This is a genomic window from Nonomuraea sp. B19D2, from assembly GCF_040137845.1.
Taxonomy (GTDB): domain Bacteria; phylum Actinomycetota; class Actinomycetes; order Streptosporangiales; family Streptosporangiaceae; genus Nonomuraea.
This window is the reverse complement of record NZ_JBEFAK010000002.1, coordinates 1-112349: the sequence shown is the minus strand read 5'-3', so window position 1 is coordinate 112349 and position 112349 is coordinate 1. Positions and strand designations below refer to the sequence as shown.

The following is a 112349-nucleotide window of genomic DNA, read 5'->3' as shown; positions in this document are numbered from 1 at the left end:
AGGAGCATGAGGGCGGTCGGCCGGCTGAAGTCCAGCGTCTTGGCCGCGAACGCCAAGATGGTGTCCGGCTCGCGCACGTCGGCCTCGATGTAGTCGCAGGCCCCTCGCGGGTCGCTGGCGAGCAGGGCGCGCGCGTGCACCAGCACCAGCGGGTCGTTGTCGACGTAGACGACGCGGCTCGTCGGGTCCACCCGCTGGGCCACCTCATGGGTGTGGTCAACGGTCGGCAGGCCCGTGCCGATATCCAGGAACTGCCGGATACCTGCCTTTCCGGCGAGATATCTGACGGCTCGCCCCAGGAAGACGCGGGTGTGCCGGGCGATGTCTTCCATGCCCGGGTAGACGTCCCGGAGTTTCTCGGCGAGCTCCCGGTCGGCGGGGTAGTTGTCCTTGCCGCCCAGCCAATAGTTCCAGACCCTGGCCTGATGCGGCTTGCTGGTGTCGATCCTGGAAAGGAGTGCGGAGTCCAGGGGTGAGTCATCTGTCACGAAGAGCTGCACCTCAAAGGTTGATATGTCGCATCTACGTATCTTGCAGGCTTTTGCCTTTGTATCAGGCGTGCCTGTTGGTGTCATTCGGGCTCAGTGATAAGGGCGGGCCGCCTGCTGAACCCGCGCGGGCGGACGGCCGTACCTCGCTGTAGGACGAGATGGGGAGGTCGGCCACATGCGGCGCCGGATCACGATTGTGAGCGTCGGGCTGGTGCTGTCGCTGGGGCTGGTCACCCTGCTGGTCACCGGTCCGGCGGGTGCGCACGGCGCGCTGCAGAGACCGCTCAGCCGGGCGGCGGCCTGTGGCGCCGACAGCCCGCTCAAGACCCCGCCGGCCGCCTGCCGCGCGGCCGTCGCGGCGAGCGGCAGGGCCATGCCCGCTGACTGGGACAACCTGCGGGTGGCGAACGTCGCGGGCAGGGACCGTGAGGTGATCCCGGACGGCAAGTTGTGCAGCGGCGGCATCCCCGCGTTCAAGGGTCTCGACCTCCCCCGCGCCGACTGGCCGGCCACGACGCTGACCGCGGGAGCCCGCTTCACCTTCAGGTACCGCGGCACCATCCCGCACCGCGGGACCTTCCGGCTGTACGTCACGAAGGACGGCTACGACCCGGCCAAGCCGCTGAAGTGGTCCGATCTCGGGCGCAAGCCGTTCCTCCAGGCCACCGACCCGAAGCTGACGGACGGCTCGTATGGTGGGCCGCGTTTCAGTGGTCCGCCACAGGTAGCGGACGAAGTCCGCACCTACGTCATCAGGGGCCGCCTGCCCGCCGGCAGGACCGGTCGCCACCTGATCTACACGATTTGGCAGAACTCCGACACCCCGGACACTTACTACTCCTGCTCGGATGTGATCTTCCGCAGCCCCGCCGCCGCTGCCGCGGCCCCGCCCCGGCCGGTGGCCGTCAAGACCGCCGGGTACACCGGCATCCCCTGGCTGGTCACCATGGGAGTCCTGGTCGCGGCCGGAGTCGCGGCCATGATCGTCCTCATGGTCCGGCCCCGCCGTCGCTAGGCCCCTACGGTGGCGGACCATGTCATGGATGTGAGCTCTCCAGCAGGGCGGTGCTGAGCCCGCAGACCGCCGTGATCAGGTGCTCGCCCAGCCGGCGCCACGACTGCTCGGCGTCGGCCGAGGCGACCCGCCCGCCGGCGAGATCCCCTTCCAGCTCGGCGCACATGTGCACGATGAGCAGGCGGATCATGGCTCCGTACTGGGCGGACAGGTCGGGGTCGCGGTCCTGCCCGCGCGGGGGCCGGAGCTTCTCCAGGCGGCGGAACGAGGGCGTCTGCAGACTCGCCTGGACGGCGTGGTCGCGCAAGGAGGGCTCGACGACGGCCTGGGCGAGGAAGCGCCCGTACCAGGACGGCGTGCCCAGCTCGATGTGATGCTCGATGTGCGGTGCGATGACACAGGTGATCCACTCGTGGAGCGACACCTCGCCGGACGCCTCCAGCGCGGCCACCATCGGGATCCGGTGCTCGTCGATGGCGGCCGCGTGGCGGGCCAGGATGGCCTGGATCAGCTCGTCGCGGGTGCTGAAGTGATATTGGACGGCGGACTTGTTGCGCTGGCCCGCCGCCTCGCCGATCATCCTGATCGAGACGTTCGCGAAGCCGTGCTCGGCGTAGAGCCGCTCGGCGGTGTGCATCAGCTTGTCCCGGGCGCGCATGGATCGGGGAGACGGCGTGGCGACCGCCGTACTGACTTGCATGACTGATCCTTGATCTCTTCTTTCTGCACCGTCCCCCGACGATTATCGCTCCTTACCGCGAGTACGTCAGGTCACCACGTGACCCATACGTCCTGGAGACCTCCGGACATCGCACCGGTACGCAGCCGCAGGTGCTCGGGGGAGTCCCGCAGCTGCAGGCCGGGCAGCCTGCGCACCAGGGTGCCCAGCACGACCTGGAGCTCGACCCTGGCCAGCGGCTGGCCGAGGCAGTAGTGCGGGCCCGCGCCGAAGGTGAGGTGCTGGTTGCTGTTCGGCCGCCGCGGGTCGAACCGGTCGGGGTCGGCGAACTTGCCCGGGTCGCGGTTGGCGGCGGGGATGGCGGGGATCACCGTGCTGCCGGCGGGCACGGGGGTGTCGCTGAACGTGACGGCCTCGGTGAGATACCTGGGCACGCCGCCGATGGCCGACAGCGTGCTGTCCAGGCGCAGGACCTCCTCGACGGTGCCCGGGACCAGGTCGGGGTCGTCGATCACGGCCTCGAAGCGCTGCCGGTCGGAGAGCAGCATCGCCATCATGATCGCGATCATGTTGGAGGTCGTCTCGTGGCCGGCCAGGAGCAGCCCCCTGACGGTGGCGATCAGCTCGGCCTGGCTGAGCCGGCCGTCCTCGGCGTCGGTGATCTGGGTCAGCTCGCTGAGCAGGTCGTCGCCGGGGTTCTCCCGGTTGTGGTCGACCAGGTCCGACACGTACGCGTTGAACTCCCGGTAGGCCTGGTCGACCTCTTCCTGGGTGTTGAGCGTGAGCGTGAGCATGGTGCGGGACCAGTGCGCGAACTTGTCCTGGTCCTCGGGCGGCGCGCCGACCAGGGCACAGATGACCCGCACGGGAAGTGGCAGGGCCAGGCCGGCCGACAGGTTGCCGGGGGAGCCCTTGGCCAGCATGGCGTCCAGCAGCTCGTCGGTCATCGCCTGGACCCTGGGCCGCCACACCTCCATCTTCCGCGCGGTGAACCAGCGGCTGAGCAGCCGCCGCCACCGCATGTGGCCCTGCCCCTCGCTGATGTCCGTGGTGCCGTCCTTGGGCCGGTTGAACAGGCCGCCGTCCTCGGTGGTGGCCAGCCGGGCGGCGCCCTCCCTGGCGAGGTTGCGGCTGAAGCGCGGGTCCGCCAGCACCGCGCGGGCGTCGTCGTACCTCGTCACCAGCGTGGCCACGTCGCCGCTCGGCAGCCGTACGTGCGCCACCGGGCATTTCTCCCGCAGCTCCGCCAGCTGCGGCGGCGGCTCCAGGGCGGTGGGGCGGTCGAACGGGAACTCTGGGATCGCGTCAGCAGTCATCTCTGTCCTCCAGCTCGGAAGCCCAACGTATCCGAATATAAGGCGATCGCCTTATTTAAGGCAATTGCCCTGAGTGTCCGCCGCGCGAGTCCGGAATTCTTATACCTCGCCTATATACACTCGGTGTATAGTCATGCGACATGATCACTTTCTCCAAGGGAATCCGGCCCCTCGCCGTCGGCCTGCTCGCCGTGACGGCGACCGCCTGCCTCGTCTCCGCCCCCGCGGCCTCCGCGTCCGCCACACCGTCTCTCACGCGGCCGACCGGGACTCATCCGGTCGGCACCACGTCCCTGCACCTCACGGACACCTCTCGCCCGGACCCTTGGGTCCCCACGGCCAAGGCCAGGGAGCTCATGGTCTCCCTCTGGTACCCGGCCAAGGCGCCGGGCCGTGACCGGGCGCCGTACATGACGGCGAAGGAGTCTGAGCTCCTCCTGAAGGCCGCCGAGATCACCGGCGTGCCCTCCGACGTGCTGAGCAAGACCCGCACCAACTCCTTCACCGACGCCAAGCCGGCGGGCCGCAAGCACGGCCTGCCCCTTGTCGTGCTCTCGCCCGGCTTCGGCAAGCCCAGGAGCGAGCTCACCGCGCTGGCCGAGGAGCTGGCGAGCCGGGGGTATGCGGTGGCCGGGATCGAGCACACGTACGAGAGCGTCGCCACGACCTTCCCCGACGGACGGGTCACCACCTGTGTCGTGTGCGAGATCAAGAAGACCCCGGAGTGGTGGGTGAAGCTGGAGAAGGGCCGGGCGGCCGACGTCTCCTTCGTGCTCGACGAGCTGACCGGGTCCCGCCCGAAGTGGAAGGGCGCCCGCTTGATCGACCCCGCCAGGATCGCGATGGCCGGCCAGTCGGTCGGCGGCGCGAGCACCATCACGGCCATGCTCGCGGACTCCCGGGTACGCGCCGGAATCGACATGGACGGCACCACGGACGCTCCGATCCCGGCCGGCGGGCTGTCACGGCCCTTCATGTTCCTGGGCAGGCAGTCCACGTACAGCCCGGGCACCGGGGACGAGGCCGCCACGTGGGAGCGTGACTGGAAGAGCATGACCGGCTGGAAGCGCTGGCTCGTCGTGACCGGGGCGGTGCACGTCTCCTTCACCGACTACGGCCTGCTGACCGATCAGCTCGGCATCGACTCCGGAGCGGAACTGCCCGGGGCGCGGTCCGTGGAGATCACCCGCCAGTACGTGCGCGCGTTCTTCGACCTGCATGTGCTCAAGAAGGCGCAACCCCTGCTGGACAAGCCGTCGGCGAGTTACCCCGAGGTCAAGTTCTGCGCTCCTGAGACGAAGACCTGCGCCTAGCTTTACACGATCTTTCGGCGCCGGTTGGTTGGGTATGACCCGTAGATCAACTCCGGGGAGGCATTTGTGAAGGCTCGGACCGCCTTGACCGCAGTCACCGCATTCCTGTCCCTGTCGGCGCTCGCGCCGGCGGCGGGCGCGAGCGCCGAGCCGGCCGATCCGGCGCCAGGAGGGCCGCGCCGGGCCCACGAGCCGGACGTCCAAGGCGCCCGCAACATCGACTCGCTGGCGGTGACGGCCACCACCGGGCCAGGCCGGAGCCTCACCCTCGCCTTCGACCGGCGCAGCCGCGCCGAGTCCGGAAAGGTCCCGGCCGCCGCCCGCCGGTTCGTCTTCCTCTTCGACCGGTCGGTGAGCTTCAACCCGGACGCCTTCCCCACCTGTGACCGAGACGTGGTCGAGCAGGAGGGGCCGGGGGCGTGCCCGACGGGCTCCCGGGTGGGCGGCGGACGGGGCGAGTTCCCCTCCGGGGAGTCGCAGGACGTCCTCGTGCTCAACAGCAAGATCGGCAAGCTCCCCGGAGTGCTGGTCGTGTTCCCCGGCACCGGCCTCATCCTGGAGCAGACGCTGGAGCGGGTCTCGGTCCCGTACCGCGAGGACTACCGGTGGGCGTTGGACGAGATCGTGCCGCCCAACTCCACCCCGCCCCAGGACCGCGTGGGCACCACCCGCTTCCAGCTCTCCTTCGGCGCCACCCGTCAGCACCGCGGCCGTACGGTCGGCTTCGCGGAGACCACCGCCATGCCCGGCGACACGCTGGAGTTCGGTCTGTGGAGCGACTTCGTCACCGGCCAGACCATCCTGCCCACTGCGAGCGCCGACCTGCTGGAGGAGTAGCTCAGAGGGTGTCGGCGCTCTGGGCTGCCTGGTAGACGGCCATCGCCTCGTTCCCGAAGAACGGGCCGAACATGAAATCGGGGGCGAAGTCGTACTTGAAGCTGTTGACGGAGTTCAGCATGCCGAGCCCGGTGGACTCGTTGAACGCCTGGAACCACGGGCCGCCGCTCGATCCGCCGGTCATGTTGCAGCGCAGCCCCTGGTCGCTGGTCATGACGGTGTCGTTGAACGTGCGCCCACTGCAGTAGATCAACCGGGAGCCGTCGAACGGCTGCGCCGCCGGATAGCCGAAGGAGAACATCTGCCGCCCCCTGGCCTGGTTGAACGCCACGCCCTGCCCGCCCACCACGTCGGTCAACGTCCGCCCCTGCAGCGGTGCCACCACGGCGGCGGCGACGTCGAAGTTGATGTCCTCGCGGGCGTTCCACTGCTGGGTGGTCAGCAACCTGGTGGCGACCCACGTGCCGAACGGGCGCCGGCCGTTGTCGAACCCGGGGACGAACACCACGTTGCGGTGCGCGGCGCCGTTCAGCTTCACGCAGTGCCCAGCGGTCATCACGACGCTCTCGTTGGCGCTGGTCACGGCCGAGCCGGAGCAGGACGCGTTGCCGCCCTCCGCGGTGGTGAAGAAGACGCGTCCGGTGGTGCGGACGACGGCGCCGCCGTCGGTCCAGCGCAGGCCCGGGCTGTTGGGCACCGCGGCCACCCGCTGGGCGTCGACGGCCGCGGTGCCGCGGACCGACCACGGGGCGCCCTGGACGGCCGAGGCGGTCCCGCGGGTGGTCCAGGGGGTGCGCCGGGCGGTGTCGGAGGCGCCGCGGGTGGCCCACGGGTCGCCCTCGGTCGGCCCGCCCGAGCGGGTGCGTCGCGGCCTGGGCGTGTCCAGCGCCTGCGCCGCCAGCATGCGCTGCGGCGTCCAGTACTGCTGGACGCTCCTGGCCTCCGACCACGAGTCTGCGCCGGACCACCCGACCGGCCTGCGGTCGAGGCCGTTCGTGGCGCTGGCCTGCGCGGTGCCCACGGGGGCCAGGGCGCCCGCCACGGTGAGCGCGACGGCGGAGAGCAGGACGACTCTGCGGTGCATACGTACCTCCCGAAACCGGAATCTGCCGCTTGGAGGTACGTACGGGGACATCCATCTGCCTCAAGACATACGCAAATGGATATAACTGGCGCCGCGCCCCTATCGGCGTAGCAGCCGGGCGGGGACCGCGTCGGCCAGCGCCTTGTAGCCGGCCGGGCTCAGGTGGAGGTGGTCGCCCACGTCGAAGGCCGCGATCAGGCGGCGTGGGTCGGCGGGGTCGCGGGTGGCCCGGTCGAAGTCGATCACGGCGTCGAACCTGCCGCTGGTGCGGATCCACTCGTTGACCGCCTGCCGGGCCGCCTCGCGGTATCCCTGGGCGTCGTCGTAGAAGCTGCCGCCGAAGGGGGTGAGCGTGGCGCCGTACACCCGGATGTCCTGCGCGTGCGCGCGCACGATGATCTGGTCGTAGGCGGCGATCAGGTCGTCGGCGATCTTCTTCTGGGCGTCCTGGGTGGCCCCTGCGGTGCCGAGGTCGTTGACGCCCTCGAAGACGATCAGCCACGTGACGCCGCTCTGCGCGAGCACGTCGCGGTCCAGCCGGGCCAGGGCGTTGGGGCCCAGGCCGTCGTTCAGCACGCGGTTGCCGCCTGCCGCCTGGTTGGCGATGGCGACACCCGCGGTGCGGCGATCGGTCTGCAGCCGGTCGAAGAGCTGGTCGGGCCAGCGGTTGTTCTGGTTGGTGGTGGAGCCCCGGCCGTCCGTCAGGGAGTCGCCGAGCAGGGCGAGCGTCGCGGTGGCGGGCTTCGACCAGACCTCGATGCCGCTGAGGAAGTACCAGTGGTCGACGGGGGTGGCGCCGGTCAGGTCCGCGGCCTCGGCCTGGTTGCCGCCGGCGAGGTAGGAGGTCGTACGGGAGCCGGGGTGGGAGGTGACGGAGGCAGACGCCTGGCCGTCGGCGAGGTAGGCGGTCACGCTCAGCACGGTGCCAGGGGGCAGCGCGAGGTCGAGCGGGTCGGACACGACCTGCGCGCCGACCGGCACAACCGCCGAGGAACGCCCGTAGAACGTCACCGGCTGGAGGGTCTGCGGCTGGATCGCGCTCACCCCGGCCTTGCCGCCGCTCGGGAGCGCCACGGTGACGCGGGTGATGGGCAGCGGCGCGCCGCCGAACGCGTTGGAGAAGCGCAGCCGCATCCGCGGCCCGCCGACCGACACCCGCACGGTCTGCCGCACTGTGCTGTCGGCCAGGACCAGGTTCTCCCGCGTGTACGGCGGGGGCGGCATGTTGCCCGGCTCGGTGAGCTGCGGCATCGCCGTCCACGTGGTGACCCAGTGCCCGCTTGGCTCGGAAGACCCGTCGGCCACCCCCGACGCTCCCATGGCGAGTCCCAGAACCGCGACGATGGCCAATTTCCGCGTCCTACCCATAGACCGGCCCCCCGAAATTTTTCGGGCAGATGTCGAATATTTCGGTAGCGAAGGTATGACAGGTGGCCGCTGCGGTCAATGGTGCCCGAGATGCCCAGTTCATGATGAGGTCATGCCGGGCTCATTATCGCCTCTCTGGTAGGCGAGTTCGCAGGTCAGCAGGGTTGTACCCAGTCGATGCGAAGGAGTCGTCATGGGTTTCCTGCTTCAGGCGCGTGAACTTCGGAAGTGGCACGCTCCGCTCAGCTGTTGCGCGATGGCGATGGCGGTGCTGGCCGGTGTCAGCTTGATGGGGCTCGTCGTGGACGAGCGAACGCTGCTCGGCCAGGGAGTGTGGCTCAAGCCGGTGAAATTCGCGCTCTCCTTCGGCCTGTACGCGATCACGCTGGCCTGGATGATCGGTCAGGCCGGGCGGTGGCGGCGGACGCAGCCGCCTACCTCGGCTGGCTGCTGACCTTCGGGATGGGGGGCCTCCTGGTGGTGCAGCGCCGGGTGGACCGGGCGATGGCATGGGCGATCCCGCTCGGGCTGGTCATCTCGCTCGCCGGCATGTCCGTCGGCTACCTGATGACCGCCCCCACGCCGGACCAGGCACGGGAGCTGGCCGGCGGGCTGGACCTGGCCACGATCGGCGCGCACAGCGTCGGCGCACCCGACGGCGGCGCCGGCATGCCGGTCACCGGCTGGGAGCAGGACTCGGGTGACCTGCGGGTGGCGCACTTCGTCGGCCTGCACGCCCTGCAGGTGCTCCCGCTGGTCGCGATCGGCCTGCGCATGCTCGCCCGCCGGTTCGCCGTGCTCGCGGGCAGCGCCACCCGCACGGCGCTGGTGATCACCGCCGCGCTCGGGTACGCGGGGCTCACCGCGCTGGTGCTGTGGCAGGCGCGACGCGGACAGGCCCTCGTCCACCCCGACGCGCTGACGCTGGGAGCCGCCGCGGGCCTCGTCGCACTGGTGTCCGCCTGCGCGGTCGTGATCCTGGCCGTCTCCGCGCCCCGGCGCGCCGGGCTCCGGGACGTGCCCGGTCCGCCCGGCCGCGACGCTTGCCGGCCGATGAGCCGGTCCCCGCGTCCGGGAGGCGAAGAGAGGCCGCCTAGGCTGCACGCGTGCGCAGGCGGACGAAGCTGATCGTTGTCGTGGCGTTCGCGGCCTTCGCGAGCGTCTACGTGGTGGCCGGATCACCTCTGGCGCTGGCCGTGTTCGGGGTGCAGGTCGCCTTCGTCTGGCGGCGATCATGGTGGCTGGTCGCTCTCCAGGCCGCCCTGGCGTACACCTCGGTGCTGGCGTACGGCTCCTCCGTCGGCATCCTCGGCTTCGTCGGCGGATCGTTGCTGCTGACCTCGTTGTGGCCGCTCGCCCTGGCGGTGGTGGCCGGCGCCGCCCTGCTCGGCCCCGCCGACCCCGTGATCAGCATGGTCCTGGTCTCCCTGGTCGTCTACGGCCTGACCAGGATGGTCGACCGGATCGAGGAGGTGAACGCGGCCAGGCTGTCGCTGGCCGTGACGGCGGCGGCCGAGGAACGGTTGCGCATCGCCGCCGAGCTGAGCACGGGCCTGGGCCGGGCACTGTCCACGATCGCCGACGGCGCGCGTACGGGCACCCCCGACGTGGAGACGGCGCGCCGCTCCCTGGCCGAGGCCAGGGCGGCGGCGGCGAGTTACCGGGCCATGTCCCTGGCTCCCGAGACGACCACCGCCAAGGCGATGCTGACCGCCGCGGGCGTCACCGTGGACGTGCGCGTGGGGCACGCCGAGCCGCTCGGCCCGGCGGGCGCGCTCCTGGCGGCGGTGCTCAGGGAGGCCGTGACAGAGATCGTCCGGCGGCGCACGGCCACCGCCTGCCTCATCGAGACACTCACGGAATCCGGCACGGTACGGCTGCGCGTCTCCAACGACGGCGCGCGCACGGCCGGCGACGAGAGCCTCGGCGACCTGCCTGCCCAGGTCGAGGCGGCAGGTGGCACTCTCACCGTCGAGCTCGCCGATGACGCCTGGATGACCGTGGCGACCACGCTGCCCACCACGCGCCCGCCCGTCGAGCCGGCTCGCGACAGCGCCCTGTCGACGGCGGTGCTGGCAGCCGTGCTGGTGGGCTTCTCGGTGAAGGCGCTCCTCATCGCCGGCTCGCTGTGGCCGGCGGGCCTGCTGGCCGTCATCGTCGTCATGCAGCTGCGATCGGTCGAGGGGCGGCACCCGGTGGCACTGTCGATCATGGCGGTGCTGACGTTCGCGCCGATTCCGCTGTTCGGGCTGGCCTGGCTGGGGGTGGCGGGGTTCCTGGCGGGGCCGATCCTGCTGGCCTTCTCGTGGGCGGTGGCGCTGCCGCTGGTGGCGGCCATCGTGGCGGCCGTCGCGACCGCCGGCGTGCTGCTGGGCCTGCCGATCCCGCTGACCGTGAACTACGCGATCAGCACGCTGGTGACCGGCCTGGCCGTGTACGGGCTACTCCGACTGGCCCAGCTGGCCAGGGAGCTGCGCGAGTCGAGGGACGGCCTGGCCCGTGCGGCCGTCGTCGAGGAACGCCTGCGTGCCGCCCGCGACCTGCACGACCTCCTCGGCCACACCCTGGCGGCCATCCTGCTCAAGTGTGAGCTCGCCCGCCGGCTCGACGCCGAGCGGGCGCGGAAGGAGCTCGACGACGTGCTCGCGATGACCGAGCGGGCGATGGAGGACCTGCGGACGGTGTCGGGAGAGCACGGGGAGCTGTCGCTGACCGCGGAGGCGGAGTCGGCCCGCTCGGTGCTGGCGGCCGCGGGTATCGAGGCCGTTCTCGACCTGGGCCACGACAGCCTCGGCAGGGAGGTGGACACCACGCTCGGCATCGTGCTCAGAGAGGCCGTCACCAACGTCCTGCGGCACAGCTCGGCCGGCCGGTGCACGATCACGACGTCCGTACGGGACGGCACCGTACGGCTGAGCGTGCGCAACGACGGAGTGCGCTCCGCGCAGGGGCGCCGCGGCTCGGCCGGGATCGGCAACCTCACCACCCGGCTGGCGGCGCTCGACGGGCGACTTGCCGTCGCCCGGGAAGACGACTGGTTCGAGCTGACCGCCAGGGTGCCGACGCAGGCCTGGGTACCGGTCTAGATCCAGCCGGCCTCCTCGGCGATGCGTACGGCGTCGGTGCGGTTGCGGGCGTTGAGCTTGGCGACGATCGCGGTGATGTAGTTACGGACGGTCCCCGCGCTCAGGAAGAGCTGACCGGCGATCTCGGTGGCCTCGGCACCCGCCGCGACCAGCCGCAGGACGTCGGCCTCGCGCGGGGTGAGCGGGTTGTCGGCCAGGTTCCACGCGGTGACGGCGAGCGAGGGGTCGAGGACGCGTTCGCCCCGGGCCACCTTTCTGATCGCGGCCGACAGCTCCTCCGGTGAGGCGCTCTTCAGGAGGAAGCCGTCCACCTGGGAGGCGAGCGCGCGGCGGAGGTGGCCCGGCTTGCCGTGGCCGGTGAGCATGAGCGTGCGGCAGCCCGGCAGCTTGGCGCGCAGCTCGCCGGCGGCGCCGAGGCCGTCGATCGCGCCGGGCATGTCGATGTCCAGGACGGCCACGTCCGGCCGGTGGATCAGGGCGGCGGAGACCGCCGCGTCCCCCGACTCGACCGCCTCGACCACCTCGATGTCGGGCTCGAGACTGAGCAGGGTCACGAGGGCTTCCCTGATGACGTGCTGGTCCTCGGCCAGGAGCATACGAATCACCTGACCATTATGTCCGGATCATGATGAGGTCATGGCGCGGTCGTGACCGGCTCTCTGGTGGGCGAAAGCGCAGATCAGCAGGCTTGATCCCATGACAGAAGCAGTGCGGTTGGACGCGGTGAGCAAGGTTTACGGCGGGGGACAGAGCGCGGTGGCGGCCCTGCGGGAGGTGTCGGTCGGCATCCCGCGAGGAACCTTCACCGCCGTCATGGGTCCCTCGGGCTCGGGCAAGAGCACGTTCCTGCATTGCGCGGCCGGGCTCGACGTGCCCAGCTCGGGATCGGTACGGCTGGGCGGCGCCGACCTGACGGGCATGGACGAGAACGCGCTGACCGAGCTGCGGCGGCGCCGCGTCGGCTTCGTGTTCCAGGCATTCAACCTGGTCCCCGGGCTGACCGTGACGGAGAACATCACGCTGCCGCTCAAGCTGGCCGGCGCCCGGGTCGACCGGGCCTGGCTGGACGAGGTCGTGCACAGGGTGGGCCTCGGCCGACGTACCGATCACCGCCCGGCCCAGCTCTCCGGCGGCCAGCAGCAGCGGGTGGCGCTCGCCAGGGCGCTCGTGACCAGGCCGGAGGTGGTCTTCGGCGACGAGCCGACCGGCGCGCTGGACACCATGACCGCCCGCGACGTGTTGACCCTGCTGCGGGAGGCGGTCTCCGCGCTCGGCCAGACCGTGGTGATGGTCACCCACGACCCGGTGGCCGCCTCCTACGCCGACACCGTGCTCTTCCTGGCCGACGGCCGGATCGTGGACGCGATGACCGGCCCGACCGCCGAGAAGGTGGCCGAGCGCATGACCAGGCTCGGAGCGTGGAAGCGATGATCTCCTTCGCGCTGAAGACGCTCAGGCACCGCAAGGCCGGTTTCGCCGGCGCATTCGTGGCCCTGCTGTGCGCCGCCGCGCTGGTGACGGCGTGCGGGATGTTGCTGGAGACCGGCCTGCGCGGCGGGGTGACGCCCGAGAGGTACGCGGGCGCCCCGGTGATCGTGGCGGGCGACCAGTACGTCAGGCAGGCCAAGGAGAGCGGGAAGCAGAAGGCCAAGCTCCTGTCCGAGCGCAGGTGGATCCCCGCCTCACTCGTGGAGCGGATCAAGGGCATCCCCGGCGTCACGAAGGTGGTCACCGAGGTGAGCTTCCCCTACGCCGGGTTCACCGCACACGGCTGGGAGTCCGCCGCGCTCACCCCCTTCACGCTCGCCGCGGGCCGCGCCCCGAAGGCCGCCGACGAGGTGGTCGTCGACGCCCGCCACGCGGATCAGAAGATCCCCGGCTACCAGGTGGTCGGGGTGACCAGAGAGGCGCTGCCCAGCCAGGACACGATCTTCTTCAGCACAGGTGAGGCCCGCCGCCTGGCTGGCCATGGCGGTTTTGTGACAGCGATCGGCGTTTGGCCCCGGGTCGACGTCACCGTCCAGGGCGCGCTCGTCTACACCGGCGACGAGCGCGGCGCGGTCGAGTTCCCTGAGGCGGAGAGCTCCCGGGTCAAGCTCGTCAGCCTGGGCGGCGCGCTCGGCGGGACCTCGCTCCTGGTGGCGATCCTCGTCGTCGTGGGCACGTTCGCCCTGTCCATGCAGCAGCGCCGGCGTGAGATCGCCATGCTGCGTGCCGTCGGCGCCATGCCGCGCCAGGTCAGGAAGCTCATCGGCGGCGAGGCCCTGCTCATCAGCGTGGTCGCCGGGCTGCTCGGCTCCGGCGCCGGGATCCTGCTGGGGCTCTGGCTGCGGACCAGGTTCGTCGCGCTGGGGGCCATGCCCGCCAACCTGCGGCTGGTCGTCAGCCCGTTCCCCGCGATCGTCGCGGTCGTGACCACTCTCGTGGCCGCGTGGGTGGCGGCGCGCGTCTCCGCCCGCCGTACCGCCAGGATCAGGCCGGTGGAGGCGCTGGGTGAGACGGCGATGACGGTGAGCCGCCTGCCCCGGGTCCGGCTGGTCGCGGGCCTGCTCGCCCTGGCCGGGGGCGTGGTGCTGACGGTCGTGCTGTCCTCCCTGTCCACCGAGGCGGCCTCCAGCCCTGTCACCATGCTCACCGCGCTGGTGTGGACGACGGCGGTCGCGCTGCTCGGGCCGGCGATCGCGCGGGCGGCGACGGCGCTGCCGCTGCGGGCGCCCGGCGTCGGCGGGTACCTGGCGCGCAAGAGCCTTCGCGCCGGCACCGAGCGCCTGGCCTCGGTGATCGTGCCGTTGACCCTGATGACCGCGATGACGTGCACGATCCTGTTCGTGCAGACCACGATGGGGCACGCCGCCCAGAGCGAGGTGAACGCGGGCGTCAGAGCCGATCACGTGCTCGCCCCTGGCGCGTCCGCAGCCGCGGTGCGCACGGTGCCCGGCGTGCGCGCCGTCACCGAGGTGCTGCGTACCTCGGTCCGGATCGACCTCGAGAAGTACGAGGTCCAGGCCGTCACACCCGACGGCCTGGACCGGACGATGGATCTGGGCGTGGTGGCGGGCTCGCTGAACGGGTTCGGCGACACGTCGGCGGCCATCAGCCGGACGGCCGCCGAACGTCTGGACGCCGGCCTGGGCGACCGGGTCGACCTGGTGCTCGGCGACGGCACGCCCGCCACGGTGCGGATCGCCGCGATCTACGCTCGTGGCCTCGGCTTCGGCGACCTGACCCTCTCCCGCGGGCTCGTCGCGGGCCACGTCGACGACCCTCGGGGGACCGTGCTGGTGTCCGGCGGGGAGCGCGAAGCACTCCGGAGGCTGCCCGGCGTGACCGTGCTCGACCAGGCCGGGGCGGCGCAGGCGGGTACGGCCAACGCGGAGGTGACCTACGTGGCCATGGGGCTGATCATCGCCTTCTGCGCGATCGCCGTGGTCAACACGCTGGCCATGTCCACCTTGGCCCGGTCCCGCGAGCTCGCCCTGCTGCGTGTCGTGGGCACCACGCGGCGGCAGGTGGCGCGCATGCTGCGTACGGAGACGCTGACGGCCATCGCCCTCGCCGTGGCCATCGGCACGGCGATCTCGCTGGTGACCCTGGCGGGCTTCAGCAGGGGGATGACGGGGTCGGTGCTGCCGTACGCGCCGCCGCTCACCTATCTCGCGGTGGTCGCCGCCGTGGCGGGTCTGGCGCTGGCGGCCACGGCGATCCCGGCCAGGCTCGCGCTGCGCCCCCGACCGGCCGACGCGCTCGGGGCGCGCGAGTGAGTGCCGGCCGCCGCGCCGCTTTAATTCGGTTGCGCCGGGTTTCGGAAAGCTCGTACGTTACGGACATGCGCCTTTACCAGTAATTCGCACTCAGCAGCGAAACCGCATCAGTCCACCCAGACGCGGCAGCTGTGCATGTCGAGCGGCCTCCACGAGCCGCGTCGCGAGTTACGTAGAGGAGCTTCCCCATGCGAGTTCGTTCAGCCAAGAAGAAGAACCGGCCCGAGTTGCCCGCGCCACGGCAAATGCCCAGGATGCCGCAACGCCCGGTCGCGCCACCCAGGCGCATCCCGTCCAAGGGCCGCTGAGACAACTACCCGGGATGGTAGTTAGCGAGCGCCGCCTCCACCGTACGCCAGGAGGCGGCGCTCGCCCCCTTTTCACCAGGTGGTGAGCTTCGCGGGGTTGCGCATGGCCCGGATGCGTTCGATGCGGCCGTTCGCGATTCCGATCGAGACCACGGCGAGGGTCTGTCCTGCCCCGTCGCGGACCACGAGCCCTGCCTGCCCGTTCACGGTCATGAGCGCTCCTCGGTCCGCCGCCGACAACGTCATGCTCCGCACTCCTGCCGATGCACTCCTCACGACTGTAATGACGAAACACCACCGCGGAATGTGACCCTCCGTCCTGGCCGACGCCGCCGGGGTCGACGTCCCCAGCAGTGGCTGGGTGCCTGACGCCGCGGGCGCGACATCGGCGGTATCGCTATCAGTAATCGTCGATTACTCAGTGCTATCGTCGGGAAGTCATGTCGTGCTGGTGGCGGGGGGAACGTTGAAGGCATTCATACGGATCGCGGTAATAGCCGTAATGGGGGGCAGCACATTGCTGGCCGCGAACACCGCGTCGGCCTCCGAGCCGCCTCGCGCGGACTCCCTGCTCACCCGGCTGTTCGGCGCGGACGTCGGGTCCCTGATCGACGCGCTCCCGAGCGTTTTCTGCGGCAATCGGCTGGTCAGCTACAACTCGCCGGCGCCCAATTCACCGACGAAGTGCGTCAACGGCGCGGAGAACTCCGGAAACTCCACCAACAGCGGCAACTATCACAATGATGGAGATCCCATCAACAGCGGCAACTTCGCGAATACCAACGGCTCCACCGGCAGCAGCAACATCGGCGATGGCGGCAACATCGCCAACGGATTCCAGTCCAGGGGGAAGCGATGATGCGCAGAGCCGGAGCGGTCGTGGCATATCTCGGGCTGATGGTGACGACGACCGCGATGTCGATGCCGCACGGAGGCCCCGAGAACAGCGGCAACTCCTGGAACAGCGGAAACTACTGGAGCAAGGGCCGCCAGATCAACAGCGGCAACTTCGGCTTCTCCAAGCGCTCACCCATCAGCAACAACGTCCACGGCGGAGCGAACTTCGCCAACGGCTTCCAGTGCTTCATCGAGCGCAAGAGCATCGTCAAGCGGGGCTGCTGACCGACCTCCTCGCCGGCCGCAGTGCTGCCCGCCGCAAGAACGTGAGGGACGGTTCAGGGTGAAATCAACCAGGTTCAAGATGGCCGCGGTCGCACTGGCGGCATGCCCATGAGCCCGGCACTCATCCGGCGTGCCCTGCTGGCGCTGACCGCGATCGGCGTCCTCGGCGCCGCCTTCGAGCTCACCACGGAGCAGCACTGGAAGAGCGCGGAGCAACTGATTCCCTGGGGCGCCCTCGCCTTCCTCGGGGTCGCGGTGCTCCTCATGCTGGTCAAGGACTCGCTGCGGCTGGCCGCCGCCGTCCGGCTGATCGCGCTGGCCGTTCTGGTCGCGTCGGCCTTCGGCGTCTACGCGCACGTGGCCGCTAACTACGACGCGGGCCCGCTCGACCAGCGCTACGCCACGACGTGGGATGCCCTGTCGGCCGTGACGCGCTGGTGGTACGCGCTGACCAAGGCCGTGGGCCCGGCGCCGCCGCTCGCCCCCGGCATGCTCGGCCAGTCGGCCCTCATGCTGCTGCTCGCCACGCTCCTCAGGCACAGGCCCACCGCAAATGACGCCGTACAGGGGGACCCGGCCCTGCAGGCCTGAGGCTCTGCAGAAGAATTTTCCGGCAAGTAAAGGTGTCGTAGATCCACCTGCACGGTCACAATTGCCGCATGCCCTCCTTCATGCCGCTCATGCCCGGCGACCCCCGGACTCTGGGTGGCCTGGAGCTCCTCGGCAAGCTGGGTGAAGGCGGACAAGGCGTCGTCTATCTGGCCAAGACCCCCATGGGCATACACGTGGCCATCAAGTGGCTGCATATCGACCGGTCCGACGAAGGAAAGAGCGTCGAGCGTTTCCTGCGCGAGGCGGAGGTCGCCCAGCGGGTGGCCCCGTTCTGCACCGCGGCCGTGCTCAGCACGGGCGTCGAGTACGGCCGCCCGTACATCATGAGCGAGTTCGTCGAGGGCCCCTCTCTGGAGCGGGCCGTGCGCAACGATGGCCCGCGCACCGGCACCGAGCTGGATCGGCTGGCCATCGGCACCGCCACCGCGCTGGCCGCGATCCACCGGGCCAACGTCGTGCACCGGGATTTCAAGCCGGGCAACGTCATCATCGCCGCCGGCGGGCCGCGTGTGATCGACTTCGGCATCGCGCGCGAGCTCGATCCGGTCACGATGACCAGCAGCACGCAGATCGGGACGCCCGCGTACATGTCTCCCGAGCAGATCCTGGGGCATGCGGTCGGGCCTGCGGCCGACATGTTCTCCTGGGCCGCCATGATCGTCTTCGCGTCCTGCGGGCGAGCGCCGTTCGGCAGCGACGGGACGCATGCCGTGATGAGCCGGGTGCTCAACAACCAGCCCGATCTGGGCTCGCTCGGCGGGCCGCTCCGTGACGTGGTGCAGCAGTGCCTGGCCAAGGATCCGGCCCAACGGCCGACGGCCGAGCAGGTGATCATCCGGCTGCTGCGGAACCCGCGGTCCGGCTCCAACCTCCTCGTGGAGGGAAGCAGGCAGGCTTCTCCGACCACCACCCCGTCCGAGAGCTGCACCCGATCACCGCGCAAGCCGATCATCATCGGCGCGGCCATTTTGACCGCCGTGCTCCTCTCCGCGGCCGGGATGGCCCTGGCAACGGCGCTGCCGAAGCGCACGCCCGTGGCCGGTCCCACCGCATCCACGGCCGCGCCGCCGAAGGAGACGACTGGGACGCCGCAGCCCACGACTCCGGCCGAGCCGGTCAAGACCACACTGCCCGGCGGCGCGATCACGCTCTACGAGTACCCGTCCGATCCGATCACGCTGACGGCGTACGAGGTCCACAACAAGAAGGTCGATGACCACATCGACTACGCGAGGGAATCGCTGCACGGCAAGTTCGCGAAGTATCCCGACAACATGGAGTCGCGGCTCTCGCCGAACGGCCGCTATCTCGCGGAAAGGCCCCAGGATTACACCTCGGACGACTACGACTCGATCCTCATCACCGACCGGCAGGCGGGATCCAGCTTCCGCATCAAGACCGTGCGCAAGCCGCTGGACACCTCCATCCGCTCCTGGTCGAAGGACGGCAAGAAGATCCTGCTCAACCTCAACAAGAAGATCAAGACCACGAACGGCAAGAACGACTGGAACACCGTGGGCTTCGCCATCGTCGACGTGGCCCCGAGCGACCTGGCACAGAGCAAGGTCGACGTGGTCGAGGTGGACGACGACGCGATCCACGACTACGACTTCGGCTGGGACGGCGACGAGCAAGGCGTGGTGGACGTCTACGGCAAGGACGAGGGGTTGCGCTTCTTCGACGCCTCCGGCAAGCACACGCGGGACCTGCCAGGAGTGGGGTCGCTGGGCTCCGACGCCAGGGACCTCTTCTCGCCCTCGGGCAGGACGTTCGCGGCCGACTGCCCGCGGGGCCACGGCGGGGACACCTGCCTCCACGACGCCGCCACCGGCAAGCAGGTCCGCAAGTTCTCCTCCGACTGCGACAGTGTGCTCGGCTGGTACGACGAGACGCATCTGTACTGCTGGGAGTGGGACAACGCGAACAACACCGAGCTCCAGGTCGTGGACTTCGACGGCAAGCTGGTGCGCAGGCTTATGGAAGTCCCGAAATCACTAGATGTGATCGCTCATTTCACGATCGATCCCCCTGGCACCTCCTGAACTGCTGTGCTCCAGCCGGCGGTAGGCGTTGGGGCTGAGCCCGTGAACGCGTTTGAAGGCCGAGCTGAAGCTGAAGGCGTCGGTGTAGCCGACGCGGTGGGCGACGGAGGCGACCGTCGTGCCTGGCTCATCGAGCAGGTCGGCGGCCAGCGCCATGCGCCAGCCGGTCAGGTAGGTCAAGGGCGGCTCGCCGAGCAGCTCGGTGAAGCGGCCGGCCAGAGTGGTACGCGAGACGTTCGCGACGGCCGCGAGCGAGGCGATCGTCCACGGCCGGGAAGGGGCGTCGTGGATGGCGCGCAGGGCCGGGCCGACCACGTCGTCACCGAGGGCCGCGTACCAGCCGGGCGCTTCGGCCTCCGGCCGGTCGAACCAGTCGCGCAGCGTGCACACCAGCAGCCAGTCGAGCAGGCGGTCCAGGACGATCTGGCGGCCGGGACGGCATGCCAGCAGCTGCGCCTCCAGATAGGTGCGCATGCCGGTGCAGTCGTAGTCGTCGGGCACCACGACCAGGGCCGGCAGGATCCGCACCAGGCGCCGCGCCACCTCGCCGTTGACCTTGTAGGCCCCGGCCAGCAGGACCGTGTCGCCGGTGACGTCAGCACCGTCGTGCCGGGCATCGGTGATGAGCCGCGGCGTGTCGGTGTCGGAGAACACGAACGGCTCGGGCCCCCGCACGATGGCGGCCTCGCCCTCCCGTAGGCGCCGGGCCTCGCCGTCGCGGATGATCCAGCCTTCACCACGCAGGGGCACGCAGAGCGTGAGTGACGCCTGGTCGTTGAACCTGAGCGCCCACGGCGGCGACAGCACCGACGCGCCGAAGACGGAGCCTTCGCCGCGTACGCCATGCAGGAGGTCGTCGAACGGATCCACGGGCTTCACCATAACCGGACGATCGGACAGGTCCGGCGTACGCGTGACCATGGGCGCCGGACCGCCTGGCCGGTTGGCTGTTCTCCATGAACGACATCGTGATTCTCGGTGCGACGGGCAAGACCGGCCGTCGAGTGGTGGAGCTCCTGCGCGCGGAGGGCAGGCAGATCCGGCCCGCGTCCCGTTCCAGCGAAGTGCGTTTCGACTGGTCCGACGCGGCCACATGGGAGGGTGTGCTGACAGGGGCGAGGGCGATGTACCTGGTCGCGCCCGAGGACCCCGCCCTCGTCCGCGACTTCGTCAAACAAGCCGACCGGGTCGAACGGTTCGTGGTGCTGTCCGGGCGCGGGCTCGAGCACGTCGGCGAAGCGTTCCGCGGAATGGCGGCCGCCGAGGAGGCGGTGCGCGAATCAGGCGCGGAATGGACGATTCTGCGGGCGAACAACTTCAACCAGAACTTCGACGAGTACACGTGGCGGGCGCCGCTGCTGGCGGGACGGCTGGCGTTGCCGGCCGGAGACGTGCCGGAGCCGTTCGTCGACGTGCACGACATCGCGGCGGTCGCGGCGCGTGTGCTGGCCGAGGGCGGCCACGCCGGGCGGGTCTACGAGTTGTCAGGGCCGCGCGGCCTGACGTTCGGCGAGGCCGTGCGGGTCATCGGGCAGGCCGCCGGCCGGGACATCGAGTACGTGGAACTCACCCCCGAGGCGTACCGGGCCGAACTGCTCGCAGAAGGACTTCCCGCGGAGGCGGCCGACGAGTTGGGCGCGCTGTTCGCCGTGCTCCGTGAGGGCCATCTGGCCGAGCCCACCGACGGGGTCCAGCGGGTGCTGGGCAGGTCGCCCGTCAGCTTCGAGGACTACGCCGCCCGGGCCTGGACATGACGCCTGGGGAGGGCCAGGTCAGCACATGGTCCACGAGATCGACTTGGACCTCCGCACCGGCGAAGTGAGCTGGAAGGTGACCGTGTGCTTGGACCCGAGCTCAGGGGTGATCGTCTTCTTCGAGCCGAAATAGTCGCTCTTGCCGTTGTACGGAATCCGCCTGGAGCCGCTCTCGATCACCTGGCCGTCGACGAGCCACTGGTAGGAGAACGGCGCTCCCATCTCCGACGCGTCGAGGCCGATGCCGAAGCCCAGCGAGCCGTGGTAACAGGTGACGCCCTCCTGGTTGATCCTCGACGCCCCGGCGACCCGTACGTAGGAGAGGCTGAACGAGGCGGCCCTGGCCTTGGTCGCGGTGGGCGACGGGCGCCTGGTGGTCGGCTTGCTCGTCGGCGTTCGGGTAGGCGTGGCGGTCGCCTTCTTCTTCGTCGGCGTCGGCGTCGGCGTTGCCCGGACGGTGGTGCGAGCCTGAGACGGCGAGGGGGTGGGGCGCGGGCGTTTGGGGGTGATCGTTGGGGTCTGCGTCTTCTTGGGGGCGATGGTCTTCTTGCGTTTCGCCGTGGCGGTGGCGGAGGGGGACGGCTCGCTGGAGCCGGCGGCCAGCGTCGGCGGGGCGGGATTCCGGTCCGCCGCGGCGTTCCAGACGACGACGCCGGCCGCCAGGCACAGGGCGACCGCTCCGGAGACGCCGGCGATCAGCGGGAAGCGCAGTGCCGTGCGGCGCGGCGGAAGGGCTCGGGGCCCGCCCGCCGGGGCGTGCCAGGGCCCGGGCGCGGCGGGCTGCCCCTCCATGGGCCTGCCGACGGGGGCGTGCCCGCCGAGCAGGCGCAGCAGGACGTCCTGCATCTGCGGGCGGGCGCGAGGGTCCTTGGCCAGGCACGCGTACACGACCGAGCGCAGCGGCTCCGGTAAGTCGCCCAGGAACGGCTCCTGGTTCAGGACGCGGTTGATGACCGCGGGCAGCGAATCGTCACCGAACGGCGGCGTGCCCGTTCCCGCGAACACCATGACGCAAGCCCAGGCGAAGACGTCCGCCGCCGGGCCGACGTACGCGCCCGCGAGCTGCTCGGGGGCCATGTACGCGGGCGTCCCGACGACACTGCTGGTGACGGTGACCGCGGAGTCGGTGACGCGCGCGATGCCGAAGTCGATGACGCGTGGCCCGTCCCGCCCGAGTAGCACGTTGGCGGGCTTGAAGTCGCGGTGCACGATGCCCGCCTTGTGGATGGCGGCCAGCGCCGTGGCCGTGCTGACCGCCAGCCGCTGCAGGTCGGCGCCGTGGTGGCGGCCGGTCTGCTGCAGCGAGGGGCCTTCGACGTACTCGCTGACGATGTACGAACGCGCACCCATCGACGCGTCGAGCACCTGGGCGATGCAGAACGGCTCCACTCGCCGGGCCGCGGCGATCTCCTTGGCGAAGTGGTTGTCGCTGCCGACGGACTGCCGTAGCACCTTGACTGCCACCGGCCGGCCGTCCGGGGCCTGGCCGAGGTAGACGACACCCTGGCCCCCCTCACCGAGCCGCCCGACGATCCGGTAGGCCGCGATCGTCTGGGGGTCTCCTGGGCGTAGGGGCTCGGCGTTCGGCATGAGTGGAGTTGCTCCTGTGGCGGCCGGCACGGACCTTCTGCACCCTAACGGGATAAATCCGGATCTGTAGGTGTATTACGCCGACTGCGCCATGGTGAGCAGCCATTTGCTCATCGGGACATCATGGCGCAGCCACAACGGCAGGCCGACTGTTTATTCCGATGGCAGGAGGAAACGCCAGGTCATGGCGAAGACGCGGCCATGGCTGTCGCGATAGAACGGCCACCCTCCCGGCCCCTTGTGCCGTGCGACGGACCGGATCACCGCTCTCGCCTGGCCGCCCGTCAGGTTTCTGACCAGGACGTCCCCCTCCGCCTTCGCCGGTTCGGGGATCTGGGACGGCCAGGTCATTTTCGCTTTCTCGTTGCGCAGCTGCTCGGCCACCAGCCGTACTCGGTCGGTGCTGTAGCCGGTTCCTTCGCGTCTCACCCGGTCGGCGAGGGTCGTCAGGGTCTCCTGCGCGTGGTACAGGGAGTCGGGGTAGCGCTTGTCGCCGGGGTACCCCTGATGGAGGGCGTACGCGCTGACCGTGCGCAGGGTGCGGCCGCCGGTCCAGACGCCAAGGGTCGCCGTGGTGGCGTCGTAGATCCTGGAGCCGCTCGGGGTGGGGGACGGAGGCTGGTTGATCAGGTGCTTCCTGAGCGAGCGGACGAGGACGCTGACATCGGCGGGCGTCAGCCGCAGCCGGCGGTCGGCGTCGGCGACCGCCAGGCCATCCCCGTACACGATGATCTCGGCCGGTTCGATCGCCTTGAACCCGGGCCGGATGTAGCCTCCCCCATCCCGCAGCAACGCGACCACCTGACGGCTGCCCGGCCTCTCATCGAGCGGGGCGACCTTCGTCGGGGCGGCCCTGGTCGGGACGAGCTTGGCTGGGGCGACCTCGGGCGGGGCGACCTCGGAAGAGGAGGAGCAGCCGGTGGCTGACATCATCGAAACGGCTGTCACCAGAATCGTCCAGAACACGCGCATACCCGAAAGACGGGAAAGATCCTTCGCCGGTTCGGCCGGCCACCCGGCAGGCGGAAACCTGCTGCTTGCGGCCGACCGCCCGCCCGGGCTCAGAACGGCGTACGTCCCGCAGAAGTCGCACCCCCGCCGCACTCAGCCGTCGGCGGTGAGACCCTCGGCGATCTTGTTCAGCTCACGGTCGACGGCCTTGTCATCGGCGAATTTCTTGGCGTACGTGGGGCTGAACATGATCTCGGCCCGCCGCTGCTCGCCCATGTTCAGGATGAGCGTGGGGGTGCCCTTCATGCCGTCCTCACCGACCCCTTCGACGACCAGATAGCCGGTCCGGTCGCCGATGCTCACCTCTTCGCCTTCCCCCTCGTCGCGGTGCACCTGCACGCGGTCGTCGACCTCCTTGACGGCCCGGCCCTCGTAAACGTAGATCTGGACGCAGTAGAAGCCGCTCTTGTCCCCGTCGTAGTTCCACGAGGTCGTGTAGCGGTCGCCGAAGTCCAGGGACCAGTGGGACCACTGCAGGCCCTCGGGCAGGTAACCCACCTTGATGTGCTTGAACGCCTTGCCGTCGCCCAGGTTCCTCAGGCTCGGGGGCTCGGACGGCGCGGGTGGGGTGTCGTCGATGGCGGGCGGGTCGGGGGTCGGGGAGACGGTGGGCGTCTGCACGGAGCCGCCCTGGGCCACCGTCAGATAGAGGGGGGCGGCCGCGACGACGGCCAGCGACGTGGCCAGGGCCGCGATCCTGCCCCGCAGCCTCTTGCGCCGCGAGGACCGGACGACCCGCTCCACGAGGTCGGGCGCGGCGTGCAGTCGCGCGGTCTCGTCCGCCATGATCTGGCGGAGTTGTTCCTCAAGCGTGGGCATTGCCGATCACTCCTTCCACGGATGCCTCGCCGAGCGCCGTACGCAGCTTGGCCATCGCCTTCGACGCCTGACTCTTCACCGTGCCGACCGTGCAGCCGAGCACCTCCGCGGTCTGCGTCTCGCTGAGGTCCTCCCAGTACCGCAGGACGACCACCGCGCGCTGCCGGGCAGGCAGGTCGCGCAGCGCGTCCATGAGCACGTGGCGCAGGTCGACGTCGGTCGAGCGCGCCGGCGTCTCCGGCGGCATGCGCATCGGGATGATGCGCAGGATGGCCCGGCGGCGGGCCCGGCTGATGGCGGTGTTGACGATGACGCGGCGCACATAGGGCTCGGGGTTGTCGTGCCGTACCCTGTCCCAGTTCCTGTAGGTACGCTCCAGCGCCGTCTGCAGCAGATCCTCTGCCTCCGCCTCGTCTCCGCAGGCGAGGTAGCTGACCCGCAGCAAGGTCGTGGCCCGCGCGGCCACGAACGCGCCGAAGTCGTGGTCTGTGCCGCTCACGGCTGTCTGTCCCGTTTCACGCCTCTTAATACGCCTCGGCCGCTCCAACAGTTGCCCGAGTGTCGCAGGCAACCTCGCGAGGCGCCCAGGCGTATTGGGGGACGTCACTTCGTACGTCTGGAGGAAGCACATGAAGCTCGCGACCGCACCGGCCCGGCCGCTGATCGCCATCGGGACCGGCCTGACCGCCGTGGTCACCGCTGCGCTGCTGGGCCTCCCGAGCCCCGTCCAGGCACCGGAGACGCGGCTCACGGCCGCAGCGTCGGCTCCGCCGGAAGGCACGTACTGGCATACCAGGGTGCTGTCGCAGCGCACCAATCCCCGCCAGTTCGGCAGCGGCGCGAATCGCTACTGGGTGGTGGAACAGGACCTCGCCGAGCAATGGACCATGCCCGACGGCAGTTCCTGGTTCGGAGTCCGGGGGCTGGGGGCGTACCCGAAGAGCGCGGCGGACCGGAAGGCGTGGCGCCGCGACGGCTCGCCCGCCAAGTGGACCCGCACGGCCGACGGCCAGTACGTGAAACTGTCCACCGAACCAGACAAGGGCCACGTCTCCCCCGTACGGGGCCGGAACACGTTCTTCCTGGCTGGTCAGAAACTGAGGTACGACGAGGTCCAGCGACTGCCCGCGGACCCGAACGGGTTGAAGTCCTGGCTCACGGAGGCGGCGCGAGTCTCACGGGTCAAGGAGAACGGCGTGGACAGGTACGTCACCGGAGCGCTGAGCGGGCTGTTCCATCAGCTTCCTGCGCCGAAGGAGGTCCGCACCGCGGCCTACCAGGCCTTGCTGACGATGCCCGGCGTCCGCGCCCAGGGCAGGACAAAGGACAACGCGGGCAGGACCGGCGCGGCCCTCTCGGTCGACTACCCGGAGACCGTCCAGAGCGGCGACACGATCAAGACCAAGACCGACCTGATCATCGACACCGACACGATGCTCCTTCTGTCCCGAACCTGGACGACCAGGCTCAACGGCAAGCTGTTCATCAACAAGATCAGCACAGAAACCGTGCTCCAGGCCGGCTGGACCAACGCCGAACCGGCCGTACCCGCCCTGCCGTAACGGCACCCCCGCTCCGTATCCCGCCAGAGGCATTTGCCCTTAGGCGCGACCCGAGTCTGTGGGTGGAACGCACACGGTGGCGCGGGTCGGTGAGCTGCTTCCCGAACGCAGTTAGCGGCGATCCCAGATCCGGCCGGTGGCCCAGGCATACTCCCACGCCTGGATGTCCGGCGGCTCGATGCCGAGGCCGGTCAGGACGGCGCAGACCTGCTCGCGGTGGTGGTTGGCGTGGTTGAGGGCCTGAGCCACGAAGATGCCGCCGCGGACCTCGCGGGTGCCGTTGTCCACGATGACCACGCGTTCCACGTCGATCGGCTTGGCCAGCAGCTCTTCCCAGAGTTGCTCGGCCTCCGATGCCCAGATCAAGAGTTTCTGCAGGTCGAAGTGCTCGTCGCTGTCGACCCAGGCGAGCTCGGTCTCGGCCAGGCGCCGTACGTAGCTGCCGTCCGCCTCGATGATGTGGTGAAGAGTGGACAGGATGCCGCCGAAAGTGCCGACGCCGCGCACTTCGAGTTGTTCCGCTGAGAGATTTTGATCCAGGCAGAACTCCACTAGCCGCTTCGTTGCCCAGTTGTTGTGGCGGATCGCGTCGAGCAGGACCTCGTTCATGATCTTCCCCTCGGGGCCGGCGCTAGTCATGATGGTGCGGGGCTCCGTCTGGGCGTGCAACGCATTTTCGGTAGAGCGGGACCGGAACGGTTGCGGAGCCGCGACAGCGCGAACCGGTCGGCGCGCCGAGCGCAGGGGAGCGGTCAGGAGTGGACGGCACGGATCTCTGTCACGGTGAACGCGTCGACGATGTGCCGATTCTCGAGGAGGAACCCGACCAGTCCCGCGACTGCCTCCGTGCCCGTGGCGGCCCGCGCCTGTCCGCTGAGGAGGTAGACCAGGGGTGTGGACGGCTGGTCGAGCGCGAAGCGACGGCCGTGGCGGCGTACGTCCTTCAAGGCCCTGATCGGCATTGGCCGCTCCGACGTGAACCACACCGCGATCTCCCACAGCGGCAACATCGGGTCGGCCTCGGCCGAGGCGTGGTAGCAGTCGACACAACCGTTGCCGGCGTGCACCCCGTGTGGACAGGTCCATTGGGCGACATCTGCGGCGAGTTGGGGGCGCGCGCTCAACTTCGCCTCGCGCACGCAACGACGTACTCGTCGTACCGGCTGGTCGGACGGGGGAATGGAACCGGAAGCGATGATCGAGATCCTTTCGCTCAGACGGCATGTACGAACGGCACGCCAGTTTTCCCGCCACGGGTCAGCGTGGGGTCGAGGAACACCCGGGCCGGCTGGAGAGCGATGGGTAGGACTGATGAACGGCGGTTCGGCATCGGGTGTACCGCCTGTCTCCGGCAACAAGGCCGGTTGTGTCCGGGGCGCAGCCGACGCGGCTGTCGGCGGGCCAGATACCCCAGGGAATCCACCATACGCCGCTCGGCTCTCCGTGCCCGTCACACACGCTGGCCGCGCAGGCCAGGGCTGGACGCCGCCGCCGTCTTGCGCCGTGAAGAGGGTCGAAAGCCCTGCTCGGCGGCAAGAACGAGGGCGGCCACGCTCGCGCACCAGAAGCCGGAAGACGCGCCCCGCCTGCAGGTGACCGGCCAAGCCGATCGGCAGCCACCCGCCTGTCCGGCGAGCTCGACATCTTCACCAGTCCGACGTTGTGCTCACGCCTGCTGGACGTCCTGAAGTCCAGCACCAGCCTGCTCATCCTCGATCTTGGCGCGGTAGGCCGGAACCGCGTGCTAGGCTGTAGGCAGTTGCAGTTGTGGTACCCATAAAAGACTTTGTGCGCGCCTGACAGATTGTGATCTTCAGGCGCGTTTTGTTTTGCCGGTCATTTCCGGATGGGCTCATTGCGGCAACGCGGGATTCGCGCGGTGCGGATTCCTTACGTTGTGCACGTATCCGAAGGAGATCGACATGGCAACCGGAACCGTGAAGTGGTTCAACTCCGAAAAGGGCTTCGGCTTCATCGCGCAGGACGGCGGCGGCGCCGATGTCTTCGCGCACTACTCCAACATCGTCTCCAACGGCGGCTACCGCGAGCTGACCGAAGGTCAGAAGGTGTCCTTCGACGTCGTCCAGGGCCAGAAGGGCCCGCAGGCGGAGAACATCGTCCCCGCCTGACCTGACGGGTTTCCCGGGCCCGGTCCGCACCCGGTGCGGACCGGGCCCGTTCCGTCGCAATTCCCGTCGGCGATCTGTGCTTTTCGCGCGGTGACCGGCGGTGTTTCGCCGCCCAGCGCATTCATTCGGGCAAAAGACAGGCGGGTTGATCGCGCGCGCGTCCTGGCGAAAGCGCATCAGCCGCAGGAAGCGGAAGTATTTTTGGGCGACCGTCGATTTATTCGCCGGTAGAGCGCATACTGACTGCAATGAGGCCTGATCACGCCGCGGCCCGGCGACGCCCGCCAGGAAGTCCCTTCAAGGTTCCCGAGCCCCCTCCACCAGCCCCCGTCGAGCAGTTCGCCGTGGGAGACCAGGTGAGCCACGACAAATACGGCCTCGGCCGGGTCGTCGCAGTGGAGGAGGATGTCGCCGTTCTCGTCGATTTCGGTGCGGAGACGCGTCGTATCACGGCGCCGTACGCCAAACTCGTCAAGCTGTGACGAGGGCAGTCCGCTTCGAGTCAGCGGCTCCGCATGTCGGCATTCGCGTCGGCGTCGCCTCAGGCTCAGCCGGTCCTTGATGGCCGGAGACGGGCGGCACGCAGATGCCGAACCACCATTCACCGGACATACCCATCGCTCTTTCGACGCCGCAGCGGCATGCCGCTGGTCGTAGGTGGTCTGCAGCAGCTCCGCCAGGATGGTGGCTAAGAGGTGCAAACAGAATGAATCTTGACCGGCCGTGCATCCATGCTTCGATGCCCATCGAGATGTCTGAAGCCTAGGTTTGCGTTCCGGAGCCGTTGTCGGTCTCCGCCAGGTTGGGGGCAGTGAGTGTGCCCTGTCCGATCGTGTAACGCACTGAGGTGGAGGCCGAGAATGTCCGGTGAGATCCCGACCACTGATGATCGCGAACCAGCGCTGGTCGTGACGTTGATGATCGACCACGTACTCGACCTGGCGGCAACCTGGACAACGTGGGACGGTCGCCCGGTGCGCGCCGATGAGCGGGTCTACACCCCGCACAAGGCGATCCGCCGAGTCACCGATCACCTCATCGATCACCTCGCCGAGGTGGAAGCACGGCTGGCCGGCAACCCCACGATCCCTGATCGCTGGCATGCGTCGGCGAGCACAACCCCTGCCGATCTGGCGCCCTTCACTGACCAGGACCTGGACGAGGCCAGGAGCCGGCTCACCCGGCTCAGCCAAATCTGGGCCGACCGGCTGACCGCGCTCACTCCGGACCAGCTCGACCGGTCGCCCGGTGCGGGCTGGACATTCCGGCAGATCGCGTTCCACCTGGCCGACTCGGCCTACTACGCCGACGCCGTCGGGGACCTCTCGGCGGTTGGATCCGATCGCTGACCTCGATCACCGCCTTGGACCAGTCCTGCTGACCGGCGGTGTGCGGCAGGAACTCCCAGGGAATGCCGGTGTAGCGCACGAACGGGATGCCCGACAGGACCTTCCGGTTATCCAGGCGCTTGCGGCCCAGGTGATCGCCACGGCGTGGCACGATCGGCAACAACGGCTCAATCCGCGCCCACAACTCGTCGGGCTCGATCCACGGTGGCTGCTGGGCCGGCCTCAGCGCCCGTTGCCGGAGATGATGCCGCCGTACGAGCCCACCACCTTGACCTGGCCGAGCTTGGCACTTTTCGGCGGGATGTGCGCGACCACCTGGATCAGCTCGGTCATGGTCATGTACGTGTAGTACTTGCCGCGCAGGAGCCCGTTGTTCTTCTGGAAGACGTAGTTGCGCTTCGGCCCCTGGCGTACGTCGTAGCGCCTGGTCCGCTCGATGGTCGTGAAGGTGAGCGCGCCGCCGTCGGTCGTGCGCAGGGCGTACGAGGGGTACGCGGCGGCCGGCCGGGCGCTCTCGGTGAGCCGGGCGTACTGGTTCATTTTTATCCGGTTCGACGCGGCGGCGGTGGTGAGTTTGTCGGCGGCATAGCGGCTCTTCTCCGCCGTGCTGCCCTTGCCCACCAGGTGGGCGGTATAGCCCGAGGCGAACGCGGCAGGCGACATCAGCAGCCCGGCGGCGTCCGTCTGGCCCACTTCGGTGGCCGTCCCCGAGGCGTCCGTCGCGATCTGAGGCACTTCCCCGGCGGTCGTTCCCGCGAAGGAGTCGGGGGCGTACATCTGCCGCCAGCCGCCCCCGTCACGGGCGAACAGGAGATAGGTCGGCTCCTCGGCGGTCTCGCTCCTGCCCTTCCAGTACGCGGTGGTCAGGAACCAGCGCTGCCCCGGCACATAGAACGTGGGTCTGGTGTAGCCGAACGGCTGGTAGTCGTCGTCGCCGCCCAGCTTCCGGCTGGAGGCATAGGACGCCTTGTCGATGACGAGGCTGGAGCCGCCCTCGTAGCCCGCCAGCAGCTTGTCGCTCATGGCCTCGTTGGCCGCGTTGTTGCGCTTGACATAGTCCTCGACCACCGAGGCCGTCTCCTGGGCCGGCACGGGCGCCGAAGGCTTCGGCGTGCCGCTCGTGGCAGGTGGTGCCGACCGGTTCGCGCCCGGCACCGGCAGAGCAGAGCACCCCGCCATCAGGCACCCGGCCATCACGCCACCAACAACCCACGCAAACCGCCGCACCCCACACACCTCACACGCTTCCGCCCTAAAGCGCCCAAAGCTACCAATAGCGGTAACGCCGTGCGGCAGAACCCCCCGCCGACGCGGCTTCTTCGGAACGCTGCGGGCCGGGCGTACAGGTGGGATCCGCGAAGCATGGGTGTCTCCTGGCAGCGACGATCAGGGGGCGCGTCACGTGGGACCCGGCCGGGCCCGCCGGCTGGCGGGCCCGGCCGAGGGTGCTACGAGAGTGGGTTCTGAGTGAGCAGGTGTGCCTTGAAGCCCTCGCCGTAGGTGCTGGTGGGGGTGCCGCTGTAGTCGGTGATGAGCACGTTGCCCTGGCTGCAGCCCCATGGGTTCCACGTCCAGGCCGTGTACCCGACGCCGTGCGCGTCGGCCCATGCCATCACCTGGTCGATGTAGTCGTGAGCGCAGGAGTTCTGGCCGATCTCACCGGCGTGCACCGGCACCTGCGCGGCGACCGCACCGACCTGGCTGTCCCAGCACGAGGTGTTGGAGCAGGCGTTGAAGTTGTACGTGTGCCAGGCGGCCATCAGGTTGCCCGTCGGGTCGTCCGGCTTGTAGGTCAGCCACTGGCTCAGGTCGTTGGACCAGGTCAGGCCGCCGAGCATGATCACATTGGTGGCGCCGGTGGCGCGCACGGTGTTGACCAGCGACTGCATGCCGGCCACCGGGTAGCCGATGCCGGTGCAGGTGCCGCCGTCGCGCCAGCAGGTCCAGCCGGCGGTCGCGTTCCAGTTCGCGGCGGCGTCCGGGTAGGGCTCGTTGAACAGGTCGAAGACCACCGCGTTGTTGCCCTTGAAGGCGTTGGCCACGCCGGTCCAGAACGTCGGCGCGTACTGCGCGTCCGGCATCGGCTTCTGGCAGGTCGCCGCGGTGTCGGAGCAGCCGGTCCCCTGGCCGGTGTACTGGCCGTAGTTCCAGTGCATCTCCACGATCGGCGTGATGCCGTTGGCGACCAGCAGGTTCACGTAGTCCTTGACGTTCTGCTGGTACGTGGCGCCGCTGGGCGAGCCGTTGGTGCCGACCCAGCACTCCTCGTTCAGCGGGATCCGTACCGCGTGGATGTTCCAGGCCTTCATCGCGTTCACCGAGGCCTGGTCCACCGGGCCGCTGTCCCACATGCCCTTGCCCTGTACGCAGGCGAACTCGCCGCTGGCGCGGTTCACCCCGAGCAGGCGGTAGGTGGCGCCGCTGGAGGTGACCAGCCGGTTCCCGGAGACGCGCAGAGCGGGTGCCGTGCTACCGGTGCCGCCGTCGTTGTCGGCCTCGGTGGCGCTCACGGTGACGGAGGCGAGGCCGGAGGAGGCGACGGTGATCGGCCGGGCGCCGTTGGTGTTGTCGGCGTCCTCCGCGGCGCGTAGGGTCACGGTCTGCGGGGTGTCCCAGTTGGACGTGGTGAAGGTCAGGCCGGCGCCGCCGCTGACGGTGATGTCGCTGTCCCCGGCGCCCGCGGCGCTGGTGACGGTCACGTTGCCGGACGGCTGGGATCTCAGCCGGACCGTGTAGGTGCCGGTCGCCCCCTCGGGCACGCTCACGCTGGTGGAGGAGACCACCAGGGCCTGCTGCGTCCCTCCGGTACCGGTGCCTGAGCACGAGACGCTGGGCGCGTTGTTGACGCCACCGGTGTAAGTGCCGTTGAAGCCGACGGTCCAGGTGGCCCCGGTGCCCTTGGCGGCGTTGTAGGAGGTCGGGTTGACGGTGACGGCCGCGCCCGCCGGGGTGGGCGTCGCCGGGGTCGGCACACCCTCCCACATCTGGGTGATCACCTGGCTGTCGGGGAAGTCGAAGCTCAGCGTCCAGCTGGTCAACGGGTCACCGGTGTTGGTGACCGTGATCGTGGCACCGAAGGCGCTGCCGTTGTCCCAGCTCTTCGCATAGGTGGCCGAACACGACACGGCCGCGTCGGCAGCGGTCTGGACGGTGGCGAGCCCGAATCCGGCGAGCAGAACGGCGGCCGCGGCCGTCAAGGCTCTGCGCCACGAGTTCCGGTGGATTGGCATAGGGGTTCTCCGTGACGGGATCGAGGGGCGGAAGCAACCATGCGACATCCACCCAGGGAATGGGAGCGCTCCCAAACGATCTGCCTGCCCGGACCGCTTCGCAAGGACGCCCTACTTCCGGAACCGGGACGCCTGCGCCGACCTTGCACAAGAGGGAGAACGGCACTGAAACTTTCATCCGGGGTTCTCCGACGGGAGGCATCGCGAGGTGCCGACCTCCCGTACTCGGGTGCGAGGCCCGGCAGGTACGCAAGTGACGCAGTTCTATGACGACCGGACGGCGGGCAATCTGCTGCTCTGTATTGTCCGCCTCCGCGCACAGAACCCGACCCTGAGACAGTAGTTCGCCACACGAATTTGTTACGCTGGGCCGATGAGCAAGCATGTCGACGGCCCGATCGGGATGGCGTCCGCGCTGGTGCGGTCCACGTTCGTGGTGAATGCCGTGTATGCGAACTCCGCCCGCGAGTACGGCCTCACCCAGCAGCAGGGCCAGTTGCTGTGTGTCCTGATGGCGCAGCCGTACGGCATGGGCGAGCTGGGCCACGTGCTCGGCCTGGCCAAGTCGAGCCTGACCGGCCTGGTGGACCGCAGCGAGCGCAACGGCCTCGTCCGGCGCAAACCCGACCCTCGCGACTCCCGCGCGGTGCGGGTGGCGCTCACCAGGCGGGGCGCCAAGCTGGCCGATGGGTTCTACACCGAGACCTGCCGCCGCGTCGCCGAGCTGACCTCGGGGTTCGCCCCGGCGGAGCGCGACGCACTCGCCGGCCTGCTCGGCCGCGTCGTGGCGGACAACAAGGTCCACACCGTCTTCGTGGGGCCGGATCACATGTGCTGAACCCAGGAAGGAGTTGCAGTTCGGCCTACGAACTAATATGGTTCGTAGCACGAATTCAATCTCTTTCTTGGGTTGGAGTGTGTGAATCATGAGTCGTACAGTTGTGGTCATCGGCGGAGGTTACGGTGGTTCTGCGATCGCCAAGGCACTGGCCCCGGAGGCCGACGTCGTCCTCATCGACCCCCGGGACGCGTTCGTCAACACGGCCGGCTCGCTGCGGGCGCTGACCAGGCCCGACTGGGCGCACAACATGTTCTTCCCCTACGACCAGTGGCTCAGGCGCGGCACGGTGGTCCGCGACCGCGCGGTCTCGGTGGACCCCGGTGGCGTCACCCTGGCTTCGGGCCGGCGGGTCGAGGCCGACTACCTGGTTCTGGCCACCGGCTCCAGCTACGCCTACCCCGCCAAGCCTGCCTCTGACTCCACGGACGAGGTCGTGGACGACCTGCTCCGGACCCACAAAGAACTGGCGGGTTCCGAGCGGGTGCTGATCCTCGGCGCCGGACCGGTCGGTCTGGAACTGGCCGGCGAGATCAAGGAGGTCTGGCCGCACAAGCACGTGACCATCGTCGACCCGGCCGAGCAGCTGCTGGCCGCCTTCCCCGCGGAGATGCGCGAGGAGCTGCACCGCCAGCTCGACGAGCTGGGTATCCAGCTGCGGCTGGGCACCGGCCTGACCGCGCCTCCGGCGACCGAGCCCGGCCAGGCGGCGACGTTCACCGTCACGACGACCGGCGGTGAGGAGATCACCGCCGACATCTGGTTCCGCGCGCACGGCGTGCGCGTCAACAGCGACTACCTCGCCGACGGCCGGCTGACGACTCGTACGCCGCAGGGGCAGGTTCGGGTCACCGAGACCCTCAACGTGCACGGATACGACCACGTCTACGCCATCGGCGACATCACCGACGTCGCCGAGGCCAAGATGGCCGGGTACGCGATGCAGCACGCCGAGGTGGTGGCCCAGAACATCATCGCCCACCTGCGCGGCGAGCAGCCGGAGGCCGCCTACCGGCCGCTGCCCCACCCCATGATCCTGCTCCCGCTCGGCCCGCGTGGCGGTGTCGGCCAGCTGCCCACCCCCGACGGACCGGCCGTCGTCCCGGCCGAGACGGTCTCGGCGTACAAGGGGGCCGACCTGTTCACCGGCCGCTTCGCCGAGCAGTTCGGCTCCGCCTGACATGGACTACACCCAGCGGGTACGCCGGGTTTGCAGAGAAAGGCAGAACATTGTCCACACATAACGTCGTCTTCGGTTTTGGTGCGCATTCCAGAATTGACGACATACCAGAGCTGTTGCGCATGGCCCAGCAGGCCGACCGGGACGGGCTTGACATCTTCACGTTGTCAGACCACCCCTACATCGGCGACCGCCTGGACGCCTACGCCGCGCTCGGCTTCATCCTCGGGCGTACGCAGCACATCGCCGGCTTCGCCAACGTGAGCAACCTGCCGACCCGGCCCGCTCCCATGCTGGCCAGGACGGTGACGTCGCTGTCGGCGCTGTCGGGCGGCCGGATCGTGCTCGGCATGGGCGCGGGCGGGCTGTGGGACCGCATCGCCGACATGGGCGTGCCGCGGCTGACGCCCGGCGACGCCGTGGACGCCTTCGAGGAGGCGATCGTCCTGGTCAAGCTGCTGTCGGGCGGCGGCGCTCCAGTCACCTACCAGGGCACCCACTACCAGGTGAACCAGATCGAGCCCGCTCCCGTCGCCGCGCCTCCCGTGTGGACCGGATCGGTCGGCCGGAAGTCCCTGGCCGCCACCGGCCGGGTGGCCGACGGCTGGATCCCCGGCCACGCGGCCGACTGGCTCAGCGAACGCTACCGGGCCTCCCGTCCGATCATCGACGAGGCGGCGGCGTCCGCCGGCCGCGATCCGAGCGAGATCCGCACGGTCTTCAACTTCCCCGGACGCATCACCGACCGGCCGCTGCCCGCCACCCGCGACCGCGACGGCCGCTGGCTCGGCGGCTCCGTCGACCAGTGGGTCGAGGAACTGACCGGAGCCGTGCTGGAGCACGGCGCGTCGGGCTTCACGCTCTTCTCCACCGGCCACGGCGCCGTGGACCTCACCGTCCTGGCCCGCTGGGCCCAGGAGATCGTCCCGTCCGTACGGGAGGCGATCGCGAAGTAGGGGCCCATGAGCACGTAGTCACAGCACCGAGACGAGCACCATGGATCACGCCGGATTCCTTCCGAAACCATGCAACGGACCTGACAGGTGCGGAGCTGGGGTGGAAGGAGTAGGGGGAGCGAGGAGAGGAAGGCGGAGGGGTTGAAACGGGGAGAGGCTGCGGCGGAGACAGGCTCAGAAGATCGGGAACCTGGGGGTCGCGCCGGGACGCGCGAGATCGAAAACCGCCCGAGGCGCTCGGCGCGGCCCACGCCCGGGCCCTCCGCAACGGCCACGGCCGCGCCGTGGCAAGCCCGCGTCTCTGCCCCTCCATCTCTCCTACGTCATCGGTGATGACCTCCTGAGATGCCCGGACAGTGTCGCCGCCGCGGCGTACCGTCGAAACTCCAGCCCCGACCTCCTGCGGAGTTGCGACATGAGCACGCCCCCGCACGACCTCCAGCCCCCGGCCTCCGCCCCCGCGTCGCTCGGCGACCCACCGGCCCGCGCCGGGGCCTCCGCCCGTGCCCAGTACGGGGCGGAGCTGGCCAAAGGCCGCCGCTCCCGGCTGCTGCTCCGCGTCCTCAAGGCGGCCCTGCCCGGCCTGCTGGTCGGCTACCTGCTCGGCTGGAAGCTCGGCCTTGCCCTCGCGCTCATCGTCGCCCTCGTCGATCTGGGGCGCTTCTGGCGCTGGTCGAGCGTCTCCGCCTGGCGCAAGGGCGCCGCCGGCGAGCGCGCAACCGCCCGGCTTCTCGTTCCGCTGCAGGCCGAGGGCCACATCTGCCTGCACGATCGCGCCATCCCCGGCAGCAGGGCGAACATCGACCATCTCCTGGTCGGCCCTACCGGCGTCTGGATCATCGACAGCAAGAAGTGGCACCGCCGCACGCAGCTCCACGGGCGCGGCAAACAGCTCTGGATCGGACGGCGGCCGGCCGATCGCCTGCTACGCGGCATCGCCTACGAACGTTCCGCCGTCGCCCGGGTCGTCGACCGCGCAACCGGCAACATGGTCGGCGTCTGGCCCTTGGTCGCCGTGCACGGGGCCAAGGTCCCCGGCATCGGCCGCCCCCTCGTTCTCGTTCTCGACGGGATCACCCTCCTGAAAGCCGGTCAGCTCCGCCGCTACATCCGCCAGACCAGCGAGTCACTCTCGCCCGACCAGGTGGCCGATCTGGCGCGCACCCTCGACCGCGCGTTCCCGCCCTACACCGCGTAGCCCGCCCGCCCGCGCCACCGCGGCACACGCCTCGGCCAACCCGGCACGAGTCCGGCACGGGCGCGCGCCACTCCCACCGAACGGGGTCTCCGTAGCATCCGCCGAACATCCAACGCATTTGGCTGACCAGCAGAAACGGTGGAGGTAGACCCATCGTGGGTGGGCGCGGCAGGAAATGAAGGGGGTCCGCTCACCCCATGGTCGTCGGCGCGGCGGCGGCTCCGTCGTGTTCGCGCAGCATGCGTAGGACGGTGGCCGGGGACGGGTGCCGGCCCTTCTTCTTGCCCTTGGTGATCACGAGCCTCGCCGCGATGTCGCGCAAGCTGAGGTTCTGCTCGCGCAGGTGCAGGGCCATGGACAGCATGGCCTCGTCGGTCACAGCGGCGCCGCCGATGGTCCTGCCGCGGGCGCGCGCCGATTCGTGGCCTTCTAGGGTGCGGTCGCGAATGTACTCGCGCTCCATCCCGGACAGCGCGGCGAGCACGGTGAACACCACCCCGGACGGGTCGTGCGAGCCCTGCAGCTCGCCGGTGAGGAATTCCAGGCCGATGCCGGCGGCGCGCAGCTGCTCGGCCAGGGCGGCCAGGTCGAGGCCGCGGCCGAGCCGTTTGTGCTCGTGTACCACGAGGGTGACCGCGACCCCCGCCGAGCGGAGCTCGCGGGCCAGGGCGACAGCCTTGTCGAGTTCGGGGCGGGTGGTGGCGCGGGTGGAGATCTTCTCGGAGAAGACGCGGGTGACGCCGGCGGCCTGGAGCGCGTCGAGCTGGGTGTCGAGGGATTGGCGGACGGTGGAGGCGCGGGCGTAGCCGATGCGTACGTGCCCGGCCGGTTCGGTGCCGGCCGCGATGGGGCGGGGCAGCTCGATCCAGAGCGTGCCCGGCTTGCGGATGGGTGGGGTAGCCACGGTGAGCGCCTTGGCGAGCGCGGGCACCAGCCGGAAGCGGGCGGTGTGGTACTGGACGGCCACCTTGCCCTTGCCGGTCCGGCAGGGTGAGCCGGCGGGGGCGGCGCAGGTCATCGGGCAGGCGTGGGCCTCCACGCGGAGGTAGTCGTCGTGCACCCCGGAAGTGTTTCATAGGAGCGTTTCACCCGGCTACATGTTTGCACCGACCTATGAAACAGCATTTGCCCTGGGCGCGTCCGGCCGGAGACGGTGTTTCATAGGCGTTCATTATCCTATGAAACAGACGGCGCATGCCACGATGTTCAGCCCGCTATCACCACTGGACGCGGCACGCGCTCGTGGCGGCGAACGGGAGCCTCCGCCTCATACGACGGAATCCTGGACCGGGCCCGCGAATTCCTTGCCGGGACCCATCCCTTCAGCGCGGGCGGGTTGGGATGTGAGGGTAATGGCCAATTCGGCGAAGGCGGTGGCCGTTGGGAGCGGGTTGGCAGGCAAGGCGAGAAGAATGGTGCGCTCAGCAGGCGGGTCCAGCGGGATCGCGTGCACGCCCGGGCGATGGGCGGGCAGCGACAGTTCAGGGACGATGCTCACCCCGAGCCCCTCGGCGACCATGGCGAGAATGCTGTTGGTGTCGCGCACCCGGTAGTGGCACTTCAGGCTCGCCCCCGCTGCCCGCGCGAGTGCCGTGATCAGAGGCTCACAACCGCCCGTGGACATGATGAACGGCTGCCGGGACAGTTCGACCACCGGTATCGAGTCGCGGACGCCCAGGTCGTGACCGCTGGACAGGACGGCCAGCATGCGGTCGGTGGCGAGTGGTCGCGCCATCAACCCTGCAGGGAGCGCGGCCGTGGTGGCCCGTGCGCCCGCCACCCCGGCTGACACAGTTGCGATATCCGCCGCTCCCGTTTCGAGCCACTCCAGCACCTCGTCGTCCGAGCCTTCCATCACCGTGAGCCGCACCTGCGGATGCGCATCCTCGAACCGCCGCAGGATCGGCGGCAGCAGCCGGACATTGGCGCTGGGGATGACACCGACGCGTAGGCTGCCACGCCCATGCTTCCGGGCTGCGGCCACCTCCTGCTCCAGCACTTCCACCTGGGTGAGGATGAGTGTGGCGCGGCGGCACACGGCACGCCCAGCCGCCGTCAGGCTCACCCCGTGGTTGCCCCGCACCAGCAGCGCGACGCCGAGCTCGCTCTCCAGGGCGCGCAGCGCGTGGCTGACGGCAGACTGCGTGGTGGCCAGTTCCTCGGCGGCCCGGGTCATGTTGCCGGTGCGTGCGACCGCCTGCAGGATCCTCAGTTGGGTGAAGGTCATAGCGCCGCGCGCAGCAGGCCGACGACCAGCGGGTGCGGGGCCTCAGGACGCGAGCGGGTTTGCGGCACGAACAGTGTGGCCACGTAGTAGGGGTGGCCGGGAATCTCCAACACCCGGGCCTCGCCATCACCGTCCACTCCTGTGACTGAGAAGCCACCGTCGTGCAGGGTCTCCTGCCGGCTGGGGTCGAGACCGAAGTTGCAGTAATACTCCTCTTCTACCTCGGTCCGTCCGTACAGTGCGGCCACTCGGGTACCGGGGACCAAGGTGACAGGCATGGTCTTGCCGGCCAGCGAGCAGGTCAGTTCCGACACGAAGAGGGTAGAGGCGTATGGGTCGTACTCTGCGTGCTGTGCGTCCTCGTAGCCGAGCACGTGGCGGGCGTACTCGATGACCATGTGCTGGCAGCCGCCGCACGTCCCAAGGGTGGGCACGCTGTGTTCGCGGCCGTGCCGAAGCGCGGCGAGGGCGCCGCGCAGGCTGCGGTACGGACTGCCGGGCGCGCACCACAACACGTCGGCGGCCTTGACCTCGGCCAGGTCAGATTCGAGCGGTTTGGTGGCCAGCCAACGGACGTCCACCCCGATGCCGAGGTGCGCGGCGGCGTGCCGCAGCGCGTCGTCGGTAGCCACGTGCGGAGGAAAAACTAGGTCGCGGTCGCCAATGACCGCGACACGCAGAGATCGGTCCATGGCCTCACTATGCGACGTTCCGGCCTGAGCACCAATACCAGACCATGCGTGCGCCATGAGCAATCGCTCATATCCAGGCGGGAAGCCTCTCGCAAATTATCCCCTCGCCTCTGCCGAGGGAGCCCACAGGCGTGCAGACCACTTCGCGCATCCGTGCACACGACTTCGGAAACTGACACAGACAATCATGGAAAGTCTCGTTTTCACGTTCCGGGACCGTTTCAGGGATGGCTATGAAGGTGGATTCGAGAGCCAGGGGTCAGTCAGATTGAGAGCCACTAGGTGATCAACTGAGCTTGGAGTGTTGGTGAAAACGGGAGCCATGCTCCAGCGGGCGGGGCATGGCTCTGGTGACGCTGAGTGAGCTAGGTCAGCCGGCTTGTTCAGCTCTGGCTCGGGTTTGGGCGAGGCGGTAGGAGTCGGTGCCGGTCTCCATGATGTTGCCGGCGAAGGTGAGGCGGTCGACGATCGCGGTGCAAAGGCGCGGGTTTGCGGAGCTATCTCGAAAGGTGATCTGCAGAGTCAGCCCTGGAAGGAGGAGCCTGCCGGGTCAGCCCGAAAGGAGCCTGCGGGGTCAGCCCGAAAGGAGCCTGCGGGGTCAGCTTGGAGAGGCTGTGGGTCAGCTGGGAAGGAGGGCGTAGTTGACGATCCACAGGCCGGGGATCACCTCGACCTCCCCGACCAGCGCGAACCTCAGCCCCTCGTACAGCCTCCGCGCGGGCGCGTTGTCCCGCCCGGTGGCCACCACGACCCTCCGCCCGCCTGCCCTGGCCAGGACTTCCTTGACCAGCGCCCGCCCGATCCCGCGCCGCAGCGCGTCGGGATGCACGACCAGCCGGTTGACGTCCACCTCGTCGTCCGATTCCTCCCACGCCACGGCCCCCGTCAGCCGCCCGTCCTCGTCCACCGCCCCGAGCCACCGCAGCGGCTGCGCCCGCAGGTCGGCCAGGCTCTCGTGCAGGGGCGGTATGCGATCATCCTTGATGAGCCCGGCCTCGATGGCGTACGCCGCCTTCTGCAGGGCGAACAACTCGTCCCCGAGTGGATCCTCCGCGGGCGAAATTCCGGTAATGAGCACCGGACGATTATCCTTTGCCGACCTCCCGCAGCGCACTCACGGACCTGGACCGGAAGCGGTCACCGAAGCGCTGGCTATGAAGGTGGATCCGAGAGCCATGTGTCGGTCGGTTTGAGAGCCACTTGCTGATCAACTGCCTTGAGTGTTGGTGAAAACGAGAGCCATGCCCGTGGGTCTGGGGCATGGCTCTCGTGACGCTGTGTGAGGGGTGGGCCGGAATATGCCAGCAACCTGCCGCGAGGGTCAGTCTCCAGCACCGTGGCCAGGGCAGGTGATCCGATAACGCTGCCGCGAGAACGGGGTTTGTGACGGACCTTGTGAGCCATCGCCGCATTTCAGAGGCACACCTGCGCTGTTCTGCCAGCGGTGAACTCTGCCAGCGGTGAACACCGGCCCGACCGGGCTCGACGATCACTACAGTCCAGTCTCATGACGACAGTGACAACCCGCACGGTCGAGTACCCGGCCGACGGCCTGACGATGATCGGGCACCTTGCGCTGCCCTCCGGCACCGGGCGCCGCCCCGCGGTGTTGCTCGGACCAGAGGGCCCAGGGCTCAGCGACGTCGAGCGCCGCCGAGCCGATGCGCTCGCCGAGCTGGGATACGTGGCGCTGGCCTTCGACCTCCACGGCGGGCGCTTGCTCACCGACCCCGAGGAGATGCTGGCCCGTTGCATGCCGCTGCTCGCCGACCCCGACCGGATGCGGGGCATCGGCCACGCGGCGCTCGACGTGCTGCGCGCCGAACCGCGGACCGACCCCGACCGGATCGCCCCGTCGGCTACGGCACCGGGGGCGCCATCGGGCTGGAGCTCGGGCGCGACGGCGTCGATCTCCGCGCGATCGGGACAGTCAACGCACTGACCACGGGCCGACCGGGCGAGGCGGCGCGCATTCGCTGCCCGGTGTGGGCCGGGGTCGGGTCGGAAGACCCGATCATGCCGCCCGCGCAACGGGACGCGTTCACCGCCGAGATGCAGGCCGCGGGCGTCGACTGGCGCCTCGTGGTCTACGGCGGCGCCTTGCACGCCTTCCACCACCCGCCGGTCGACCACACCGTGGTCCCCGGCGTCGGCTACCACCCACGGCACGCGCAGCGAGCCTGGCGCGACGTCGTCGACCTGCTCGCCGAGTGCCTGCCCGTGACGGAGTGATCTGGTCAGTCCAAGCTCGGCCACCCGCTGACGGCGTCTCGGTCACCGAGGCCGCCCGCACCCTCAAGATCGGCCGCTCCACCGCCTACGCGGCACTCGCACAACGCTGACCAGCAGCTATCGGGCGAGCCTTGGTCTACTCGATCTCAGTGCGTGATCTCCCCCTGAGGATCACGCAGTGGTCCTGCATACGCTCTCGCCACGCCTCAAAGCACTACATCGAGAGTGGAGGAAAGTGTGGGAAAGATTGCCGCCTTGGGTGTTGGCGTTATCGCTGCGCTGACGCTCGGATCCGGGATGCCCGCACAGGCAGCCGACGTCACCACCGCGCCGGATTCGGCGCATAGCTTCTGCGTGGCCGGAGCCGAAGACCTCGGAACGGTCAAGTGCTACGCCACTCGGGAAGCCGTGGCCACGGCCAGAGCGGCTGAAACGATCTACGGGGAGGTCGTGTTCGACAAGTTCAACGGCGGCCAATTCACGGTATGGGCTCGGAGCCCCTGTTCCCCCGGGGCACGGCAGAGCGTCAATCTCGCCACCTGGGATAACAACACGGCATCCCGGGGGCGCATGACAGATATCTCTGGGCCGGGCGCTTGCAGGAAGTGGAACGGCTACGAACTGCCTGGGTGCAGTGGGAACTGGCTGGGCGGGGGCACGGCTGGAGGAGGCTGGGCGAGTGTGGGCATCAATCGCATGATGTGCGTCCAGTTCCTGACCTAGGACTGGCTGGTCACCAAATGAGGTCCTGGGCACAGGGATGCCCAGGACCTCATGCATGTCCGCTCTCTCAGGTGTCCCGGCACGTGAAGAGGTGCCCGCACTCATGCGCGGCCTGCCGGGTGCGCAGCCGGCGGTACGGGCCCGTCCGGCGCCAGCCCTGGCCTGCAGGAAAGCCCTTACCGTACGAAACGGTTCCGTTGCAGGTCCACCCCCGTAGCACGGGCGAAGCGACGGCGGCATCCCCGGATGGCTGCCGCGCGAATCGCGCTCGGCCCGGGCCTGGACCTTCTGCGGCCAATAACCAGGGGTCGTGTCGCCGTAGATGGTGAGCGGGTTCTCCACGAACCACGTCATCCGGTAGGGGCGGTACAGGTGCCCCTCCGCCTCCCAGCGCAAGATCTGCTCCGCCTCGGCCATGGCCGTTTCCTGCGCCTGGCGCCGGTAGCTCCGCTGCCACAGAGCGTGCCTGACCAGCACGGCCAGCAGGAACGCGAGCGCGATCCCGGGCAGCGCCCACAACCAGGTGTCCATGATCCTTCCTCTCTTCGCGGGTGGTTTCGGGCGACCGCGAGGGCGGGGGCGGCGACGAGGGCCTGTTCAAGGGCATCTTCTACCGGTACGCCGCGGAGCTGGTGAAGGCCGGTGACCAGCCGGGGCTCCGGCGGTTCCTGCTGGACGGCACCTCCCGGCTGTGGGAGTCGTGTCTGCGGGACGGCTCACTGCTCGCCAACGACGACTGGCGTCATCCAGCGGAAGGGAAGATCGCCTACTCCACCCAGCTCAGTGCCATCATGGCCACGGAAGCCTGCGCGATCGTCGTCGACCACGAATGACGCCCCGAGGAGATCCCCCGGCCTCCGTGCGATCGAGCAGGCCTTCGGCGATCTCCCTCGCTGCTCACCTGGGTGAGCAGCGAGGGGAGATCGCCGGACATGGATCACCTTCCTCCCGCCTCTCCGGTTGCCGAGGGAATGGGCTCAGCTCGTGGAGATGCGCAGGGCTGAGCGGTGGACCCAGGTGGCCCAGCGCCAGAGCCACTCGATGGGGCCCTGGCGGTAGCGGCGCAGCCAGAGGGCGGAGAACAGCCACTGGGCCGTGAGGATGGCTCCAGCGGTCAGGTACGCCGTCGTCAAGGACTGGCCGATCGGCAGGCCGAGGAGGTGAGTGGCCGCCAGAACGAGGAGTGTGGCGGTCAGATAGTTGGTCAGTGCCATCCGGCCCAGTGGCGCGAAGACGAACTGCAGCGCCGGTCGCAGCGGCGTTCTGAGCAGGATCAGCAGGACGCACACGTACACACCGGCGAGCAGCAGATCGGCCAGGGTGGACGTGGAAGACAGATACGTCGTGGCCCCTACCGCCCGCATGCCGGCCTGTACCCAGAGGGCAGAGGCCACCCCCGCCGCGAAGACCAGGCCCAGCAGGACCGGTCCTCGGGTGGACCGCTCGATCTTCTCGATCACGCCGTATCGGACCAGCGCCGAGCCCAACAGGAACAGCCCGGCAATCAGCAGGGGCCCGCCCCCGCCGATCACCGCCACCGTCAGGAGCGCGGCGGAGCTGCCGGCCACGGCCCACCGCGGCAACCAGGACGAGGGCAGCAGCACCAGCAATCCGACGATGGCGTACTTGGTCAGGATTTCGCCTGGCCACAGCAGCATATGGACGAGGCCGATCGCGAGCAGCGCCAGCAGCCGGCGCAGCAGGGCCAGCCGTGGGCGGGGGGCGCGGTTCGCGGCGGAGTCCAGCAGCAGCGAGAACCCGATACCGAACAGTAGGGAGAAGATCGGGAGCCCGAGCCAAGGGTCCCAGTCGCCCATGGGCTGCGCAACGACGGCGGTGCCGTCGTTGGCTATCAGCTGGATGTTGGCGAGCAGGATCTCGCACAGCGCGAACCCGCGCAGGACGTCGAGTGCGGCGATACGCGGCCGGCCGGGGGAGGTCACCGCGGGGGCCTCCCACGCCGTCGCCTCGGCGGAGGTTAAGGGAGCATCGGGACCGCCGGCGGCCGGTCCCGAAGCGTGATCTTCATAGGGCATGGGCCTCATCCTGCGGATGCGGCCCGGCGCGGACACCGGCCACAAGTTCAGTTCCGCGGTCTGCGACCGTACTTTCGGCCGGTTCAGCGCGCGGATGCTGGTCGCCTAACGGTCTTTGGTCGCCGTGCACAAACCGATGGTGGCCGCAAAGGATCGTCGCGATGGCCGTGCGGCCACATCACCGGGTTCCGCGCTTCTTGTCGCGCTCTTCGACCAGTTTGGCGAAGTCCGATTCGGAGGTGGCGAACTTCGTGATGCGCTGCTTCGGGTCGGTATTCACGTAGAAGAGCCAGGGACCGGTGGCCGGCTTCAGCGCGGCCCTGATGGCGTCGTACCCCGGGTTGCCGATGGGGCCGGGCGGCAGGCCGAACCGCCGGTAGGTGTTGTACGGCGACGGGCTCTTGAGATCCTTGAGCACTACGCTGACGCCGTACTTGTCCAGACCGTACAAGACGGTGCTGTCCAGTTGCAGGCGCATTTTCCGGTTCAGCCGGTTGTAGATGACCCGGGCGATCTTGGGCATGTCCTCGTGCCTGCCCGCCTCGGCCTGGACGATGCTGGCGATGGTCAGGATCTCCAGCGGTGTTCTGCCGGCCCGCCTGGCGCCGTCGACCAGGTTGGTTTCCTCGGCGGCGGGTCCGAACCGGGCCACCATCGCCCTGAGGATCTCGCTCGGGCTCATGGTCGGGGAGAGCTCGTAGGTGCCGGGGAGGGCGAACCCTTCGAGCGCCCCCTCGGCATAGGTCGGCAGGCCGAGCGCCGTGCCGTCCTTGGCGGCCTGCTCGAACTCCGCCACCGGCTTACCGGTGAGCGACGACAGCTTCTTGAAGAGCTGCGAGAGCCGCATCCCTTCCACCACGGTGATGGTGGCCGCCGAATGGCGCTCGGGGGCCAGGCTCGGGACGGCGGCGGCTACATCACCGGGGGCCCGCGACGACAGCCCCTGGACCACGAGGGTGGATCCGACGGCCAGTGCGGCGACGGCCGACGCCGCCACCAGGGCGAGGCTGCGGCGACGGGGCCGGCGCTCATGGACCTGGAGGAACCGGCCCGGCGCGGGTGGCTGCTCTTCGTCGGCCATGTCGGAGAGGGTCTCGCGCAGCAGGTTCTCGATGTTCATCCGAATTCCCTCACGATGGTCAGCTCAGGTGCCGTCTTCTTCAGGCGTTCCAGCGAGCGGTAGATCTGGCTGCGTACCGACCCCACCCTGATGCCGAGCAGCCGCGCGATCTCGGTCTCAGAGAGATCCTCGAAGTAGCGCAGCACGAGCATGGTCCGCTGCCGGGGTGTGAGCCGGGCGAGGGCCGCGCGCATCACCATGCGAAGGTCGACGACGTCGGCGTGCCCGTCGCCGATCTGGTCGGGCAGCCATCCGGCCGACACCTCCACGACGCGTGACCGCCGCCGCCACCAGCTCACCTGCTCGTGGTACATGACGCGACGGACGTATCCCTCGATGGCGGCCGGATCGCGCAGACTGCGCCACTTCGCGGCTGTCTTGACCAGAGCCGACTGCACCAGGTCCTCGGCAGCGTGCCGGTCACCGGTCAGCAGGTACGCGGTACGGAACAACGCCCCCGATCGGTCGACGATGAAATGCCGAAATGCCGCCTCAAATCCTGGATCCACCCGTCCTCCTTGCGATGTTCACAGGCAAGGACGCGGGCGGCACGTCGATCTATGCCGGCACGGCCGAGGTTTCTCGCTCGTCTCTCCAGAAGGGATCAACGGCCGGCCGGGCAGGACGACGGCTGGTCAACACGAACGAGCGGCCCGCCAGCGACATCTTGGGAAAGGTGATCTGGTCGAGCCAGGCCTTCAGCGACGAGGGGATCGAGTAATGGACACGGTGTCCAGAGGACTCGACGAGCACGAGCGGGACCTGCAAGAACATCTCCTGCGCGGCGAGCCACCCCTGGGCCCCGGGGCGCCGCCCCGCCGAGCGGCTGGCCGCCTTCTACGCCGCCATGGTGCGTCTGCTGGAGGACCACCGCCACCTGGTCCTCGGCTCGGAGGTGGGCCGTTCGCGCTTCGAGACGGGCGCGTACGGCTTCTGGCCCACGTGCGCGCCCTCCGGCGTGGTTGAGGTGCAGGCGGCTCCATGATTCATGGCGAAGCGGGGGTGCGTTAGTGTGACCCGCGTGAGCCCGCGTGAGATGGCCGCCGACCGGTTATCGCGCCTGGTTGCCTGGGTCCGGTCAGCCGCACTGGTCGGGAGGATGGGTGGGCGCCCCGCACCCCTCGTCGAAGTGGCTGGTCTGCTGCTCGTGATCCTGCTCTTCTCACGGCTTCATGCCGCCGCCGGGAAGGACGTCGCAGCCGCCACCGCCAACGCTCTGGCCCTGCAGTCCATAGAACGGGCCCTCCACCTGGACATCGCACTGAGGGCGAACCAGTGGCTGACCGAGCATCCAGCGCTCATCCAGCCGGCGGTGTACTACTACCGCCTGTACTACCTCCTGATCATCGGTGTGCTGGTGTGGGTCTTCGCCCGGCACGCCGATGTCTACATCAAGGTCCGCCGGACCCTCATCGCGATGACCGTCCTCGTGCTGCCCGTCTTCTGGGCGCTGCCCATGTCGCCCCCACGGTTCGCCCTACCGGGCGTCGTCGACGTCATTGCCGAGCACGACATCCTGGGCGGCCATGCCTCGCGACAGATCGAGGACGGCCAGAACCTTTATTCGGCGATGCCCAGCATGCACGTGGGATGGTCGTTGTGGTGCGCGTATGCCGTGTGGTGCGCGCTGCGGGCCGGTCATCCGCGGTTGGCGTTGCTGTCGTGGATCTTTCCGCTGGGCATGGCCGCAGTCGTGCTGACCACAGGGAACCACTACGTGCTCGACATCGCCGGAAGCGCCGTGCTGCTGGCCGTCTCCATCGCTGTCATATCAGCGTGGGGCCACCTGGCCGGGCACCGGCGTGCTGGGGATTGAGCGTTGCCGCCTCACGGGCTCACGTAGTGGTGTAGCAGAGCGGGTTCACCGGCGGCGTTGACCCAGTCGGCGCGGCTGCTGCCGACCCTGCGCCAACCGGACCGTTCGTAGAACGCGATGGCCGCCTCGCCCTCAGAGGACACCCGCAGCTTCAGCGGCCCGCGCGCGGCGGCGCGGACTGAGTCGAGAAGTTGGGCGGCCAGACCGCGCCCGCGTGCTGCCGGAGTCACGAACAGGCGGACGATCTCCGCGTCTCGGGTAAGACCCACGTGGCCGAGCACGTTGTCTGCCTCGATCGCTATCCAGGCCGACGTCAGGTCGGCCGGGGTCAGCCAGCCCCCGGGATCGTCCGGCCAGTCCACGGGATAGCGGTCGGCGGCCTGGACCTGGGCCAGCGCCTCAACGCAAGCGTCCATGTCCGCGCGGTTTCTGAGGCGGATTTTCATGCAGGCAAGCCTAGGACCCACCAGGGCAAGGCTTGGTCGGCGCTGCTGTGAGAGGGGGCGGAGCCCGGGCTGACCGAACCCCGCCCGCGCACAACCGCTCAGCTGGAGAAAACCGCGCTGTGCAGGTCCACAGGGTTGGCGGCGTCGTCGGTGGCCACGCCGTACACGGCCGTGAAGGCTCCGCCGACCGAGACCAGGCCGGTGTAGTCCCCGATCAGGCGTCCCACGCTTGTCGCCGGAACCTTCCGCGCGTCGAACGGCCCCTCGATGTGCTGCTCGCGCCATGCCCCGGACCGCGTGCAGTCGTTGGTGCAGGTGACGGCCCACACGTCGGTGGGCAGGGTGGCGGGGTCGGACGTGTTGTTGCGGAAGTCGTAGTAGGTGACCGCCACGGTGCCCGTCCGGGACGCGGCGACGACCGGTACGGCGGCGGAACCGGTGGGCGTCTTGTCCACGCGGACCGGGCTGGACCAAGTCCTTCCGCCGTCCGTCGACCGCGAGTAGGCCACGTGGAAGGTGCCGTCGGAGTCCTGGCTCTGCCAGACGGCGTTGACCACCTGGGTGCCCGGCTGGGCGGCCAGCAGCGGCAGGGAGGCGTTGCGTATCGGGTCACCCGAGTTGTCCGGGTCCGGGATGCGGGGGCCCACCGCGAGCGGCGCCGGAACGTTCAGCGTCGGCGCCGACCAGGTCCGGCCGCCGTCGGTCGAGCGGATGACCTGGGTGGAACCGTCGGTGCTCGTCTCGTGGTGCATGCCGATCAGCAGCGTCCCGTCCGGGAGCGGCACCAGCTGGGTACCGATGACGCCGCTGTTGGTGGGCACGTCGTACACCTTGCTCGTGGTCCAGGTGCGCCCGTCGTCGGTCGACTTCGCCAGATAGATCGGCTGTACCCAGTTCTCCTCTGTGTCGGTCGACTGGTTGTCGATGCGGTCCCACACCGCGTAGACCACGCCCGGGCGGTACGGGTCCGCGGTCACCGATGGGCGATCGTTGAAGAAGCGCGGGTTGTCGTCCCGTTGCAGGGTTACCGGGGCGTCCCAGTGCCGGCCGCCGTCAGCGGACCGGGCCACCAGAATGGCGGTCACGTCGCCGGTGCGCGACAGCGAGAACGACGCGGCCACCGCCGCACCCGACGGTGTGACCGTGACCCAGTTGTCGGTCGTGACGTCGTAGTCTCCGCCGTTGGCGGTCGTGCCGCCGTTACACCGGGAGAAAGCAGGCAGGTTCTCGGACCGCTGCCAGGTCTTACCGTAGTCGTCAGATACGGCGGTAACCGCGCCGTTGCTGCCGTACCGGTTCCAGCGGTCCTGCTGGAACACCGTGACGAGGTGCCACGGACGGTTCGGGTCCCGCGCCAGCATGGGCAGGACTTCGGTGTTCGGGTTCAGCGTGTAGCCGTCGGCCGGGGGAAGCCCGCAGCCTGCGGGCAGAGGGCTGCTGCCCGAGACCGGCCGCACGATGACAGGTCCGGCAGATGCGGTACCTTGCGCGGCAGCGGGCTGCGCGACAGCGCAGGCGAGCAGGATGGCCGCGGCGGGCAATAACGCCCTGGAGCGTCGGATCACAAGTCTTCCTCATCTTCGTCGATGGGGCGTCTACAGGGGACGTCGACCGCCTCGCGGGGAGAGTGGCCTCCCCCAGGAGCCAGGCAAACGATGCGAGGGCAGATTACTGCCTCAAGATCAGTTTCGTCTGCCCCGTTGGCGGGTGACCCGGTCAGGTCGGCGCGGGTACCGGCCGGTCCTCCGCCCGCGCGATGCGCGCCTTGACGTCGCGGAAGTGCAGCCGCATCGCCTCCCGGGCGGCCTCGGCGTCCCGGGCGCGAAGCGCCGCCACGATCCGGCGGTGGTTGACGGTGATCTCCGCGGTCCGCTCCTCCGGCGGGCCGAGCGTCGGCTCGACCTCGTGGTAGACGTCCCAGAACAGGCCGATCAGCTGCAGCACCAGTTCGTTGCCGCACGACTCGTACAGCAGCGCGTGGAACGCCCGATCGGCTTCCGGGTCCCGATCCATGCCATTGGCCAGGGCTTCCAACGCGGCGAGCCGGGGGGCGCTGGTGCTCTGGGCGACCTGGCCGATCAGCCCGGTCTCAAGCAGTTCGCGGACCTCGACCAGATCGTGCAGCGCGCGGATCCCGCCCGGCCCCGAACGTACCCGGAAGGCAAACGACGGGGTCAGTGCGTCGAGCGACGCGTGCCCGACGAACGTGCCATGACCATGCCGGATCTCGACGATGCCCAACGCCTGCAGGGCCCGCACGGCCTCGCGGACGCTGTTGCGGCTCGCCCCGAGCAGCTCCATCAATTGCACTTCTGTCGGCATCGGTGACCCGGGGGCCAGCCCGCGCTCGTGGATCAGGGCGACGATGCGCTCCTGAAGCGACGCGCCCCCGTCACGCGTACGCATGCTGCCTCCAGGGTCGTCGAAGACCTTGCCTCATAACATCCCACCTCTCGGTCCCGGCGGGCCAGGCGGGGCAGGAGATTTTACGCCGACGACACCGATGGGCCATCGGAGGGACGTGGCTTGTTCGCCGTACCTCAAGACGTAGGATGTCCTATGTTTTCCAATCGGATAGCGGGTCGTCGTGGGCTTGACGGCCTGTACGCGCACGGTACCGCGGGCGAGTTCCACGCGCTCGGCGAGGACGAGTACGACCGCGTCAACGCGCTGCTGGCCGAGCGGTGCGAACCGCACCGGCTGCCGTTCCAGATCGGTGCCGGTCACATGAGCGCGCAGACCTGCCTGGCCCGGGTGGGCCGCGCGCGGGCGCTCCGGCCCGGTGCGATCCAGGTGACGCTGCCGGACTGGTTGCCGCTGTCGCGCGGCGAGGTGGTGCGCTTCCTGGCCCGCGTCGCGGCCGCCGCCGACCCGGTGCCGCTCGTGCGCCACGCGGCCGGCCTCGCCGTCTTCGTCCCCGGCCATGACCTGGCGACCGGACGGCGGCACGGTGCCGCCGGCTCCTACTCGAATATCGCCGCTCGGGCACAACTGCCATGGCGATGACGCCCGCCGCGACCCCGCGAGCGCCATCGCCAAGCGGCTCGTGTCCCCTTAGCTGACGTGATCGAACGGCAGACGCAGCCCGAGCCGCCCGCCGATCGGGGCGTTCCACTGTCGGATCAGGTCCAGCTCGGCGTCGGTGACGGCACGCCGGTAGACGCGTACCTCGTCCAGCGTCCCGCGGAAGCGGTCCACACCGTCCATCCGCTGTCCGATGTGGATGCCCTCGAGCCCGAACTCCTTGCCGAGGGTCAGCGATCCGGCCGGCGCCGCCGCCGCCGAGACCTGTACGCCGTCCACCAGGAGCCGGAGCTCGCCGCGCACCCGCTGGAGCACCACGAAATGCCACTGCCCGTCGTTGTACGCGCTCGGCGACTGTACGGTCACGTTGAACCGGCCGACGGAGAGGACCGCCCGGATGCGGTTGCTGGCCGGTTCGGCCCGCAGCCACAGCGCCGGCGGGTTGGTGCCCCGGTTCACCCGGTGGAACCACATGATCGCGTGCGCGCCGGCCTGCTCCGAGTACCGGATCCAGGAGGTCAGCGTGAAGTCCTTCGCGCCGAGGTCGATGGAGTCGTTGAACGGCACCTCCACCCGGTCGTCCACCCGGTCCAGGGCCAGCCCGTTGCCGAAGCGCCCGTCGGTGGTCTGGGCGCCGCCGCGGACATACGCCAGGTTGCGGTACGGCGAACCGTCCGGCGTCGTCGGGCCGGGCGCCGGGGGTCCGGGGATGCCTGGCGGGGTGCCGTTCGGCGTCTCCAAGTACGCCTCGTTGAACCGCGCGAACCGGATCTGCTCGTACGGCGTGATGTTGCCGGCCTCGTACATCAGGGCCGCCTCGTCGCCGTCCAGCCGCACCATGTCCGAGTACGCCGACGGCCCCCAGTAGAAGACCTTGCCCTCGTCCCAGGTCTCGAAGCGGCGTCCCTCGTCGTAGGACGACCGGATCCCCATCGCTTCCCGGGCACCCGGGTGCATCGGCGAGGAGAAGAGGATGCGCCCTTCGCTGAACCGCAGCAGCGACGCCTGGACGTCGGTCGTCGCCAGCGCCGGCATGGTGCGGAACGGAGCGTCCCACGTCTCGCCGCTGTCGCTGCTGGTCGCGTACGCCCGGTTCCCTTCGTCGGTGCCGCGCTCGCGAGCCGAGGCGTAGATCCGCCCGTCGGTGAGCTCGACGACGGTGACCTCCTGGGCGATGACCGTGCCGTCGTCGCGGGACGTCTCGGCGCCGATGTTCCAGGTGACCCCGCTGTCGTCGCTGTAGAGCAGGTGCGTGCCGTAGACGTGCTTGCCGACCCGGTCCCAGCTCTCGAAACTCGCCCCGACGACCAGTCGGCCGGCGTGCGGGCCGTGCTTGAGCTGGATGCCGTGCACCGGGCCGGTGGCGTACCAGAAGTTCCACTCCGGACGCTTGCCCTCGGTCATCTCCCTGGCGGCCGACCAGGTCGCCCCATGGTCGTCACTGAACTGCACCCAGGGGTCGCGGTCACAGCCGTTCGGGCACGGTTCCGCGCCGTTGTGGGTGCTCACCACCACGACCCGCCCGGTACGCTCGTCGACGATCGGCACCGGGTTGCCGTGGGTCGTGCCGTTGCCCTCCGAGATCACCTGCAGTGGTCCCCAGGTCCGCCCGCCGTCGGCGGAACGGCGCAGCACGAGGTCGATGTCCTCGTCGTCGCCGCAGTCCTTCACCCGCCCTTCGGCGAACGCCAGGAGCATGCCGTTGGTGGCCCGCACCACGGCGGGGATCCGGAAGCAGCCGTATCCGAAGTCGCCCTGCTTGTAGAGCACCTGCTCGTCCACGAACGGTGCGGTGTCGGCGGTCGCGCCGGCCTCGTGGGTTTCCGCCGTCACCGCGGTCGCCGGCGCGCCGAACGCGCTCACGAGTAAGCCGGCGAGCACCATTACGGCGCCCGCCCGGCGGTGCCGGGAGCGGCGCCCGGTACGGCCCTCCGGGGGATGACCATCGTGCATGTCCTCGCCCTTCCTGCAGGAGAAGATTACGATGGGACATCCTACGTCCAACGTGGGATGTTAATAAATAGTGAAGTAGACGTTTCACCAGAGGGTGTATGTGTTGTCCGGCTTGTAGCGGCGTGTCCGATGCTCGGCTGGGACAACCCGGCCCCGCGCGGCATGCTCCCCGGCCGGTGCCGTGGAATCGGCCGCCACTGCGTCCACTGGCAAGGCCGGCGAGCCTTTCGAACAGTGAGTGCTCGGCGCCCTCTTGCTCCTGCTCTGGTCTGTCATGGCACGTCAGCCATGCGGCGATCACCGCCATCCGCGGATGGACAGGACAACTCGTTAGGCTGCGTCACGGCGAGGTCGGTGAGCTGAGAGGTGACGGATGGCTGGGGAAGCGGCGCGGCTGCTGGTGCGCTTCGGCCGCCGGTATGCGGCCGCAGTGCGTCTGGCGACGTTGCTTCCGATCTGCGGGATCGCCCTGTTCCGCGCCGCTCCTGGGCACTTTACGGCCACCGCGTACATGGTCGGTGTCGCGGCCGCCTGGACCTGCGGATACGCGTGGTGGCTGCGCGCCGGCCGGGGAAGCCTGCCGGTGGCTCTGGACGTGGTCGTCCTGCTTGGGCTGTTCGCGAGTGTCTTCTGGACCGACGCCGTCGAGGACAGGAACACCGGGTGGCTGCGGCTTCTGCTCACGTTCGCCTGCGTGACGTGCCAATGGCACACATCGCCGCTGGCGGGCGGCGCGGCGGCGCTGGCGGCCGGGGGCGGGGCGGTGGGCCTCCTCACCGCGGCGGGAGCGGTGGACGTGGACGCGAGCTTGATCAGAGGGACGGCGTGGGCGATCCCGGCGGCCGCGCTGTCCAGAGCGGCTTGGGCGCTCGTCCAGCGCGCCGCGGAACGGGCCGACCGAATGGCGGCCGAGGCCGTACGGGTGCGCAGCGAGTCGCTGGTGGCCGCGGCAGCCCGTGCGGAGGAACGCGAGCTCGCCAACGCGTTACACGACACTGCGGCGACGACGCTGCTGATGGTCGGCGTCGGTCAGGTGCGTTCGGACGCGGACTGGCTGGCACCGCAGGCGCGCCGCGATCTGGACAGGCTGCGCTCCGACAGCGGGCCGGCACCGCAGTATGCCGACCTCGTCGACCTGCTGCGCGCCGACCTCGACGCCACGCATCTGACCGTGGAGTTCGACGCCCCCGAGCAGCTGCGGCTTCCGTTCGACGTCGCCAGGGCGATCGCCGACGCGGCACGGGAAGCCCTCACCAACGTACGCCGCCACGCGAGCACGACACGCGCGACCGTCCGGCTGCGCGGGGACGCGCGGACACTGCGACTTGACATCGCCGACCAGGGGAAGGGATTTTCGCCGACGGACGTGCCGGCCACCCGGCGCGGCATACGCGAATCCGTGCGCGGCAGGATGAGCCGCGTCGGCGGTACCGTCACGATCACCTCCGCCGAGGGAGAGGGCACTCTCGTACGGCTGGAATGGCGAGCCGGCCATGACTGACGCCGTCGAGGAGGTGACGCGCGCGCAGTTACGGCACGGCCTGCGGATCGCGACGTCGCTCGTCGCCATGGCGACCGTGTTCGGGCTCGGACTGGCCAATCTGCTCGGTCACCTGGATGTCCATGAGTCACCGCGTACGCAGCTGGCCGCCTTCGCGGCACTGGGGGCCGTGCTCGTCGGCGAGGCCGTGCTGCTCGTCCGGGGGCGTTCGTGGGGCCGGCTGCGTGGGCCCGCCATCGCCGTCGTGCTCGGCGCGTCCGTGCTGTCGTACGCGGCCCTGCCGGACGGGCGCACGTCGACGGGCGTGGACTGGATTTTCGGCGCGGCCAACTGGGTGGGCGTCGTCGTGCTGCTCGACCGTCCGTTGCGGGCGGCGGCGTCGTTCTTGCTGGCCCACGAGCTCGTTGCCCTGCTCCACCTGGTGCTGTTCGACAACCTCAGCCGGGGGGCGCTGGCCAGGTTCGCCACCGGCTCGGTGTCCGTGATCGGCTTTCCGCTGTGCCTGGCCGTGGTGGCGGCCGTTCTGCTTCGTCTCAGCGCGGCGGCGGCGAACTCCCGGAGGGAGATCGAGCAGGTGCGCATCGCCGAGGCCGTCGCCGTGGAGTCCCACCGCCGCAGGCAACAGCGGTTCGTGGAGCTGTCGGCCACCACGGTCCCGCTCCTGGAGGGGCTCGCCGACGGCTCGTTGCGTCCCGAGGACCCGGTGGTCCAACGGCACTGTGCCATCGAGGCGGCCCGGATGCGCAGACTGTTCGCCGAGGTGGACAATGTCGCGAATCCGCTGCTGCACGAGCTGCGCCACTGCATCGACGTGGCGGACCGCAAGGGCGTCGTCGTGGAACTGGACACACGCGGCCAGTGGCCCGAGCCACCCCTTGCCGTTCGGCGCGACCTCACCGAGGCGGTGCTCATAGTCCTCGCCACCACCGTCTCCCGGGCGCGGGTCACCGTCATCGGCAGTGCTGACCTGGTGTCGGTGAGCGTGGTCGCGGACTGCGGTGAGCTGGACATGCCGAGCCCGGCCACACCTGGCGTGCAGGTCGAGGCGTTGAACAACGACGACACAGTCTGGGTGGAGGCCCGATGGCAGCGGACGAGCTGATCACTGCGGTGATCGTGGACGATCATGCGGCCATCGCCGCAGGTGTGCGCCTGTGGTGCTCCCAGGCCGTGCCACCGATCGAACTCATCGACGCCGGAGACCGGCTCGCTGACGTCTGGACCGGACCCGGCGCCCTCGCCGACGTGGTGATCTTCGATCTGGAGCTGGTGCCGCGCCGGCCGGACTTCGGCGAGCTTCGCAGGCTGGTCGACAACGGCCGGCGCTTGATCGTGTACTCCCAGCACACCGACGACACGACCGCGATCAAATGCATCGACCTCGGCGCCCTCGCCTATCTGACCAAGCGTGAGGGGCCCGAGCACCTGGTGCCCGCCGTCCGGGCGGCCGCGCGGGGTGAGCCCTACACCGCGCCGTCGCTGTCCGGGGCGCTCATCGCCAATGACGATCCGGGCCGGCCGCGCCTGTCCCAGCGCGAGACCGAGGTGCTGCGGGCGTGGTTCGTGTCCTCGTCCAAGGAACTCGTCGCCGCGAAGCTCAACATCACGGTCAAGACCGTCGACACCTATATCGCGCGGGTGCGGGTGAAGTACGCCAACGTCGGGCGGGCCGCCCGCACCAAGAGCGAGCTCGTCAGCCGCGCGCTCGACGACGGACTCATCACGCTCGCCGAGCTCAACCAAACGGTGGCCCCGATGTAGGGCGTTCACCGGACACCGGCGCGCCCGGTGCCTTCGTAGAGTGGCGATCAGACGCGGCGCAGCCGTGCGGATACCCTCTGCGACGAGGCAGCAGGGATTGATGTGAAAGTAATGGGGGAAGGTTCCTGCCTTGCCGTTGATCTTCGCGACGGGCGCGTTCACGATTGCTCGCACAAGTGGGCATTCGTGTGTGAAGTGATCGACTAGTTCTGGTCGATGTCGAACGCCGAGACGGGCACTGGCACCTCGACAGGGGCGGTGGCAGCGTTGGTGGGAGACAGCGCCGCCGCCGGGCGATGACGCCGTTCCAGCCTGAGCCGTCCATCCAGCCGCTGTGGACAGCACGACGGGATCGAGGATCGTGGCGCTTGAGGTGTTCGCGCCCTGCGTCGAGTCACCGGGCAGGAGAGCCTTCGGTACGAGCCTGCTGTCCAGCGCCTACCAGCAGATGTCTCCTTCCCCTTCGCGTCGGCTATCCGAGAGGACAGGGAGAGCCCAGGTGGGACTGGAGATCAAATTCCTGGGGCCATGGGAGGCCACGGTGAACGGTGAGCCGGTGAAGGTAGCCGGTGAACGGCGGGTCGGGGTCCTGACCAGGCTGGCATTGAGCGTTGGGCAGCCGGTTCCCGTGGAGGAACTCGTCACCCAAGTATGGGGACAGAGCACAGCGACGACGGCAGGCAAACAACTGCACATCGTGGTGTCGAAGCTTCGCGGCGTACTCTCACCGCACCAAGGCGACGACATCATCGCGACCGTCTCCGGCGGCTACCAGCTGAATCTCGCGTGCGAGCGCATCGACGCCCACCTGTTCACGCTCCTGGCCCGTCAGGCACGTGCCGCGCGGGCCCAGGGCGAGATCGCGAGGGCGGACGCACTGTTCCAGCGGGCTCTGGCTCTGTGGCGGGGTAAAGCGCTGGCCGACCTGACCGCCTCATGGGCCCAGATCGAGTCCGCCCGCCTGGAAGAGGAGCACCTGACCGCACTGGAAGACCATGTCGACCTCCGCCTGGCGGTCGGTGATCATCACGCGGTGGTGCCGGCGCTCACGGCCCACGCCGAGGCCCACCCCCTTCGGGAACGCCCTCGCGCCCAGCTGATGCTGGCGCTGTACCGGGCCTCCCGATCGTCGGAAGCCCTCGCGGTGTACCAGGAGACTCGCCGCGTCATGGTCGATGAGCTGGGCATCGAACCAGGAGCGGCGTTGCGTCGGCTGCAGCAGGCGGTGCTCCGGCGAGATCCCGCACTCGACCTCACCTCCCCGGTGCAGCGAACCACGCTCACCAAGCCCGTCATCCCGGCCGAACTCCCCGCCGACACCCGGACGTTCACCGCGCGCGCCACCGAAATCGCCTGGCTGCACGAGACGCTCACCGACACCGTGCGCGGATCGACAGCCGTCGTTGCGATACATGGCCCCGGTGGGATCGGCAAATCCGCGCTGGCCGTCCACGCCGCGCACGCCATCGCCGATCACTTCACTGACGGCGTTCTCTACGTCGATCTGCGCGCCGCCACTGCCGGGTCCCAGCCGCTGTCGCCGGTCGAGGCTCTGAGCCGGCTGCTACGCTCACTCGGGCTCGACGGCACTGCCATACCGCCCACCCTGGACGAGGCCGCCGCCCGGTACCGTTCCCTTACCTCGACGCGCAACCTCCTGGTCATCCTCGATGACGCGTTCGACGCGAGCCAGGTCCGGCCGCTCATTCCCGCCGGGCCCGCGTGCGCGGTCATCATCACCAGCCGCGAGATCATGGCCGCACTCGACATGCCGAGGCATCTGCATCTGACTGGGCTCGACCACGCCGACGCGGCCGCGCTGTTCGCCCGCCTCGTGGATCCCGGCCGAGTCTGTGCCGAGCCGGAAGCGGCACGCCAGATCGTACGACAATGTAACGGCCTTCCCCTCGCGCTCCGCATCTCGGCGGCACGCCTGGCTGCTCGCCCCGATCGCACGCTGTCCCATCTGGCCGATCAGCTCGCCAACCCGGGCCGACGCCTCGATGCCCTCGAACACGCCGACCTGTCGATGCGGGACAGCATCGCGGTCAGCCTCCAGCACCTTCCAAAAGAGCCTGCAGGTCACGACGCCGCCCACGCATTCTTCCTGCTCGGCCTCCTGGAAACCCCCACCCACACGGTGGCTGCCGCGTCCGCCCTCACCGACTGGCCGGAACACCGCGCGGAAGCCGCGCTCAACCATCTCCTGGACGCCCGCCTTGTCGAATCCGCCGGGCCCGGCCGCTACCGGATGCACGATCTGATCCGCCTCTACGCCCGCGAGCAGGCCGCCCGTCACGTGCCCGAACCCGTGCGCATCACGGCCACCCGTCGCGCGTTCCATCACTACCTGGTCACAGCCAAGAACGCACACATCCTGATCGACCCCGGCACGGACCGTCTCATAGTGCGCTACCCGCCTGATCGGCGCGGTGCCGGCTCGCCGCCCCGGGCGAGGCGAACGGCCGGGTCGCGTACGGTCATGACGACATCGCCGCCATGACCAACGGCACTCTCTACGTCTGGAACGGCGAGGGCGGCAACGAATTCGGCCCCGCCACCGCCACGATGCCCGCGACCGGGTTACGCCGGTGATCTGAACCCCGGACGCACGTTGGTCACGGCCCGCCACCGTGGATGACTCAACCCGGCCTGAATTCCGCAAGCCGGTATGTCCGGGGTATGTTCCGCCGGCCATCACGACATGTTCTGTTGCGGTAAGCCCAGCGGCGCTGCGACGCTTTTTTCAGCATTCCTCCAGGCACCGGAAAGAGTAACCATGAAGAAGACACTGGCCGTTACCGTTGCGGCTCTGGCAGCGAGCGCCGCGCTGGCCGCTCCGGCGCAGGCCACGGCGCTGGACAAGAGCAAGTCGGAGCAGCTCATGATGGCGGTGCAGCTCACGATGGACTCCAAGTCCAGCTTCGACAGGTGGGTTAAGGCCCGCGCGAACCGGAACACCGAGGCCGTCAAGGCCTACAAGTTCGACTGGAGTTCCAACGGCTGCTCGGTGCCGAAGGCAATAAAGAACGCCGACACCTGGAAGGCCCTCTTCCTGATTCCCTGCACCCGGCACGACTTCGGCTACAGAAACGTCAAGAAAATCGCGAGTTCGAGCAGCTGGAAGAATACGTACAAGAAGAGCGTGGACTCGGCATTCCACGGAGACATGAAGAGAGTGTGTGACGGGCGTTTCTCCGGCGCGAAGAAGGCCGCCTGCAAGACCGTGGCGTACGAGTTCTACGCCGCGGTCAAGCTGTTCGGGTAGTCACAGCTGGTTCCTGATCGGTTCCGGCGTGTCCGGGACCGATCTGCGCGCGGTGGTCCGCCACCTCCGTGGGGGTCTGGCGATATGTGCAGGCCGATGTCTCAACGCGTTCCCAAGTGCTTGACGGGGTCGGGAGGCTGAGGGAGGTCCTGAGCGAGCAGGACGTCCAGCTCCTCCTCGGTGAGGAGGTGGACATCACACAGAATCCGAGCTGACTGGTGCCAGTACTTCCGTGCCTCTTCCTGCCGTCCAAGACCGTACAGGGTGTCGCCGAGCCCCCACAGGCAAACGGCCTCCACCGCGCGGTGACCGGCCTTGTGGTTGAGGTAGGCCGCCCTCCTGTATCCGGCCTCGGCCTCGACGAGCCTGCCAGCGCGTCGGCAGGCATCGGCCAGCGTGTCGGTCGCCGCTCCTTCGCCGTGGGGATTGTCGAACTCCGCCCAGATCTCCACGCTTTTCCGGCCCGCGTCGATCGCGTCGTCCAGCCGGCCCATTCTGATCAGCACCGCGGCCCGGCCGTTGAGGATGTTCGCTTCGTAGTCGCGCAGGCCGCTCGCTCGAGCTGTCGCTGCCGCCTCGTCCAGGGTGGCAAGCGCGTCGTCGAACCGCCCCAGCTGGCCGTAGGTCGAGCCGAGGTTTTTGAGGGCGCCCGCCTTACGCAGGGGCAGACCTGCTCGATCCCAGCACACCAGGGCACGCTCGAACTGCTCGACCGCAACCTCGAAGCGACCCTGGTTCTTGTGGATGCAGCCCAACTGGTTGTGCCCGCGGGCTTGGCCCGCCCAGTCGCCAGTCCGGACGGCCACCTGCAGGGCGCGGTGATGGATCTCGGCCAGATCAGCAAGCCAGCCTCTGTGGCTGAAGGGTCCGTTGAGACTGGTGGCGAGGCCTTCAACCATGCCGGGATCGTCGGTGCGGATGGCGGCCTGCCGGGCGACGGCGATGAGGTTGTCGCGCTCCAGCTCGATCCAGTCGATCGCCTCCTGCGGTGTGTCCAGGCGAAGGCCCGGCTGGTCGGCGCGAAGGTTTCTGACGAGGGGGGTGGGGTTGAGCAGAAGGCTGGCCGTCCTGACTGTGGCGAGGTAGTGGTGCAACGCGCGGCGGGTGGCGGCCACCCGATCGCTCTCCTGGACGATGTCGTCCGCTTGTTCGCGGGCGTAGAGGCGGACGAGGTCGTGCATCCGGTAGCGGCCCGGCCCCGCCGATTCGAGCAGCCGGGCATCCAGGAGGCGGTCCAGCGCGGCCTCCACCGTGCGCTCGGGCCGATCAGCGAGAGCGGCGGCGGCTGCCGAGGTGTGGGTGGGCGTGTCGAGGAGGCCGAGCAGGGCGAACAGGTGGGCGGCGTCCTGGCCGGAGGGCTCCTCCTGGAGGTGCTGGAGACTGACGGCGATGCTGGCGCGGACGACCAGGTCGGCATACTCCAGCGTGTCCAGGCGTCGGGTGGCGTCGGCGAGCCTGTCGGCGAGGTAGGACAGCGTCCAGTCGGGGCGGGCGGCCAGACGTGCCGCCGCGATGCGAAGGGCGAGGGGCAGGCCCCCGCAGAGCCGGACGATCCGCCCGCAGGCCTCCGGCTCGGCGTGGACCCGCTCGGGACCGGCGATTCGGGCCAGCAGCGCGGTGGATTCGGACGGGTCGAGCCCGGGCAGGTTCAGATGCCTCGCCCCGTCGACCGAGGTGAGAACCTGCCGGCTCGTGATGACGACCGCGCACCCCGAACCGGCGGGAATGAGCGGGCGGACCTGGCGGGTGTCGAGGGCGTTGTCGAGGATGAGCAGCACGTTCCGCGCCGAGGTGAGGGATCGGTAGCGGGCCGCGGCCTCGTCGACTGTGGTCGGTACGGCGGAGCCGTCCAGGCCGAGCGAGCGCAGAAGCCGGCCGAGCGCCTCGAGCGGCGACAGAGGCCGGAGGCCGTCGGTGGCGCCGTGCAGGTCGATGTAGAGAACGCCGTCGGCATAGCGGTCGGCGACGGCGTGCGCGAGGTGCACGGCCAGCGCGGATTTGCCGATCCCGCCGGGACCACCGATGGCGACGATCGCCGGCGTGCCTGCCCCCGAGGTGGCGAGCGCCTTGTCGAGCCAGGCGAGCTCGACATCGCGGGCGGTGAAGGCGCGGGTGCCGGCGGTCAGCTCGGCCGGGGCGGCGGCGTCGCCGAGCGTGGCATCCTGCGCCGGAGCGGTCAGGTCGAGGACGGGATCGCGAGCGAGCACCGCCTGCTGGAGCCGGCGCAGCGCGGCACCCGGCTCGATGCCGAGCTCCTGGATCATGACGCGGCGAGTCTCCTGGTAGACCGCGAGCGCTTCCGACGACCGTCCAGCGCGATACAGCGCCAGCATCAGCTGCGCGTGCGGCCTCTCCCGCAGCGGGTGCGCCTCGATGTGGACGGTCAGATCCGGTACGACCGCGTGGTGATCGCCCGCCGCCATCCGCAGATCGACGTGATCCTCCAGAGCGGTGAGACGTTCCTCCGCCAGGCGGGTGGCCTCGATCTGGGCCCACTCCGCCGACATGCCCGCCAGAGCCTCTCCCCGCCACAAGGCCAGAGCCTGCCGGAACGACCTGTCCGCCGTAGCGGTCTCTCCTCTGGCCCGGCCGGCACGTGCTTCGCGCACCAGCCGCATGAACAGGTGAGCATCGACGTGATCAGGTGGCACGTCCAGGCAGTATCCACCCGGCGCGGTCACGATGACCTCGTCGAGCGCCCGGGGCGCAAGGAACTCGCGAAGCTTCGACACCACGATGTGGAGCTGCTTCGGCGCCGTCGCCGCCCGGCTCTGCCCCCACACATCGGTGAGGAGCTGGTCAGCGGCGACCACCTGGCCGGCGCTCAACGCCAGCCGGGCCAGCAGGCCGATCCGCCGGCTGCCGGTCAGCGGCAGTACATCGCCGCCTGCCGTCAGCTCCCACGGACCCAAGATCTTGATCCTCAGTCCCATCGCACAACCCTCCGTGGGCCAGAGATCGGAGTTTATCGGTCGTGATCGTTACGCGCGTGAGGCTCTGCAGGTGATGAACCCACCCGCGACATAGCGCCTGCTGCCCTGGCATCACGGGCGCGGACCTGGCCAGAGCGCCGGTCACCCCCGAGCAGATGATCGCCAGGATCGGGGCGAGCGTCGATGCGAACCCAGCCACGGAGTTCGACGACGCCGACGCGACCAGGGAGGAGCAGATCTTCCAGACGATCTCCCGGTTGCTGAGCGACCAGCCGCTGGTCGCCGACGTGCGGGCCGCGTTGTTCCGGGCGCTGCCCACGATCCACGGCGTTTCGGTCAAGCAGGACGCGATCGATGCAGCGGGCCGCCACGGGGTCGCGTTCGTCTACATGGGAGCCTCGGAGCGCTACGAGATCATTGTGAGCACGCAGGACTACCGGTTCCTGGGGACGTATGGCGAGAGCGTCGCCGAGCGCACCTTCGACCTTCCTGGCGGCGCGACACGCACGGCAGCACGATGCGGTTCAACTCTCGACGTGACGAGGCGCGATCAGGCCCTGGAAGCGCACAGCGCCAGCCCAAGCAGCCCTGTGTTAGAGCGATGAGGTGCATCAGCCGTGCTCGGCGTCTGCCTCCTCATCGCTCCACAGACCGCGATTGCCGGTCGGGCCCGTCGCAAAGTAACCCGTTGATGCGGAGGCCCTCGTAACGCTTGACTCGGTCGCGAGATCCGATGGTGGCGAGCGCTGCAGGAGCATCGAACGCTGGTGTCGCGACGGGTCCGTCCTTGTCGCCGGCACGCCGTCCGGACTGGTCGGCTACTGCGTTGCTCCGTGGTGGCGTCGGGTCGCGGTGCCGTCGGGCCGGCTCGGTCAGCTGCGCTCCAGGACGACCACGGGGATCTGCCTGCGGCTCCTGGCCTCGTAGGTCCGGTAGACCGGCGCGAGCTCGGTCATCACGCGCCAGAGCCGCTCTCGCTCCGGGCCTTCGGCGGTACGCGCGCGGGCGGTGAACCGCTCGCCGAGGATCTGCACGCCGACCTCCGGGTTGGCCACCACGTTCAGGTACCACGCGGGGTGCGTGTGGGTGATGGCCGAGCCGGACGCCACCAGCACGTAGCGGCCGTCGTCCTCGCCGAAGAACAGCCCCGTGCGCAGCCACCGGCCCGACTTCCTGCCCTTGACGGTGAGGACGAGGTTGGTCACCCCTCCTTCCAGGTAGCCGTCACGGCCGTCCGTGGCCAGGTAGCGGCGGACGTGCTCGGCGACCGAGGAGTCGGGGCTGTCGGCGGCGTCGTCCCACATCAGTGGTCTCCCGCGGTGAGGCCCTGGGCGAACCCACCGTCGACCGGGAATTCGGCGTTGGTGGTGAAGGTCGCGTCGGCGGCCAGGAAGAGCGCGGCTGCGGCGACCTCCTCGACGGTGCCGTTGCGCTTGAGCGGAGTGGTCTCGCTGCCCTGCCGCTCGAACTCGCGGCGTTCTTCCTCGGTCAGCCCGGCGACGCCCATGGTCGGGGTCTTGATGTAGCCGGGGGCGACGGAGTTGACGCGGATCTTGCGGGGCAGGAGCTCGGCTGCGAGGACGTGGGAGATCGCGCGCACCGCTTCCTTGGAGCCGGAGTAGGCGCTCAGGCCGGGGAAGATCAGGTCGTTGGCGACGGTGGTGAAGACGATCGCCCCGCCGTCGTTGATCAGCGGTGACAGGCTCTGCACGGTGAAGAAGGCGCCCTTGGCGTTGACGGCGAAGTGCCGGTCCCAGGAGTCCTCGGTGACCTCCTCGAGCGTCTGCACCTCGGCGATGCCGTGGTTGACGAAGAGGTAGTCGATGCGGCCGAGCTTGTCCTGCACGGTGGCGGCGAGGGCGCGGATGTCGGCCATGCTCGCCGCGTCGGAGCGTACGACGTGCGCGGAGTCCGGCTTGAGCTCGCCACGCGCCTGTTCGATCTTCGTCTCGTTGCGGCCCGTGAGGACGACCTCGGCCCCGCCGTCCAGGAGCGCCTTGACGATGGCCAGGCCCATTCCGTGGGTACCGCCCGTGACGACGGCCTTCTTGTCTGCGAACTTGCTCATCGGTGACTCCCTGGTCAGACAGTGTGTGGTGCGCCGGTTCCGATCGGCGCACCACAAAGAGTGCGGGCCTGGACTCGCGGTCTTCTGTCGGTCTGCTTGCGGTGCGCTGACACGCCAGGCAATGACCACGTGGCCGTACGGTGAGTCCATGCGTTTCGGGGTGTTGGGTCCGCTTGCCGTCTGGTCGGCGGACGGTGAACCCGTGGTGGTGCCGGAGTCGAAGGTGCGCTCACTGCTCGCGGCTTTGCTGACGGCTCGGGGCCAGGTGGTCTCCGCCGACCGGCTCGTGGACGAACTGTGGGGCGACGCACCACCGGCGAATCCCACGAGCGCCCTGCAGACCCTGGTGTCGCGGCTGCGGCGGGTGCTTGCCCGGTCCGGGGGGCAGGGCCTGGTGGTGCATCGGGCCCTCGGCTACGTCCTCGACGTGGCGGACGAGGCCGTGGACGCAGGCCGGTTCACCGCGCTCACCACACGGGCCCGTGCCGCCGCCGACCCTCGCGAGCGTGCCGGCCTGCTCACCGAGGCGCTGTCGTTGTGGCGCGGCCCCGCCTTCGCCGACTTCGTCGATGAGGATTTCGCGCGCGCGGCCATCGCGCGCTTGGAGGAGCAGCGCCTGCTGGCTTTGGAGGAGCAGGCCGAGGCCCGCCTCGGGCTGGGCGAGCACGGTCTTCTTGCCGGGGAGCTCGGCGATTTGACGGACCGCCACCCGCTCAGGGAACGGCTGCGCGCGGCCCATATGCGGGCCCTGTACGGCGCGGGCCGGGCGAGCGAGGCCCTGGACAGCTACCAGGATCTACGCCGCCGCCTGGAGGAGGAACTGGGCCTTGAGCCGGGTCCTGAACTGGCCGCTCTCCAACGGGAGATCCTGCAGCAGGACCCGGCCCTGCAGGCCGTCCCGGCACCGGCGTCCGCCCCGCGCCGCCAGACCAACCTGCCCACCCCGGTCACCGGCCTGATCGGGCGGTCGGAGTCGTTGGAGCAGGTCCGCGCCCTGATCGCGGCAGGCCGTCTGGTGACGTTGACGGGGCCCGGTGGGGTCGGTAAGACACGACTGGCGGTGGAGGTGGCGTCCGGCCTGACCGGTTCCTACGCGGACGGTGTCTGGCTGGTGGAGCTGGCCGCGCAGGCCTGCTCCACCGAGTCCGGTGCCGCCACCACGGGTGATGAGCTGGCCGAGGTGGTGGCTGCGACGCTGGGCGTCCGGGACGACGCCAGTCCTGGCCCGCTGCCGGGCGGGCGGCCGCGCACACTGCTCGACCGCCTGTCCGACGCGCTCCGCACCCAGCGCCTGCTGTTGGTCCTGGACAACTGCGAGCACGTCATCGAGGCCGCCGCGGACCTGGCCCAGGCGCTGCTGCGGGACGCCCCGGGAGTACGGTTCCTGGCCACCAGCCAGGAACCGCTGAGCATCTCGGGCGAGCAGGTGTGGCCGGTGTCCCCGCTCGATCTGCCCGCGGACTCGGCCGACCAGGCGGTGCTGCGCACGTCGAGCGCGGTGCAGTTGTTCATCGAGCGTGCTGTCGCGGCCTCGCCCGGCTTCGCCCTCTCCGACGACAACGCCCGGGCGGTCGCCTCCATCTGTCGCCGGCTCGACGGGATTCCGCTGGCCCTGGAGTTGGCGTCGACCCGGGTACGGGTTCTTGGCGTGCGTGAGCTGGCCAGACGCCTGGACGACCGGTTCCGGCTGCTCACCGGCGGCCATCGGGGTGCCCCGGCACGGCAGCAGACCCTGCGCGCGATGATCGACTGGAGCTGGGAACTGCTCACCGCAGCCGAGCAGGCGGTGCTGCGCCGGCTCGCCGTTCACTCCGACGGCTGCACCCTGGAGGCCGCCGAGGCTGTCTGCGCCGGTGCGGGAGTGAAGCCCGCGGAGGTCCTGGACTTGCTGACCCGTCTGGTCGACCGTTCCCTCGTGCTGGTCGCCCACGAGGCCGACGGCCCCCGGTACCGGTTGCTCGAGTCGGTCTCGGCGTACCTCCTGGAGCGGCTGCGGGAAACCGAGTACGAGCGGGTAGGGCGCGCCCACGCGCACTACTACGCGGCGTTCGCCGAGCGAGCCGACTCCTTTCTGCGCGGCGCCGATCAGCAGCACTGGCTGCGACGCCTGGACGCCGAGACCGCCAATATCCGCAGCGCGCTCGACAGCGCCGCCGCCGACGGCGACGGTCGCCTGATGCGGCGGCTTGTCCACGCGATGGCCTGGTATTGGTTCCTGCGTGGCCGCCTCAGCGAGGCCAAGCGCTACCTCACCCTGGCCCTCGCCCTGCCGCAGGATCCGCCCGGACGCGGCGAGGGCGCGGCGGACCCCGCGGTGGACCCTGCGATGGACTCCGCCGCCGGCCGGGTGCCGGACCGGTCGGGGACCGTAGCGTGGCACACCGGGATGGGCCTGCTGTCCGGCTCCCCGGACGGACCGGCGCGCCACAGCCGCGCCGTCCTCGAGGTGTACGAGGGCATCCGCGACCCGCGCGAGCGGACCAGGGCGGGCTGGTTGCTCGGCTTCGCGGTCACCCGGTTCGGTGACTTCGCGGTAGGCGAGGAGCTACTGAACTGGGTGCTGACCGAGTCCCGTGCGCTCGGCGACCGCTGGGGACTCGCCGCGGGGCTCAGCACCCGGGGCATGCAGACGTACGTGTGCGGCGATCTGAAGGCTTCCCGGCGAGAGGCCGAGGAGAGTCTCGAGCTCTTTCACGAGGCCGGTGACCGATGGGGGCAGCTGCAGGCCACGGCCGTGCTGGGGCGGCTCGCGGAGATCGAGGGCGACTATCCGCAGGCCGCCCGCCTGCACAGGGAGGGGCTGCGGATGGCCGAGGATCTGGGGCTGTGGACCGACGCCTCGATGCGCTGGTCCGAGCTCGGCAGGATCACCCTGTTGACCGGCGACTACGCCAGGGCCGAGGAGTTCCACGAGCAGGGCCGACGAATTGCCGTTGAGCAGGGAGACAAGCCGGCCGAGGAGCTCGCCGAGATCGGGCTCGCCCTGGGGGCGCGCCGGCAGGGTCAGTTCGACCGAGCGGAGTCGTATCTGCGCCGCTGGCTGGAGTGGAATCGGCAGTTCGACGCGGAGTACGGGGCGGCGCTGATCCTGGCCGAGCTCGGCTTCCTCGCGGAGCTGCGAGGGAACGCGGATACGGCACTGGCGCTGCACCTGGAAGGGCTGGCCGCGGCCCGGGACACCGGCGATCCACGGGCGATCGCCCTGGCCTTGGAGGGACTCGCCGGGGCGCGAGCCCTCGCCGGACACCCCGCGCGGGCGGCGCGCCTGCTCGGTGCGGCGTCCGCGGCCCGCGCCTCGGCGGGCGCGCCGCTGCCGATGGCCGAGCGCGGTGACGTGGACCGGATCACCGCGGCGCTGCGGGCGGCACTGGGAGAAGCGGGCTTCGAAGCCGAATTCGAGCAAGGCATCGCCCTGGGCCCGGACACCGACGCGGAGTTGCTCGGCACGTGACGGGACGCCGGGACACGTCGAAGCGTGCATCGGGTGGTCTTTGTCGAGGGCGATGAGCATGGTCTCAAAGAGGCGCCAGCCCACCTGGATGGCAGCGGGCTGGGTAGCGCCAACAACCTCCGCCACCATTTCGCCGTGCACCTTGGAGTGGCGTCCACCGAATACCGGCGTGCCTTCCCCTGTCCAGGGCCGGAACCACGAACGCTCGATCGACCTCGCCCCAGCCTGCCGGCGCCCGCCTGAACCCAGACGCGCCCATCCGTAGAGGGCGAGGCGTGGGCTCGCGGGTCTCAGGTATTCCACCTGCCGCGCGCCCCCGCTCGCGCCATCCCGCGTACCACGAGCCAGTGAAAGGGCCGGATGACGAGGAAGTACAGCCTGCCGGTCCAGTGGAGATACCTGATCACGGTCACCATGCGGTAGCGGTCGTCCCCGTCGGCGACGATGGCGAGGTAGGCGGCCAGGTGCGAGTCGCTGGCCGCCAGCAACAGGTGGTGGTCCTCGACGCCTTCGACGACCGAGAAGAACCCGATCCTCCGGCCCGGCGTGAAGGGGACGTCCTCGGGCCGCATGCCGCCCGATCCCGGACGTACGACCGGGTGGGCCGTCCGCAGCATCCGCGCGAACACCCCGCGCGTCCAGTAGAGGAAGCGCAGCCAGCCGGGCGCCCACCCGAGCGCGCCCGCGACGAACGTGCGCAGACCTACCGAGGCGCGTACCCGGAGCGTGTCAGTGAAGTCGCCAGTGTCGCTCAGCGTCCGCAAGGCGGCGACGTCGGTGTCCATCCATCCTCCATTCACTGCTCTCTGAAACTTTTACCCGTGACACGGCCTCCCGGAGATCCCCCGCGGGAGGGGGAGGGATCCCCTGGCCGGGGGAGGTCCGCCGCTCCGACGCCGCCGCACAGTGATGGCCGAGGAGGAGTCATGAGGATTGCGTATGCGGCGATGGCATGGACGGGTCTGTACGTGGCGTCGAAGGTGTCGTACGCGTTGGAGGGGCGCCTCGGCTTCACCGGCGGGCCGCATGTCGGGTACCGGGCTTGTTCACCGACCGGGGAGACGCCGCGACGGAGCACGACGGCTGTAGAGGAGGAAGACGATGACGACACTCGCTGACCAGTTCGTTCCAAGGCCCCACTTCGCCGAGCGCCACCACATCGAGATCCCCGCCGCCCGGGTGGTCGTGTGGGACGCGTGGCAACAGCTGGATCTGTCAGACCCGCCGCTGGTGGCGCGGTTCCTGTTCGGGGCGCGCGATGTGATCGCGCGGCTGCGCCACGGTCACGCTCACCTGGATCTGCCGGACACGTTCATCCCGCTGGCCGAGGAACGACCGGTGGAGCAGGTGAAGGGCGTCGTGGGCACCTGGTGGACCTTCGGGGCGAACAGCAACCGCGTCGACGTCTCCGGCCGGCAGGAGTTCCTGGACTTCGCCGACCCGGGCTACGGCAAGGCCATCGTCGGCATGCGCTTTGAGGAGATAGGCAGCGAGCGGACACGCGTGACCACCGAGACCCGAGTCGTGTGCACCGATGAGGCCTCCCGCCGTGGGATGGCGCGCTACTGGCCGCTCATTCGCCCGTTCAGCGGGCTGATCCGGATCATGATGCTGCGGGCACTACGCAGCAGGGCCCTGCGATGACCAGGTCCGCATGTGTAACGGAGCTGTTGGAGGCGGGCGTCGCGACTGATCGACGTTGCTGTCTTTTCATCCGAATTCCTCATCGCTAAGTGGCGAAACACACCTGTTCACGTGGCCGGCGTCATCGCCCGAGACGCGTCCACGTGGTCAGGAAGCTCTGGTGGCGGCGAAACGCGCGGTCACGGCGGAGGGTCACCGTTCTTCTCGGTCGAGGTTGCCGTGAGCCTCTGCAGAAAGGTCCTGCCAGTCGGACCAGGTCTTGAGCCGGTCGGCGTAGGCCTGCTGGATCATCGGGTAGAAGCCCTGGCCGAAGAGGATCCGCAGGGGCGGGTTGTCGGAGTCGACGAGCTTGAGGAGTGCCTGGGCCGCGGCGGCGGGGTCGCCGGCGGGCTGCTTGCCGGCGATGGCGGCCAGCCGCTGGCGCAGTGCGTCGTAGGCGGGGTCCATCCGGGCCAGGTGGCCGTTGTTGAGCGGGTCGGGGTTCTTGCCGGAGCGGGTGGCGAAGCCGCCGGGTTCGATGATGGTGACCTTGATGCCGAAGTCGGCGACCTCGGCGGCGAGGGCCTCGTTGAGGCCCTCGAGCGCCCACTTGGAGGCGTGATAGGCGCCGCCCAGCGGCATGGCGATGAGCCCGGCGGCCGAGGAAAGCTGGATGATGTGTCCCGCGCCTTGTTCGCGCAGGTACGGCAGGGCAGCCTGGATCACCCACACCGCGCCGAACAGGTTGGTCTCCAGCTGGTCGCGCAGCTGCTGTTCGGTCAGCTCCTCGACCGCGCCGACCTGGGCGTAGCCGGCGTTGTTCACAATGACGTCCAGGCGGCCGAAGTGCTCTGCGGCCCGCTTCACCCCGTCGAAGACGGCGGCCTTGTCGACCACGTCCACCCCGAGGGGAAGCACCGCGTCGCCGTAGGCGGCGACCAGCTCGTCAAGGCTTGCGATGTTCCTGGCGGCTGCGGCCACCTGGTCGCCGCGCGACAGGGCCGCCTCGACGAAGCTGCGGCCGAGGCCGCGCGACGAACCGGTGACGAACCAGACCTTGCTCATGATGTCCTTCCGTTCTTTCTGCAGTGCGGTTGTGCGGCGGTCACCACGCAACGGGGCCAAGGTGATCACTCGCGGATTCGTGTGCCGCGTGGATCGTTCGCGCGGCGTCCTGACGACCGTGAGGCGTCGGCGACCTGGGCTTTGTGACGGCGCGGTCATGTGACATACGCCACCCGTCACAGGTGTCACACAATGGCGAGAATCGGCGTCTGGTGCATGGAGCACCCTTGGGAGCAACAGCTAGGAGACAGGTGTGAACGAGCGCAGCGAGCCAACGACGGGCCCAGCCGAGCCGCCCGCTGACGGCGGCCGGATGGAGGCCGCCACCGAGGCGTTCCTGGCCCACCGCAACCTGCTGTTCACCGTCGCCTACGAGATGCTCGGCTCGGCCGCCGACGCTGAAGACGTCCTGCAGGAAACCTGGCTGCGCTGGATCAAGGTCGACATCGCACAGGTGTTCGACCAGCGCGCCTACCTGGTCCGGATCACCACCCGGCGCGCGCTGGACCGGCTGCGCAGCCTGAAGCGCCGCAAGGAGGCGTATGTCGGCCCCTGGCTGCCCGAGCCGCTGCTCACCACGCCGGACGTGGCCGAGGACGCCGAGCTCGCCGAGAGCCTGTCGATGGCGCTCATGCTCGTCCTGGAGACGCTGTCGCCGACCGAGCGCGCCGTCTTCGTGCTGCGCGAGGTCTTCGAGGTCAGCTATGAGGAGATCGCCGACGCCGTCGACAAGAACCTCGCGGCCGTCCGCCAGATCGCGCACCGCGCCCGTCGGCACGTCGATGCCCGCCGCCCTCGTGAGGCGGTCTCCCCGAGCCAGGCCCGGGCGGCGTTGGCGTCGTTCCAGCGCGCGCTGGAAACCAGGGACCTGCAGGGTCTGCTGGACGTGCTCGCCCCCGAGGTCGTCCTGGTGAGCGACGGCGGCGGCGTCAAGCAGGCCTCGCCACGGCCGATCATCGGCGCCGACAAGGTGGCCCGCTTCTACCTCGGCGGCTCCGCCAAGTTGGAAGCGGCGATCACCTGGGACGCCACCCTGGTCAACGGCAACCCGGCACTCGTCGTACGCATGGACGGCGAGATCGACGGCGTCATGGCGATCCAGTTCGAGGACACCCGCATCACCGGCCTCTACTACGTCCGCAACCCGCAGAAGCTGACCCGCGTCGCCTCCGAGACCCCGCTCACCCTCCGGTGAAAAATCCGGGCCACCGATACACCACGTATCCACTGCCACACGCCAGAAAGCGGAGATCACACACCATGGCCGGACAGATGACGGCGGCACGCGGCGGCCGCACGTTCCTGAAGACCGCGGTCGCCCTGCAGACCCTGAGCCTGTTCTTCCAGGCCGCCACCGCCGGAATGCTGCTGTCCTCCTCCCACGACTCGGAGCTGCACCACATCGGATCACCAGTGATGTACGGCGCATCGATCCTGTACGTGCTCGCCGCGATCCTGGCCTGGCGCCCAGGCGGCGGCTCGCCCCGCCCCATCCTGTACGCCACCGGCTTCCTCGTCCTCGCGTCGGTACAGGTCGCGCTGGGCATCGCGGGCATGGCCGCGCTCCATGTCCCCCTGGGCGTCCTGATGTTCGGCCTCAGCACCCTGGCACTGGGCCTGATGCTGTCCGCAGACCGGCGAGGCGGCACCAGTATCCGGTCGTAGGCGCCGACCTCCATTACGAATAAACGGTCGAGGACGGTTTCGCCGTGAGGGCGAGCGTCACGCGGTGAACCGGCCCCGAAGAGCGCAGAGAACGGGTGCGCCCTGCTAGGGGTGCTCGCTCACGGGAGTTCCGATGTGACGGGTGGCTGGGGACAGCCACACCAGGGCCAGCGCGGCGAGGGACGCCAGGAACGACGCAAGAATCGGGATCTCGGGACTGAGCTCGTAGAGTGCGGTGCCCAGAAGCGGGCCGACGATGAAGGTGGCGCCCACTGTGGCGTTGATCAGTCCGGAGAGCGCGCCCTGCTCCTGGGGTTCGACGAGCAGCGTGGGTGCGGCGGTGAAACCGGGGATCGCCAGGCCGAGCCCCAGCGCGAGCACGGCGAAGGCCGCGGCGATCAGCCAGAGGTCGTGCGCGAAGACGAGAAGGGCGAAAGCGGCCGCGGCGATGGGCGTGCCGGTGCGCAGCAGCCGCAGCGCGGTCCAGCCCAAGGCGGGCACCACGGCACCCTGGATCCCGACGAGCACCAGACCGGCCGTGAACAGGGCGACGCCGACGGCGCCTGCCGTGCCCTGCGGGTCGAGGTGCAGCCGGTCCGCGACGAGGAAACCGATGATCACCTGCACCAGGCCGAGCGACAGGTAGAGGAAGAACCCGGTGGCGAAGAACGGCCACAGGCGCGCATCCCAGGGTCGTACTCCGCCACGTCGCGGGTGATCGGCGCGCTGGACGGGCGCAGGTCGTACGGTCACCAGAACCACCAGCAGGAGCAGCGCGGTGAGCGCCGGGGCCAGGTAGAGCGGGAGCAGCAGCGAGACCACGGCGAGCGCCCCGCCGCCGGCGGGCCCGAGCACCAGGGAGATGCCTTGCGCGGCCCCGACCAGGCCGGTGGCGCGCGTGCGCTCGGCTTCGCCGGTCGTGACCGTGCCCGCGACGGCGAGCGCGGCGACGGGCAGGGCCGCGACGCCGGCACCGAAGAGCAGGCTGCGGGTGACGAGCATCAACGTGAAGGTGGCCACCGGGGATATCCCGCCGTTCAGCCCGGCTGCGGCGACCGCGGCGAACCCGGTCAGACCGGCCAGGGAGAGCCCGAGCCCGGCGAGCAGGACCACGCGTAACCCGACGGCCCGCAGGGCGTTGCCCCACAGCGGGCTGGCGATGGTCAGGGCGACGGCGGCGGTGGTGATGACCAGCCCGAGCTGGGTTTCGGTCAGCCTGAGTTCGCGCGACAGGGGAGCCAGCACGGGGGTCAGCAGCTGTTGGGCTGAGAACAGCACGACAACGGCGAGGAGGAGGGGAGCCATGGCCTTCCGCACAGATGAAGCTCCTTCTGGATGGCTGAGACGGATGGATCTTGACATCAGCTGCTTAGGCAAGGCTAACCTTAGTTATCCATTGATCTTGCTTCAAGAGGCTTTGTCAGCATATCGACAACGACAACCATTTTCATTATCTTGTTGGCGTTCTGAAGAGAAAGATCCCCCTTTGAGGAGCCGCGTGACTGATCTGTGGTTGCGGTGCCGTACGCGTAGGGCGATGCCCCGAGCGCGGGTGGTCTGCCTTCCGCACGCCGGTGGGACCGCCGGTTTCTACCTCTCATGGGCGGCGAACGCACCCGCCGGTCTCGAAGTGCTCGCCGTGCAGTATCCGGGCAGGGGGGATCGCATCACCGAGCCGTGCCCCACCGACCTGGGCGAGCTCTCACATGCGATCGCCGCTGCGCTGGCCCCGCTGAACGATTGCCCGCTTGTGCTGTTCGGGCACAGTCTGGGCGCGATCGTCGCCTACGAGGTGGCCAGGACGCTCCAGTCGGCACACGGTGTCGACCCGGCCCACCTGGTGGTGTCGGGCCGCCGCGCGCCGTCCGACCCGCCCGGTGGCGACGTGCACCGGTGGCCTGACGCGGACATGGTCGACGAGCTCGTACGGCTTGGCGGCACCGACGGCGCCTTGCTTCGGCATCCGGAGGCACGAGCGGTCTTCCTGCCGGCGATCCGTGCCGACTTCCGGCTTGCGGAGACCTACCGGCACCGCACCGGCATGGAGCCGCGCTGCCCGCTGACCGCCGTGATCGGGACCGGGGACACCGAGGTGAACGCCGCTCAGGCCAGCCGCTGGGCGGCGCACACCACCGCAGCCTTCTCGCTGCGTTTGTTGCCCGGCGGCCACTTCTACCTGCTGAAAGAGGAGGATGCTGTGCTCGCGATCCTGGAGGGAACGGCGTGATGCGCTGGATCGAGCGTCGTGTGCCCGTCGAAGCCGACGCGCTGTCCACGGCCGCGGCGCTGGCGGCCGGCTCGGCGGAGCCCTATGTGGTGTACGAGGACCACGGGAAACTCTGCTGGGCCGAGGGCGAACTCGCCACCGTGACCGTCCACGCGTCAGGGGCGAGGCTGACCGTCGGCGGGGAGCGGCGCGAACTTCCAGGCCCACCGCTACAGGCGGCGGGCCTGGCGCTCGGAGGTCTCAACTGGGCGGGCTGGCGGGCTTACGGATGGGCCAGTTTCGAGCTCAGCCACGCGCTCCATGGGCGGGAGCCGTTCCAGGAGCACGCGCCGCTCGCCTACTTGGCAGTGCCACGACGCGAGATCCGCCTCGATCGCGGCACGGCGTTGTTGCGCGCCACCGACGAGGCAGAACTGGATGTTCTTCGCGATCGTCTGGCCGCCGCCGATGACGGCCGTACCCCCGTCAGCGGGGACAGGACCTCGGTGGACATCCGCGGGGGCGACGGCTACCGGGCCGCCGTCGCCTCGGCCGTCGCCGGCATCACGGCCGGAGAGCTGGACAAGGTCATCCTCTCGCGGGTGGTCCCGCTGGAGGAGGAGATCGACTTTCCCGCCACGTACCTGGCGGGGCGACGGGGCAACGATCCGGCACGATCCTTCCTGCTGCGGCTGGGCGGGTGGGAGGCCGCGGGGTTCAGCCCCGAGGTGGTCGCGCGCATCGACGCGGACGGTGCGGTCACCACGCAGCCGCTGGCCGGGACGCGGGCCCTGGACGGCGAGCGGGCCGGTGACCTGGAGCGCCGCAACGAGCTGTACCACGACGCCAAGGAGGTCTACGAGCACGCCATCTCGGTCCGGCTGGCCATGGCGGAGCTGGAGCGGGTGTGTGTGCCGGGCACGGTGCGCGTGGCCGAGTTCATGTCCGTGAAGGAGCGCGGCAGCGTGCAGCACCTGGCCTCCGAGGTGGCCGGCGGGCTGGCCGGCGGGCGCACCGGGTGGGACGCCCTCGCGGAGCTGTTCCCCGCGGTCACCGCCTCGGGCATCCCCAAGGAGGCGGCCTGCGCGGTGATCCGCCGCGCCGAATCCAGTGATCGCGGCCTCTACGGCGGCGCTGTGCTCGCCGTCGACGCGGACGGCACGATCGACGCGGCGCTGGTGTTGCGCAGCGTGTTCCGCCGCGACGGGCGTACCTGGCTACAGGCGGGCGCCGGGATCGTGGCCCAGTCTCATCCGGACCGCGAGCTGGAGGAGACCGTTGAGAAGCTGCGGAGCGTCTCTCGTTTCCTGGTGTCGCGCACTCGGGCGACTGCGACGTGAGTGAGCGAAGCGGCCCCCTGCGGGTGGTGGTGGCCGGGACCGCCTTCGGCCGGGTCTACCTCGACGCCGTGCTGTCCGATCCGGACTTCTCCCTGGCCGGGATCCTCGCGCGCGGCAGCGAATTCTCGCAGGAGCGCGCGGATCGCCACGGCGTGCCGCTCTACACCTCCGTGGACGCGGTACCCGGCGACGTGGACCTTGCCTGCGTGGTCGTGAGCTCGGGAGCGCTCGGCGGCCCGGGATCAGCGTTGGCGCAGGAGTTCCTGCGGCGGGGCATTCATGTGGTGCAGGAGCATCCGGTGCACGCCGAGGAGATCGCGGACTGCCTGCGCGCGGCCCGTGCCGGAGGTGCGGCGTACGCCGTGAACACGCTGTATCCACGGCTGCGCCCGGTACGGCAGTTCCTCGCCGCGGCCCGGGCGTTGCGGCTGGACTTCGTCGACGCCGCCTGCAACAGCCAGGTCGCGTACCCGCTGCTCGACATCCTCGGCCGGCTGGCCGGCGGGCTGCGGCCGTGGCGGTTCGGCGAGGTCGCCAAGGGCGCCGGCCCGTTCCAGAGCCTGCACGCGGAGATCGGCGGATTACCGGTGACCCTGCGGGTGCAGAACCAGGTGCATCCTGATGACCCGGACAACCACTCGTACCTGCTGCACCGGATCATGGCAGGCGGAGAAGCAGGCGTGCTCGCGCTCGCCGACACGCACGGGCCCGTGTTGTGGAGCCCCCGCCTGCACGCCCCGCGCGATCCGACCGGCCGGTTGATCATTACGGGCTCGGCGGCGCCCAGCACCGTCATGCTGGGCGATCCACCGGGGACGCACCGCGACGTCTTCGCCGCTCTGTGGCCGGATGCCGTCGCGCGCAGCCTGCACAGCCTGCGCCGCGACATCGCCGACCCAGCCCGCCGCATGAGAAGCGGCCAGTGGGCGCTCGGCGTGTCCCTGGCCTGGCGCGACCTCACCGCGCAGCTCGGCCTGCCCGAGCTGATCGAGCCGCCGGAACCCCGAGCGATCCCGATCGAGGAGCTGACCACGAAGGTGGGAGAGGTTTGAACTGCAGTCACGTGATGCTCAAGGTGAGCGACCTGCACCAAGCGGTCAGGGACTTCCGCGAGCTCGGCTTCGTCGTCGACTACGCCTCCGCCGAACGCAAGGCCCGGCACGCGCACATCTGGTTCGCCAAGGGGCCGATCATCGAGATCCTCACCACACCACCCGGGGCCGAGCTGCTCAAATGGCCGATCGACCTGGCGTTCGGCCGCGGCTCCGGCACCCGGATGACCCGCTGGGCACGGGCCGCCGAGGGCTTCTGCGACGTGGCGGTCGTCACCCGCGAGCCGGACCTGGCCGAGCCATCGCAGCGGCTGCGCCGAGCGGGGGTCGCGATGGGCAGGGCGGTCAAGTGGACGCGCAGCCGCCCCGACGGTGCTCAGACCCGCTTCCAGTTCGCCTACCCGCGCAACGACCGGCTGCCGTTCCTGGTCTCGCCGTACGACCCGCCGCAACACCCGGCGGAGGTCGCCCACCCCAACGGCGCCACCGGCCTGACCGGCGTCCACATGGACGTCAGCCCGGCGGACCGCCCGGCGTTCGACCTGATCGCCGGCGACGACCCCGTCTTCACTCCCACCACCGCCGACCTCACCCGGATCACCGCGATCGAGCTGTCCGGGCTGGCCGGCGACCTGGACCCCGCGCTCCTGCACGGCGGGCTCATCCGACCCACCTCCCGGAGGATCTGATGTCACTCAATCGCCGCGACCTGCTCAGGACGGCGGGCACGGCGCTCGGCGCGTCGCTGCTGCTCGGCGCCTGCGGCACCGCGAGTTCCGGAGCCGCTCCCGTGCGCGACGCCGGTACGGCGACGCCCAGGCGGGGCGGCACGCTACGCGCCGTCTTCACCGGCGGCGGGGCCGCGGAGAGCCTGGACCCGTTCGGCGGCGGCTCTCCGATCGACTACGTGCGCAACGACGTCATCTACGACTCGCTGTTCGTTCTGCGCGCGGGCGAGGTGGTGCCCGCGCTGGCGACCGCCGCGGAGCCGGCCGCCGACGCCCGCTCCTTCGTGGTACGGCTCCGCCCCGACGTGCGCTGGCACGACGGATCCCCGTTCACCGCCGACGACGTCGCCTACAGCCTGCGGTACATGAGCTCGCCCGACCGGGCCTTCCCGAGCCAGCTGTCGGCCTACCTGGACGTTAAAGCGGTCCGGGTCCGGGACGCGCGCACTGTGGAGGTGCCCACGCTCCAGCCGGTCGGCGACCCGGCCCTGTTCCTGGCCGCGTTTCCCGGCAAGATGGTGAAGAACGGCGCCACCGCGTTCACCGCGGGCAAGGCGATCGGCACCGGACCCTACCGGGTGACCGCCTTCGAGTCCGGCCGCGAGGCGCGGCTGGCCCGGTTCGACGGGCACTGGGGCGGCGCCGCCCCGATGGACGAGCTGGTGCTGATCAGCCTGGCCGACCCGCAGGCCAAGGTGAACGCCGTGACCACCGGACAGGCCGACTACGCCGGGGACATCCCGTTCACCACGGCCAAGACCGGGGCACCGGCCGGGCTGCAGGTCAGGACCGCCGGAGAGGCGGCGCGCACCGCGTTCGGGTTCGTGCTCAACACCACCCGCAAGCCGTTCGACGACCCGAGAGCACGCAAGGCCCTCCGGCTCGCCATCGACCGGCAGGCGCTTGTGGCGGCCGTACTCCTCGGCTACGGAGCGCCGGGCAACGACCTGCTGTGCGCCGGCGCGAAGTACTTCAGCGACCGCCCGGCTCCCGCCCGCGACCTGGACCAGGCGCGGCGGTTGCTGCGTGCGGCCGGGGCGGAGGGCGCGCGGATCGTGATCCGCTCCGCCGAGTGGGAGATCGGCTACAACGCCTCCACCCAGCTCCTGGCCGAACAGCTGAAGGAGGTCGGGCTCGACGTGCGCCCGCAGATCGTCACCCCACCGGAGTTCTACGAGCCCAAGGCGCTGGCCGAGGCCAACGGCGTGGCGTTCACCTCGGGACCGGTGCCGCTGGCCGTCATGTACGCCCGGCTGGCCGCGATCCCGGCGCTGGCCATGCCCGACAAGGAGTTCAAGGCCGCGCTCGCCAAGGGCGTCGGCGCCGCCGACGAAACGCAGCGGTCCCAGGCCTGGGCCGAACTGCAGGACATCATGGCCGAGCGCGGCAACACGATCGTGTGGGGCCAGGCCGACGTGCTCAGCCTGGCCAGGACGAACGTCGGCGGGATCGAGGTCAGGGACCAGCCGAAGTACCCCTACCTCGGCAAGGCCGGGCTCGCGTGAACGTGGCGCGCAGGGTCCTGACCAGCCTCGGCCTGCTGGGCTTGCTGTCGTTCGCCGTCTACGTGGGCGTGGACCTGCTGCCCGGCGATCCGATCAGCAGCAGGCTCGGTCCCACCGCCTCCGCCGCCCGGATCGCGGAGCTGCGTCATCATCTGGGGCTCGACCGGCCGGTGCTGATCCGCTACGCCGAGTGGGTCGCCGGGCTGGCCCGCGGCGATCTCGGAGTGTCGGCCTCGGGACGGCCGGTGAGCGAGATGCTGTCGGACCGGGTGGGCAACTCCGCACTGTTGGCCGGGATCGCGTCCGCGCTGCTCGCGCCGCTGTCGTTGGCGCTCGGGCTGTGGGCCGCGTGGCGGCGCGGGAAGGCAGCCGACGTGGCGGTCTCGGCGGGCGCTCTCCTGCTGGTGTCGGTGCCCGAGTTCGTGGTGGCCGGCGCGCTGGTGGTCGTGTTCGCGGTCACCCTGCGCGTGCTGCCCGCGGTCTCGCTGCTGCCCGTGGGGGCCGGCCCGCTGGCCCGGCCCGAGGTACTGGTGCTTCCGGTGCTCAGCCTGCTGCTCGTGGGGCTCGCCTACGCGGTCCGGGTGATCAGGGCCGCGGCCTCGGCGACCCTCACCGGATCGGCTGTCGAGTTCCTCCGGCTGAACGGCGCATCAGGTGCGAGGGTCATGCGGCGGGCGGTGATCCCGGCGGTGCTGCCGGTGGCCGTCCAGGTGTGGCTGGTCACCGCTGTCGCCTTCGCCGGCGGAGCCGTACTGGTGGAGAAGGTCTTCGGCTATCCCGGGATCGGGGAACTGCTGGTGGCCTCGGTGCAGTCCGGTGACCTGCCGGTGGTGCAGGCGCTGGTGCTGATCCTCGGCGCGGCCATGCTGGGCGCTCTGGTCCTGGCCGACCTGGGTGTGGTGCTGCTGACGCCGCGCCTGCGGACGGCGGTGGGGACATGAGGCGGACAGGCTGGGCGCTCGCGGGCGTGGTGCTGCTGGTGATCCTGCTGGGACCCGAAGTCGCGCCGCACTCGGCGACCGCACCCGTCGCTCCGCCGTACTCGCCGCCGGGAGTCGGCGGGCCGCTGGGAACCGACCACCTCGGCCGGGACGTGCTCTCGCGGATGCTGCACGGTGGCCGCCCGCTGCTGCTGACCAGCCTGGTCTCCGCGCTCGCGGGAGCGGGACTGGGTGCGCTGGCCGGGCTGTTCACCGCACTCGGCGGTCGCTTGAGGCAGGCCCTGATCATGCGACCGCTGGACGCGCTGGTCGCGGTACCGCCGATCCTGGTGCTGCTGCTGGTGCTCACCGCTCTGCCGAACCGGGCCGGGCTCGTGCTGGCGGTCGCGCTGGCCAGCGTGCCGCTCTCGGCGCGGGTCGCGCGCGCCGCGGCGGAGCAGGTGACCGGGCGGGCCCATCTCGAGGCCGCGATCGCGCGTGGCGAGGGCTGGGGCTGGCTGCTGGGCCGCGAGGTGCTCCCCCTGGTCGCGGGGACACTCCTGGCCGACCTCGGCATCCGTTTCGTCACCGCGGTCTACCTGGTCGCCGCGGCGGGTTTTCTCGGGTTGAGCACGTCCAGCTCCGACTGGGGGCTGCTGATCGTGGAGGCGCTCCCCGGCGCCGCGCTGCAGCCTTGGGCGCTGCTCGTGCCGGTGCTCGGGATCGCGGCCATCGCGGTGGCCGCCAACCTGGCCGCGGACGGCGTGAGCCGCCGATCCAGGGGGATGCTGACATGAGCCCGCTGGTGGAACTGGCCGGACTGCGATTGTGCGCGGGCGACCGGGCGATCGTCGACGGAATCGACTTCACGCTCGGCGCGGGCGAGGCGGTCGGGGTCGTCGGGCGCTCCGGGTCGGGAAAGACGACCATGGCTCTGGCCGTACTGGGGCATCTGCGCCCGGGTGTCCGGCACGTGGGCGGCCGGGTGTCGGTGGACGGACGGGAGATGTTCCCGCATCCGCCGCCCGGCATTCGCGGCGGCACCATCGGCTACGTGGGCCAGGACCCGGGCGCGGCGCTCAACCCGTACGCCACAGTGTCCTCAGCCCTGCTCACCGCGACCGGACGGCGCATCCCGCGCCGCGACCGGGCCGCCACCGTCCGGCGGCTGCTGGAACACGTCGCGCTGCCCGTTGATCTCGCGGGACGGTACCCGCACCAGCTTTCCGGCGGGCAGCAGCAACGGGTCGTGGTGGCCGCGGCGCTCGCCCGATCGCCTCGTCTGCTGGTGCTCGACGAGCCAACCACGGCCTTGGACCTGCTGGCGAAGGCGGAGATGCTGGCGGAGATCCGGCGGTTGCGCGAGGAGGGCGTCGCCCTGCTCTGGGTCAGCCACGAGGTGAGCACCGTGCGCTCCCTGGTGGACCGCATCGTGATGATCGCCGATGGCAGGATCGCGGACGACCGCCCGGCCGGGGAACTCGCCCAGGAGCGCCCAGTGCCTCCCGCGCGGGTTACCGTGGCCGATCCGCCCGAGCCTGAGCGTGCGGTGGTGTTGGAGGGACGGGCGATCAGCGCCGGGTACGGCTCGCAGACCGTCCTGTCCGAGGTGGATCTGGCAGTCCGCCAGGGGGAGTGCCTGGCCGTCCTCGGCGTGTCGGGGGTCGGCAAGAGCACGCTCGCGCGCTGTGTCGTCGGCCTGCACCGGCCGGACAGCGGCACAGTGGCCCTTCACGGCGTCTCGCTCGCCGGCGATGTGCGCGCCCGTACCGGCGCGCAGCGTGCCGCGATCGGCCTGGTCGCGCAGAACCCGGCAGAGGCGCTGCACCCGCGCCAGGACGTCAGGACCGCGCTCGTCCGCCCGCTTCGGCTGCTGCGGGGCATCACGGCGCGGGCCACCCAGGACGCGGAGGTGAGCCGTCTCCTCGAAGCGGTACGGCTCGAACAGTCCGTGGCCGCGCGGTTGCCCGGCGAGTTGTCCGGCGGCCAGCGTCAACGGGTGGCCCTGGCCAGGGCGCTCGCCGCCGAACCCGAGGTGCTCATCTGCGACGAGGTCACCTCCGCGCTCGACGCCGAGACGCAGGCGGGCGTGCTCGACCTGCTCGGCGACCTGCGGGCCCGGCTCGGACTGGCTGTCGTCCTGATCACCCACGACCCCGCAGTCGCCGCGACCGCATCGGACCGCCTGCTGGTCCTGGCCAAGGGCCGAGCGCTGACCACGGGCCGGACCTGCGACCTGCTGCCCGCGGGCGCGGAGCCGCAGCGGCTCGTCACGCGTCTGTTCGGCTCATCGAACCCAGCCGAGGAGCTTTTCGTATGACTGCCCCTGATCTTGCCGTAGAAATCGTCGCCGAGTTGAGAACCCTGGGGGTCGACCTCTGGGAGGAGTCCGGAAATATCCGCTTCCGGGCACCTCGTGGAGTGCTGACCGAGGAGCGCCGGGCGGCGCTGCGCGAGCACAAGGCCGAGATCGTGGAGCTGCTCTCCGGCAGCGCCGTCACCATCGCCCACGATCCGGAGGCCGGCGCGGAGCCGTTCCCCCTCACCGACGTGCAGACCGCCTACCTGCTCGGCAGGCAGGACTCCTTCGGCTACGGCGGCGTGGCCTGCCACGGCTACCTGGAGATCGCCTATCCCGGGCTCGACCGGACCCGGCTGGAGGAGGCGTGGAACAGGCTGATCGCGCGGCACGACATGCTCCGCGCGGTCATCTCGCCGGACGGCTACCAGCAGGTGCTGCCGGAGGTGCCGCGCTACCAGGTCTTGGAGGGCGCCGACGCGGAGTCGGTACGCGAGGAGCTCGGGCACCGCGTCTACGAGACGACTGCCTGGCCGCTGTTCGAGCTGCGCGTCACCGGCGACGTCCTGCACATCTCGATGGACTCGCTGATCGCCGACTGGGCCAGCGCGGGCGTACTCCTGGACGAACTCGACACGCTGCTCGCCGACCCGGCAGCCGAACTCCCGCCGCTGGAGCTCACCTTCCGCGACTACCTCCTGGCGGAGCGGCGGCTACGCGAGACACCCAGATACCACCGCGACCGCGAGTACTGGCACGCCCGCATCGACGACCTGCCCGCCGCCCCCGACCTTCCCATGCGCGCCGGGACGGGCGACCGGCCTCGGTTTCGCCGTCACCACGCCCGGCTCAGCGCGGCGCAGTGGGAGAGCCTGCGCGAGCGGGCGCGACGGCACGAGGTCACCCCGTCGGCGGCGGTGCTCAGCGCCTACGCCGCCGTGCTGCAGAGATGGGCCCGCCGTCCCCGTTTCAGCCTCAACCTCACCCTGCTCAACCGGCTGCCCCTGCACCCGCAGGTGGACCGGCTGGTGGGCGACTTCACCTCGGTGAGCCTGCTGGCCGTCGAGGACGGCGGGGGAGTGCCGTTCGCCGAACGGGCGCGGAGCCTGGGCGGCCGGCTGTTCGACGACCTCGATCACCGGCTGTACTCCGGGGTCGAGGTCGTCAGGGAGATCGCGCGCCGACGGGGGCGCGAGGCCGCGCTCATGCCGGTGGTGTTCACCAGCGGGATCGGGCTCGGCCCCCGGCGCACGGGCGTCGGCATCACCCAGACACCCCAGGTGTTCATCGACTGCCAGGTGACCGACGGCACCGGTGGGCTGGAGGTCAACTGGGACGTCCGCCAGGGGATCTTCCCCGGCGGCCTGGTCGACGACATGTTCGCGGCGATGGAGTCGCTGCTCGGCAGGCTGGCCGACGGGGACGAGGCCTGGCAGAGCAGCGATCTGGTGCCGCTGCCCGCCTGGCAGGTGGACGAGCGCGACCGCGCCAACGCCACGGCCGCGCCGCTCCCCGACGCGCTGCTGCACGCCGAGGTCTTCGCCCAGGCGGCCCGCACTCCGGACGCGGCGGCGATCACCGGACCCGCCGGGACGCTGACGTACGCGGCACTCGTACGGCGGGCCGTCGCCGTCGCCGAGGCTCTGCGGGAGGCGGGCTGCGCCACGGGCGAGCGCGTCGCGATCGTCATGGACAAGGGTCCCGAGCAGGTGCAGGCGGTCCTCGGCGTGCTGCTCGCCGGTGGCGTCTACCTGCCCGTCGACACCACACAACCGCCTCTTCGCAAGGAGAAGCTCCTCAACGGGGTACGCCTCGTGCTCACCCAGTCGTGGCTGGACCACCCGGCCGGGCGCACCGTGATCGACGTCGACGCACTGGTCCCCGGCGACACCCTGCCCGAGGTCACACCCGGCGATCCTGACGCACCCGCGTACGTGATCTACACCTCCGGCTCCACCGGCGACCCCAAAGGCGTGGTGATCACTCATCGTGCCGCGCTGAACACGATCGAGGACGTCAACCGCCGCTTCGCCATCACCGCCGGGGACCGGGTGCTCGGCCTCGCGCAGCTGGGCTTCGACCTGTCCGTCTACGACATCTTCGGCCCGCTCTCGATCGGCGCCACGCTCGTGCTGCCCGACGCGGCCCGCCCGGGCGACCCCTCGCACTGGGCTCACCTGGTCGCCCAGCACGAGGTGACGGTCTGGAACTCGGTGCCGGCCCAACTGCAGATGCTGGCGAACTACCTGGAGACCGAGCCGGTCCCCATCCGGTCGCTCCGGCTGGCGCTGCTGTCAGGCGACTGGATTCCCATCACCCTCCCCGCACAGATCGCCGCGCTCACCGAGGGATTGTCGCTGGTGAGCCTGGGTGGCGCGACCGAGGCCGCGATCTGGTCCATCTACCACCCGATCGACCGGGTCGACCCGGAGTGGGTCAGCATCCCGTACGGCAGGCCGCTGGCCAACCAGGGCTTCCGCGTGCTGGACGGCTCGATGCGCGACTGCCCGGTGTGGGTCACCGGCGAGCTCTACATCACCGGGGCGGGTCTGGCCACCGGCTACCTTGGTGACGAGGAGCTGACCGCCGCGCGCTTCTTCCCGCATCCCGCGGACGGTCAGCGGCTGTACCGCACCGGCGACCTGGGCCGCTACCTACCCGGGGGCGAGATCGAGTTCCTCGGCCGCGAGGACGGTCAGGTCAAGATCCGTGGCCATCGGATCGAGCTGGGCGAGATCGAGGCCGCCCTCCTCGCCCACCCGGCGGTAGGCGCAGCCGCGGCCGTGGTGGACAGCGAACGCGCACTGCTCGGATTCGCCGAACCCGCCCGCCGCGCGGCCCTGTCCAGGCAGGAGGACCGGCATGATCGGGCCGCCGCCGCCGTGCGGCGGTTCGCGGACGCGCAGGTGCCCGAGGTCACCGCCGGCCAGGTGGCCGAGCATGTGCGGGCCCTGCACGAGGCCGCCCACCTGGCCATGCTGAACGCGCTGGTGGAGCGCGGCGCCTTCGGCACGCGGCAGGACGCGCACACCGCCGACGAGGTGCTGCGGATCGCACACGTGCACGAGAAGCACCACTGGCTGGTCCGCCGCTGGCTCGCGCTGCTGGCGGACGCGGGCTGGCTGGCATCCGACGGAGGCCGCTACACGAGGACCGGCGAGGTGGACGCGGCAACGGTACGGCAGGCGTGGCAGCGAGTCGAGACGCAGGATGCCGCCGGACTGTGCACACCTGGCTTCGTGCGGTACCACCTGGCTCACGTCGAACGGCTGCACGCCCTGCTGGCCGACGAGCAGAACCCGTTCGAGCTGCTGTTCCCCGAAGGCAGGACGGACGTGGCCCACGCGGTCTACCGCGACAACGCCATCGCCCGCTACCTCAACCACGCGGCGGCCGCCCAGCTGAACCGCATCGCGGCCGGGCACGAGGGCCCGCTGCGGGTGCTCGAAGCAGGCGCGGGCACCGGGGCGACCAGCGCGGCCGCGATCCCGATGCTCACCGGGTTCGACGTGGACTACTACTTCACCGACCTCACGCCGTTCTTCCTGCCGGAAGCCCGCGAGGAGTTCCGCGAGCACCCGTGGGTACGGTTCGGGCTGTTCGATCTCGACCAGGACTTCCGCGCGCAGGGTCTGGCGCCGAACTCCTTCGACGTGGTGCTCTGCGCCGGAGTGCTCAACAGCACCATCGACCCCGCGGCCGCGGTGGCCGCCGCCGTCGAACTGCTCGCCCCCGGCGGCTGGCTGGTGTGCACCGAGCCGACGGCGGATCATCCGCACATCCTGCTCACCCAAGGTTTCATGATGCGGGAACGACCGGACGGCGGCAGCCCGCTGCTGACCCGGCAACGCTGGCTGGAACTGATCCAGGCCGCCGGCGGGCAGGTCGAGCTGTGCCTGCCCGAGGCCGGGCATCCCCAGTCCGCGCAGGGCATGCATGTGTTCGCCGCCCGGGTGAAGACCGATCGGCAGCCGGTGACCACAGCGGACCTTGCCGCCTTCCTGGCCGAGCGGTTGCCGCCGCACATGGTGCCCGCGCACCTGCAGGTCGTGGACGAGCTTCCGCTCACCGGCAACGGCAAGGTGGACCGGCGGATGCTCGCCGGATGGCGGCCCGCCGCCACGACCGGCGAGCCGGACAGCGGCGAAGCGGCCGCGCCGGATGATCTCGAAGGGCGGCTGTGCGGGCTGTGGGCCGCCGCGCTCGGGCTGCCGCGCATCGGGCGGCTCGACAACTTCTACGACCACGGCGCCGATTCCCTGATCATGGCGCGGATGGCAGGACGCCTGCGGGAGGAGCTCTCCGAGGCCGCGGGGTTCACCTACGACACGCTCCTGCGCCAGATGCTCAACGAACCCACCGTGGCCGCTCTCGCCACGGCACTGCGGAACGGCCGGCAGGCCGCGGCCCCTCCCGACAAGGAGATCAGCCGGCGCGCGAGCTCCGGCAACTCGCTGCTGGTGCCGTTCGGCGGCGGTGGCGAAGGGCCGCTCCGCGTGCTCTTCCACGCGGCGCTGGGGACGATGGACTACTTCCAGTCGCTCGGCAGGGCGCTGGCGGAGCAGGACCTCGGGCCGGTGGTGGGGCTGGCGGTGGCCGACGCGGAGGAGTACTGCGCCATCGAGCCGCAGGAGCTCATCAGCCGGGTCGCCGACGACTACACCCAGCGGCTGATCGATGAGGGGCACACCCGCTTCCAGCTCATCGGCTACTGCCTGGGCGGCCTGCTGGCCACCGAGGTGGCCAGGCGCCTGCTGGAACGCGGCGCCACCGTCGAGGACCTGACACTGGTGGACAGCATCCCGATGTTCATCGACACCGACGAGGAACTGGCCTTCGAGTCGATCTTCGTGCCCAACCTCAACCTGGACCCGGTCGCCACGGTCTTCGGCGAGGACGTCGACAGCGCCGACGTCTACCGGGCGATCGACCTGCTGATGACCCGCTACGACCGCAAGGTCCCGGCCGGGGCGATGGCCGCTCTGACCGGCGACCCGGGCCTGGAGGCGGTGGCTGCCGCCGCGCGCAGGCAGGGCGAACGGCCCCAAGAGGAGCGCCTGGCCGCCTACGCCGCCGCCGCGGCCGGCCATGCCGGGGTTCCGGTGGGGTCGGAGCTGGTGCCGGCGCTGTTCCGGGTCTGCCGCCACAGCATGCGGGCCGCGCGCTTCGACCCGGAGCCCTACGCCGGCGACATCACCTTCCTGCGGGCCGCCGAGCAGCAGTCGTTCGGCATCACCGCGGGAGTCGGCCATCTCGCCGCGCCGTTCTGGCGGGAGATCTGCCTCGGCGACTTCACCGTGATCGACGTTCCCGGCAACCACTTCAGCGTCATCGAGCCGCCACAAGTCGGCGTGGTGGCCGAACACCTGGCAGCACCACTGATCGAAAGGGGAGAGCGCTCATGACGGTGACCGCCGACAGCACGGAGGCGACAGCGCCGGCACCTCCGCCTGAGCCTGCGGAGCGAAAGAGCGAGCAGCGCACGCAGGCTGACGCCCTGCGCGAGCTGCGCAGTCCGGTGCGATGGTGGACCAGGTCAGGCGTTCTCGTGGCCGCGGTGGGAGCGCTGAGCACGCTCGTCCCGTTCGCCGGCATCGCCGAACTCGGCCGGGCCCTGCTCGGTCCCGGTCCCGTCGAGGGCGGTGACGTGGCCGGGATCGCCGCCGTCGTCGCCGCCGCGCTCGTGGCCGGCTGGGCCTGCAACGGCCTGGCGCTCTGGCTGACCCATGTGGCTGACGCCCGGCTGCAGGCGCTGCTTCGCCGCCGGATCGTGGAACATCTGGGCAAGGTGCCGCTCGGGTGGTATTCCGACACGAACTCCGGAATGGTGCGCAAGGCGGCCCAGGATGACATTGAGGACATCCATCACCTGACGGCGCACCACGACGTCGAGCTGACCGGCGCGATCGTGTTGCCGCTCGGCGGGGTGGCCTATCTGCTCTGGCTCGACTGGCGGCTGGCGCTGCTGGCCCTCGTGACGTTGCCGATCTACCTGGTCGCGTACGCGAAGATGATGCGCGGCTTCGGCGACAAGATGATCCAGCTGGACGCCGGTTTCGCCCGGGTCAGTGCGGCGATCGTGGAGTTCGTGCACGGCATCAGCGTGGTGAAGGCCTTCGGGCAGGCCAACCGGGCCCACCAGAGTTACACGCGGGCGGTCGGCGCATATGGCGAGCTGTACGCGGGCTGGGTACGCCCCATCCTCCGCCTGGAAGCCCTCACCTCGATGGCGCTCGCGGCCCCGGTCGTCGCCCTGGTGAGCCTGGCCGGCGGAATCTGGTACACGGTGCAGGGCTGGGTGACCCCGATCGATGCGCTCGCCGAGGTGCTGGTCGCCATGATCATCCCGTCTACTCTGCTGACCCTCAACCAGGCGGTGACAGCGCAGCGCAAGGCGAGCGCCGCAGCCGGCCGGATCGCGGCGCTGTTGCGCACCCCGACCTTGCCGATCGCCGAGAACCCCGTGGAGCCGCAGGGGTATGACATCGAATTCGATCAGGTCTCCTTCAGCTACGACGGCTCTTCGGCGAGCGCACTGACCGGCGTGAGCCTGGAGTGCCGGGCGGGTACCGTCACCGCACTCGTCGGCGCCTCGGGCGCCGGCAAATCGACGCTCGCCAAGCTGGTTCCCCGCTTCTACGACGTCACATCGGGAGCCGTTCGTCTCGGCGGGGTGGACGTGCGAGAGATCGCACCGGACGTGCTGTACCGCAAGGTCGGCTTCGTGCTGCAGGACGTGCGGCTGCTGCGCGGCACCGTCGCCGACAACCTCCGGCTCGGACGCCCCGACGCGACCGAGGAGGAGATGGTCGGCGCGACCACCGCGGCCCGGATCCACGACCGGATCCTCGAACTACCCCGGGGCTATGACTCGGTGGTGGGAGACGACGCGGTCTTCTCGGGCGGTGAGGCGCAGCGCATCTCGATCGCCCGCGCGCTGCTGGCGGACACGCCCGTGCTGGTGCTGGACGAGGCCACCGCCTACGCCGACCCGGAGTCGGAGGCGCAGATCCAGGACGCGCTGTCCGCTGTCGCTCGCGGCCGCACCGTGCTGGTGATCGCGCACCGGCTGGCCACCATCACGGGGGCCGACCAGATCGTCCTGCTCGACGGCGGCGTGGCGGCCGAGCGGGGCACGCACGAAGAGCTGCTGGCCGCGGACGGCCGGTACGCCCGCATGTGGCATGCCTACGCCGACGCTGAGGAGAGCGCACGATGATCCGCGACCTGATGACGATCCTCGGGCCGCAGCACCGCCGCTCGGTCCAGGTGTACCTGGCCTGGCTGGCCGCCTTCTCCGTGCTCCAGGGCGTCGCGATGGCCTTCCTCGTGCCCGTGCTGGAGTCGATGCTGGCCGGAGCCACCGGCACCGCGCTGGCCTGGGGCGCGGCGACGCTGGCCGTGGTGGCGGCCACCTGCGTCGCGTACTACGTACAGACCATGAGAGGGTTCGCTCTCGCGATCGTCACGCTCACCAGCCTCCACCATCGGCTCGGCGACCATGTGGCCTCGCTGCCGCTGGGCTGGTTCTCCTCCGAGCGGGTGGGCCGGCTCTCGCGCAGCGCCACCGGCGGCACGATGATGGTCACCCAGGTCACCGCGCACCTGCTGACGCCGGTGGCGAGCGGGATCCTGACGCCCGCGACCGTCGCGGTCGCCATGCTCTTCTTCGACTGGCGGCTTGGACTGGCCACATTGTTGTGCGGGCCGCTGCTCTACCTGATCCACCGCTGGTCGGCGACCTGGGTGGGCCGTAGCGAGCAACTGACCGACGCCGCGGGGACGCTCGCCAGCAGCCGAGTGGTGGAGTTCGCCGCCAACCAGCAAGTGCTGCGGGCCTTCGGCCGCACGAGCGAGGGATACCAGCCGCTGGACGAGGCCGTCGAGAACCAGAAGCGGGCCTGGGGCCGGATGCTCGCGCAGACCGCACCGCGCCTGCTGGCCAGCGGTTTCGCCGTGCAACTGGCCTTCGCCGCGCTGATCGCCCTCGGCGTGCTCCTCGCGGTGAACGGCTCCGTGGCGCCCGTGACACTTGTGGCGCTGCTGGCGCTGGCGGCCCGGTTCGCCGGACCGCTGGCCGAGCTGGCCGGACAGTCGGGGATGCTCCGCATGGCCGCCAACGACCTGCACCGGCTCGCCGCCATCTTCGACGAGCGGCCGCTGGCCGAGCCATCCCGCCCGCAGCCGGTCATCCGCCCCGGCGAGATCGAGCTGTCCGGCGTGAGCTTCGGCTACGCGCCAGGCCGGCCGGTGCTCCACGATGTCTCCTTCCGCGTACGTCCACGCACGATGACCGCGATCGTCGGCGCGTCAGGATCGGGCAAGACCACGATCACCCGGCTCATCATGCGCTTCTTCGACGTCGATGCCGGTTCGGTCGCCGTGGGCGGCGTCGACGTGCGGGAGCTGACCACGGAAGGGCTGATGGCGCAGCTGTCGGTGGTCATGCAGGACGTGTACCTGTTCGACGACACTCTGGAGGGCAACATCCGGGTCGGGCGCCCAGGGGCCACCGACGAGGAGGTGCGCGAGGCGGCGCGGCTGGCCGGAGTGGACGAGATCGTGGCCCGCCTCCCAGACGGCTGGCACACCAGGGTCGGCGAAGGCGGCGCGGCGTTGTCAGGCGGCGAACGGCAGCGGGTCTCGGTGGCCAGGGCGCTGCTCAAGGACGCGCCGATCGTGCTGCTCGACGAGGCCACCGCGGCACTGGACCCCGAGAACGAACGGTTCGTGCACAATGCGCTCCGCAGCATGATGGACCGGTCGACGCTGCTGGTCATCGCGCACCAACTGCCCACCGTGGTGGCCGCCGACGAGATCCTGGTGCTCGACGGCGGGCGGATCGTCGAGAGGGGCACGCACGAGGAGCTCCTGGCGGCGGGTGGACACTACACCCGGTTCTGGGCCGAGCGCCGCCGCTCCCAGGGCTGGCGGTTGGTGTCATGATCGCTGTTCTTGGCGCCTCCGGCGAGGTCGGCAGGCACGCGGTCGACACCCTGGCCATGCTGGGCGCGGGCCCGCTGCGCCTGGGCGGGCGCTCCGTCCGCCACAGCGTCCACGACTACCGGGTGGTCGACTTCTGGGATGACGCCTCCCTCGACCGGTTCGCCGGCGGCTGCCGGGTGGTGGTCAACTGCGCGGGTCCCAGCCACTTGATCGGGGACCGCGTGGCCAGGGCCGCTTTGCGTGCGGGCGCCGACTACGTGGACGCCGCGGGCGACGACGCCCTGTACCGGCGGCTGGACCCGGGGGAGTGGGCGGAGAGCCGCGCGGTGCTCTCCGCCGGCCTGCAACCCGGGCTCACCGGGCTGCTCCCCAGGTGGGCGGCCCGACGGCACTTCGACGAGGTCCACAGCCTCGTGGCCCATCTCGGGGTGCTGGATCGCTTCACCGAGACGGCCGCCGAGGACTATCTGCAGGGCGCGGACGACGGCCTGAGCGAGCCGCTCGCCGCGTGGCGACAGGGCCGCAAATCCGCGGCGCTGACCCGGCGCACCGACGTCACGCTGCCGTTCTTCCCCGGCGAGGTGAGCCTGCTCCCGTCACTCAGTACGGAGAACGCGCGGCTGGCCGAGTCGCTCCGGCTGCTCCGGGGCGATTGGTACACGGTGCTGGCCGGGAGCCATGTCCGCACCGCGTTCGACCGCGTGCATTCCCTGGACCGCGCCGCGGCCGTGGCGGCGCTGTGCCGGGCCAGTCTGCTCGATCTCGCGGGGCGCGAGCCGTACGCCATCCTGCTCCTGCGGCTCGACGGCCGGAAAGGTGGCGCGCCGAGCACTCGCACCGTGGTGCTGAGAGGGCCCGGCAACGGCGAGTTGAGCGGCGCGATCACGGCGCTGGCGGCCTGGGCGGTCGTCAGAGGGGAGACGCCGCCGGGCCGCCACTACGCCGCGGACGTGCTCGACCCGGAGACCACCATCGACCGCCTCACCGCCACCGGAACAGCGGAGCCGATCACTTTCGAGGAGCCTGCCCTGACCGAGGAGGGAGCACTGTGACGGCGGAGTTCGGTTCATCGGAGCAGGCAAGGAGCGTCGTCGGCGGCACTCATGCGTCCGGGACGAGCGGTGTCCGCGTGGCCGGGCAGCCGGATCGCGCGCAGACGGCGGGTCTGGTCGCGCTCGCCGGTCGCGATCCGCAGGCGTTGCCCAGAGCGCTGAGACACGTGGAGGAGATCAGCCTGCAGGCGATGGCCGAACTGCTTCGGTCTCCGCGATACCCCGTGATCGGCTCGGCGGAGATCGTCGCCCGGCTGGGCGTCGCGCCGCGGCACGCCTGGCTGATCGATCGCTGGCTGGCCGCCCTCGCCACCGAGAGTCCCGGCCTGGCAACCGCCGCGGGCCGCGGCGGTGAACCCGGGGCCGACTTCGAGCAGGCGTACGCGGTGCTCGGCTTTCCGCCGAGGATGGCGCGGTTCCACCGTGCGGCGCTGGCCCGGCTGCCGCAGCTGTTGCGCGACGAGGTCTCCGTGCAGGAGTTGCTGTTCGCCGACGGCGATGTGCTGGCGGCGCTGGCCGCCTATCAGGACAACGCCTTCACCGGATTTCTCAACGCCGCCGCCGGGGAGTTGCTGCGGGAAGCCGCGGCAGCGGCACCTGGTCCGCTGCGGGTGGTCGAGCTGGGTGGCGGCGCCGGGCTGAGCACGGCCGCCGCGCTGCGGGCGCTCCGCGGCACGGAGTTCGTGTATCTGTTCACCGATGTCTCGCGGCTTTTCACGGTGGCCGCCACCGAACGCTTCGGGGACCGGGTGACCTGCGGGTTGCTCGATCTCAACGAGGACTTCACCGTCGAGCCCGGATCCGCCGATGTGGTGCTGGCGGGCAATGTTCTGCACAACGCCACTCACGTGGGACGGACGCTGAGCCGGATAAGGGGCCTGCTGGAGCCGGGCGGGTGGCTGGTGTTCACGGAGTCGACGCGCGAGAGCCCCGCCGTCCTCACCTCGATGCAGTTCCTGCTGTCCGGGCCGGTGTTCCTGGACGAGTCCGGCTGGCACGCCGAGCTGACCACCGCGGGATTCGAGCCGCGCTTCACCCTGCCGGGCCCCGGCTCGCCGCTGGCTGCCGCGGGGCAGCGGCTGTTCCTGGCGGTCGCCCAGTGAGGGGAATACGGGTGGAGACGATCCGCGGCGTGCTGAGCCGCCTCGCCGAGCGCCCCGCTCTGGAGTACGGCGCGGAGGTGTGGACCGGTGCCGACCTGCTACGCCTCATCGAGCGGGAACCCTCAGAGCCCTGGGATGAGGGCACGCCGGCCGCCGTTCTGGCGATGGTGGACGGGCTGGCGGACGGACCGGACGACGGCGACCCGTCCACCATCCTCACGGCCTTGGGCGATGCGCCGGCCCGGGTCGCGGTTCTGGCGCCTCCACGCGGCTTCGGCGGCGACGCGATGCTGGCCTCGTGGATCGCCGGAGCGAGCGTCGTGTACGGCCCAGGTCCGTGGACCCCGGCGCGGGCACTGGCATTTCTCGAACGAACGGCGGCCGACCGTGCCGTGCTGTCCGCGGCCCTGGCACGAGCCCTACCGGCGCAGCCCGCGGCGGCGATGACCGACCTGTCCGCGTTGACCAGGATCATCTGCGGCCCTGGGCCGATCACCGACGCCGAGACCAGGTCAGTCCGGGAGACATTCGCCGTGGAGCTGGTCATGACCGCTCTTCCGCAGGCTGAGGATGACGTGCGGAAGCTGGTCGGCGATACCGCCGCTGCCGCCGATCGAGAGCTGCGCGGCATCGACGTGGATGCGGCCCTCGCCGCGCTCGACCGCCTCGGCCGTACCGCCCTGCTCTCCATGCTGAACGCGCTGAGCCGCCGTGGCCTGTTCACGGCACCCGGCGACCGCTATACCGCGGACGAGATCGCCATCAGGACCTCCGTCATCCCCAGATATGAGCGGCTGCTTCGCCGCTGGCTGGCCGTGCTCACGGAAGAAGGGCTGCTGAGCAGCGATGTCGGCGGACTGCGAGCCGTACCGGCTGCGGCGGAGTACACCGACGCCACGATCGAGCGAACGTGGCGCGAGGTCGAGCAGGCGTGGCAGGCGCCGATGGGCGCGTCAGGGACCGCCGAGTACGCGAGACGGAGCGCCGAGCGGCTGCCGGAGCTGCTCAGCGGCCACTGTCATGCCGTTGGCCTGCTGTTTCCCGAAGGCCGGATGGACCTCGCGGAATCCCAGTACCGGGAGAACCTCGCCGGCAGATATCAGCATCGCGCGGCCGCCGCCCTGCTCGGCGGCATCGCCGCGAGGTGGCGGGAGCGGCGGCCGCTGCGAGTGCTGGAGGTCGGCGCGGGCACGGGCGCGACGACCGAGCGGATCCTGCCCGCCCTGGAGGAGGCCGACGTCGACTACTTCTACACCGATATTTCAGCTTATTTCGTTGATCAGGCGGCAGAGCGCCTGCGCGCCTACCCGTGGGTCCGTTTCGGTCGATACGACATCGATCTCGAACCGGACGTGCAGGGGTTCACGCCTGGATCGTTCGACGTCGTGATCGGCGGTGGAGTGCTCAACGCCGCCCAGGACACCGATGCCTCCGTGCGGCACCTCGCCCGGCTGCTCGACCCCGGCGGCTGGCTGGTGCTCACCGAGCCCACCGTCGAGCAGCCCTGGGTCCTGATCACGCAGGCCTTCCTCATGGCCGATGCCAGAGACGACCGGGCCGGCGCCGGCACGACCTTCCTGTCCCTGGCCCAGTGGCATGACGTGCTCGACCGCGCGGGACTGGAGCGGGTCGCCACGCTGCCAGAAGCCGGGCATCCACTCGCCCGGCTCGGCCACATGCTCTTCGCTGCTCGCACCACGTGAAGGAGACCGAAATGGACGGATTCACCGGATGGCCTGACGAATTCGCGCACCGCTACCGCGTCCGCGGCCACTGGCAGGGCCGGACCCTCGGCACGGTCCTGGGCGAGAGCGCGGACAAGTGGCCGGAACGTACGGCGCTGGTCGACGGGGACCGGCGCTGGACGTACCAGGAGCTGGACGACTGGGCGGACCGGGTGGCCGCCGGGCTCGGCGCCCGCGGCATCCGGCGGGGCGACCGGGTGCTCGTCCATCTGCCGAACGTGGCCGAGTTCGTCGCCCTGACGTTCGCGCTGTTCCGGATCGGCGCCGTGCCCGTGCTCGCGCTCCCGCCGCATCGCGAGAGCGAGATCGTCCACCTGGCCAAGCTCGCGGCGCCGGTCGCCTACGTCGTTCATGAAGATCAGCGCTCGTTGGCGCGCGCGGTGCCGGAGGTCGAGCACGTGTTCGTGGTCGGCGAGCCAGGCGAGTTCACCGCCTTCGCCGAGATCGACCGCGCCGGCGGCAGCGGGCCGGCGGGGCCGGACCCCGGTGACGTGGCCGTGCTGCTGCTGTCCGGCGGCACCACCGGCCTGCCCAAGCTGATCCCCAGGACCCACGACGACTACCACTACAACCTGCGGGCCAGTGCCGAGCTCTGCGGCCTCGACCACACCACGCGCTATCTCGCGGCACTTCCGGTGGCCCACAACTTCGCGCTGGCCTGCCCCGGCATCCTCGGCACGTTCTGGGCGGGCGGCACCGTGGTCCTGGCCACCACCGCCGACCCCGGCATCGCCTTTCCGCTGATCAGCCGCGAGCGGGTCACGATGACGGCCCTGGTCCCGCCCCTGGTCCTGGTCTGGTTGGAAGCTTTTGCCGAGGGTGGGGCGGACCTGAGCAGCCTGCGGCTGCTCCAGGCGGGAGGCGCCAGGCTCAAGGCCGAGGTGGCGCGCCGCGTCGGACCCGAGTTCGGCTGCGCCCTCCAGCAGGTGTACGGCATGGCCGAGGGCCTGCTGAACTTCACCCGCCCGGATGACCCGGCGGACATCGTGCTCGACACGCAGGGCCGCCCGCTGTCCGATGACGACGAGGTGCGGATCGTCGGCGCCGGCGGCAGACCGGTGCCGCCGGGCGAGGCGGGTGAGCTCCAGGTACGCGGCCCGTACACGATTCGCGGCTACTACCTGGCCCCCGAGCACAACGCGGTCGCCTTCACCGAGGACGGCTTCTATCGCAGCGGCGATCTCGTGCGCCGCCTGGACAGCGGGGACCTGGTGGTGGAGGGCCGGGTCAAGGATGTGATCAACCGGGGCGGTGACAAGATCCCCGTGGAGGAGGTGGAGAACCTCCTGCTGAGCCACCCGGCCGTGGACGACGTCGTCATCGTCGGCATCCCCGACGAGATCATGGGGGAGCGCAGCTGTGCCTGCGTGATCGCCCGCGGCGAAGCGCCCACTCGCAGGGATCTGGTAGCCCACCTGACCGCCTGCGGGGTGGCCGCGTTCAAGCTGCCCGATCGGGTGCGGATCGTGGAGCGGTTCCCACGTACCAGCCTGGGCAAGGTCGACCGGGCCGCCCTGGCACGGGAGGTGCGTGCATGATCGCCTACCCGTTCAACACCTTCGACGGCCTGGACCTGGCGCACGAGTACGCCGAGGCCAGGGCCACCCACGGCCTGACCAGGGTGCGGCTGCCGTTCGGCGAGCCCGCCTGGCTCGTCACCAGGTACGCCGACGCTCGCCTGGTGCTGAGCGAACGGCGCTTCAGCCGCGCCGTCGCACTGAAGCGGGATGCGCCGCGGGCACTGTCGCGCGTCCCCGGCGGGATCGTCACGATGGACCCGCCGGAGCTCACCCGGGTGCGTTCCCTGGCCGCCAAGGCGTTCACCGCCCGCCGCGTGGAACGACTGCGGCCGCACGTCCGCTCGCTCGCCGGAGAGCTGATCGACGCGATGATCGCCGCCGGGCCACCCGCTGACCTGGTGCGTGACTTCGCGCTGCCGATCCCGATCTCGGTCATCTGCGAGTTGCTGGGCGTGCCCGCCGAGGACCACGAGAAGTTCCGGGTCTGGAACGACTCGCTGTTGTCGACCAGCACGGTCGCCCCCGCCATGGGCGAGCTCGCCGCGTACATCGGCGGGCTGATCGAGCGGCGCCGCGCCCGTCCCGAGGACGATCTGATGACCGCGCTCATCGAGGCCCGGGACGTGGACGACAGGCTGTCGGAGCAGGAGCTGATGCTGCTGTGCATCGCCATCCTTGTTGCGGGTTACGAGGCGACCGCCTCGCAGATCCCCAACTTCGCCTACATCCTCCTGGACCGGCCGGCGGACTGGGCGCGGCTGCATACCGAGCCCGGACTTGTGGAAGGCGCCGTCGAGGAACTGCTGAGGTTCGTCCCGCTCGCCTCCAGCGCGATGTTCGCGCACTACGCCGTGGAAGACGTACAGGTAGGCGACACACTGGTGCGCGCCGGTGAGCCGGTGCTGGTGTCGATCGGGTCGGCGAACCGTGACGAGCTCAGGTTCGCCGAGGCCGGCACGCTCGACCTGGATCGCGCGGAGCACGCCCACCTGGCCTTCGGATACGGCCTGCACCACTGCATCGGCGCGCCCCTTGGCCGGATCGAGTTGCAGGAGGCGCTGCGCGCGCTGGTGACCCGGTTGCCCGGGTTGTGCCTGGCCGGAGACGTCGAGTGGAAGACCGAGACGTTCTTCCGCGGCCCCCGGTCGATGCCCGTCAGCTGGTGAAAGGAACCCCGATGAACAATCTGCGTGGACTGCTCGAGGACCTGCTGGGCGCACCCGGGCTGGACGAGCACGACAACCTGATCGAGCTGGGCATGGACTCGATCACGATGATGCGGCTGGCCGGCCAGTGGCGCAGGTCCGGGGCCGAGGTCCGGTTCGCCGACCTCGCCGCGAAGCCGACCCTGGCCGCCTGGCGGGACCTGCTGGCACGGCAGCCGGTGGCCGCCGCACCGGTCCATGCCGAAGTCGACGAGGCGGAGCCGTTCCCGCTGGCCCTCATGCAGCACGCCTACTGGGCAGGGCGCCAACCCGGACAGCGGCTGGGTGGCGTGGCGGCGCACTTCTACAACGAGTTCGACGGCTCGGGCGTCGATCCGGCCCGGCTGGAGCGGGCCGTACACGCGCTGACCGAGCGGCATGGGATGTTGCGCGTGCAGATCCTCGACGACGGGACGCAGCGCATCCTCGACCGCAGCCCCTGGCGAGGGCTCACGGTGCACGACCGGATCGCCCAGGACGAGCTGCGGCGGCGCCTGTCCCATCGGGCCATGGACATCGGTGCGGGCGAGGTCTTCGACGTCCAGCTCTCCTTGCTGCCGGACGGCGGCACGCGTGTGCACGTCAATCTGGACATGGTCGCGGCCGATGCGCTGAGCCTGCGGGTGTTGCTGTCCGACCTCGCCCGGCTGTACAGCGGCGAGACGATGCCGCCGCTGAGCTACAGCTATCCGCGCTACCTGGCACAGCGCTCCGCCGTACCGCAGGAGGGTGATCGCGAGCACTGGCAGCGGCGCCTACCCGACCTGCCCGCCGCCCCACAGCTTCCGGTGGCCGGGACCGGTGAGACCGCGACCGTGGTCAGGCACCACCGATGGCTGCCGCCCTCGGCAGTGCGTCGGCTGGAGCAGGCCGCCCGCGGGCACGGGCTGACCACGGCCATGGCGCTGGCCGCCGTCTTCGCCGAGACCCTGACCGCTTGGAGCGCCGAACCCCGCTTCCTGCTCAACCTGCCGCTGTTCGACAGGGAGCCGCTGCATCCGGAGATCGAGTCGCTGGTCGGTGATTTCACCTCCTCCGTCCTCCTCGAATGGGACGGCGGCGTGCCAGGATCCTTCGCAGAAAGGGCGCGCCGGCTGCAGGAGCGTTTCCACACCGACGTCGCGCACAGCGGCTACTCGGGGGTCGAGGTCCTGCGCGATCTGTCGCGGCTCCACGGTGAACAGGTGCTCGCGCCGGTGGTGTACACCAGCGCGCTCGGGCTGGGCGAGCTGTTCGCCCCCGAGGTCACCGGCTGCTTCGGCGAACCGTCGTGGATCATCTCCCAAGGCCCGCAGGTCTGGCTGGACGCCCAGGTCACCGAGCTCAACGGTGGGCTGCTGGTCAACTGGGACGTCAGGCAGGACGCGTTCACACCCGGCGTCCCCGACGCGATGTTCGCCGCTTACGGCCGGCTCCTCGACCGCCTGCTGGCCGATGAGAGCGCCTGGTCCGAGCCGGTCCCCGCGCTGCTGCCCCCGGAGCAGACCCAGGTGCGGCAGCAGGTCAACGCGACCAGGGCCCCCTTCGAAGGCCGCCGCCTGCACGACGGCTTCTTCACCCACGCCGCAGCCGAGCCCGACGCACCCGCCCTGCTGTGGGATCACGATGGCGTGATGACCTACGGTGAGCTGGCTGCGCGGGCTCTCGAAGTCGCCGGGCACCTGAAGGCTGAAGGGGCCGGAGACCTCGTCGCCATCTCACTGCCCAAGGGGCCGTCCCAGGTCGTCGCCGTGCTGGGCGTGCTGGCCGCGGGCGCCGCGTACCTGCCCATCGGTGTGGACCAGCCATCGGCACGCCGACGGCGCATCCTCGACGCGGCAGGCGTCCGGTACGTTCTCGACTCGGTGGACGTCACCGCGGAGCCCCTGGCCGCACCGGCCGACGGCGCCGACCTGGCATACGTCCTGTACACGTCCGGCTCCACGGGGGAGCCGAAAGGTGTCGAGATCACGCACGCCGCCGCCATGAACACGATCGACGATCTCAACGACCGCTTCGGCGTCGGGTCCGGCGACCGGACCCTGGCCCTGTCAGCGCTTGAGTTCGACCTGTCCGTCTATGACCTCTTCGGGCCGCTGTCCGTGGGCGGCGCGGTCATCTGCGCCAGCGACGGCGGTCGTCGCGACGCCACCACCTGGGTCGAACTGCTCCGGACGCATCGAGGCACCGTGCTCAACTGCGTGCCCGCGCTGCTCGACATGCTGCTCACCGTCGCCGACCCCGGACAGGAACTGCCTCTGCGGCTGGTGCTGCTCGGCGGCGACTGGGTGGGCCTGGATCTGCCCGGCCGCCTCTCCGCCGCCGCACCCGGCTGCCGGTTCGTCGCGCTCGGTGGCACCACCGAGACCGCGATCCACTCCACCGTCCAGGAAGTGAGCCACGTGCCCGCGCACTGGACCTCCATCCCGTACGGCACGCCGCTGCGCAATGTCACCTGCAGAGTGGTGGATCCGCTGGATCGCGACTGCCCCGACTGGGTGGCGGGGGAGTTGTGGATCGGCGGCGCCGGGGTGGCGCGCGGCTATCGCGGCGACCCGGACCGCACCGCCGACCGGTTCGTGGAATTCGAGGAGGCTCGCTGGTACCGCACGGGTGACCGGGCGCGGTACTGGCCCGACGGCACGCTGGAATTCCTCGGCCGTGCCGACCACCAGGTCAAGATCCGCGGACACCGGATCGAGCTGGGTGAGATCGAGGCCGCGCTGACCGCTCACCCGGACGTCGCGCAGGGCGTCGCGGTGGTCTCGGACAGCCGCCGGCTCGCCGCCGCGGTCACCGGACGGCCCGACGTCGCGGGGCTGCGGGAGTTCCTCGCCGACCGGCTGCCCGCCCCGATGCTGCCGGACGTGATCGCCGTGCTGCCCGCCTTGCCGCTCACCCCGAACGGCAAGATCGACCGGGCCACGCTCCGCCGTACGATCGCCGAGCACAGCGTCGAAGCCCCGCGACGCACGCCTCCCGTCGGCGAGATCGAAGGCCGCGTGGCCGCGGCTTGGGCCGAGATCCTCCAGGTGCCGGAGATCGGCAGGGAACACGACTTCTTCGCCCTCGGCGGCGATTCGCTGCTCGCCACCCGGCTCATCAGCCGCCTGCGCGCGGACGGCCTGTCCGGGGTGTCGCTCAGCGCCCTGTTCGCCCACCCCGTGCTGTGCGACTTCGCCGCCAACCTGGACACCGCCCAGCGTAGGGAGCCCAAGGCGCTGACCGCCGACCCGGCGAACCGGTACGAACCCTTCCCGCCGACAGAGGTGCAACGTGCCTACTGGCTCGGCAGGGGCGACGACTTCGTCCTGGGCGGGACCGGCTGCCACTTCTACCGCGAATACGACGTCGACGACCTCGACCTGCCCCGTCTCGAGAGGGCCGTCAACAAGCTCGTCCAGCGCCATGAGATGCTCCGCGCCGTCTTCGACGAGCACGGCGACCAGCGCATCCTGCCCGAGGTGCCGTGGTTCTCCGTCGCCGAGCCGGCCGACCTGCGCGAGACCATGTCGCACACGGTGTTCGACCCGGCCACGTGGCCGTTGTTCGCGATCGGTGTGACACGCGACGGGGACCGGACCCGGCTGGGCATCGGCGTGGACAACCTCATCCTGGACGCGCTGAGCATCCTCACCTTCTACGCCGAGCTCGCCACGCTTTATGACAACCCGGACGCGGAGCTGCCGCCGGTGGAGGCGTCCTTCCGCGACTACGTGCTGGCCACCGAGCCGCCCTCCGAGGCGTCGGTCGCCTACTGGCGCTCCCACCTGCCCTCCTTGCCGCCGGCCCCCAGACTCCCGCTGGCCAAGGACCCGGCCGAGGTGACGCGTCCCCGCTTCAGCAGGCGTGCCGCCATCATTCCCGACACGTTGATCGCGCGCGCCCGGAGCCACGGGCTGACCCCGTCCGCGGTCCTGCTGGCCGCCTACGCCGAGGTGCTCGGGCGGTGGAGCGCCCGCCCCGACCTGACGCTCAACCTCACCCTGTTCGACCGCAAGGACGTGCACCCGCACATCGACCGCGTGCTCGGCGACTTCACCTCGCTGCTTCTGGTCCCCTACGAGCCGGAGCCGGGCGAAACCTGGCTCGATCGGGCTCGGCGGGTGCAGCGGCGGCTCTGGCAGGCGATCGACCACCGGGACGTGTCGACTGTGTGGATGCTGCGGGAGCTGGCCAGGATCACCGCTGATCCTTCGGTGACCATGCCCGTGGTGTTCACCAGCGCGCTGGGGATCGGCGCGCAAGGCGATGGCACTCTCCTCGGCAAGCAGGTGTACGGCTTGTCGCAAACCCCGCAAGTCTGGCTTGACTACCAGGTCACCGAGGTCGACGGCGGGATCCAGGTGAACTGGGACGCCGTGGACGAGCTGTTCCCGCCCGGCGTGCTCGACGCGATGTTCGAGGCGCACCGCTCGCTGCTGGACTGGCTGGCGACGGGCGAGTGGTCCCGGTCTGTGCCTGACCTCCTGCCGGCCGTCCAGCAAGAGGTCCGGGCAACGGTGAACGCGACCAGAGCAGCGGTGCCCGGCCGGCCGCTGCACGCGGAGTTCTTCCGCCGCGCCGACGCCGAGCCGGGGCGCGTCGCCGTACAGTCCCGCGAAGACGGCACGATCGCCTACGGCGAGCTGGCGGAGCGCGCTCGGCGGCTGGCGGCCGACCTGCGATCACGGGGCGCGCAGCCGGGCGAGGCGGTCGCGATCACCCTGCCCAAGGGCTCCGACCAGGTCACCGCCGTACTCGGCGTGCTGGAAGCGGGCTGCGCCTACGTGCCCATCGGGATCGACCAGCCGCCGGCTCGCCGGGAGCGAATCCTACGGCTGGCGGACGCACGCTTTCGGATACTTCCCGATTTTTCGCTTGAAGTTGTGGATGTGGCGCCAGTGATCACGCCCGGCCTCGCGTACGTGATCTTCACCTCCGGCTCCACGGGCGAGCCCAAGGGCGTGGAGATCACCCACCGATCGGCCGTGAACACGGTCACCGACCTCAACGAACGCTTCACGGTCGGCCCCGGCGACCGGGTGCTCGCGGTGTCCGCCCTGGATTTCGACCTGTCCGTGTACGACATCTTCGGCCCGCTGTCCGCCGGAGGCAGCATCGTCACCATCCCCGAAGACGCCCGGCGGGATGCCCGCACCTGGTTGGAACTGGTCGAGAAGCACCAGGTGACGATCTGGAACACGGTCCCCGCACTGCTCGACATGCTGCTGACGGTCGGCAGGCCACGCTCCCTACGCCTGGCCCTGCTGTCGGGCGACTGGGTGGGCCTCGACCTTCCCGGCCGGCTCTCCGCCGCCAACCCGGGCTGCCGCTTCGTCGCCCTCGGCGGCGCGACCGAGGCCGCTATCTGGTCCAACTTCACCGAGGTCGACGAGGTGGACCCTGCCTGGCGCTCGATCCCGTACGGCCGGCCCCTGCGCAACCAGCGTTTCCGGGTGGTGGACCCCCTGGGCAGGGACTGCCCCGACTGGGTGACAGGGGAGCTGTGGATCGGCGGCGAGGGCGTGGCCCGAGGTTACCGGGGTTCGCCCGACCTCACGGCCGCGCAGTTCGTCCTGGCGGGCGGAGAGCGCTGGTACCGTACCGGCGATCTGGGCCGCTACTGGCCGGACGGCACTCTGGAGTTCCTGGGCCGCGCCGACCAGCAGGTGAAGATCCGCGGACACCGCATCGAACTGGGCGAGATCGAAGCCGCGCTGCGGGACGCCCCCGGCGTGGAGCATGCGGTGGCCGCCGTGTCGGACGGCCGCATCGTCGCCGCCGTGGTGCCGGAAGGGATCGACCTCGACACGGTACGAGCACACGCCGCGACCCGTCTGCCTGAGCACATGCGTCCCGATCTGATCGCCGCCCTGCCGCGGCTGCCCCTGAGCGTCAACGGCAAGGTGGACAGGTCCGCCGTCGCCAGGCTTTCGGCGCCTGCCGCGCCCATCGAGCCGCCGCGAGGGGAATTGGAGGAAGCAGTCGCCGAGATCTGGATGGACCTGCTCGATCTCGGAGAAGTCGGCCGCCGCCAAAGCTTCTTCGCGCTCGGTGGCGACAGCCTGCAGTCCACCCGGCTCCTCGAGACACTCCGACGGAGTTTCGGTGTGACCATCGGGCTGCGCGAGTTCTTCGCCGAGCCCACCGTGGAATCGATCGCCCGAGCCATCGGCGCAGTGGAGGAAGGCATCTTGTGACCCTTCGTTGTTCCCGCTCGTGGACGACCATGGTGCCTGGGCGAACGGTAACGCAGAGGAAACAGCAGGACTGATTTCCTGACGCAGGTCTCTGCCCGGACTCTCCTGCGCCGCGAGGGGCCGGGCAGATCCGCTGAAATCGCCAAGACCTCAGGAGCCGACCATGCACCAAGAAGACACCGCCTTGGGACTGGATCGACGACAGTTCCTGCAACGCACGGGGCTGGCCGCCGGCGTGGGCGCGGCGCTGCCGCTGCTGGGCATGGCTGGCGCAGGCGCCATGGCGGCCGCTTCGTCGTCCGCCGACGACCCCGACCAGCTGTTCAAGGACGGCCAGTTCAAGCGCGCCGAGCAGGGCTACCGGCGCCGGCTCAAGGAGAGCGCCGACAACGCGCACGCGGCCGCGCAGATCGGCTACATCGCTCTGCTGTCCAACCGGTTCGCCGACGCCGAGAAGTTTCTCAAGCGGGCCGTCGCTCTGAAGCCCGACGACGAGTTCTCCCTCTACCAGCTCGCGGACTGCTACGTCCGCCAGGACAGGCTGCCGGAGGCCGTACCCTGGCTGCGCAAGCGCGGCGAACTGACCGGCTCGCCGACCGACCTCGCCCACGCCAAGCTGTACGAGACGATCCGCGGCACCCCCTGGCAGGTGCACGGCCCGCAGCGCACCAGGATCCCGTTCCTCGGGCTCGAACCCCTGCCGCACATGATGATCTCCATCAACGGGACCCAGCCGCGGATCTTCCAGCTCGACACGGGAGCGACGACGGCCGGCCTCAGCATGCAGCTGGCGAAGGAGGCCGGCCTGGAGGTGATCTCCGAGAGCAGGGGCAGCGCCGACGGGCAGCAGTTCACGATGTACTACGGCATCGCCAAGTCGGTACGCATCGGCGACCTCGAGGTCCGCAACGCGCCCGTCCACTGGAACGAGGCCGACCGGCCGGACCTGCCCGACGGCACCGAGGCGCACGGCACCATCGGCACGGTGCACTTCTACCATTTCCTGACCACCATGGACTACGGCCACCAGCAGTTCGTCCTGCGCCGCAAGACCGAGGCCAACCTGCGCAGATTCCGCGCCGAGGTCGCCCGGCTCAAGGGCGACGTCCTGCCGCTGTGGCTGGCCAAAGACCACTTCCCCTGCACGCTCGGCTCGCTCAACGACTTCGGACTGTCCTCCAAGGAGCGCGCAAGACCTCACGCAAGGTGAACAACGCACGCGCCAGCACGTGACTCACATGTGTCTCACCGTGACTCACGATCAGACGACTCGACTACGGAATGGCGGGAAACCGCAGGTCGGAGTGGTAGGGCGCCCGGGGCTCGAACCCGGAACCTACGGATTAAAGTGCCGTTCTCCTGATCCAGCCCTTGTAGGCTGCGGCGTCGGTCCACACCCCGGGTCCGACGCAGTTCGGGTTGGTCTTCTCGTCACCGTCGCGGCTGGTGACGCCGACCAGCTCCCAGCGTGCACTGATCTTGCGCACCATGGGGCCGCCGGAGTCGAGCATGCAGCTCTGGGCCTTTTGGGTGGGGTGTTCAGAGCAGATGTCGCCCGCTGCGTCGATGCCCGTGCATCGGTTGTCGGGGACGATCTCGCTGTCCAGCTCCTGCAGGGTGACCGGCGGCTCCGGGCAGTCGTTTCCGTCTTCGCAGGTCATGCCCCAGCCCAGGAGACGGATCGGGGTTCTAGGAGCGCCGGACCCGGCGGCGATCCTGATCGGCGCCTCCCGGACCGGCCAGTCCAGCTTGAGGAGTGCGATGTCGTGCCGCAGGTCGTTCGGGTCGGCGGTGTAGTCGGGGTGCCTGACGATCTTCGTGATGCGGCGCACGCTGCCGCCCTTCTCGACGTTGGTGCCGCCGACCTTGGCGCTGACCTGGCCGACCGGGACGTGCGAGCAGTGTCCCGCCGTCACCACCCACTGCGGAGCGACGAGCGTGCCCCCGCAGTAGTGCACTCCCTTGCCATCGCGCAGGGTCACGGTGAAGGAATAGTTGTCGGTAGCGTCGCGCCCACCGATGATCGCGCTCGCCGGTGGCGCCATCGCCGCAGCGAGGACCGCCGCGCCCCCGACCACCCCCGCGAGTGTCAGGCCCCGCGCCCGGCCGCGCCCGGCCCAGTCGCCGCGCTTGCTGAAGATGCTGGTGAGTCCGCGTAGTTCGATCATGCCGTCAACGGTCGCGAATCTGGCGGCCGGGAACATCGGAGCACGGTCTGGTATGGGTCTCATACCGTGGTCTGAGCCGGAGCCGGGTAGGCACGGGCTAGCGTTCCGCCATGACCCATGATCTCCAGCCTCCGCTGCTGTTGAGGATGCGGCCCGTGTTCCAGCTCCTCGGCGACCTGGCGATCGCCGTGTTCCTGACGTTCTTCGCCGTGGTGGACACCATCGAACAGATGCCACAGGACGGGAGGGTCGAGCCGCTGCCCATCCTCGCCGGAGTTCTCATGGGGCTGCCGTTGGCGGTCCGCCGCCGCCGGCCCGTTCTGGTGCTGGCGGTCGTGGCCGGAACCAGCATGCTGGCAGTGGCCTTGCAGTGGGTGCCACCCCACGCGGCCTTCGTGCCCGACCTGCTCCTCGTCTTCGCGATCTACCCGGTGGCCGTGACGGCGCCGTCCCGCCGTGCCGTGGCCGCGCTCGTCCTGTCCGTGGGTGGGATCTCCGCGGCGGTCCTCTTCGCGGTGGCGCTGGAGCCGCGGCCGGACTGGGGCAGGTCGCTACCCATGCTGGTCACCCAGATGATCATTCCGGTCGCGGTGTGGGTGGTGGGACGCGCGGTGCGCGCCCGCCGGGACCACGAGGCGCGGGCCGCCCAGCAGGTGCTGACCGACGAGCGGCTGCGCATCGCGCGCGACCTGCACGACGGCGTCGCGCACAGCCTGAGCCTGATCACCGTGCAGGCGTCCGTGGCCCTCCACGTCGGCGACGAGCGGCCCGAGGAGGCCCGCTCCGCCCTGACCGTCATCGAGGCCAGCAGCCGCGAGGCCGCCCGGGAGCTGCGGCGCATGCTCGGCCTGCTGCGCGCCGTTGACGAGGATCCGCAGGGCGCCGCGCAGCTGGAGCCGGCGCCGACCGCCGACCGGCTGGCCGAGCTCGCGGACCACGCGACCTCCGCCGGGGCCCCGGTCGACCTGCGGATCGGTGACGGGCTCGACACCATCCCGGCTACCATCGGGCTCGCGGCCTACCGCATCGTGCAGGAGTCCCTGACCAACGTGATCAAGCATGCCGCTCCGGCGCGCTGCGTGGTGCGGGTCGACAGGACGGACAATGCCATGGAGATCGAAGTGACCGACGACGGCCGCCGGGCTCCGACCGGCCACCCCCCGGGCCACGGGCTGATCGGCATGCGCGAACGCGTCGCCGTCTACGGGGGCGAGTTCACCGCCGGGCCACTGGCCGGCCGCGGGTTCCGGGTCCACGCGAGGCTCCCCCTGGAGGGGGTGCCCACGTGACCGGCGTCCGGGTGCTGATCGCCGACGACCAGCAATTGCTCAGGGCGAGCTTCGCGGTGCTGATCGGCACCACCCCCGGGCTGGAGGTCGTCGGCGAGGCCGGAAACGGGCTGCAGGCCGTCGAGCAGGCCACCACGCTGCGGCCGGACGTCGTGCTGATGGACATCCGGATGCCCGAACTCGACGGGATCGAGGCGACCCGGCGGATCTGCGGGGAACCGGCGACCGCGGGCGTGAGGGTGCTGATCCTGACCACCTTCGACCTGGACGCCTACGTCTTCTCAGCGCTGCGCGCGGGCGCCAGCGGGTTCCTGCTCAAGGACACCCCGCCCGGCGACCTGCTCTCCGCGATCCGGGTCGTGGCAGGCGGCGAGGCGCTGCTCGCGCCCTCCGTGACCCGGCGCCTCATCGGGGAGTTCGCCCGGCAGCCGCAACCTCGGCAGCGGTCGGCCCGCTCCCTGAACGGCATCACGGCACGGGAACGCGAGGTGCTCAAGCTCATCGGCCAGGGGCTGTCCAACACCGAGATCACCGAACACCTCATCGTCAGCATGGCCACCGTGAAAACCCACATCGGCCAGTTGCTGGCCAAGTTACACGCCCGCGACCGCGCCCAGCTGGTGATCGCCGCCTACGAGAGCGGCCTGGTCACCGTGGGCTAGCTGTACTGACCACAGAGGTTAGATACAGGGCGACCCGGCACGCGCTGATTGCCTCCCGGCTCGCGCCCACAGTGGAGGCACGGGGCCGTCGATGACCCGGCTGCTCAATCTCAACGGCATCCCCCAGCACGTGGCCTTCGCCCCCAGGGGGCGGCTCATGGCGACAGGCGGCGCGGAGCCCGGCGACCCGGCGCTCCGGCTCTGGCGAATCGCCGACGACAGCAAACCCGCCCTGCTGGGCCGGCCGCGCATGGGCCCTGTCCGCGCACTCGTCTTCAGTCCGGATGGCCACACCCTCGCCGCCAGTAGCATGGACGGCACCCTCCGACTGTGGAGCGTCACCGACCCGGCGAAGGTGGCTCAGCTTTCCCAGACGGCCGCCCCTTCAGGTGGCCGAGACCGTCCACCAGAACTGATAAGCACGCATCGGATAAAAAAGGCCCCTTTGTTTCGGCCCTTGTCAGGGATGGGATGGATGCGCGTCCAGGTCGACCAGATTGCGATCCGGGTCGGCAGGGTCGTACAGCACACGAACGCGGGTTTGGCCTCGCAGACGAGGGCCCGGGTCGTCGCGGAGGTAGTCACTGGCTGCGGTGTATGTCCGGCCCGTCCGCTCGTCCTGCCACGTCGCATGGACAACGTAGGGGTGTCGGTTGTTCACCCGCACGGTGAAGTCGCGTCCCACATGCTCGATCTCTGCCCATACTTGCTGGCCCTGCTTCCATAGCCAGGCTCGCAGCCGAGTGATCCGACGTCCTTTGACGAACAAGACCGCACCAATCGGTGTGAACACCACGCCCAGTCCGCCGACGATCAGCGGAGCGAGGAACGCTGACCAGAACGACGCAATCCGCGCGTTGGACGGATCGTCCGGGTCGTAGGCGACGGGTACGCCTTCGCCCTTCTTGTAGGCCGGTGGGTTGCTGCCAGTGGAGCCTTGAAACGAGTACCGCCTGCCGTCGACGGTGAACTCCACAGTCGGGTACCACGACGTGTTGCTGCGGGTATGGCCGTCGGAACTCCGTGTCGTGGTGGTCCGTGCGGTCATCGCGACCACGCTACCGTCGGTCCGTTGGGCCGAGGCGAGGAGGCTCGCCGTAGAGGCGGCCAAGGCAATGCCGACGCAGAGCAGCACCAGCCCGATCAGACCGAAAATTCCGCCGACGATGGTAAAGAGCCGTCCGCTGTGCATGGGACGAGTCTGCCAACACGGCGCGATGAATGGTTCATCGGGATCGCGAAGTACGACGGTGTCTTCCAACTCGGCGCCACCCGGGATGAGGTCGCCAAGGCGTGGGATGCGACGATCGCTGACCTTCGCCGGGCACCCGGGGGCCAGGTGGGGCCGCACGAGTTCATCTCGGTAACGTTCGGTTCGATGTACAGCGAGAGCGATTGGATCGGCCTGGCTCAGGCGATCAGCGACTTCGTGGTCAAGGGCGACGACACAGTGCTGATCGAGCAAGCCGCTCCGGCTATCGCGCCGGAGGTGGAGAATCAGACTGCCTCCTGCAACGCGGTGACTTGCGTCGACGCTCCCTGGCCCAAGGACCTGGCGGTGTGGGAGCGGGACGCCGCCGAACAGCACGCGAAGTATCCGTTCGCCGCGCGGTACAACCAACTGCTCAACGGGGGCTGTGCCACGTGGCCGGTGGGCAGCGAGACCCGGGTGACGCCTCTCGGCAAGGGTCTCCCGCCGATCCTCATGTTCGCCAAGTCGGCGACCCGTCCACGCCGTACGCCGGTGCCGTCAGGGTGCATCAGGCGCTGCCCTCCTCGCGCCTGGTGACCGTGAAGTCGGACAAGCACTGTGAGTTCGTCAACACGCGGCAACGGGCGGGATGGCTGCTGGAGAACCAGCCGCTGGCCCCCGCGGATCGCGGTGCAAGAAACCGGGAATGGCAGCTGGCCTGACGTGCGCATGGGACCCGGCCCGCCAAGAACTGCCAAGAGTGCCTGCACCGAGAAACGCACAGCTATCGACGCCGCCTCTTCTCCACGTCGGCGAGGATGCGGCGGGCGTTGCTGACGAAACGCTCGTGCGACTTCAGCACGGCGTCGAACCGGTCGGCGTGCTCGTCGAGCATCTTCGTCTGGATGCGCTTCTCGGCGGCCGCGCGGGTGGGGATGAGACGGGTCTGCTGTTTGCAGCGCACGTCGGCGGTGGCCACGGCGCGTTCTGCAGGGGAGACGCGGGGTGCGTCCAGGTTCCAGCGCCGGTCCTCCACGGTATCCTGTGGCGTTCGGTAGTTGTAGCCGCCTTCGTGCATGCAACTGCTCCAGGCCGTGATGGCCCGCGCCACGGCCGGGTCTTCCGCGGATTGGTCGACCGCCTGGTGCTCCATCCCGGTGAACCATGAGCGGTGCCGGTCATCGACGCCCTTCCGCAAGGCGGCGCTCGCCTCGTCCACGCACCCGCCACGGTCGAACAGCGCTGCTTTCTGGTCATCGCCCAACCGGTCGGTCCAGACCGCCTCCGCGGCCTTGGCCTGGGCGCTCTCGGGCGTGTCGGGGACGTGGTAGCCGTAGCGATCGGCGGCGTCGGAGTCGGCCAGGCCGTAGCGGCGGGCGTTGCCTGAAAGCAACGGGTGCTCGCGGGCCGCCTGGCGTGGCCACGTCCAGGAGTAGCCCTTGGCGGCCATACACTCGCGCATGAGGGCGATCTGCGCCGCGTCGATGGTGGTGATGTCCTCGGCGCCGGCCTTGTAGGAATCGAAGGGGAGGACGATCGTCGCCCGAAACGGCGTCACCCGGCTCGGAACCTCGGCAGCGGTGCCGCAAGCGGCGACCGATGCGACGATGGGCAGCAGAATCGCTGCCGCGGAGAAAACGGAATTCGCTCCCTTGGACATGATCGCCTCTCCAGAAGGCGGCCGGGCTGCCTCTCCGTACCTGCCGGGAGGCGGCCTGGCCGCTCAGATTCCGCTATCAGGGCACGTAAATCGAGCTCGCCTCGTTGTCCTCGATGGGGTCGTTTGACAGTTTGCCGTCGTCCCATTCGGAGCCCGGAAGGAACGCGTCAGGGGTACCGGACCATCCGGAGTCCTGGTAGAGGATGATGGTCTTACCGGTTCTGTTCCGGATCGAGCTGGTCTCGTCGTTCATGCCGTCGCCGCTGTCATTTCCCCCGTGATCCCGCCAGTTGAAATCGCTGAAATTGCTCTTGCTCTCCTTGAAGTTTCGCCAGTGGTCGCCGGAGACGCCCTTGTCCCTGTTGAAGTCCTCGTTCTCGTAGAGGCAGACCCAGCCGCCACTGCACTTGCCGTCCGGATCCGCGGACGCCGGTGCTCCCCAGGCGAGGACCCCGGCACTCGTTGCGGCTGCGGTGATCGCGATCGTCACGAATAGGCTTCTAATTTTCATTGACGGCTCCTTTTTGACGCTTTATTGGCGGTACGCCAACTGTAGAGGAGATTATCAATGATGGCTGGAAGTGGCCTTAGCATGGAGTGCACACTTCGTTGGCATTGGGTCTAGTGAGCCGGTCTTGAGTACCAGGGGCACCACATGAATGAGTCTTGTTTCAGATGGCTCGCATGATGGTGATGGGGTCTGCTGGAGGAATGGCAGACACCAGGCTGGAACCGGTGGCGTTGTCCGGGGACGAGCGGCTGATCCTAGAGGGCTGGGCCCGCCGCCGGACGACCGCGCAAGGGTAGGCGGTGCGGGCTAAGATCGTGCTGGCCTTCGCCAAAGGCGGTAGCAATGGGGCGGTGGCGGCGCGTTTAGGCTTGATCGCAAGACGGTGGCCCGCTGGCGCAGCCGGTTCCTGCGTGATCGGCTGGACGGGCTGTCCGATGAGCCCCGCCCCGGGGTGTCGCGTACCATCACCGACGCTCAGGTGGAGGAGGAGGACTTCAAGATCTCCACCGATCCGCTGCCGCGCTCAATACCGCCACCGGCAAGGTGATCGGCAAGCTGCCAGCGCGCCATCGTGCCATCGACTTCCGCGACTTCCTCAATGAGATCGACCGCCATGTTGAGCCCGGCGTGCCGGTCCACCTCATCTGCGACAATGTGAACTCGCTGGTCTGGGATACCGCGTTGGTCCATCCACTGTGTGGCTCTGTTGAACGACTTTGAAGATGCCGATGTAGTGGGCGGAGTACGGCATCCTGTCTGCCGACAAGATCGGATGCATGCTCCGGGGAGCCGGGGAGTTCGTCGGCGGCGGCACCTTGCCGACGGAGGGCA

The 112349-nt window shown here is 70.0% G+C and carries 100 protein-coding genes, 1 tRNA gene and 3 pseudogenes (1 of these 104 running past the window's edge); 65 read left to right on the top strand and 39 right to left on the bottom strand.

All coding sequences use genetic code 11. The annotated features are described in order from the left end of the window. Nucleotides 1-488: the 5' portion of an SAM-dependent methyltransferase gene (locus ABN273_RS04175; protein ID WP_349447277.1), read on the bottom strand. Its footprint begins 331 nt before the window's first position; 488 of the gene's 819 nt are visible here — the first part of the coding sequence; its start codon is at nt 486-488; its stop codon lies beyond the left edge, outside the window. Nucleotides 489-666: 178 nt separating this feature from the next. Between ABN273_RS04175 and ABN273_RS04170 the strand changes: the two genes are divergently transcribed. Next, on the top strand, nt 667-1506 hold the full coding sequence (locus ABN273_RS04170) for a lytic polysaccharide monooxygenase auxiliary activity family 9 protein (RefSeq protein WP_349447276.1): 840 nt from the start codon (nt 667-669) through the stop codon (nt 1504-1506). A gap of 22 nt (nt 1507-1528) precedes the next feature. On the opposite strand, the gene ABN273_RS04165 is transcribed toward ABN273_RS04170, so the two are convergent. Both ABN273_RS04165 and ABN273_RS04160 read right to left on the bottom strand, forming a co-directional pair. After that, entirely contained in the window at nt 1529-2206 is a 678-nt protein-coding gene (locus ABN273_RS04165) for a TetR/AcrR family transcriptional regulator (RefSeq protein ID WP_349447275.1), read from the bottom strand. 71 nt (nt 2207-2277) lie between these two features. Then, the gene (locus ABN273_RS04160) at nt 2278-3501 is read right to left on the bottom strand and encodes a cytochrome P450 (RefSeq protein ID WP_349447274.1); all 1224 of its coding nucleotides are present in this window, start codon (nt 3499-3501) and stop codon (nt 2278-2280) included. Nucleotides 3502-3641: 140 nt separating this feature from the next. Between ABN273_RS04160 and ABN273_RS04155 the strand changes: the two genes are divergently transcribed. Next, nucleotides 3642-4814 carry an alpha/beta hydrolase family protein gene (locus ABN273_RS04155; protein ID WP_349447273.1) on the top strand — a complete coding sequence of 391 codons (1173 nt, stop codon included), beginning with the start codon at nt 3642-3644 and terminating at the stop codon, nt 4812-4814. A 66-nt stretch (nt 4815-4880) separates the two neighbouring features. Beyond that, nucleotides 4881-5651 carry a hypothetical protein gene (locus tag ABN273_RS04150; protein ID WP_349447272.1) on the top strand — a complete coding sequence of 257 codons (771 nt, stop codon included), beginning with the start codon at nt 4881-4883 and terminating at the stop codon, nt 5649-5651. 1 nt (nt 5652) lies between these two features. On the opposite strand, the gene ABN273_RS04145 is transcribed toward ABN273_RS04150, so the two are convergent. Then, nucleotides 5653-6735 carry a trypsin-like serine peptidase gene (locus tag ABN273_RS04145; RefSeq protein WP_349447271.1) on the bottom strand — a complete coding sequence of 361 codons (1083 nt, stop codon included), beginning with the start codon at nt 6733-6735 and terminating at the stop codon, nt 5653-5655. 99 nt (nt 6736-6834) lie between these two features. After that, the gene (locus ABN273_RS04140) at nt 6835-8085 is read right to left on the bottom strand and encodes an SGNH/GDSL hydrolase family protein (protein ID WP_349447270.1); all 1251 of its coding nucleotides are present in this window, start codon (nt 8083-8085) and stop codon (nt 6835-6837) included. Nucleotides 8086-8296: 211 nt separating this feature from the next. Between ABN273_RS04140 and ABN273_RS04135 the strand changes: the two genes are divergently transcribed. Genes ABN273_RS04135 through ABN273_RS04125 form a run of 3 tightly spaced genes read left to right on the top strand, consistent with a single transcriptional unit; the run spans nt 8297 to nt 11189 of the window. Further along, the gene (locus ABN273_RS04135) at nt 8297-8557 is read left to right on the top strand and encodes a hypothetical protein (RefSeq protein ID WP_349447269.1); all 261 of its coding nucleotides are present in this window, start codon (nt 8297-8299) and stop codon (nt 8555-8557) included. Continuing rightward, nucleotides 8518-9231, top strand: coding sequence for a hypothetical protein (locus ABN273_RS04130; protein WP_349447268.1), 714 nt, complete (start codon nt 8518-8520; stop codon nt 9229-9231). Before ABN273_RS04135 ends, ABN273_RS04130 begins: the two co-directional genes overlap by 40 nt. Further along, nucleotides 9210-11189 carry a sensor histidine kinase gene (locus ABN273_RS04125; RefSeq protein ID WP_349447267.1) on the top strand — a complete coding sequence of 660 codons (1980 nt, stop codon included), beginning with the start codon at nt 9210-9212 and terminating at the stop codon, nt 11187-11189. The genes ABN273_RS04130 and ABN273_RS04125 overlap by 22 nt, the downstream gene beginning before the upstream one ends. Here the strand turns inward: ABN273_RS04125 and ABN273_RS04120 are convergent. Then, nucleotides 11186-11794, bottom strand: coding sequence for a response regulator transcription factor (locus ABN273_RS04120; protein WP_349447266.1), 609 nt, complete (start codon nt 11792-11794; stop codon nt 11186-11188). The two genes, ABN273_RS04125 and ABN273_RS04120, sit on opposite strands and share 4 nt — an antisense overlap. Before the next feature lie 91 nt (nt 11795-11885). Here ABN273_RS04120 and ABN273_RS04115 point away from each other — a divergent pair, with 91 nt between their 5' ends. Together ABN273_RS04115 and ABN273_RS04110 are read left to right on the top strand one after the other, a co-directional pair. Beyond that, nucleotides 11886-12620 carry an ABC transporter ATP-binding protein gene (locus ABN273_RS04115; protein ID WP_349447265.1) on the top strand — a complete coding sequence of 245 codons (735 nt, stop codon included), beginning with the start codon at nt 11886-11888 and terminating at the stop codon, nt 12618-12620. Next, nucleotides 12617-14950, top strand: coding sequence for an ABC transporter permease (locus tag ABN273_RS04110; protein ID WP_349447707.1), 2334 nt, complete (start codon nt 12617-12619; stop codon nt 14948-14950). The genes ABN273_RS04115 and ABN273_RS04110 overlap by 4 nt, the downstream gene beginning before the upstream one ends. A 380-nt stretch (nt 14951-15330) precedes the next feature. Here ABN273_RS04110 and ABN273_RS04105 read toward each other — a convergent pair whose 3' ends face one another. Continuing rightward, a complete protein-coding gene (locus tag ABN273_RS04105; protein ID WP_349447264.1) occupies nt 15331-15471 on the bottom strand; it encodes a hypothetical protein in 141 nt (46 codons plus the stop codon). A gap of 148 nt (nt 15472-15619) precedes the next feature. Here ABN273_RS04105 and ABN273_RS04100 point away from each other — a divergent pair, with 148 nt between their 5' ends. The 4 genes from ABN273_RS04100 (at nt 15620) to ABN273_RS04085 (ending at nt 19034) form a co-directional block, all read left to right on the top strand. Then, nucleotides 15620-16117: a hypothetical protein gene (locus tag ABN273_RS04100; protein ID WP_349447263.1), complete on the top strand. Its 498-nt coding sequence runs from the start codon at nt 15620-15622 to the stop codon at nt 16115-16117. Next, nucleotides 16114-16380, top strand: coding sequence for a hypothetical protein (locus tag ABN273_RS04095; RefSeq protein ID WP_349447262.1), 267 nt, complete (start codon nt 16114-16116; stop codon nt 16378-16380). Before ABN273_RS04100 ends, ABN273_RS04095 begins: the two co-directional genes overlap by 4 nt. A 102-nt stretch (nt 16381-16482) precedes the next feature. Continuing rightward, entirely contained in the window at nt 16483-16971 is a 489-nt protein-coding gene (locus tag ABN273_RS04090) for a hypothetical protein (RefSeq protein WP_349447261.1), read from the top strand. A gap of 68 nt (nt 16972-17039) precedes the next feature. Beyond that, nucleotides 17040-19034 carry a serine/threonine protein kinase gene (locus tag ABN273_RS04085; protein WP_349447260.1) on the top strand — a complete coding sequence of 665 codons (1995 nt, stop codon included), beginning with the start codon at nt 17040-17042 and terminating at the stop codon, nt 19032-19034. Here the strand turns inward: ABN273_RS04085 and ABN273_RS04080 are convergent. Then, nucleotides 18987-19904, bottom strand: coding sequence for an AraC family transcriptional regulator (locus tag ABN273_RS04080; RefSeq protein WP_349447259.1), 918 nt, complete (start codon nt 19902-19904; stop codon nt 18987-18989). The two genes, ABN273_RS04085 and ABN273_RS04080, sit on opposite strands and share 48 nt — an antisense overlap. An 86-nt stretch (nt 19905-19990) precedes the next feature. On the opposite strand from ABN273_RS04080, the gene ABN273_RS04075 reads away from it, so the two are divergent. Then, nucleotides 19991-20788, top strand: coding sequence for an NmrA family NAD(P)-binding protein (locus ABN273_RS04075; RefSeq protein WP_349447258.1), 798 nt, complete (start codon nt 19991-19993; stop codon nt 20786-20788). An 18-nt stretch (nt 20789-20806) separates the two neighbouring features. On the opposite strand, the gene ABN273_RS04070 is transcribed toward ABN273_RS04075, so the two are convergent. The 4 genes from ABN273_RS04070 to ABN273_RS04055 all read right to left on the bottom strand — a co-directional run bounded on the left by ABN273_RS04070 (nt 20807) and on the right by ABN273_RS04055 (nt 24707). After that, nucleotides 20807-22378: a serine/threonine protein kinase gene (locus tag ABN273_RS04070; protein ID WP_349447257.1), complete on the bottom strand. Its 1572-nt coding sequence runs from the start codon at nt 22376-22378 to the stop codon at nt 20807-20809. A 153-nt stretch (nt 22379-22531) separates the two neighbouring features. Continuing rightward, entirely contained in the window at nt 22532-23311 is a 780-nt protein-coding gene (locus ABN273_RS04065) for a hypothetical protein (RefSeq protein ID WP_349447256.1), read from the bottom strand. Nucleotides 23312-23482: 171 nt separating this feature from the next. Next, complete coding sequence (locus ABN273_RS04060) at nt 23483-24208, bottom strand: hypothetical protein (protein WP_349447255.1); 726 nt, start codon at nt 24206-24208, stop codon at nt 23483-23485. After that, on the bottom strand, nt 24195-24707 hold the full coding sequence (locus ABN273_RS04055; RefSeq protein ID WP_349447254.1) for a SigE family RNA polymerase sigma factor: 513 nt from the start codon (nt 24705-24707) through the stop codon (nt 24195-24197). Before ABN273_RS04055 ends, ABN273_RS04060 begins: the two co-directional genes overlap by 14 nt. 130 nt (nt 24708-24837) lie before the next feature. Here ABN273_RS04055 and ABN273_RS04050 point away from each other — a divergent pair, with 130 nt between their 5' ends. Next, the gene (locus ABN273_RS04050) at nt 24838-25770 is read left to right on the top strand and encodes a hypothetical protein (RefSeq protein ID WP_349447253.1); all 933 of its coding nucleotides are present in this window, start codon (nt 24838-24840) and stop codon (nt 25768-25770) included. Between the two features lie 111 nt (nt 25771-25881). On the opposite strand, the gene ABN273_RS04045 is transcribed toward ABN273_RS04050, so the two are convergent. Together ABN273_RS04045 and ABN273_RS04040 are read right to left on the bottom strand one after the other, a co-directional pair. Beyond that, the gene (locus tag ABN273_RS04045; protein WP_349447252.1) at nt 25882-26409 is read right to left on the bottom strand and encodes a DinB family protein; all 528 of its coding nucleotides are present in this window, start codon (nt 26407-26409) and stop codon (nt 25882-25884) included. Nucleotides 26410-26522: 113 nt separating this feature from the next. Continuing rightward, nucleotides 26523-26909, bottom strand: coding sequence for a hypothetical protein (locus ABN273_RS04040; RefSeq protein WP_349447251.1), 387 nt, complete (start codon nt 26907-26909; stop codon nt 26523-26525). A 783-nt stretch (nt 26910-27692) separates the two neighbouring features. On the opposite strand from ABN273_RS04040, the gene ABN273_RS04035 reads away from it, so the two are divergent. From ABN273_RS04035 to ABN273_RS59400, 3 genes are all read left to right on the top strand, one after another. Then, entirely contained in the window at nt 27693-27899 is a 207-nt protein-coding gene (locus ABN273_RS04035) for a cold-shock protein (protein ID WP_349447250.1), read from the top strand. Nucleotides 27900-28147: 248 nt separating this feature from the next. Then, a complete protein-coding gene (locus ABN273_RS04030; protein ID WP_349447249.1) occupies nt 28148-28381 on the top strand; it encodes a hypothetical protein in 234 nt (77 codons plus the stop codon). A 378-nt stretch (nt 28382-28759) separates the two neighbouring features. Further along, nucleotides 28760-29248: a hypothetical protein gene (locus ABN273_RS59400; protein ID WP_502910952.1), complete on the top strand. Its 489-nt coding sequence runs from the start codon at nt 28760-28762 to the stop codon at nt 29246-29248. A 31-nt stretch (nt 29249-29279) separates the two neighbouring features. Here ABN273_RS59400 and ABN273_RS59395 read toward each other — a convergent pair. The 3 genes and pseudogenes from ABN273_RS59395 to ABN273_RS04015 all read right to left on the bottom strand — a co-directional run. Then, nucleotides 29280-29432: pseudogene (locus ABN273_RS59395) on the bottom strand (transposase); the annotation flags it as partial. Nucleotides 29433-29470: 38 nt separating this feature from the next. Further along, nucleotides 29471-30427 carry a DUF8094 domain-containing protein gene (locus tag ABN273_RS04020; protein ID WP_502910947.1) on the bottom strand — a complete coding sequence of 319 codons (957 nt, stop codon included), beginning with the start codon at nt 30425-30427 and terminating at the stop codon, nt 29471-29473. A gap of 269 nt (nt 30428-30696) precedes the next feature. Further along, the gene (locus tag ABN273_RS04015; RefSeq protein WP_349447247.1) at nt 30697-32478 is read right to left on the bottom strand and encodes a cellulase family glycosylhydrolase; all 1782 of its coding nucleotides are present in this window, start codon (nt 32476-32478) and stop codon (nt 30697-30699) included. Nucleotides 32479-32851: 373 nt separating this feature from the next. Here ABN273_RS04015 and ABN273_RS04010 point away from each other — a divergent pair, with 373 nt between their 5' ends. From ABN273_RS04010 to ABN273_RS03995, 4 genes are all read left to right on the top strand, one after another. Next, entirely contained in the window at nt 32852-33316 is a 465-nt protein-coding gene (locus ABN273_RS04010) for a MarR family winged helix-turn-helix transcriptional regulator (RefSeq protein WP_349447246.1), read from the top strand. An 88-nt stretch (nt 33317-33404) separates the two neighbouring features. Beyond that, nucleotides 33405-34496: an NAD(P)/FAD-dependent oxidoreductase gene (locus tag ABN273_RS04005; RefSeq protein WP_349447245.1), complete on the top strand. Its 1092-nt coding sequence runs from the start codon at nt 33405-33407 to the stop codon at nt 34494-34496. Nucleotides 34497-34546: 50 nt separating this feature from the next. Beyond that, complete coding sequence (locus ABN273_RS04000; RefSeq protein WP_349447244.1) at nt 34547-35452, top strand: LLM class flavin-dependent oxidoreductase; 906 nt, start codon at nt 34547-34549, stop codon at nt 35450-35452. A gap of 415 nt (nt 35453-35867) precedes the next feature. Continuing rightward, complete coding sequence (locus ABN273_RS03995) at nt 35868-36650, top strand: nuclease-related domain-containing protein (protein ID WP_349447243.1); 783 nt, start codon at nt 35868-35870, stop codon at nt 36648-36650. A gap of 190 nt (nt 36651-36840) precedes the next feature. Here the strand turns inward: ABN273_RS03995 and ABN273_RS03990 are convergent, their stop codons facing one another. The 4 genes from ABN273_RS03990 to ABN273_RS03975 form a co-directional block, all read right to left on the bottom strand. After that, nucleotides 36841-37710 carry a recombinase family protein gene (locus ABN273_RS03990; protein ID WP_349447242.1) on the bottom strand — a complete coding sequence of 290 codons (870 nt, stop codon included), beginning with the start codon at nt 37708-37710 and terminating at the stop codon, nt 36841-36843. 207 nt (nt 37711-37917) lie between these two features. Next, the gene (locus ABN273_RS03985; protein ID WP_349447241.1) at nt 37918-38877 is read right to left on the bottom strand and encodes a LysR family transcriptional regulator; all 960 of its coding nucleotides are present in this window, start codon (nt 38875-38877) and stop codon (nt 37918-37920) included. Further along, a complete protein-coding gene (locus ABN273_RS03980) occupies nt 38874-39569 on the bottom strand; it encodes a CTP synthase C-terminal region-related (seleno)protein (RefSeq protein ID WP_349447240.1) in 696 nt (231 codons plus the stop codon). The genes ABN273_RS03985 and ABN273_RS03980 overlap by 4 nt, the downstream gene beginning before the upstream one ends. A 619-nt stretch (nt 39570-40188) precedes the next feature. Next, nucleotides 40189-40647, bottom strand: coding sequence for a GNAT family N-acetyltransferase (locus tag ABN273_RS03975; RefSeq protein WP_349447239.1), 459 nt, complete (start codon nt 40645-40647; stop codon nt 40189-40191). A gap of 429 nt (nt 40648-41076) precedes the next feature. Between ABN273_RS03975 and ABN273_RS03970 the strand changes: the two genes are divergently transcribed. The 4 genes from ABN273_RS03970 (at nt 41077) to ABN273_RS03955 (ending at nt 43357) form a co-directional block, all read left to right on the top strand. Further along, nucleotides 41077-41511 carry a dienelactone hydrolase family protein gene (locus ABN273_RS03970; protein ID WP_349447238.1) on the top strand — a complete coding sequence of 145 codons (435 nt, stop codon included), beginning with the start codon at nt 41077-41079 and terminating at the stop codon, nt 41509-41511. Next, complete coding sequence (locus ABN273_RS03965) at nt 41448-41801, top strand: dienelactone hydrolase family protein (RefSeq protein WP_349447705.1); 354 nt, start codon at nt 41448-41450, stop codon at nt 41799-41801. Before ABN273_RS03970 ends, ABN273_RS03965 begins: the two co-directional genes overlap by 64 nt. A 237-nt stretch (nt 41802-42038) precedes the next feature. Further along, complete coding sequence (locus ABN273_RS03960; protein ID WP_349447237.1) at nt 42039-42524, top strand: hypothetical protein; 486 nt, start codon at nt 42039-42041, stop codon at nt 42522-42524. Between the two features lie 551 nt (nt 42525-43075). Continuing rightward, nucleotides 43076-43357, top strand: a complete 282-nt coding sequence (locus ABN273_RS03955; protein WP_349447236.1) for a hypothetical protein — start codon at nt 43076-43078, stop codon at nt 43355-43357. Nucleotides 43358-43501: 144 nt separating this feature from the next. Here the strand turns inward: ABN273_RS03955 and ABN273_RS03950 are convergent, their stop codons facing one another. The 3 genes from ABN273_RS03950 to ABN273_RS03940 all read right to left on the bottom strand — a co-directional run bounded on the left by ABN273_RS03950 (nt 43502) and on the right by ABN273_RS03940 (nt 46189). Continuing rightward, complete coding sequence (locus ABN273_RS03950; RefSeq protein WP_349447235.1) at nt 43502-44560, bottom strand: DUF418 domain-containing protein; 1059 nt, start codon at nt 44558-44560, stop codon at nt 43502-43504. 178 nt (nt 44561-44738) lie between these two features. Next, nucleotides 44739-45680 carry an endolytic transglycosylase MltG gene (mltG, locus tag ABN273_RS03945; protein ID WP_349447234.1) on the bottom strand — a complete coding sequence of 314 codons (942 nt, stop codon included), beginning with the start codon at nt 45678-45680 and terminating at the stop codon, nt 44739-44741. Continuing rightward, nucleotides 45677-46189, bottom strand: coding sequence for a SigE family RNA polymerase sigma factor (locus tag ABN273_RS03940; RefSeq protein ID WP_349447233.1), 513 nt, complete (start codon nt 46187-46189; stop codon nt 45677-45679). The genes mltG and ABN273_RS03940 overlap by 4 nt, the downstream gene beginning before the upstream one ends. A gap of 14 nt (nt 46190-46203) precedes the next feature. Between ABN273_RS03940 and ABN273_RS03935 the strand changes: the two genes are divergently transcribed. The 3 genes from ABN273_RS03935 to ABN273_RS03925 all read left to right on the top strand — a co-directional run bounded on the left by ABN273_RS03935 (nt 46204) and on the right by ABN273_RS03925 (nt 47496). Then, nucleotides 46204-46401, top strand: a complete 198-nt coding sequence (locus tag ABN273_RS03935; protein WP_349447232.1) for a hypothetical protein — start codon at nt 46204-46206, stop codon at nt 46399-46401. Nucleotides 46402-46527: 126 nt separating this feature from the next. Continuing rightward, complete coding sequence (locus ABN273_RS03930; RefSeq protein ID WP_349447231.1) at nt 46528-46665, top strand: hypothetical protein; 138 nt, start codon at nt 46528-46530, stop codon at nt 46663-46665. A gap of 36 nt (nt 46666-46701) precedes the next feature. After that, nucleotides 46702-47496, top strand: a complete 795-nt coding sequence (locus ABN273_RS03925; RefSeq protein ID WP_349447230.1) for a phosphatase PAP2 family protein — start codon at nt 46702-46704, stop codon at nt 47494-47496. Between the two features lie 11 nt (nt 47497-47507). On the opposite strand, the gene ABN273_RS03920 is transcribed toward ABN273_RS03925, so the two are convergent. The 3 genes from ABN273_RS03920 to ABN273_RS03910 all read right to left on the bottom strand — a co-directional run bounded on the left by ABN273_RS03920 (nt 47508) and on the right by ABN273_RS03910 (nt 50348). Then, nucleotides 47508-47942, bottom strand: a complete 435-nt coding sequence (locus ABN273_RS03920) for a GNAT family N-acetyltransferase (RefSeq protein WP_349447229.1) — start codon at nt 47940-47942, stop codon at nt 47508-47510. Between the two features lie 98 nt (nt 47943-48040). Beyond that, nucleotides 48041-49507 (bottom strand): sialidase family protein, encoded by a 1467-nt coding sequence (locus tag ABN273_RS03915; RefSeq protein ID WP_349447228.1) that lies wholly within the window; start codon nt 49505-49507, stop codon nt 48041-48043. A 151-nt stretch (nt 49508-49658) separates the two neighbouring features. After that, nucleotides 49659-50348 (bottom strand): FadR/GntR family transcriptional regulator, encoded by a 690-nt coding sequence (locus ABN273_RS03910; protein WP_349447227.1) that lies wholly within the window; start codon nt 50346-50348, stop codon nt 49659-49661. A gap of 153 nt (nt 50349-50501) precedes the next feature. Between ABN273_RS03910 and ABN273_RS03905 the strand changes: the two genes are divergently transcribed. Further along, a complete protein-coding gene (locus tag ABN273_RS03905) occupies nt 50502-50948 on the top strand; it encodes a beta/alpha barrel domain-containing protein (RefSeq protein WP_349447226.1) in 447 nt (148 codons plus the stop codon). Nucleotides 50949-50996: 48 nt separating this feature from the next. Here ABN273_RS03905 and ABN273_RS03900 read toward each other — a convergent pair whose 3' ends face one another. Next, a complete protein-coding gene (locus ABN273_RS03900; protein WP_349447225.1) occupies nt 50997-52919 on the bottom strand; it encodes an exo-alpha-sialidase in 1923 nt (640 codons plus the stop codon). A gap of 373 nt (nt 52920-53292) precedes the next feature. On the opposite strand from ABN273_RS03900, the gene ABN273_RS03895 reads away from it, so the two are divergent. The 5 genes from ABN273_RS03895 (at nt 53293) to ABN273_RS03875 (ending at nt 59449) form a co-directional block, all read left to right on the top strand. Then, complete coding sequence (locus tag ABN273_RS03895; RefSeq protein ID WP_349447224.1) at nt 53293-54420, top strand: sensor histidine kinase; 1128 nt, start codon at nt 53293-53295, stop codon at nt 54418-54420. Further along, entirely contained in the window at nt 54413-55522 is a 1110-nt protein-coding gene (locus ABN273_RS03890) for a hypothetical protein (RefSeq protein ID WP_349447223.1), read from the top strand. Before ABN273_RS03895 ends, ABN273_RS03890 begins: the two co-directional genes overlap by 8 nt. Further along, the gene (locus tag ABN273_RS03885) at nt 55504-56181 is read left to right on the top strand and encodes a response regulator (protein ID WP_349447222.1); all 678 of its coding nucleotides are present in this window, start codon (nt 55504-55506) and stop codon (nt 56179-56181) included. The genes ABN273_RS03890 and ABN273_RS03885 overlap by 19 nt, the downstream gene beginning before the upstream one ends. A gap of 499 nt (nt 56182-56680) precedes the next feature. Continuing rightward, nucleotides 56681-58684, top strand: a complete 2004-nt coding sequence (locus ABN273_RS03880) for an AfsR/SARP family transcriptional regulator (protein ID WP_349447221.1) — start codon at nt 56681-56683, stop codon at nt 58682-58684. Between the two features lie 276 nt (nt 58685-58960). Continuing rightward, nucleotides 58961-59449: a phospholipase A2 gene (locus ABN273_RS03875; RefSeq protein ID WP_349447220.1), complete on the top strand. Its 489-nt coding sequence runs from the start codon at nt 58961-58963 to the stop codon at nt 59447-59449. 101 nt (nt 59450-59550) lie between these two features. On the opposite strand, the gene ABN273_RS03870 is transcribed toward ABN273_RS03875, so the two are convergent. Continuing rightward, nucleotides 59551-62382, bottom strand: a complete 2832-nt coding sequence (locus tag ABN273_RS03870) for an AfsR/SARP family transcriptional regulator (protein ID WP_349447219.1) — start codon at nt 62380-62382, stop codon at nt 59551-59553. A gap of 155 nt (nt 62383-62537) precedes the next feature. Here ABN273_RS03870 and ABN273_RS03865 point away from each other — a divergent pair, with 155 nt between their 5' ends. Continuing rightward, the gene (locus tag ABN273_RS03865; protein ID WP_349447218.1) at nt 62538-62987 is read left to right on the top strand and encodes a hypothetical protein; all 450 of its coding nucleotides are present in this window, start codon (nt 62538-62540) and stop codon (nt 62985-62987) included. A gap of 267 nt (nt 62988-63254) precedes the next feature. On the opposite strand, the gene ABN273_RS03860 is transcribed toward ABN273_RS03865, so the two are convergent. Beyond that, nucleotides 63255-63686 carry a nitroreductase family deazaflavin-dependent oxidoreductase gene (locus ABN273_RS03860; protein WP_349447217.1) on the bottom strand — a complete coding sequence of 144 codons (432 nt, stop codon included), beginning with the start codon at nt 63684-63686 and terminating at the stop codon, nt 63255-63257. After that, nucleotides 63686-64450, bottom strand: coding sequence for an SDR family oxidoreductase (locus ABN273_RS03855; RefSeq protein WP_349447216.1), 765 nt, complete (start codon nt 64448-64450; stop codon nt 63686-63688). Before ABN273_RS03855 ends, ABN273_RS03860 begins: the two co-directional genes overlap by 1 nt. Nucleotides 64451-64598: 148 nt before the next feature. Here ABN273_RS03855 and ABN273_RS03850 point away from each other — a divergent pair, with 148 nt between their 5' ends. Next, nucleotides 64599-67901 carry an AfsR/SARP family transcriptional regulator gene (locus ABN273_RS03850; RefSeq protein ID WP_349447215.1) on the top strand — a complete coding sequence of 1101 codons (3303 nt, stop codon included), beginning with the start codon at nt 64599-64601 and terminating at the stop codon, nt 67899-67901. Nucleotides 67902-68191: 290 nt separating this feature from the next. Here the strand turns inward: ABN273_RS03850 and ABN273_RS03845 are convergent, their stop codons facing one another. Continuing rightward, nucleotides 68192-68686 (bottom strand): DUF2867 domain-containing protein, encoded by a 495-nt coding sequence (locus ABN273_RS03845; protein WP_349447213.1) that lies wholly within the window; start codon nt 68684-68686, stop codon nt 68192-68194. 141 nt (nt 68687-68827) lie between these two features. Here ABN273_RS03845 and ABN273_RS03840 point away from each other — a divergent pair, with 141 nt between their 5' ends. Next, entirely contained in the window at nt 68828-69019 is a 192-nt protein-coding gene (locus ABN273_RS03840) for a hypothetical protein (RefSeq protein ID WP_349447212.1), read from the top strand. After that, complete coding sequence (locus tag ABN273_RS03835; protein ID WP_349447211.1) at nt 69003-69545, top strand: hypothetical protein; 543 nt, start codon at nt 69003-69005, stop codon at nt 69543-69545. Before ABN273_RS03840 ends, ABN273_RS03835 begins: the two co-directional genes overlap by 17 nt. A gap of 192 nt (nt 69546-69737) precedes the next feature. Here the strand turns inward: ABN273_RS03835 and ABN273_RS03830 are convergent, their stop codons facing one another. Then, entirely contained in the window at nt 69738-70589 is an 852-nt protein-coding gene (locus ABN273_RS03830; RefSeq protein ID WP_349447210.1) for an SDR family NAD(P)-dependent oxidoreductase, read from the bottom strand. A gap of 253 nt (nt 70590-70842) precedes the next feature. On the opposite strand from ABN273_RS03830, the gene ABN273_RS03825 reads away from it, so the two are divergent. Then, nucleotides 70843-71784, top strand: coding sequence for an RNA polymerase sigma-70 factor (locus tag ABN273_RS03825; protein WP_502910933.1), 942 nt, complete (start codon nt 70843-70845; stop codon nt 71782-71784). A 65-nt stretch (nt 71785-71849) separates the two neighbouring features. Continuing rightward, nucleotides 71850-72254 carry a hypothetical protein gene (locus ABN273_RS03820; protein ID WP_349447209.1) on the top strand — a complete coding sequence of 135 codons (405 nt, stop codon included), beginning with the start codon at nt 71850-71852 and terminating at the stop codon, nt 72252-72254. 105 nt (nt 72255-72359) lie between these two features. On the opposite strand, the gene ABN273_RS03815 is transcribed toward ABN273_RS03820, so the two are convergent. Continuing rightward, complete coding sequence (locus ABN273_RS03815; protein WP_349447208.1) at nt 72360-73571, bottom strand: MFS transporter; 1212 nt, start codon at nt 73569-73571, stop codon at nt 72360-72362. A gap of 181 nt (nt 73572-73752) precedes the next feature. Between ABN273_RS03815 and ABN273_RS03810 the strand changes: the two genes are divergently transcribed. From ABN273_RS03810 to ABN273_RS03725, 18 genes are all read left to right on the top strand, one after another. Further along, complete coding sequence (locus ABN273_RS03810) at nt 73753-74481, top strand: thioesterase II family protein (RefSeq protein ID WP_349447207.1); 729 nt, start codon at nt 73753-73755, stop codon at nt 74479-74481. Then, complete coding sequence (locus ABN273_RS03805) at nt 74481-75800, top strand: salicylate synthase (protein ID WP_349447206.1); 1320 nt, start codon at nt 74481-74483, stop codon at nt 75798-75800. Before ABN273_RS03810 ends, ABN273_RS03805 begins: the two co-directional genes overlap by 1 nt. Continuing rightward, a complete protein-coding gene (locus ABN273_RS03800; protein ID WP_349447205.1) occupies nt 75797-76852 on the top strand; it encodes a Gfo/Idh/MocA family oxidoreductase in 1056 nt (351 codons plus the stop codon). The genes ABN273_RS03805 and ABN273_RS03800 overlap by 4 nt, the downstream gene beginning before the upstream one ends. Beyond that, nucleotides 76849-77541, top strand: a complete 693-nt coding sequence (locus ABN273_RS03795) for a VOC family protein (RefSeq protein WP_349447204.1) — start codon at nt 76849-76851, stop codon at nt 77539-77541. Before ABN273_RS03800 ends, ABN273_RS03795 begins: the two co-directional genes overlap by 4 nt. Further along, nucleotides 77541-79085: an ABC transporter substrate-binding protein gene (locus tag ABN273_RS03790; RefSeq protein ID WP_349447203.1), complete on the top strand. Its 1545-nt coding sequence runs from the start codon at nt 77541-77543 to the stop codon at nt 79083-79085. The genes ABN273_RS03795 and ABN273_RS03790 overlap by 1 nt, the downstream gene beginning before the upstream one ends. Next, complete coding sequence (locus tag ABN273_RS03785; protein WP_349447202.1) at nt 79082-80026, top strand: ABC transporter permease; 945 nt, start codon at nt 79082-79084, stop codon at nt 80024-80026. The genes ABN273_RS03790 and ABN273_RS03785 overlap by 4 nt, the downstream gene beginning before the upstream one ends. Beyond that, entirely contained in the window at nt 80023-80802 is a 780-nt protein-coding gene (locus tag ABN273_RS03780; protein ID WP_349447201.1) for an ABC transporter permease, read from the top strand. Before ABN273_RS03785 ends, ABN273_RS03780 begins: the two co-directional genes overlap by 4 nt. Next, nucleotides 80799-82325, top strand: coding sequence for an ABC transporter ATP-binding protein (locus tag ABN273_RS03775; RefSeq protein ID WP_349447200.1), 1527 nt, complete (start codon nt 80799-80801; stop codon nt 82323-82325). Before ABN273_RS03780 ends, ABN273_RS03775 begins: the two co-directional genes overlap by 4 nt. Further along, nucleotides 82322-87709 (top strand): non-ribosomal peptide synthetase, encoded by a 5388-nt coding sequence (locus tag ABN273_RS03770; RefSeq protein WP_349447199.1) that lies wholly within the window; start codon nt 82322-82324, stop codon nt 87707-87709. The genes ABN273_RS03775 and ABN273_RS03770 overlap by 4 nt, the downstream gene beginning before the upstream one ends. Further along, nucleotides 87706-89523 (top strand): ABC transporter ATP-binding protein, encoded by a 1818-nt coding sequence (locus tag ABN273_RS03765; protein ID WP_349447198.1) that lies wholly within the window; start codon nt 87706-87708, stop codon nt 89521-89523. Before ABN273_RS03770 ends, ABN273_RS03765 begins: the two co-directional genes overlap by 4 nt. Beyond that, entirely contained in the window at nt 89520-91250 is a 1731-nt protein-coding gene (locus ABN273_RS03760) for an ABC transporter ATP-binding protein (RefSeq protein ID WP_349447197.1), read from the top strand. The genes ABN273_RS03765 and ABN273_RS03760 overlap by 4 nt, the downstream gene beginning before the upstream one ends. Continuing rightward, nucleotides 91247-92302: a saccharopine dehydrogenase family protein gene (locus ABN273_RS03755; protein WP_349447196.1), complete on the top strand. Its 1056-nt coding sequence runs from the start codon at nt 91247-91249 to the stop codon at nt 92300-92302. The genes ABN273_RS03760 and ABN273_RS03755 overlap by 4 nt, the downstream gene beginning before the upstream one ends. Further along, nucleotides 92299-93405, top strand: coding sequence for a class I SAM-dependent methyltransferase (locus ABN273_RS03750; protein ID WP_349447195.1), 1107 nt, complete (start codon nt 92299-92301; stop codon nt 93403-93405). The genes ABN273_RS03755 and ABN273_RS03750 overlap by 4 nt, the downstream gene beginning before the upstream one ends. A gap of 11 nt (nt 93406-93416) precedes the next feature. Further along, nucleotides 93417-95108: a class I SAM-dependent methyltransferase gene (locus ABN273_RS03745; RefSeq protein WP_349447194.1), complete on the top strand. Its 1692-nt coding sequence runs from the start codon at nt 93417-93419 to the stop codon at nt 95106-95108. Nucleotides 95109-95119: 11 nt separating this feature from the next. Next, nucleotides 95120-96688: a (2,3-dihydroxybenzoyl)adenylate synthase gene (locus ABN273_RS03740; RefSeq protein WP_349447193.1), complete on the top strand. Its 1569-nt coding sequence runs from the start codon at nt 95120-95122 to the stop codon at nt 96686-96688. After that, nucleotides 96685-97836 carry a cytochrome P450 gene (locus ABN273_RS03735; protein ID WP_349447192.1) on the top strand — a complete coding sequence of 384 codons (1152 nt, stop codon included), beginning with the start codon at nt 96685-96687 and terminating at the stop codon, nt 97834-97836. The genes ABN273_RS03740 and ABN273_RS03735 overlap by 4 nt, the downstream gene beginning before the upstream one ends. Nucleotides 97837-97847: 11 nt before the next feature. Then, entirely contained in the window at nt 97848-104036 is a 6189-nt protein-coding gene (locus ABN273_RS03730; protein ID WP_349447191.1) for a non-ribosomal peptide synthetase, read from the top strand. Between the two features lie 163 nt (nt 104037-104199). Next, nucleotides 104200-105246, top strand: coding sequence for a tetratricopeptide repeat protein (locus ABN273_RS03725; RefSeq protein ID WP_349447190.1), 1047 nt, complete (start codon nt 104200-104202; stop codon nt 105244-105246). 95 nt (nt 105247-105341) lie between these two features. Here ABN273_RS03725 and ABN273_RS03720 read toward each other — a convergent pair. Continuing rightward, nucleotides 105342-105408, bottom strand: a tRNA-Lys gene (locus ABN273_RS03720). Continuing rightward, nucleotides 105380-106204, bottom strand: coding sequence for a S1 family peptidase (locus ABN273_RS03715; protein ID WP_349447189.1), 825 nt, complete (start codon nt 106202-106204; stop codon nt 105380-105382). The genes ABN273_RS03720 and ABN273_RS03715 overlap by 29 nt, the downstream gene beginning before the upstream one ends. A 110-nt stretch (nt 106205-106314) precedes the next feature. Between ABN273_RS03715 and ABN273_RS03710 the strand changes: the two genes are divergently transcribed. The 3 genes and pseudogenes from ABN273_RS03710 to ABN273_RS59390 all read left to right on the top strand — a co-directional run. Further along, entirely contained in the window at nt 106315-107493 is a 1179-nt protein-coding gene (locus ABN273_RS03710; protein WP_349447188.1) for a sensor histidine kinase, read from the top strand. After that, nucleotides 107490-108155, top strand: coding sequence for a response regulator (locus ABN273_RS03705; protein ID WP_349447187.1), 666 nt, complete (start codon nt 107490-107492; stop codon nt 108153-108155). The genes ABN273_RS03710 and ABN273_RS03705 overlap by 4 nt, the downstream gene beginning before the upstream one ends. Nucleotides 108156-108246: 91 nt before the next feature. Then, nucleotides 108247-108480 (top strand): annotated as a pseudogene (locus ABN273_RS59390) (WD40 repeat domain-containing protein); the annotation flags it as partial. A 135-nt stretch (nt 108481-108615) separates the two neighbouring features. Here the strand turns inward: ABN273_RS59390 and ABN273_RS03700 are convergent. After that, the gene (locus tag ABN273_RS03700; protein ID WP_349447186.1) at nt 108616-109347 is read right to left on the bottom strand and encodes a DUF3592 domain-containing protein; all 732 of its coding nucleotides are present in this window, start codon (nt 109345-109347) and stop codon (nt 108616-108618) included. On the opposite strand from ABN273_RS03700, the gene ABN273_RS03695 reads away from it, so the two are divergent. Together ABN273_RS03695 and ABN273_RS59385 are read left to right on the top strand one after the other, a co-directional pair. After that, nucleotides 109342-109944 carry a hypothetical protein gene (locus ABN273_RS03695; RefSeq protein ID WP_349447185.1) on the top strand — a complete coding sequence of 201 codons (603 nt, stop codon included), beginning with the start codon at nt 109342-109344 and terminating at the stop codon, nt 109942-109944. The two genes, ABN273_RS03700 and ABN273_RS03695, sit on opposite strands and share 6 nt — an antisense overlap. Then, complete coding sequence (locus tag ABN273_RS59385; protein ID WP_502910931.1) at nt 109911-110069, top strand: hypothetical protein; 159 nt, start codon at nt 109911-109913, stop codon at nt 110067-110069. The genes ABN273_RS03695 and ABN273_RS59385 overlap by 34 nt, the downstream gene beginning before the upstream one ends. A gap of 62 nt (nt 110070-110131) precedes the next feature. Here the strand turns inward: ABN273_RS59385 and ABN273_RS03690 are convergent, their stop codons facing one another. Together ABN273_RS03690 and ABN273_RS03685 are read right to left on the bottom strand one after the other, a co-directional pair. Next, nucleotides 110132-110905, bottom strand: a complete 774-nt coding sequence (locus ABN273_RS03690) for a hypothetical protein (protein ID WP_349447184.1) — start codon at nt 110903-110905, stop codon at nt 110132-110134. A 178-nt stretch (nt 110906-111083) separates the two neighbouring features. Beyond that, nucleotides 111084-111497: a peptidase inhibitor family I36 protein gene (locus ABN273_RS03685; protein WP_349447183.1), complete on the bottom strand. Its 414-nt coding sequence runs from the start codon at nt 111495-111497 to the stop codon at nt 111084-111086. A 221-nt stretch (nt 111498-111718) separates the two neighbouring features. Between ABN273_RS03685 and ABN273_RS59380 the strand changes: the two are divergent. Then, nucleotides 111719-112002 (top strand): annotated as a pseudogene (locus tag ABN273_RS59380) (helix-turn-helix domain-containing protein); the annotation flags it as partial. A gap of 59 nt (nt 112003-112061) precedes the next feature. Next, complete coding sequence (locus ABN273_RS59375; protein ID WP_502910930.1) at nt 112062-112238, top strand: hypothetical protein; 177 nt, start codon at nt 112062-112064, stop codon at nt 112236-112238. The last annotated feature ends 111 nt before the right edge of the window (nt 112239-112349 follow it).

What these genes read in the sequence shown, in the direction of transcription:
- ABN273_RS03865 (WP_349447218.1), top strand. Translation starts at nt 62,538, where the DNA reads ATGATCGCCAGGATCGGGGCGAGCGTCGATGCGAACCCAGCCACGGAG.
- ABN273_RS03790 (WP_349447203.1), top strand. Translation starts at nt 77,541, where the DNA reads ATGTCACTCAATCGCCGCGACCTGCTCAGGACGGCGGGCACGGCGCTC.
- ABN273_RS03765 (WP_349447198.1), top strand. Translation starts at nt 87,706, where the DNA reads ATGACGGTGACCGCCGACAGCACGGAGGCGACAGCGCCGGCACCTCCG.
- ABN273_RS04090 (WP_349447261.1), top strand. Translation starts at nt 16,483, where the DNA reads ATGCCCATGAGCCCGGCACTCATCCGGCGTGCCCTGCTGGCGCTGACC.
- ABN273_RS03875 (WP_349447220.1), top strand. Translation starts at nt 58,961, where the DNA reads ATGAAGAAGACACTGGCCGTTACCGTTGCGGCTCTGGCAGCGAGCGCC.
- ABN273_RS04035 (WP_349447250.1), top strand. Translation starts at nt 27,693, where the DNA reads ATGGCAACCGGAACCGTGAAGTGGTTCAACTCCGAAAAGGGCTTCGGC.
- ABN273_RS04115 (WP_349447265.1), top strand. Translation starts at nt 11,886, where the DNA reads ATGACAGAAGCAGTGCGGTTGGACGCGGTGAGCAAGGTTTACGGCGGG.
- ABN273_RS59400 (WP_502910952.1), top strand. Translation starts at nt 28,760, where the DNA reads ATGTCCGGTGAGATCCCGACCACTGATGATCGCGAACCAGCGCTGGTC.
- ABN273_RS04135 (WP_349447269.1), top strand. Translation starts at nt 8,297, where the DNA reads ATGGGTTTCCTGCTTCAGGCGCGTGAACTTCGGAAGTGGCACGCTCCG.
- mltG (WP_349447234.1), bottom strand. Translation starts at nt 45,680, where the DNA reads ATGAACATCGAGAACCTGCTGCGCGAGACCCTCTCCGACATGGCCGAC.
- ABN273_RS03980 (WP_349447240.1), bottom strand. Translation starts at nt 39,569, where the DNA reads ATGGACCGATCTCTGCGTGTCGCGGTCATTGGCGACCGCGACCTAGTT.
- ABN273_RS03830 (WP_349447210.1), bottom strand. Translation starts at nt 70,589, where the DNA reads ATGAGCAAGGTCTGGTTCGTCACCGGTTCGTCGCGCGGCCTCGGCCGC.
- ABN273_RS03920 (WP_349447229.1), bottom strand. Translation starts at nt 47,942, where the DNA reads ATGAAAATCCGCCTCAGAAACCGCGCGGACATGGACGCTTGCGTTGAG.
- ABN273_RS03725 (WP_349447190.1), top strand. Translation starts at nt 104,200, where the DNA reads ATGCACCAAGAAGACACCGCCTTGGGACTGGATCGACGACAGTTCCTG.
- ABN273_RS03900 (WP_349447225.1), bottom strand. Translation starts at nt 52,919, where the DNA reads ATGCACGATGGTCATCCCCCGGAGGGCCGTACCGGGCGCCGCTCCCGG.
- ABN273_RS03760 (WP_349447197.1), top strand. Translation starts at nt 89,520, where the DNA reads ATGATCCGCGACCTGATGACGATCCTCGGGCCGCAGCACCGCCGCTCG.
- ABN273_RS04085 (WP_349447260.1), top strand. Translation starts at nt 17,040, where the DNA reads ATGCCCTCCTTCATGCCGCTCATGCCCGGCGACCCCCGGACTCTGGGT.
- ABN273_RS03995 (WP_349447243.1), top strand. Translation starts at nt 35,868, where the DNA reads ATGAGCACGCCCCCGCACGACCTCCAGCCCCCGGCCTCCGCCCCCGCG.
- ABN273_RS03820 (WP_349447209.1), top strand. Translation starts at nt 71,850, where the DNA reads ATGGCCGGACAGATGACGGCGGCACGCGGCGGCCGCACGTTCCTGAAG.
- ABN273_RS03855 (WP_349447216.1), bottom strand. Translation starts at nt 64,450, where the DNA reads ATGAGCAAGTTCGCAGACAAGAAGGCCGTCGTCACGGGCGGTACCCAC.
- ABN273_RS03755 (WP_349447196.1), top strand. Translation starts at nt 91,247, where the DNA reads ATGATCGCTGTTCTTGGCGCCTCCGGCGAGGTCGGCAGGCACGCGGTC.
- ABN273_RS04165 (WP_349447275.1), bottom strand. Translation starts at nt 2,206, where the DNA reads ATGCAAGTCAGTACGGCGGTCGCCACGCCGTCTCCCCGATCCATGCGC.
- ABN273_RS04070 (WP_349447257.1), bottom strand. Translation starts at nt 22,378, where the DNA reads ATGCCGAACGCCGAGCCCCTACGCCCAGGAGACCCCCAGACGATCGCG.
- ABN273_RS03840 (WP_349447212.1), top strand. Translation starts at nt 68,828, where the DNA reads ATGAGGATTGCGTATGCGGCGATGGCATGGACGGGTCTGTACGTGGCG.
- ABN273_RS04010 (WP_349447246.1), top strand. Translation starts at nt 32,852, where the DNA reads ATGAGCAAGCATGTCGACGGCCCGATCGGGATGGCGTCCGCGCTGGTG.
- ABN273_RS04060 (WP_349447255.1), bottom strand. Translation starts at nt 24,208, where the DNA reads ATGCCCACGCTTGAGGAACAACTCCGCCAGATCATGGCGGACGAGACC.
- ABN273_RS04105 (WP_349447264.1), bottom strand. Translation starts at nt 15,471, where the DNA reads ATGACCGTGAACGGGCAGGCAGGGCTCGTGGTCCGCGACGGGGCAGGA.
- ABN273_RS03895 (WP_349447224.1), top strand. Translation starts at nt 53,293, where the DNA reads ATGGCTGGGGAAGCGGCGCGGCTGCTGGTGCGCTTCGGCCGCCGGTAT.
- ABN273_RS04015 (WP_349447247.1), bottom strand. Translation starts at nt 32,478, where the DNA reads ATGCCAATCCACCGGAACTCGTGGCGCAGAGCCTTGACGGCCGCGGCC.
- ABN273_RS03860 (WP_349447217.1), bottom strand. Translation starts at nt 63,686, where the DNA reads ATGTGGGACGACGCCGCCGACAGCCCCGACTCCTCGGTCGCCGAGCAC.
- ABN273_RS04170 (WP_349447276.1), top strand. Translation starts at nt 667, where the DNA reads ATGCGGCGCCGGATCACGATTGTGAGCGTCGGGCTGGTGCTGTCGCTG.
- ABN273_RS04075 (WP_349447258.1), top strand. Translation starts at nt 19,991, where the DNA reads ATGAACGACATCGTGATTCTCGGTGCGACGGGCAAGACCGGCCGTCGA.
- ABN273_RS03835 (WP_349447211.1), top strand. Translation starts at nt 69,003, where the DNA reads ATGACGACACTCGCTGACCAGTTCGTTCCAAGGCCCCACTTCGCCGAG.
- ABN273_RS04020 (WP_502910947.1), bottom strand. Translation starts at nt 30,427, where the DNA reads ATGGCGGGGTGCTCTGCTCTGCCGGTGCCGGGCGCGAACCGGTCGGCA.
- ABN273_RS03950 (WP_349447235.1), bottom strand. Translation starts at nt 44,560, where the DNA reads ATGCCCTATGAAGATCACGCTTCGGGACCGGCCGCCGGCGGTCCCGAT.
- ABN273_RS03710 (WP_349447188.1), top strand. Translation starts at nt 106,315, where the DNA reads ATGACCCATGATCTCCAGCCTCCGCTGCTGTTGAGGATGCGGCCCGTG.
- ABN273_RS04030 (WP_349447249.1), top strand. Translation starts at nt 28,148, where the DNA reads ATGAGGCCTGATCACGCCGCGGCCCGGCGACGCCCGCCAGGAAGTCCC.
- ABN273_RS03775 (WP_349447200.1), top strand. Translation starts at nt 80,799, where the DNA reads ATGAGCCCGCTGGTGGAACTGGCCGGACTGCGATTGTGCGCGGGCGAC.
- ABN273_RS03910 (WP_349447227.1), bottom strand. Translation starts at nt 50,348, where the DNA reads ATGCGTACGCGTGACGGGGGCGCGTCGCTTCAGGAGCGCATCGTCGCC.
- ABN273_RS03770 (WP_349447199.1), top strand. Translation starts at nt 82,322, where the DNA reads ATGACTGCCCCTGATCTTGCCGTAGAAATCGTCGCCGAGTTGAGAACC.
- ABN273_RS04110 (WP_349447707.1), top strand. Translation starts at nt 12,617, where the DNA reads ATGATCTCCTTCGCGCTGAAGACGCTCAGGCACCGCAAGGCCGGTTTC.
- ABN273_RS03890 (WP_349447223.1), top strand. Translation starts at nt 54,413, where the DNA reads ATGACTGACGCCGTCGAGGAGGTGACGCGCGCGCAGTTACGGCACGGC.
- ABN273_RS03805 (WP_349447206.1), top strand. Translation starts at nt 74,481, where the DNA reads ATGCGCTGGATCGAGCGTCGTGTGCCCGTCGAAGCCGACGCGCTGTCC.
- ABN273_RS04005 (WP_349447245.1), top strand. Translation starts at nt 33,405, where the DNA reads ATGAGTCGTACAGTTGTGGTCATCGGCGGAGGTTACGGTGGTTCTGCG.
- ABN273_RS04045 (WP_349447252.1), bottom strand. Translation starts at nt 26,409, where the DNA reads ATGACTAGCGCCGGCCCCGAGGGGAAGATCATGAACGAGGTCCTGCTC.
- ABN273_RS03735 (WP_349447192.1), top strand. Translation starts at nt 96,685, where the DNA reads ATGATCGCCTACCCGTTCAACACCTTCGACGGCCTGGACCTGGCGCAC.
- ABN273_RS03970 (WP_349447238.1), top strand. Translation starts at nt 41,077, where the DNA reads ATGACGACAGTGACAACCCGCACGGTCGAGTACCCGGCCGACGGCCTG.
- ABN273_RS03985 (WP_349447241.1), bottom strand. Translation starts at nt 38,877, where the DNA reads ATGACCTTCACCCAACTGAGGATCCTGCAGGCGGTCGCACGCACCGGC.
- ABN273_RS04050 (WP_349447253.1), top strand. Translation starts at nt 24,838, where the DNA reads ATGAAGCTCGCGACCGCACCGGCCCGGCCGCTGATCGCCATCGGGACC.
- ABN273_RS03700 (WP_349447186.1), bottom strand. Translation starts at nt 109,347, where the DNA reads ATGCACAGCGGACGGCTCTTTACCATCGTCGGCGGAATTTTCGGTCTG.
- ABN273_RS03740 (WP_349447193.1), top strand. Translation starts at nt 95,120, where the DNA reads ATGGACGGATTCACCGGATGGCCTGACGAATTCGCGCACCGCTACCGC.
- ABN273_RS03715 (WP_349447189.1), bottom strand. Translation starts at nt 106,204, where the DNA reads ATGATCGAACTACGCGGACTCACCAGCATCTTCAGCAAGCGCGGCGAC.
- ABN273_RS04065 (WP_349447256.1), bottom strand. Translation starts at nt 23,311, where the DNA reads ATGATGTCAGCCACCGGCTGCTCCTCCTCTTCCGAGGTCGCCCCGCCC.
- ABN273_RS03870 (WP_349447219.1), bottom strand. Translation starts at nt 62,382, where the DNA reads ATGGGACTGAGGATCAAGATCTTGGGTCCGTGGGAGCTGACGGCAGGC.
- ABN273_RS03780 (WP_349447201.1), top strand. Translation starts at nt 80,023, where the DNA reads ATGAGGCGGACAGGCTGGGCGCTCGCGGGCGTGGTGCTGCTGGTGATC.
- ABN273_RS04095 (WP_349447262.1), top strand. Translation starts at nt 16,114, where the DNA reads ATGATGCGCAGAGCCGGAGCGGTCGTGGCATATCTCGGGCTGATGGTG.
- ABN273_RS03935 (WP_349447232.1), top strand. Translation starts at nt 46,204, where the DNA reads ATGTTCACAGGCAAGGACGCGGGCGGCACGTCGATCTATGCCGGCACG.
- ABN273_RS04155 (WP_349447273.1), top strand. Translation starts at nt 3,642, where the DNA reads ATGATCACTTTCTCCAAGGGAATCCGGCCCCTCGCCGTCGGCCTGCTC.
- ABN273_RS03850 (WP_349447215.1), top strand. Translation starts at nt 64,599, where the DNA reads ATGCGTTTCGGGGTGTTGGGTCCGCTTGCCGTCTGGTCGGCGGACGGT.
- ABN273_RS04160 (WP_349447274.1), bottom strand. Translation starts at nt 3,501, where the DNA reads ATGACTGCTGACGCGATCCCAGAGTTCCCGTTCGACCGCCCCACCGCC.
- ABN273_RS03930 (WP_349447231.1), top strand. Translation starts at nt 46,528, where the DNA reads ATGGTGCGTCTGCTGGAGGACCACCGCCACCTGGTCCTCGGCTCGGAG.
- ABN273_RS03845 (WP_349447213.1), bottom strand. Translation starts at nt 68,686, where the DNA reads ATGGACACCGACGTCGCCGCCTTGCGGACGCTGAGCGACACTGGCGAC.
- ABN273_RS03885 (WP_349447222.1), top strand. Translation starts at nt 55,504, where the DNA reads ATGGCAGCGGACGAGCTGATCACTGCGGTGATCGTGGACGATCATGCG.
- ABN273_RS04145 (WP_349447271.1), bottom strand. Translation starts at nt 6,735, where the DNA reads ATGCACCGCAGAGTCGTCCTGCTCTCCGCCGTCGCGCTCACCGTGGCG.
- ABN273_RS03730 (WP_349447191.1), top strand. Translation starts at nt 97,848, where the DNA reads ATGAACAATCTGCGTGGACTGCTCGAGGACCTGCTGGGCGCACCCGGG.
- ABN273_RS03905 (WP_349447226.1), top strand. Translation starts at nt 50,502, where the DNA reads ATGTTTTCCAATCGGATAGCGGGTCGTCGTGGGCTTGACGGCCTGTAC.